At 45.1% G+C, this 115,343-nt stretch carries 114 protein-coding genes, 1 tRNA gene, 2 pseudogenes and 1 riboswitch (1 of these 118 running past the window's edge); of the genes and pseudogenes, 11 read left to right on the forward strand and 106 right to left on the reverse strand.

Going from position 1 to position 115,343, the window contains the following annotated elements; all coding sequences use genetic code 11:
• The coding region (locus QGT46_RS00005) for an integrase core domain-containing protein (protein ID WP_301588972.1) at positions 1–238 on the forward strand (238 nt) is incomplete at its 5' end.
• A 259-nt stretch (positions 239–497) separates the two neighbouring features.
• Here the strand turns inward: QGT46_RS00005 and QGT46_RS00010 are convergent.
• From QGT46_RS00010 to QGT46_RS00060, 11 genes are all read right to left on the reverse strand, one after another.
• A complete protein-coding gene (locus QGT46_RS00010) occupies positions 498–1,280 on the reverse strand; it encodes a zinc ribbon domain-containing protein (protein ID WP_270432839.1) in 783 nt (260 codons plus the stop codon).
• A 436-nt stretch (positions 1,281–1,716) separates the two neighbouring features.
• Positions 1,717–2,727, reverse strand: coding sequence for a GGGtGRT protein (locus QGT46_RS00015; protein WP_148460400.1), 1,011 nt, complete (start codon positions 2,725–2,727; stop codon positions 1,717–1,719).
• 12 nt (positions 2,728–2,739) lie between these two features.
• Positions 2,740–3,432 carry an iron-sulfur cluster assembly scaffold protein gene (locus QGT46_RS00020; RefSeq protein WP_024727302.1) on the reverse strand — a complete coding sequence of 231 codons (693 nt, stop codon included), beginning with the start codon at positions 3,430–3,432 and terminating at the stop codon, positions 2,740–2,742.
• 264 nt (positions 3,433–3,696) lie between these two features.
• On the reverse strand, positions 3,697–4,854 hold the full coding sequence (locus tag QGT46_RS00025) for an iron-containing alcohol dehydrogenase (RefSeq protein WP_024727301.1): 1,158 nt from the start codon (positions 4,852–4,854) through the stop codon (positions 3,697–3,699).
• A gap of 32 nt (positions 4,855–4,886) precedes the next feature.
• Positions 4,887–5,855: a sugar-binding transcriptional regulator gene (locus tag QGT46_RS00030; protein ID WP_143266070.1), complete on the reverse strand. Its 969-nt coding sequence runs from the start codon at positions 5,853–5,855 to the stop codon at positions 4,887–4,889.
• 285 nt (positions 5,856–6,140) lie between these two features.
• Complete coding sequence (locus tag QGT46_RS00035) at positions 6,141–7,190, reverse strand: zinc-dependent alcohol dehydrogenase (RefSeq protein ID WP_024727299.1); 1,050 nt, start codon at positions 7,188–7,190, stop codon at positions 6,141–6,143.
• A gap of 32 nt (positions 7,191–7,222) precedes the next feature.
• Entirely contained in the window at positions 7,223–8,101 is an 879-nt protein-coding gene (locus QGT46_RS00040; protein ID WP_024727298.1) for a class II fructose-bisphosphate aldolase, read from the reverse strand.
• Between the two features lie 457 nt (positions 8,102–8,558).
• On the reverse strand, positions 8,559–8,756 hold the full coding sequence (locus QGT46_RS00045) for an HD domain-containing protein (RefSeq protein WP_235824658.1): 198 nt from the start codon (positions 8,754–8,756) through the stop codon (positions 8,559–8,561).
• A 247-nt stretch (positions 8,757–9,003) separates the two neighbouring features.
• Positions 9,004–9,882, reverse strand: a complete 879-nt coding sequence (locus QGT46_RS00050) for a hypothetical protein (protein WP_024727296.1) — start codon at positions 9,880–9,882, stop codon at positions 9,004–9,006.
• 22 nt (positions 9,883–9,904) lie between these two features.
• Positions 9,905–10,573 (reverse strand): UDP-N-acetylglucosamine pyrophosphorylase, encoded by a 669-nt coding sequence (locus QGT46_RS00055; protein ID WP_095143004.1) that lies wholly within the window; start codon positions 10,571–10,573, stop codon positions 9,905–9,907.
• A gap of 2 nt (positions 10,574–10,575) precedes the next feature.
• A complete protein-coding gene (locus tag QGT46_RS00060; protein WP_270432847.1) occupies positions 10,576–12,582 on the reverse strand; it encodes a DNA topoisomerase in 2,007 nt (668 codons plus the stop codon).
• Positions 12,583–12,668: 86 nt separating this feature from the next.
• Between QGT46_RS00060 and QGT46_RS00065 the strand changes: the two genes are divergently transcribed.
• Positions 12,669–13,304, forward strand: a complete 636-nt coding sequence (locus QGT46_RS00065; protein ID WP_148460088.1) for a lactate utilization protein — start codon at positions 12,669–12,671, stop codon at positions 13,302–13,304.
• A 60-nt stretch (positions 13,305–13,364) separates the two neighbouring features.
• On the opposite strand, the gene QGT46_RS00070 is transcribed toward QGT46_RS00065, so the two are convergent.
• The 4 genes from QGT46_RS00070 to aspS form a co-directional block, all read right to left on the reverse strand.
• Complete coding sequence (locus QGT46_RS00070; RefSeq protein WP_270432849.1) at positions 13,365–14,099, reverse strand: HAD family hydrolase; 735 nt, start codon at positions 14,097–14,099, stop codon at positions 13,365–13,367.
• A gap of 222 nt (positions 14,100–14,321) precedes the next feature.
• Positions 14,322–15,557: a serine hydroxymethyltransferase gene (gene glyA, locus QGT46_RS00075; protein WP_024727292.1), complete on the reverse strand. Its 1,236-nt coding sequence runs from the start codon at positions 15,555–15,557 to the stop codon at positions 14,322–14,324.
• A 31-nt stretch (positions 15,558–15,588) separates the two neighbouring features.
• Positions 15,589–16,059 carry an ACT domain-containing protein gene (locus QGT46_RS00080; RefSeq protein WP_006566840.1) on the reverse strand — a complete coding sequence of 157 codons (471 nt, stop codon included), beginning with the start codon at positions 16,057–16,059 and terminating at the stop codon, positions 15,589–15,591.
• A 13-nt stretch (positions 16,060–16,072) separates the two neighbouring features.
• Positions 16,073–17,872 carry an aspartate--tRNA ligase gene (aspS, locus tag QGT46_RS00085; RefSeq protein ID WP_270432855.1) on the reverse strand — a complete coding sequence of 600 codons (1,800 nt, stop codon included), beginning with the start codon at positions 17,870–17,872 and terminating at the stop codon, positions 16,073–16,075.
• A gap of 143 nt (positions 17,873–18,015) precedes the next feature.
• On the opposite strand from aspS, the gene QGT46_RS00090 reads away from it, so the two are divergent.
• Positions 18,016–18,537, forward strand: a complete 522-nt coding sequence (locus QGT46_RS00090) for a flavin reductase family protein (protein WP_024727290.1) — start codon at positions 18,016–18,018, stop codon at positions 18,535–18,537.
• A 65-nt stretch (positions 18,538–18,602) separates the two neighbouring features.
• On the opposite strand, the gene QGT46_RS00095 is transcribed toward QGT46_RS00090, so the two are convergent.
• From QGT46_RS00095 to QGT46_RS00230, 28 genes are all read right to left on the reverse strand, one after another.
• On the reverse strand, positions 18,603–20,006 hold the full coding sequence (locus QGT46_RS00095) for an FAD-binding oxidoreductase (protein ID WP_270432858.1): 1,404 nt from the start codon (positions 20,004–20,006) through the stop codon (positions 18,603–18,605).
• 2 nt (positions 20,007–20,008) lie between these two features.
• On the reverse strand, positions 20,009–21,202 hold the full coding sequence (locus tag QGT46_RS00100) for an electron transfer flavoprotein subunit alpha (RefSeq protein ID WP_024727288.1): 1,194 nt from the start codon (positions 21,200–21,202) through the stop codon (positions 20,009–20,011).
• 12 nt (positions 21,203–21,214) lie between these two features.
• Positions 21,215–22,003 (reverse strand): electron transfer flavoprotein subunit beta/FixA family protein, encoded by a 789-nt coding sequence (locus tag QGT46_RS00105; protein ID WP_024727287.1) that lies wholly within the window; start codon positions 22,001–22,003, stop codon positions 21,215–21,217.
• Between the two features lie 189 nt (positions 22,004–22,192).
• Positions 22,193–22,882, reverse strand: a complete 690-nt coding sequence (locus tag QGT46_RS00110) for a FadR/GntR family transcriptional regulator (protein ID WP_006566834.1) — start codon at positions 22,880–22,882, stop codon at positions 22,193–22,195.
• A gap of 195 nt (positions 22,883–23,077) precedes the next feature.
• Positions 23,078–24,076, reverse strand: coding sequence for an electron transfer flavoprotein subunit alpha/FixB family protein (locus QGT46_RS00115; RefSeq protein WP_270432864.1), 999 nt, complete (start codon positions 24,074–24,076; stop codon positions 23,078–23,080).
• A gap of 13 nt (positions 24,077–24,089) precedes the next feature.
• Positions 24,090–24,893, reverse strand: a complete 804-nt coding sequence (locus tag QGT46_RS00120; RefSeq protein WP_024727285.1) for an electron transfer flavoprotein subunit beta/FixA family protein — start codon at positions 24,891–24,893, stop codon at positions 24,090–24,092.
• Positions 24,894–24,922: 29 nt separating this feature from the next.
• Positions 24,923–26,059 carry an acyl-CoA dehydrogenase family protein gene (locus QGT46_RS00125; RefSeq protein ID WP_024727284.1) on the reverse strand — a complete coding sequence of 379 codons (1,137 nt, stop codon included), beginning with the start codon at positions 26,057–26,059 and terminating at the stop codon, positions 24,923–24,925.
• Positions 26,060–26,098: 39 nt separating this feature from the next.
• Positions 26,099–27,526, reverse strand: a complete 1,428-nt coding sequence (locus QGT46_RS00130) for an FAD-binding oxidoreductase (RefSeq protein ID WP_024727283.1) — start codon at positions 27,524–27,526, stop codon at positions 26,099–26,101.
• Between the two features lie 20 nt (positions 27,527–27,546).
• Entirely contained in the window at positions 27,547–28,836 is a 1,290-nt protein-coding gene (larA, locus tag QGT46_RS00135; RefSeq protein ID WP_148460091.1) for a nickel-dependent lactate racemase, read from the reverse strand.
• A gap of 21 nt (positions 28,837–28,857) precedes the next feature.
• Positions 28,858–30,405: an L-lactate permease gene (locus QGT46_RS00140; RefSeq protein WP_024727281.1), complete on the reverse strand. Its 1,548-nt coding sequence runs from the start codon at positions 30,403–30,405 to the stop codon at positions 28,858–28,860.
• Positions 30,406–30,744: 339 nt separating this feature from the next.
• Positions 30,745–31,986, reverse strand: a complete 1,242-nt coding sequence (gene hisS / locus QGT46_RS00145) for a histidine--tRNA ligase (protein WP_024727280.1) — start codon at positions 31,984–31,986, stop codon at positions 30,745–30,747.
• Complete coding sequence (locus QGT46_RS00150; protein WP_024727279.1) at positions 31,904–32,608, reverse strand: HD-GYP domain-containing protein; 705 nt, start codon at positions 32,606–32,608, stop codon at positions 31,904–31,906. The genes hisS and QGT46_RS00150 overlap by 83 nt, the downstream gene beginning before the upstream one ends.
• 13 nt (positions 32,609–32,621) lie before the next feature.
• Positions 32,622–34,061, reverse strand: coding sequence for a coproporphyrinogen dehydrogenase HemZ (gene hemZ / locus QGT46_RS00155; protein ID WP_148460092.1), 1,440 nt, complete (start codon positions 34,059–34,061; stop codon positions 32,622–32,624).
• Entirely contained in the window at positions 34,058–34,702 is a 645-nt protein-coding gene (locus QGT46_RS00160; protein ID WP_024727277.1) for an MBL fold metallo-hydrolase, read from the reverse strand. The genes hemZ and QGT46_RS00160 overlap by 4 nt, the downstream gene beginning before the upstream one ends.
• Before the next feature lie 10 nt (positions 34,703–34,712).
• The gene (locus QGT46_RS00165; RefSeq protein WP_024727276.1) at positions 34,713–36,989 is read right to left on the reverse strand and encodes a RelA/SpoT family protein; all 2,277 of its coding nucleotides are present in this window, start codon (positions 36,987–36,989) and stop codon (positions 34,713–34,715) included.
• 16 nt (positions 36,990–37,005) lie between these two features.
• Positions 37,006–37,428 carry an aspartate carbamoyltransferase regulatory subunit gene (locus tag QGT46_RS00170; RefSeq protein WP_024727275.1) on the reverse strand — a complete coding sequence of 141 codons (423 nt, stop codon included), beginning with the start codon at positions 37,426–37,428 and terminating at the stop codon, positions 37,006–37,008.
• A complete protein-coding gene (gene pyrB / locus QGT46_RS00175; RefSeq protein ID WP_148460093.1) occupies positions 37,425–38,342 on the reverse strand; it encodes an aspartate carbamoyltransferase in 918 nt (305 codons plus the stop codon). Before pyrB ends, QGT46_RS00170 begins: the two co-directional genes overlap by 4 nt.
• Positions 38,343–38,407: 65 nt before the next feature.
• Positions 38,408–39,298 carry a DUF2156 domain-containing protein gene (locus tag QGT46_RS00180; protein WP_148460094.1) on the reverse strand — a complete coding sequence of 297 codons (891 nt, stop codon included), beginning with the start codon at positions 39,296–39,298 and terminating at the stop codon, positions 38,408–38,410.
• A 15-nt stretch (positions 39,299–39,313) separates the two neighbouring features.
• Positions 39,314–39,721 (reverse strand): 23S rRNA (pseudouridine(1915)-N(3))-methyltransferase RlmH, encoded by a 408-nt coding sequence (locus tag QGT46_RS00185; protein WP_024727272.1) that lies wholly within the window; start codon positions 39,719–39,721, stop codon positions 39,314–39,316.
• Entirely contained in the window at positions 39,718–40,380 is a 663-nt protein-coding gene (locus tag QGT46_RS00190) for a hypothetical protein (RefSeq protein WP_024727271.1), read from the reverse strand. The genes QGT46_RS00185 and QGT46_RS00190 overlap by 4 nt, the downstream gene beginning before the upstream one ends.
• A gap of 372 nt (positions 40,381–40,752) precedes the next feature.
• Positions 40,753–41,010, reverse strand: a complete 258-nt coding sequence (locus QGT46_RS00195) for a hypothetical protein (RefSeq protein WP_024727270.1) — start codon at positions 41,008–41,010, stop codon at positions 40,753–40,755.
• A gap of 154 nt (positions 41,011–41,164) precedes the next feature.
• The gene (locus QGT46_RS00200) at positions 41,165–41,989 is read right to left on the reverse strand and encodes a metallophosphoesterase (protein WP_024727269.1); all 825 of its coding nucleotides are present in this window, start codon (positions 41,987–41,989) and stop codon (positions 41,165–41,167) included.
• A 301-nt stretch (positions 41,990–42,290) separates the two neighbouring features.
• Positions 42,291–42,572 (reverse strand): hypothetical protein, encoded by a 282-nt coding sequence (locus QGT46_RS00205; protein WP_270432885.1) that lies wholly within the window; start codon positions 42,570–42,572, stop codon positions 42,291–42,293.
• A 277-nt stretch (positions 42,573–42,849) separates the two neighbouring features.
• On the reverse strand, positions 42,850–44,133 hold the full coding sequence (ltrA, locus tag QGT46_RS00210; RefSeq protein ID WP_301589011.1) for a group II intron reverse transcriptase/maturase: 1,284 nt from the start codon (positions 44,131–44,133) through the stop codon (positions 42,850–42,852).
• Positions 44,134–44,642: 509 nt separating this feature from the next.
• Positions 44,643–45,221: a Maf family protein gene (locus tag QGT46_RS00215; RefSeq protein WP_024728191.1), complete on the reverse strand. Its 579-nt coding sequence runs from the start codon at positions 45,219–45,221 to the stop codon at positions 44,643–44,645.
• A 116-nt stretch (positions 45,222–45,337) separates the two neighbouring features.
• Positions 45,338–45,904, reverse strand: coding sequence for a pyridoxal 5'-phosphate synthase glutaminase subunit PdxT (pdxT, locus tag QGT46_RS00220; RefSeq protein WP_148458874.1), 567 nt, complete (start codon positions 45,902–45,904; stop codon positions 45,338–45,340).
• Entirely contained in the window at positions 45,904–46,779 is an 876-nt protein-coding gene (pdxS, locus tag QGT46_RS00225) for a pyridoxal 5'-phosphate synthase lyase subunit PdxS (protein WP_024728193.1), read from the reverse strand. The genes pdxT and pdxS overlap by 1 nt, the downstream gene beginning before the upstream one ends.
• Positions 46,780–47,067: 288 nt before the next feature.
• Positions 47,068–48,480: an alanine/glycine:cation symporter family protein gene (locus tag QGT46_RS00230; protein ID WP_095142875.1), complete on the reverse strand. Its 1,413-nt coding sequence runs from the start codon at positions 48,478–48,480 to the stop codon at positions 47,068–47,070.
• 316 nt (positions 48,481–48,796) lie between these two features.
• A riboswitch (glycine riboswitch) is annotated at positions 48,797–48,890 on the reverse strand.
• 124 nt (positions 48,891–49,014) lie between these two features.
• Between QGT46_RS00230 and QGT46_RS00235 the strand changes: the two genes are divergently transcribed.
• Positions 49,015–49,542, forward strand: a complete 528-nt coding sequence (locus QGT46_RS00235) for a DNA-deoxyinosine glycosylase (protein ID WP_301589017.1) — start codon at positions 49,015–49,017, stop codon at positions 49,540–49,542.
• On the opposite strand, the gene QGT46_RS00240 is transcribed toward QGT46_RS00235, so the two are convergent.
• The 7 genes from QGT46_RS00240 to QGT46_RS00270 are packed head-to-tail and all read right to left on the reverse strand — an operon-like array spanning position 49,501 to position 55,324.
• The gene (locus QGT46_RS00240) at positions 49,501–50,670 is read right to left on the reverse strand and encodes a metallophosphoesterase (protein WP_301589019.1); all 1,170 of its coding nucleotides are present in this window, start codon (positions 50,668–50,670) and stop codon (positions 49,501–49,503) included. The genes QGT46_RS00235 and QGT46_RS00240 overlap by 42 nt on opposite strands.
• A 9-nt stretch (positions 50,671–50,679) precedes the next feature.
• Positions 50,680–51,813, reverse strand: a complete 1,134-nt coding sequence (locus QGT46_RS00245; RefSeq protein WP_301589021.1) for an aminotransferase class V-fold PLP-dependent enzyme — start codon at positions 51,811–51,813, stop codon at positions 50,680–50,682.
• Between the two features lie 19 nt (positions 51,814–51,832).
• Positions 51,833–52,453, reverse strand: coding sequence for a sulfurtransferase-like selenium metabolism protein YedF (gene yedF, locus QGT46_RS00250; protein ID WP_301589023.1), 621 nt, complete (start codon positions 52,451–52,453; stop codon positions 51,833–51,835).
• Positions 52,454–52,468: 15 nt separating this feature from the next.
• The gene (gene selD / locus QGT46_RS00255; protein ID WP_301589025.1) at positions 52,469–53,494 is read right to left on the reverse strand and encodes a selenide, water dikinase SelD; all 1,026 of its coding nucleotides are present in this window, start codon (positions 53,492–53,494) and stop codon (positions 52,469–52,471) included.
• A 10-nt stretch (positions 53,495–53,504) separates the two neighbouring features.
• Positions 53,505–53,741 (reverse strand): DUF3343 domain-containing protein, encoded by a 237-nt coding sequence (locus QGT46_RS00260; protein ID WP_024728198.1) that lies wholly within the window; start codon positions 53,739–53,741, stop codon positions 53,505–53,507.
• The gene (locus QGT46_RS00265) at positions 53,738–54,418 is read right to left on the reverse strand and encodes an MBL fold metallo-hydrolase (RefSeq protein WP_024728199.1); all 681 of its coding nucleotides are present in this window, start codon (positions 54,416–54,418) and stop codon (positions 53,738–53,740) included. Before QGT46_RS00265 ends, QGT46_RS00260 begins: the two co-directional genes overlap by 4 nt.
• 3 nt (positions 54,419–54,421) lie before the next feature.
• Complete coding sequence (locus QGT46_RS00270) at positions 54,422–55,324, reverse strand: deoxyribonuclease IV (protein WP_301589028.1); 903 nt, start codon at positions 55,322–55,324, stop codon at positions 54,422–54,424.
• 146 nt (positions 55,325–55,470) lie between these two features.
• Here QGT46_RS00270 and QGT46_RS00275 point away from each other — a divergent pair.
• Positions 55,471–55,555: transfer RNA gene (locus QGT46_RS00275), tRNA-Leu, on the forward strand.
• 75 nt (positions 55,556–55,630) lie between these two features.
• Here the strand turns inward: QGT46_RS00275 and QGT46_RS00280 are convergent.
• The 16 genes from QGT46_RS00280 to QGT46_RS00355 form a co-directional block, all read right to left on the reverse strand.
• Positions 55,631–55,825 (reverse strand): hypothetical protein, encoded by a 195-nt coding sequence (locus QGT46_RS00280; RefSeq protein WP_301589030.1) that lies wholly within the window; start codon positions 55,823–55,825, stop codon positions 55,631–55,633.
• Between the two features lie 89 nt (positions 55,826–55,914).
• Complete coding sequence (locus QGT46_RS00285; protein ID WP_024728201.1) at positions 55,915–56,268, reverse strand: PTS glucitol/sorbitol transporter subunit IIA; 354 nt, start codon at positions 56,266–56,268, stop codon at positions 55,915–55,917.
• 17 nt (positions 56,269–56,285) lie between these two features.
• Positions 56,286–57,200 carry a sugar phosphate isomerase/epimerase family protein gene (locus QGT46_RS00290; RefSeq protein ID WP_024728202.1) on the reverse strand — a complete coding sequence of 305 codons (915 nt, stop codon included), beginning with the start codon at positions 57,198–57,200 and terminating at the stop codon, positions 56,286–56,288.
• Between the two features lie 27 nt (positions 57,201–57,227).
• Entirely contained in the window at positions 57,228–58,121 is an 894-nt protein-coding gene (iolE, locus tag QGT46_RS00295; protein WP_301589267.1) for a myo-inosose-2 dehydratase, read from the reverse strand.
• 24 nt (positions 58,122–58,145) lie between these two features.
• Positions 58,146–59,579, reverse strand: a complete 1,434-nt coding sequence (locus QGT46_RS00300; protein WP_301589033.1) for an MFS transporter — start codon at positions 59,577–59,579, stop codon at positions 58,146–58,148.
• 24 nt (positions 59,580–59,603) lie between these two features.
• Entirely contained in the window at positions 59,604–60,437 is an 834-nt protein-coding gene (locus tag QGT46_RS00305; protein ID WP_024728205.1) for a sugar phosphate isomerase/epimerase family protein, read from the reverse strand.
• 49 nt (positions 60,438–60,486) lie between these two features.
• Positions 60,487–61,491, reverse strand: coding sequence for a Gfo/Idh/MocA family oxidoreductase (locus QGT46_RS00310; protein WP_148458879.1), 1,005 nt, complete (start codon positions 61,489–61,491; stop codon positions 60,487–60,489).
• Positions 61,492–61,756: 265 nt separating this feature from the next.
• Positions 61,757–62,785, reverse strand: a complete 1,029-nt coding sequence (locus tag QGT46_RS00315) for a LacI family DNA-binding transcriptional regulator (protein WP_148458880.1) — start codon at positions 62,783–62,785, stop codon at positions 61,757–61,759.
• Positions 62,786–63,025: 240 nt separating this feature from the next.
• Positions 63,026–63,862: a class II fructose-bisphosphate aldolase gene (locus tag QGT46_RS00320; protein ID WP_148458881.1), complete on the reverse strand. Its 837-nt coding sequence runs from the start codon at positions 63,860–63,862 to the stop codon at positions 63,026–63,028.
• Positions 63,863–63,887: 25 nt separating this feature from the next.
• Positions 63,888–65,129: an MFS transporter gene (locus QGT46_RS00325; protein ID WP_148458882.1), complete on the reverse strand. Its 1,242-nt coding sequence runs from the start codon at positions 65,127–65,129 to the stop codon at positions 63,888–63,890.
• Between the two features lie 384 nt (positions 65,130–65,513).
• Entirely contained in the window at positions 65,514–66,965 is a 1,452-nt protein-coding gene (locus QGT46_RS00330) for an ATP-binding protein (RefSeq protein ID WP_148458883.1), read from the reverse strand.
• A 1,469-nt stretch (positions 66,966–68,434) separates the two neighbouring features.
• Positions 68,435–69,430 (reverse strand): electron transfer flavoprotein subunit alpha/FixB family protein, encoded by a 996-nt coding sequence (locus QGT46_RS00335; RefSeq protein WP_148458884.1) that lies wholly within the window; start codon positions 69,428–69,430, stop codon positions 68,435–68,437.
• 19 nt (positions 69,431–69,449) lie between these two features.
• Positions 69,450–70,247, reverse strand: a complete 798-nt coding sequence (locus tag QGT46_RS00340; RefSeq protein ID WP_024728213.1) for an electron transfer flavoprotein subunit beta/FixA family protein — start codon at positions 70,245–70,247, stop codon at positions 69,450–69,452.
• A 26-nt stretch (positions 70,248–70,273) separates the two neighbouring features.
• Positions 70,274–71,416: an acyl-CoA dehydrogenase family protein gene (locus QGT46_RS00345; RefSeq protein WP_148458885.1), complete on the reverse strand. Its 1,143-nt coding sequence runs from the start codon at positions 71,414–71,416 to the stop codon at positions 70,274–70,276.
• Positions 71,417–71,563: 147 nt separating this feature from the next.
• Positions 71,564–72,460 (reverse strand): LysR family transcriptional regulator, encoded by an 897-nt coding sequence (locus tag QGT46_RS00350; protein ID WP_148458886.1) that lies wholly within the window; start codon positions 72,458–72,460, stop codon positions 71,564–71,566.
• 129 nt (positions 72,461–72,589) lie between these two features.
• Complete coding sequence (locus QGT46_RS00355; protein WP_148458887.1) at positions 72,590–72,970, reverse strand: BlaI/MecI/CopY family transcriptional regulator; 381 nt, start codon at positions 72,968–72,970, stop codon at positions 72,590–72,592.
• A gap of 145 nt (positions 72,971–73,115) precedes the next feature.
• On the opposite strand from QGT46_RS00355, the pseudogene QGT46_RS00360 reads away from it, so the two are divergent.
• Positions 73,116–73,834, forward strand: a pseudogene (locus QGT46_RS00360) (YeiH family protein); the annotation flags it as partial.
• 58 nt (positions 73,835–73,892) lie between these two features.
• Here QGT46_RS00360 and QGT46_RS00365 read toward each other — a convergent pair.
• From QGT46_RS00365 to QGT46_RS00490, 26 genes are all read right to left on the reverse strand, one after another.
• Entirely contained in the window at positions 73,893–75,284 is a 1,392-nt protein-coding gene (locus tag QGT46_RS00365) for a glycoside hydrolase family 32 protein (RefSeq protein ID WP_148458888.1), read from the reverse strand.
• 4 nt (positions 75,285–75,288) lie between these two features.
• A complete protein-coding gene (locus tag QGT46_RS00370) occupies positions 75,289–77,223 on the reverse strand; it encodes a PTS beta-glucoside transporter subunit IIBCA (RefSeq protein WP_024728220.1) in 1,935 nt (644 codons plus the stop codon).
• A gap of 5 nt (positions 77,224–77,228) precedes the next feature.
• Entirely contained in the window at positions 77,229–78,626 is a 1,398-nt protein-coding gene (locus QGT46_RS00375) for a family 43 glycosylhydrolase (RefSeq protein WP_148458889.1), read from the reverse strand.
• 169 nt (positions 78,627–78,795) lie between these two features.
• Positions 78,796–79,773: a LacI family DNA-binding transcriptional regulator gene (locus QGT46_RS00380; protein WP_024728221.1), complete on the reverse strand. Its 978-nt coding sequence runs from the start codon at positions 79,771–79,773 to the stop codon at positions 78,796–78,798.
• Between the two features lie 141 nt (positions 79,774–79,914).
• Positions 79,915–80,625, reverse strand: a complete 711-nt coding sequence (locus tag QGT46_RS00385) for a tRNA threonylcarbamoyladenosine dehydratase (RefSeq protein WP_148458890.1) — start codon at positions 80,623–80,625, stop codon at positions 79,915–79,917.
• 1 nt (position 80,626) lies between these two features.
• Positions 80,627–81,043 carry a secondary thiamine-phosphate synthase enzyme YjbQ gene (locus QGT46_RS00390; protein WP_024728223.1) on the reverse strand — a complete coding sequence of 139 codons (417 nt, stop codon included), beginning with the start codon at positions 81,041–81,043 and terminating at the stop codon, positions 80,627–80,629.
• Between the two features lie 86 nt (positions 81,044–81,129).
• Positions 81,130–81,417 carry a hypothetical protein gene (locus QGT46_RS00395; RefSeq protein ID WP_024728224.1) on the reverse strand — a complete coding sequence of 96 codons (288 nt, stop codon included), beginning with the start codon at positions 81,415–81,417 and terminating at the stop codon, positions 81,130–81,132.
• 143 nt (positions 81,418–81,560) lie between these two features.
• On the reverse strand, positions 81,561–82,160 hold the full coding sequence (locus QGT46_RS00400) for a recombinase family protein (protein WP_024728225.1): 600 nt from the start codon (positions 82,158–82,160) through the stop codon (positions 81,561–81,563).
• Positions 82,161–82,370: 210 nt separating this feature from the next.
• Positions 82,371–83,234 (reverse strand): damage-control phosphatase ARMT1 family protein, encoded by an 864-nt coding sequence (locus QGT46_RS00405; RefSeq protein ID WP_148458891.1) that lies wholly within the window; start codon positions 83,232–83,234, stop codon positions 82,371–82,373.
• A 405-nt stretch (positions 83,235–83,639) separates the two neighbouring features.
• Positions 83,640–84,122: a PTS sugar transporter subunit IIA gene (locus tag QGT46_RS00410; RefSeq protein ID WP_024728227.1), complete on the reverse strand. Its 483-nt coding sequence runs from the start codon at positions 84,120–84,122 to the stop codon at positions 83,640–83,642.
• Positions 84,123–84,136: 14 nt separating this feature from the next.
• Entirely contained in the window at positions 84,137–84,436 is a 300-nt protein-coding gene (locus tag QGT46_RS00415) for a hypothetical protein (protein WP_024728228.1), read from the reverse strand.
• A gap of 15 nt (positions 84,437–84,451) precedes the next feature.
• Complete coding sequence (gene deoC, locus QGT46_RS00420; protein ID WP_148458892.1) at positions 84,452–85,108, reverse strand: deoxyribose-phosphate aldolase; 657 nt, start codon at positions 85,106–85,108, stop codon at positions 84,452–84,454.
• Positions 85,109–85,143: 35 nt separating this feature from the next.
• Complete coding sequence (locus tag QGT46_RS00425) at positions 85,144–86,391, reverse strand: PTS galactitol transporter subunit IIC (RefSeq protein ID WP_024728230.1); 1,248 nt, start codon at positions 86,389–86,391, stop codon at positions 85,144–85,146.
• A 29-nt stretch (positions 86,392–86,420) separates the two neighbouring features.
• Positions 86,421–87,314 (reverse strand): aldo/keto reductase, encoded by an 894-nt coding sequence (locus QGT46_RS00430; RefSeq protein ID WP_148458893.1) that lies wholly within the window; start codon positions 87,312–87,314, stop codon positions 86,421–86,423.
• Positions 87,315–87,335: 21 nt separating this feature from the next.
• Entirely contained in the window at positions 87,336–87,629 is a 294-nt protein-coding gene (locus QGT46_RS00435; protein ID WP_024728232.1) for a PTS sugar transporter subunit IIB, read from the reverse strand.
• A 56-nt stretch (positions 87,630–87,685) separates the two neighbouring features.
• A complete protein-coding gene (locus QGT46_RS00440; RefSeq protein WP_148458894.1) occupies positions 87,686–88,618 on the reverse strand; it encodes a sugar-binding transcriptional regulator in 933 nt (310 codons plus the stop codon).
• 262 nt (positions 88,619–88,880) lie between these two features.
• Positions 88,881–88,961 (reverse strand): N-acetyltransferase, encoded by an 81-nt coding sequence (locus tag QGT46_RS17170; RefSeq protein WP_301589269.1) that lies wholly within the window; start codon positions 88,959–88,961, stop codon positions 88,881–88,883.
• On the reverse strand, positions 88,958–89,188 hold the full coding sequence (locus QGT46_RS00450; protein WP_301589276.1) for a hypothetical protein: 231 nt from the start codon (positions 89,186–89,188) through the stop codon (positions 88,958–88,960). The genes QGT46_RS17170 and QGT46_RS00450 overlap by 4 nt, the downstream gene beginning before the upstream one ends.
• Positions 89,189–89,310: 122 nt before the next feature.
• Entirely contained in the window at positions 89,311–89,547 is a 237-nt protein-coding gene (locus QGT46_RS00455) for a hypothetical protein (protein WP_024728235.1), read from the reverse strand.
• Positions 89,544–90,155 (reverse strand): DUF1700 domain-containing protein, encoded by a 612-nt coding sequence (locus QGT46_RS00460; RefSeq protein ID WP_148458895.1) that lies wholly within the window; start codon positions 90,153–90,155, stop codon positions 89,544–89,546. The genes QGT46_RS00455 and QGT46_RS00460 overlap by 4 nt, the downstream gene beginning before the upstream one ends.
• Positions 90,148–90,465, reverse strand: a complete 318-nt coding sequence (locus tag QGT46_RS00465; RefSeq protein WP_148458896.1) for a PadR family transcriptional regulator — start codon at positions 90,463–90,465, stop codon at positions 90,148–90,150. The genes QGT46_RS00460 and QGT46_RS00465 overlap by 8 nt, the downstream gene beginning before the upstream one ends.
• A gap of 331 nt (positions 90,466–90,796) precedes the next feature.
• Positions 90,797–91,768 (reverse strand): carbohydrate kinase family protein, encoded by a 972-nt coding sequence (locus QGT46_RS00470; protein ID WP_148458897.1) that lies wholly within the window; start codon positions 91,766–91,768, stop codon positions 90,797–90,799.
• Positions 91,765–93,228, reverse strand: a complete 1,464-nt coding sequence (locus QGT46_RS00475) for a glycoside hydrolase family 32 protein (RefSeq protein WP_148458898.1) — start codon at positions 93,226–93,228, stop codon at positions 91,765–91,767. Before QGT46_RS00475 ends, QGT46_RS00470 begins: the two co-directional genes overlap by 4 nt.
• 10 nt (positions 93,229–93,238) lie before the next feature.
• The gene (locus tag QGT46_RS00480) at positions 93,239–95,143 is read right to left on the reverse strand and encodes a sucrose-specific PTS transporter subunit IIBC (RefSeq protein WP_148458899.1); all 1,905 of its coding nucleotides are present in this window, start codon (positions 95,141–95,143) and stop codon (positions 93,239–93,241) included.
• A 153-nt stretch (positions 95,144–95,296) separates the two neighbouring features.
• Positions 95,297–95,482: a hypothetical protein gene (locus QGT46_RS00485; protein ID WP_235824532.1), complete on the reverse strand. Its 186-nt coding sequence runs from the start codon at positions 95,480–95,482 to the stop codon at positions 95,297–95,299.
• Positions 95,483–95,610: 128 nt separating this feature from the next.
• A complete protein-coding gene (locus QGT46_RS00490; RefSeq protein WP_270431176.1) occupies positions 95,611–96,600 on the reverse strand; it encodes a LacI family DNA-binding transcriptional regulator in 990 nt (329 codons plus the stop codon).
• 140 nt (positions 96,601–96,740) lie between these two features.
• Here QGT46_RS00490 and QGT46_RS00495 point away from each other — a divergent pair, with 140 nt between their 5' ends.
• Together QGT46_RS00495 and QGT46_RS00500 are read left to right on the forward strand one after the other, a co-directional pair.
• The gene (locus tag QGT46_RS00495) at positions 96,741–97,184 is read left to right on the forward strand and encodes a MarR family winged helix-turn-helix transcriptional regulator (RefSeq protein ID WP_148458901.1); all 444 of its coding nucleotides are present in this window, start codon (positions 96,741–96,743) and stop codon (positions 97,182–97,184) included.
• On the forward strand, positions 97,181–97,729 hold the full coding sequence (locus QGT46_RS00500) for a flavodoxin domain-containing protein (RefSeq protein ID WP_148458902.1): 549 nt from the start codon (positions 97,181–97,183) through the stop codon (positions 97,727–97,729). The genes QGT46_RS00495 and QGT46_RS00500 overlap by 4 nt, the downstream gene beginning before the upstream one ends.
• Before the next feature lie 178 nt (positions 97,730–97,907).
• On the opposite strand, the gene QGT46_RS00505 is transcribed toward QGT46_RS00500, so the two are convergent.
• The 5 genes from QGT46_RS00505 to QGT46_RS00525 form a co-directional block, all read right to left on the reverse strand.
• Positions 97,908–98,894, reverse strand: coding sequence for a bile acid:sodium symporter family protein (locus QGT46_RS00505; protein ID WP_148458903.1), 987 nt, complete (start codon positions 98,892–98,894; stop codon positions 97,908–97,910).
• Positions 98,895–99,109: 215 nt separating this feature from the next.
• Positions 99,110–99,235 carry an iron hydrogenase small subunit gene (locus QGT46_RS17455; RefSeq protein WP_334298281.1) on the reverse strand — a complete coding sequence of 42 codons (126 nt, stop codon included), beginning with the start codon at positions 99,233–99,235 and terminating at the stop codon, positions 99,110–99,112.
• Entirely contained in the window at positions 99,225–99,347 is a 123-nt protein-coding gene (locus QGT46_RS00515; protein ID WP_301589065.1) for a hypothetical protein, read from the reverse strand. Before QGT46_RS00515 ends, QGT46_RS17455 begins: the two co-directional genes overlap by 11 nt.
• Positions 99,348–99,379: 32 nt before the next feature.
• Entirely contained in the window at positions 99,380–99,526 is a 147-nt protein-coding gene (locus QGT46_RS00520) for a 4Fe-4S binding protein (protein ID WP_148458904.1), read from the reverse strand.
• A gap of 78 nt (positions 99,527–99,604) precedes the next feature.
• Complete coding sequence (locus tag QGT46_RS00525; RefSeq protein WP_024728246.1) at positions 99,605–100,567, reverse strand: D-2-hydroxyacid dehydrogenase; 963 nt, start codon at positions 100,565–100,567, stop codon at positions 99,605–99,607.
• A 66-nt stretch (positions 100,568–100,633) separates the two neighbouring features.
• On the opposite strand from QGT46_RS00525, the gene QGT46_RS00530 reads away from it, so the two are divergent.
• Entirely contained in the window at positions 100,634–101,542 is a 909-nt protein-coding gene (locus QGT46_RS00530) for a PfkB family carbohydrate kinase (protein WP_148458905.1), read from the forward strand.
• Here the strand turns inward: QGT46_RS00530 and QGT46_RS00535 are convergent.
• The 7 genes from QGT46_RS00535 to QGT46_RS00565 all read right to left on the reverse strand — a co-directional run bounded on the left by QGT46_RS00535 (position 101,532) and on the right by QGT46_RS00565 (position 108,283).
• On the reverse strand, positions 101,532–102,290 hold the full coding sequence (locus QGT46_RS00535) for a DeoR/GlpR family DNA-binding transcription regulator (protein WP_024728248.1): 759 nt from the start codon (positions 102,288–102,290) through the stop codon (positions 101,532–101,534). The genes QGT46_RS00530 and QGT46_RS00535 overlap by 11 nt on opposite strands.
• Positions 102,291–102,313: 23 nt before the next feature.
• Complete coding sequence (locus QGT46_RS00540; protein ID WP_148458906.1) at positions 102,314–103,327, reverse strand: Gfo/Idh/MocA family oxidoreductase; 1,014 nt, start codon at positions 103,325–103,327, stop codon at positions 102,314–102,316.
• 15 nt (positions 103,328–103,342) lie between these two features.
• On the reverse strand, positions 103,343–104,029 hold the full coding sequence (gene deoC / locus QGT46_RS00545; RefSeq protein ID WP_148458907.1) for a deoxyribose-phosphate aldolase: 687 nt from the start codon (positions 104,027–104,029) through the stop codon (positions 103,343–103,345).
• Between the two features lie 131 nt (positions 104,030–104,160).
• Complete coding sequence (locus tag QGT46_RS00550) at positions 104,161–104,640, reverse strand: hypothetical protein (RefSeq protein WP_148458908.1); 480 nt, start codon at positions 104,638–104,640, stop codon at positions 104,161–104,163.
• Between the two features lie 118 nt (positions 104,641–104,758).
• Positions 104,759–107,035: a xanthine dehydrogenase family protein molybdopterin-binding subunit gene (locus tag QGT46_RS00555; protein ID WP_148458909.1), complete on the reverse strand. Its 2,277-nt coding sequence runs from the start codon at positions 107,033–107,035 to the stop codon at positions 104,759–104,761.
• A 1-nt stretch (position 107,036) separates the two neighbouring features.
• Complete coding sequence (locus QGT46_RS00560; RefSeq protein ID WP_148458910.1) at positions 107,037–107,495, reverse strand: (2Fe-2S)-binding protein; 459 nt, start codon at positions 107,493–107,495, stop codon at positions 107,037–107,039.
• Positions 107,496–107,497: 2 nt separating this feature from the next.
• On the reverse strand, positions 107,498–108,283 hold the full coding sequence (locus QGT46_RS00565) for an FAD binding domain-containing protein (RefSeq protein ID WP_148458911.1): 786 nt from the start codon (positions 108,281–108,283) through the stop codon (positions 107,498–107,500).
• Positions 108,284–110,047: 1,764 nt separating this feature from the next.
• Between QGT46_RS00565 and QGT46_RS17460 the strand changes: the two are divergent.
• Both QGT46_RS17460 and QGT46_RS00575 read left to right on the forward strand, forming a co-directional pair.
• A pseudogene (locus QGT46_RS17460) lies at positions 110,048–110,347 on the forward strand (rubredoxin); the annotation flags it as partial.
• A gap of 291 nt (positions 110,348–110,638) precedes the next feature.
• A complete protein-coding gene (locus QGT46_RS00575) occupies positions 110,639–111,052 on the forward strand; it encodes an RrF2 family transcriptional regulator (RefSeq protein WP_148458912.1) in 414 nt (137 codons plus the stop codon).
• Positions 111,053–111,078: 26 nt separating this feature from the next.
• Here QGT46_RS00575 and QGT46_RS00580 read toward each other — a convergent pair whose 3' ends face one another.
• On the reverse strand, positions 111,079–112,281 hold the full coding sequence (locus QGT46_RS00580) for a Wadjet anti-phage system protein JetD domain-containing protein (RefSeq protein ID WP_301589074.1): 1,203 nt from the start codon (positions 112,279–112,281) through the stop codon (positions 111,079–111,081).
• A protein-coding gene (locus QGT46_RS00585) for an ATP-binding protein (RefSeq protein ID WP_148458913.1) crosses the window boundary here: on the reverse strand, positions 112,262–115,343 show its 3' portion. 302 nt of this gene lie beyond the right edge of the window; the window shows 3,082 of its 3,384 coding nt (coding positions 303–3,384); its start codon lies off the right edge, out of view — the gene reads right to left on this strand; its stop codon occupies positions 112,262–112,264. The genes QGT46_RS00580 and QGT46_RS00585 overlap by 20 nt, the downstream gene beginning before the upstream one ends.

Genomic DNA, 115,343 nt, shown 5'->3' on the forward strand with positions numbered 1-115,343 from the left:
TGCCGGAGGACGCTGCCATGATAATGCCCGTTGCGAGAGCATGTGGGCCAGAATGAAGACAGAACTTCTCTACGACCGCTATGAAACAAAGCAGATGACTGTAGAGGAATTAAAGGTACTCATTTGGAGATACTTCCTCAGCTACTGGAATAACCGGAGGATATGCTCTGCCAATGGTGGGCTTCCACCTATGATAAAACGCAGGCAGTATTATGAGGATTTGGAACTGGCCGCATAGTCAGTGATATGCTTGAGAAAAATGTGTCAACTAATATTGACAATATCAGAGATTATTCAAATATCACCATCCTCTCGTGAAAAAGCAAAAAGCTTTTTAAATTCTATCTTTGATTATGCCATTCAGCATTTCTATGCAAAACAGAATATAGCCCGCAAATTTTCTATACAACAGCTAAAAAAAGAGATGCCTTATGACATCTCTTTTTTGTAGACGACTGCAAAAAAGCAAAAATTAAAAACTATGAAACGTTTTGAATTTATAAGGAACGATTCTGTATATATAAATTTTTATTTTGATACTTTTCTTGAAATTCATGCATTGTTTCAATAAGTTCTTTATCACTAATGCCTAAAAAATTAATAAAGATTCTTACTGTCTTTTGTTTTTGTTTTTTCTTTGCCTTACGTTCAGCTATAGCATATTTTCTTGTAGACTCATATTTTTCATTTTTCGTTATAAATTCTATGACTAAAAATCTGGAATTATTTTGTAAATCTATATGAAAATTCCTGATTTCATTCCAGCCAATCATTCCTTTAAATCCGCTATTAGTTGAATAGCTATAGAAGCCATCTGAATTTAATACAAACCATGGTCTTTTCGCACAATTTTTATAATTCAATAAAAGGAATAATAAAAAAGCACCAAAAAGTATAATGCATAGCCAGCCTACAATAATTAATCCATCTGGATTTCCTGTTAAAAAACGACCTGATCCAGTGATATGATATTCCGCCAATTCCTCTCTGCTTTGCCCCAAAATAAAAAGGCCTCCTCCGACACCACATATTGACGCAAAAACTAACCACAAAAATTTACTTTTTGAATTATATATGACGTATTTCTCCATATTTCTGTTTGATGGTATTTCTTTTTGATTTAACTGAGCCCCACACCATTCACAATATAAGGCATTCTTAATACCCTCTCTACCACACTTTGGACAGATTACTGTCTTTTTTTGATTCAACTGAGTTCCGCACCACTCACAATACAAAGCATCCTTTACGCTTTCTTTTCCACACTTCGGACAAATCATACTCTCTCCCTCCGAATCTTTCTCTTTTGTAATTAAATTATAACATAAGGTTCTGCTCCATAAAAAGACTGGACAGAAATGATTCTAGTTCTTTTTGCATTTTCTTTCATCTTAGAACAGTGCTTCGAAGAAGATTACAAGCCATTAAAAACACGCCAAATTTTCTAAACTTTTTAGGTCCCGGTGGGATACACTAAATTTGGGGTGGGATACAAACACCCTCCGGTGGGATACAAATCAAAAAGAAAGAAAACGGTGGCATACAAATTTTGTATCCCACCGAAGGCCTCTTTTTTGCTCCCCGAAACCCACTGTCAAAAAGATTTTCCGTGTAACCGTTCCGTGTAATTTGTAACCTATACGTAACCTACGCACACCAAAAAAGGACCTCTGACAGCCACTTACACCATCAGAGATCCTTATTTTAAGCCATTTCTTAGAACTTACCTTCTTTAGCAGCTTCCTCAATCGCAACTGCAACTGCAACAGTTGCACCTACCATTGGGTTATTGCCCATTCCGATCAGACCCATCATTTCAACGTGAGCCGGTACGGAAGATGATCCTGCGAACTGTGCATCAGAATGCATACGTCCCATAGTATCTGTCATACCATAAGAAGCCGGTCCTGCAGCCATGTTGTCCGGATGAAGTGTACGGCCTGTACCTCCGCCGGATGCAACAGAGAAGTATTTTTTACCCTGTTCGATACATTCTTTTTTGTATGTACCTGCAACAGGATGCTGGAAACGTGTTGGGTTTGTTGAGTTTCCTGTGATAGAAACGTCAACGCCTTCTTTGTGCATGATTGCAACACCTTCTGTTACATCATTTGCACCGTAGCAGTTAACCTTTGCTCTCAGACCTTCAGAGTAAGATTTTCTGAATACTTCTTCTACTTTTCCTGTGGAATAGTCCATCTTAGTTTCAACAAATGTAAATCCATTGATTCTGGAAATGATCTGTGCAGCATCTTTTCCAAGACCATTTAAGATAACACGAAGTGGGTTCTGACGTACTTTGTTTGCTTTCTCGGCAATACCGATCGCACCTTCTGCAGCAGCAAAAGACTCGTGTCCTGCTAAGAATGCGAAACACTCGGTTTCTTCTTCCAGGAGCATTTTTCCTAAGTTACCGTGTCCAAGACCTACTTTTCGCTGGTCTGCTACTGATCCAGGGATACAGAATGCCTGAAGGCCTTCACCAATAGCAGCCGCAGCGTCTGCAGCTCTCTTGCAGCCCTTCTTGATTGCAATGGCAGCACCCACGGTGTAAGCCCATTTTGCATTTTCAAAACAGATTGGCTGGATGCCTTCTACCTGAGCATATACATCTAATCCTGCAGCCTTTGTAACTTCAGCAGCTTCTTCGATAGAATTAATACCATATTCTTTTAATACAGCAAGAATTTGTTTCTCTCTTCTCTCATATGATTCAAATAAAGCCATGTTCGTTACCTCCTATTGATTTCTTGGGTCAATGATTTTAGCAGCATCATCTACTCTGCCGTACTGACCTTTTGCTTTGTCTAAAGCTGTCTGAGCGTCATCGCCTGCTTTGATGAAATCCATCATCTTACCGAAGTTTACGAACTGGTAACCGATGATCTGTTCTTCATCGTCAAGAGCGATTCCTGTAACATATCCTTCAGCCATTTCAAGGTAACGAGGTCCTTTTTTCAGTGTACCGTACATAGTACCAACCTGAGATCTTAAACCTTTTCCTAAATCTTCAAGACCTGCTCCGATCGGAAGCCCGTCCTCAGAGAAAGCACTCTGGGTTCTTCCGTATACGATCTGTAAGAACAGTTCTCTCATTGCTGTATTGATAGCATCACATACTAAGTCTGTATTTAATGCTTCTAAAATTGTTCTTCCCGGTAAAATTTCAGATGCCATAGCAGCTGAGTGAGTCATACCAGAGCATCCGATAGTCTCTACCAATGCTTCCTGAATGATTCCCTCTTTAACGTTCAGAGTTAACTTACATCCCCCCTGCTGAGGTGCACACCAGCCAATACCGTGAGTCAGCCCGGAAATATCAGTTACGTCTTTTGCACTGATCCATTTTGCTTCTTCAGGGATTGGAGCAGCTCCGTGGTTTACACCCTGAGCTACGGTACACATTTGTTCTACTTCATGTGAATAAATCATGTTGAAACTCCTTTCAGTGAATAAATAATAAACATCCCACACTCATATGTAAGTAATGTTTTTAAGCTCATTTGCTCTAGCTTATTTTATCATATTGTTAAAATTAAAACAAGAAATTATCTCAATAACTTTGTAATGTTTTGTATTTTTTCGCGGACTGGAACAGTGTGTTTGAAAAAGAAATCACTCATCAGGAGAACGCATCAGAAAAGGCCGGTTCCCATGGACAGGACCCCGGCCTCTTTCTGTTATTTTACTCTGAACCTATAATGCATTTTCATAAATATGAATGATATCTTCTTTCGTGAGCTCTACAAAGGAGCCTCTACAACCTGCCGCCGCTTTTTCTGCCATGATGTCAAAATAGGTTTCGTCGATCCCTACTTCTCTCAATGTAGTAGGAAGACCCATGTCCCTAAAGAACTTTCTCGTACAGTTTATGGCCTTTCTCGCTGTCTCCATATTTTCTTCTGCCATCGGCAGATTCCAGACATTTCTTCCATAGTCTGCAAATTTCTTCGCGGTAGCTTCATTTAGTGCAAACTCCATCCAGTGAGGTGTGAGGATTGCAAGTCCCTCCCCGTGGGTAATATCATAAAATGCACTTAATTCATGCTCCATGGGATGCACACACCATGCAACCTCGGCTCCATCTGAAAGAATGCCGTTGATTGCCATGCTGGATGTCCACATGAGATTGGCCCTGGCGTCATAATCATCCGGGTGTTCCAGTGCAATAGGTCCATAGTAAAAACAGTTCTTTAAAAGGCCTTCCGCAAACCGTGCCTGTACATCAGCATTGGACACATTGGTAAAATAATTTTCAAAAATATGGCTGATTATATCTGCTGTACCTGCTGCCGTCTGCTTTTTGGAAACAGAATAAGTATACTCCGGATCCATGATGGACATCTTTGGTTTCATGTGCTCACTGGCTGTTCCCCATTTTTCATTTTTCTTCAGATCGGAGATGACTGCAAATTTATCCATTTCAGATCCGGTGGCTGCCAATGTAAGCACAGAGTAAATCGGCAACGCGGCAGTGATCTTTTCCGGGTGTAAAACAAGTTCCCATGGATCTTCTTCACTGCAGGCTCCGGCCGCAATGACTTTTCCGCAGTCGATGACACTTCCTCCTCCGATTGCAAGGACCATGTCGATTTTTTCTTCCTTGCAGATTTTAACTCCTTTTACCACAGACTCTATCCGCGGATTAGGCTCCACACCGGAAAGTTCGGACACACAAAGTCCTGCATCTTTCAAAATCTTCATTGCGGTATCATAGATTCCTGCTTTTTTAATGCTGCCGCCTCCATAGACGAGCAGGACCTTTTCTCCGCTCTCCCTCAGTTCGGATAAATGTGTGATCTGTCCCTTTCCAAAATGAATCTTTGTTGGAATAGAGTATGTGAAATTGTTCATTTGGACCTCCTTAAATTATGTTTATATGTGTTTTATTGTTCTACATCCATCAAATATTCTGCTGCCTGCATGTCGGTGATCAGGACATTTACAATGCCTGCCCTCAGCGCGCCCAGAATTGCCTGCCGCTTTTCTTTGCCGTAGGCAACCCCTACTCTGATTGGTATCTTTTTTAAATTCTCAAATGAAATACTGACCAGACGCTTGTTGAAGGAATCTTCAATCAAGTTTCCCTCTATGTCAAAAACATGGCAAAGAATCTCGCCGACCCCTCCCTTTTCTTTTAGACGATCATATTCCCCCGGAGGAATGATATCTGTATTCATGATGGTTGAATTGTAATCCAATGCACCGATCCCAAACACTGCTACATCCGCGTCTTCCGCTATCTCGATGACATTGCGGACACTCTCTTCTTCCATAAACTTCTGTTTAGCCTGCTCGTCTGCAACGACCAGCGGCGCCATGATCTGATATGCACTTACTTTTAAAATCTTGGCGACCACATCGATCAGATAATTGGAATATGCCAGACGGTATTCTTCATCTGCAGAAGCCGGCGGATTATTGGAGCCGGACAGGGGAACTACTTTTACATCCTTATACTTTTTCAGCCTCAGCCTCATGTCTTTTTCCAGATACTGAATGGCTTTTTGAAGAGTGATCCCCTTTGTAAGTGCCAGAGTCATATGGTTTTTCATTATCCTGATCATGTAGTCTGCTGTGAGAAACCCGATTTCTTCGATGACCTCCCCCTCTCTGGGATAAGCTATGATCGCTTCTTTGAGGTCAAATTTTTCTTCAAGGAATTCTTCTTCGTTGGCAGCGCTGTTTTCAGGAAAGTTGATTTTGATCTGTACATATCCCTGTTTTCTGGCCTGCTCCAATGCTCTTGCGACAGTCATTCTAGACACGTTTAATTTCTTACCGATATCCACCTGCGACATGCCGTTTTTGTAATACATCTTTACAACTTTCATCATGAACCGTTCGTCTTTCAACTTCCTGCGTCTCCCTGTCTTCTGCAAATTTGTTTGTCTTACTACTAGTATATAGAAATGATACGTGATCCGTCAATCTAAACCATTCATCCTTTTATATAATTATCCCGAGACAGCCCAAAATGAGTGAAACAATGGTCAGCCCCAGCAATAATATGGCCTGCATTAAAGAAATCGTTTTTCCTGTCGGTTGACTGCATCTGAAAATACAGCTTCACCCCACTCTTTTCAATATCCATAAGGGTCTGTATTTCTGCTCTGCTTAGAATCCTTCTCCTTTCCTTTTTACTGGTCCAGCAGGACACTTACCCTGTACATTCCCGGCCGGCTTGCTGCTTCAAATGCCTCCTGTATCTGATCCAGACTGAATGTTTTTTCCTCAATTAATTTTGAGACGTCTACAACCCCTGTGCTGAGCGCCCTTGCGGCTTCCTGAAAATCCTCATTGTCGGCGCCGAACGTTCCGATCAGTTCCATCCTTCGGTAATGCATTTCGTTGGAATCAATATGTAATCCCGGTGCCGGATAGCCTGCCGCAAACAGTAAAAGCTTACCATCCTTTTCCTTGAGCATTTCAAGACCCTGATCGTTTGCTGCCGTGACTCCCACAGCTGCAATGACCGCATCTGCACCGTCTTCCTTTGTCAGCTTTCTTACTTCCTCTGTCGGGTCTGACTGACTGCAGTCGATTACCTCGAATCCCATGGCTCTGGCAGTCTCAATTTTCTTCGGAATCATTTCTGATACAATCACACGGCATCCATAAGCCTTTGCCACCTGTGCGTTGATCAGCCCCATTGTTCCTGCCCCGATGACAACCACGGTATCAAATGGCTTGAGCCTTAACTTTTTTGCCCCGTGGAGTACTGTAGCCAGCGGCTCTAAAAAGCCTGCTTCAGCCGGATGAACAGAAGCTGCTATTTTATAAATGCCCCTCACACTTTTTACACAGTAGTCTGAAAAACCGAAGAAGCCCCAGCGGTATCCATCTTCCGTGTCTTTTCTTATGTCTTCACACTGGTCCACCTGCCCGTTCCGGCAGGCAGAACAGTTTCCGCAGCCCTCATATCCTGTTGCCACCAGATCACCAATCTTGAAATCAGTCACTTTGGACCCGACTTTTTCTACGATGCCGGCAGCCTCATGTCCTCCTGCCATCGGATATCCCTGGTGTTCTCTCAGACCAAGCCACTGTCCGTAGTCGGTAGTGCAGATGTTGCAGGCTTTCATTTTCAGGAGAACATCATACTCACCGATTTCCGGCAAATCTCTTTCCCTGACTACTGCCACTCCTTTTTTTACTAAGCATCCAAATCTCATTTTCTCTTTGCTCATAATCTACTCCTTTTTTACTGTCCTAAAAGTCTCTATGCTCTGTTTTCTCCGCCAAATAATTTCATATAATGTTTCAGTAAGTTCTTATAGCCTTCTCCCATAGCATTTGACAAGTCATACATGTTGGCACTCTGGTTTCCGAACTCTCCGAGACTTCCGTCTTTTACAATACTGTCATAGTCAATTCCAAGATACTCTTTTAACCTTGCAAGCCCTGCATTACTCAAGTCTGTACACAAGTTCACTTTTTGTATTCCTGTTTTCACCGCTCTCTGCAAGTTCTCATCTCCCGTTCCAGATCCCCCGTGAAGAACCAGCGGAATATCAAGCATCCGGTGAAGCTCGGCCAGCAATTTAAATTCCAGCTTTGGAGTTCCTTTATAAGCGCCGTGGGAAGTTCCCACAGATACTGCCAGACAGTCAACCCCGGTCTGCTTCACGAACTCGGCTGCCTCTTCTTTCCTCGTAAGTCCCGAATCTCTGGTCTGCTCGTACTCAAACCCCTGTCCCACATGTCCCAGCTCTGCCTCCACAGAAACTCCGACAGCATGGGCGATCTTTACGATCTGCGCAACCTCTTTTACATTTTCTTCAAACGGCAGGGTAGAGCGGTCTACCATAACAGATGTGCATCCGCACCGGATAGCTGTAATAATTTCTTCAAAATCTCCGCCGTGGTCTAAGTTGATTGCTCCGGATACATTTGGAAACTTATGCTTATAGTAATTCACTGTGTCTATCGTTTCCTCCAGGCTGTGGATTCCTGCGCAGTCAAAGATTACCGGTGCCTTCAGCTCCTCAGCGGCTTCAAAAACACTCTTTACTGTAACGCTGTTCCATACATTCGGCGCCGCAACACCATATCCTTCTGCTTTTGCCTTTCGTAAAATTGTCCCCATATCTGTGATCATGCCAATACCTCCATTTGTGCATTTGCTATATTTATCGTGCATATGTTTTATATTTAAAATTATAGCAGGTTCTATTTGTTTGTCAAGCATATTCACATTAGTTTGTGAATATGCTCATTCGCATCCCCTCACTCTTTGAGGGGCTTGACAACTTTGCGTGCCAGATGCAATTTGCCCCAGGCAAATAATTTCCTTACGCATCTGTGCACAACCCGCGGAGCGTTTTTATTTCATAGGGAAGGTCGTAGAACTTTCCTATGAAATAAAAAAAACACCCCATATTTGGAGTGGTAAAAATGTAAAATTTCACTATTTTGTTAACTGCCGGGCATGTCACCGAGTATCTTCATGGTCTGTTCATTTGAGAAGACCTGCTTATAGCTGCGCTTTCGGATCAGGGTACTGATGTTGTCCGCCACCGCACAGATTCTTTCCTCCCTGTAAAGCTGATCTTCTGTCAGCGCCCCGGCTTTTCTAAGATTTCAACCGGTGTGGCAACCTTTCCGATATCATGGAGCAGAGCACCGTAATACAGGCGGTCTGACCTGTCACCGGGAATTCCCATAATATTTGCTATAGCAATGCTGGCATTGACCGTTGTGATCGTGTGAAGCACCATGAACTCACTGCGAAAATCGACAGAGGATTCCAGCATTTCCAGATAAGTCCGCCGCTCCTCAGAAGGACATTTTTCAGCATGTCGTCCGGAATCCCTCCCTCTGCCTCTTCTAAAATTCTGAGAGCGATGTAAGCTGCCCTCTCTCCGTGTTCAACCAGGCGGGGATCTACTTTGTTCAGTGTCCGCTTAACGATCCCCATATATTTTTGCTCCTTATGGCGTACATTTTATGATACCTTTATATCCCCTTCTTTGTTATTTATGTTACCCTCATAAAAACTATTTACTTTAACAATTTTTTAATCTTGGACAGTGATTTTTCACTGGCTGTATAAAACTTTTGGCTGCCTTTTTTATCCGTGATGCAAAAAGACGTTCCCTCTTCAGATATCGAAAGACTGGTCAGTGTCCCCTGAGTATAAAAGCGGTACTCGGTCCACTTCGCAGTATCATGCTTTTTCTTATCTGCCTTGGCATTCTGCAGAAGATCAGACACCTGAACAGCTGTTTCGTTAAATTTCAGCTTCTGATCTGTGATGATCAGAGACGCATCTGCAAGCCTTTCCAGATAGGAAGGATAATGTTTGACATTGACCGCGTCGATCAGCCCGTCCCCAATGACGCTTGCATTGTTGAAGCAATATACATTTTCAGGAATCTGGTCAAATACAATATAGCTGTTCCCATAAACCTTAAATTCATACGTAGTATTATCCTCATCAATCAGTGCATAAGAGTAAATATTGCCATGATATTTTTCCCGCAGATCAGTGACCGTCAGCCCTATGATCCGATAAGAATTCTGGACAATATTTTTCACAAACTTACAAACCGGCTCGTTTGTGACGGCAAAACTTTTGTACACCTTTCCCTTTTGAATACGGACAAAATCTGTCTTGGAAATGGTGCTCCCTGCCACTTCCTTTTTGTAGGAAGCCAGCTTCTGGTCACCGGTATATTCGTGTATTTCTTTAATTTTTTTGTCCAGCGAATCTTCCCTTGCTCTTGATTTCTTCAGGTCCTGGCTGAGCTTTTTGTTTTGGTCCTGTAATTTCTGGTAGTATTCTGATTCGATGATTTCCTGTTTGGAAGCTTTTCCGCAGCCGGAAAGCGCAAAAGAAACGCAGATGAAAAGCGTCAGCGTCATCATTCTTTTTCTCATGCTGTGAAATCCTTTCTTTGTCTTAGTGTTTTTTGGCGATCTCCCCTGCTTTTTTATAAATACTGTTTTCCTCAATATAGCCTCTTACCATGGAAAGCGGATAGATATTCGTGTTCGCTCCGACAACAGACCCGGGATTTAAGACAGTGCCGCAGCCTACTTCCACATGGTCTCCCAAGATTGCCCCTATTTTCTTTCTTCCGGTTTCGATTTTCCGGTCCCCGCACTTGATCACTACATTGGTCTTGTCGGATTTTACATTGGATGTGATCGACCCCGCACCCATGTGGGATTTATATCCCAAAATAGAATCTCCCACGTAATTATAATGGGGAACCTGCACGTTATTAAACAATATATCATTTTTTATCTCTGTGGAGTTCCCGATCACACAGTTCTCCCCGATCAGGGCATTACCGCGGATAAAGGCTCCCGGCCTTACCTCAGTGCCGGCCCCGATGATGGCCGGCCCATTGATCTCCGCAGTCCTTGCGATCACAGCAGATTTTGCGATCCAGACATCGTCGCCGATCCGGTCAAACTCTTCCGCGGAAAGTTCCGGGCCTGTCTTTAAAATAAAATCGCCGATCAGCGCCAGCACTTCCCATGGATATGTAGTCTTTTCAAATAATTCTTTTGCGGTCGTCTGGTCCATATCTTTAAATAATTCCTGATTTGTCAGCTGTTTCATACTCATTCACCTTTCCCTTTCTTATTCACATAATATTTTGCAGTCTCGTCAAACATTCTGCGCAGTACATACTGATGATTCGTCCTTTTGACCGCATCGGTATGCTTTGCAACAAAATGATTCAGCTTCTTCATATACTCTTCTTCACTTACTGTGCCTTCTGCCACATAAGTAAGCCCTTTCTCCCAGCTTGCGGTAAGCTCTGGATTCAGAAGAGAATGGATGGAGCCTCTGACTACGTCAAAGATCATCTCACCCATCAGTGTCGGCGTTACAGTCTGGGTCTTTTTATTCAGCGCTATGTATTGATTGTTGAGCAGTTTTTTGACAATCTCGGCCCGTGTTGCACTTGTTCCGATCCCGCTTCCCCTGATCTGAGCCCTTAAATCTTCGTCTTCGATGAGCTGCCCCGCATTTTCCATGGCCAAGATCAAAGAACCGGAATTATAACGTTTTGGAGGTGTTGTAGTACCATCCTTGATTAAATGTTTTTTAATCTGAAGCTTCATTCCCTTTTTCAGGGAGAGTATGGCATCTATCTGCTCCTTGGATACAGAATCTTGCTTTTTGACCTCTTTTCCCCCGGCCACTAAAAGATATCCGGGATCTACAAGCAATTTGAAATTTGCCGTAAAGGTTTCTCCCGCCGTTCTTGTCACCAGCTTTATCTTAGAATATACCGCCGGAGGCAGAAAAATACATAAAAACCGCCGGACGATTACTTCATACACCTTCTGCCCGGTCTGCGAAACACTTTTTAGGTTATTCAGCGCCTGTCCGGTTGGGATGATGGCATAGTGGTCCGTGATCTTTTTGTCATCCACATACCTGGTTTTTGCAAGTCCGGTATAGGACTTCTTATCTAAAATCTCCGCAGCTGTTTCCGAGAGTATTCCGTAATTTTTTAATCCAGACAGGTTTTTGCTGATCTCCTTTGAAACAGCGACAGACAGAACTCTCGCATCGGTCCTCGGATAAGTGACCAGCTTTTTTTCATATAATTCCTGAACAATCTTCAGCGTCTCATCAGGACTTAACTTAAACATCTTGGAGCACTGGTTCTGAAGCTCCGCCAGATTGTATAAAAGCGGCGGATTCTTTTTCTCCTGACGCTTTGCAGAAGCTTCCACAATCGTCTCCATGCCGGAGGCTTCTTCAATTTCTTTTATAAAGGCCTCTGCATCCTCTTTTTTCAAAAACCCGTTGTCTTTGTATAATTTCTTTGACTCAAAATATCTGGAGCCCTTTACCGCTTTCCATTCGGACTCAATCTTTACACCCTGTGGTGTAATGTGAGAGAGCACTTTAAAAAAAGGGGTAGGAACAAAACTCCTGATCTCCCGTTCTCTTTTGACAATCATGCCAAGGACACAGGTCATGACCCTGCCCACAGCCACAACGACGCTCCGCTTTTGCTTCATAAAGTTTCCAAGGGTCCAGCCATACTTTAAGGTCAGCACTCTGGAAAAGTTAATCCCCATCAGATAGTCTTCCTTAGCCCGCAAGTAAGCGGCGGAAGCTAAATTATCATACTCGCTCAGGTCTTTGGCCTCCCGGACCCCTCTGAGCACCTCTTCTTTCGTCTGGGAATCGATCCAGACTCTCTTTTTCTGTTTTCCGGTCACATGGGCTTCCTGGTCCACCAGCCGGTAGATATATTCTCCTTCCCGTCCCGAGTCGGTGCACACATAGATCGTATCGATATCTTCCCGGTTCAGAAGTGAACATACAATATCGTACTGTTTCTTTACTCCCGGAATAATCTCATACTTATAATCTTCCGGCAGAAACGGAAGTGTTTCTAAATCCCACCGCTTCAGCTTGGGATCATACTTATCCGGATATGACATGGTGACGAGATGTCCTACACACCATGTAATCACGGCTTTCTCACTCTCCAGATATCCGTCCCTGCCGGACGGTTTCAGGTCCAGCGCATTGGCAAATTCTCTCGCCACGCTTGGTTTTTCTGTAATAAATAATGACTTCAAACGTAATCCTGCTTTCATTTTTTTCTTTTGCTATTATATCATATTTAGGTCTCATGTGATACAATAATATCCAGAGATAAAATGAACAAAGGAGTGTGTTTGATATGAGTATGGAAAAAGCAAATCAGGTGACTGCAGCTACGATCATCAAGAACATGGAAAAGAGAAACTTTACAGGAGTTTACTGTGCTACGAAGGAAGAAGCCTTAAAAAAAGCGTTGTCCTACATAGAAAAAGGCTCTGTTGTTTCATGGGGCGGTTCCATGAGTGCGGCAGAGATCGGCCTTATAGATGCCGTAAAGAATTCCGGACAGTATGAAGCTGTGGACCGGTCAGCGGCAAAGAATTATGAGGAACAGAGGCAGATTTATGCAAAGGCGGTCCTCGCCGACACCTATATTATGAGTACGAATGCCATCACACTGGAAGGGGAACTGATTAATATCGACGGCTCCGGCAACCGTGTAGGTTGTTTAAGCTACGGGCCAAGACAGGTGATCCTGGTCGTCGGAATGAACAAAGTGGTAAGCACCGTGGAAGAAGGCGTACACAGGACGAGGAGCAAGGCTTCCTGTCCGAACACGATCCGTCTGGGACTGAAAACTCCGTGTTCCATCACAGGACACTGCGGAGAATGTTACGGCAATTCCTCTATCTGTTCTCATCTGCTCATCACCAGAAGATGCGGCCAGAAAGACCGGATCAAGGTCATCTTAGTTGGAGAAGATCTGGGTTATTAAAGCAAAAACAGGTGTTCCGGAAGAAGCAAATTTTCGAACACCTGTTTTTGCTTTTCTCTGTCAGACTGTTTCCAACAGCTCCAGTCCGACTTCTCTGAAATCCTCGATGACAGCCGTGACTCCCGGGAGTCCAAGAAGCCTTTCATGCTCTTTTTTCGGCCCAATGGCTATAATCTTTCCTGCCCCTGCCCTTCTGGCAGCTTCAATCCCCGCAGCTGCATCCTCAAAGACGACGCATTTTTCGGGACTGAGGCCGATTCTCTCCATGGCCATCAGGTAAATATCCGGCTCAGGCTTGCCCTTGAAGGTTCCGTCGTCATAAACAATATGTTCTGCCGGAATCCAATGGGTAAGGTGCATATGCTTCATATAAAATCTCACATTCCCAATGGCTGATGCCGTGGCTATAGCAAAAGGCACCGCATGTTCTTTAAGCTTGGTGAGAAATTCCGGAAGGCCTTCTGTAAAATTTATCCCCTTCGAATCATTCAGACACATTTCCCTGTAAATATCTTCCTTTTCCTCTGTCAGGTCATAAATCTCCTGTTCTGTGAGATCAGGATTTAGAGCCATTTTCAAAAATTCTCCTCCATTGATCCCGTGGATCATTTTGTGAAGCTGTTCGACCGTATACTTCCCATTTGCATGTCTCTGAAAAAATTCAAACCACGCAGCTTCCTGTTTGTCCCCATCAATATACATCGTTCCGTTAAAATCAAATACAATCCCTTTTAAGCTCAATTCATCCCCTCCGATTCTGACCAGCAGATCATCTTTCTCCAGATTCTTTTTCATTGCTTCCGCAAACGTTTTTTAATATTCACCTCCTGCGGAATGACCTTGGCTGTCATTAATCATTTTCAATCCGTCTCATCTGTTCTTCCCTGATCTGCTTTCTGGCTTTTGCTTCCTCCATTTTATGAATTCCTCTCTTCTGCAGAAAGTAATTAATTTATGACAAAAAAGTACAGCCCGATGACCCGGCTGTACTTTCTTACGTTTTAAGCTTTTTTCAGATTACTCATATAAAGGATATTTTGCTGTCAATTCTTTTACAAGCTGTTTTGCTTCTTCAAGCTTCTGGTCTAAAAGTGTAAGCCGGATTGCCTTGGCGATCACCGCCATATCCTCTTCTGTTAATCCTCTGGTTGTCACTGCAGGTGTTCCGAGACGGAGTCCTGATGTAACGAACGGAGATTTCGGATCATTCGGCACTGTATTTTTATTACAGGTGATGTGAATGGAATCCAAAACTTTTTCTGCTTCTTTTCCGGTCAGATCATATTTTTTAAGATCCACCAGCATCAAATGGTTGTCTGTACCGCCGGATACAATATCAAATCCCTCTTCAATGAGAGCTTTTGCCAGTGCTTTTGCATTCTTCACCACCTGTTTTCCATACTCTTTAAAATCATCGGACAGCGCTTCTTTGAAGCACACGGCTTTTCCGGCAATCACATGCATCAGCGGGCCACCTTGAATGCCAGGGAAGATAGCTTTGTTAAAGTTGTATTTTTCATTAATCTCATTGCTGCACATGATCATACCGCCGCGGGGACCTCTTAGAGTCTTATGGGTGGTTGTTGTCGTCACATGGGCATATGGAATCGGACTCTGATGTACGCCTGCCGCCACAAGGCCTGCGATATGTGCCATGTCCACCATAAGAACGGCTCCGACTTCATCTGCAATCTCACGGAACTTCTTAAAGTCAATGGATCTCGCATAAGCGCTCGCTCCTGCAATGATCAGCTTCGGGCTGCACTCCTTCGCTATGCGGAGCACTTCATCATAGTCGAGGAATCCCTCGTCATTGACGCCGTAAGGCACGCAGTTGTAATATTTCCCTGACATGTTGACCGGGCTTCCGTGGGATAAATGACCGCCGTGGTCCAGACTCATTCCCATATAAGTATCCCCTGGATTTAAGACCGCAAAAAATACTGCCATATTCGCCTGTGCACCTGAGTGTGGCTGAACATTGACATATTCACATCCGAACAGTTCTTTTGCACGTTCTCTTGCCAGATTCTCCACTACATCCACGAACTCACAGCCGCCGTAATATCTCTTTCCGGGATATCCTTCCGCATATTTGTTGGTCAGGTGGCTGCCCATGGCTGCCATGACTGCCTTTGAAACTAAGTTCTCAGAGGCAATTAGTTCCAGATTGTTTCTCTGTCTGGATAACTCGTCCTGCATTGCCTCGGCAACTTCAGGATCATAATTCTTAACTTCGCTAAAATCGAACATCTTGGTGTCCTCCTGTTATATATTGATGATGTTAGTCTTGGAATTGTTCTTTCAGTGCTTCCACTGCTGTTTCCACACGGCTTTCTCTGATCAGGACTGTGATCTTGATCTCAGAAGTATAGATCATATGGATATTTACGCCTTTGTTATAAAGAGCTTCAAACATTTTAGATGCCGCCCCTGAGTTTGACATCATTCCTGCCCCCACAATGGATACAATACCCACGTTTTTGTCAGAAACAATTTCTTTATAAGAGCCTTCCTGAAAGGTTTCTTTTAAGGTCTCCACCGCGGCATCCGCATCAGATTTTTTCACAACAAAGGAAATGTCTTTGCTGTCTTTTCTCCCGATGGACTGCAGGATCAGTTCTACATTGATCCCTTTGTCCGCGATGGCGGTAAACAGTTTCGCCGCGATCCCCGGTTCATGCTTCAGACCTTTGATCGCCACCTGTGCAACATCTGTGTTTGATAACACGCCGCTAAATAACATTTTCTCCATAATCTGCTTCTCCTTATTCCTCGTTCGTATCGTTTTCTTTCAAATCTATTCCAAGCTCATCCAGCTGCTCTGTGTCCACCCCTCCCGGTGCCTGTGTCATCAGGCAGGAGGCGTCCTTTATTTTCGGGAATGCAATGACATCACGGATACTGTCCTCCCCTGTCATCCACATGACAAGACGGTCCAGGCCGTAAGCAAGGCCTGCATGAGGCGGTACTCCGTACTGGAAAGCCTCCAGGAGGAATCCGAATCTTTCATTGGCATCCTCATCGCTGAATCCAAGAGCCTTAAACATGGCTTTCTGAATATCATCGCGGTGAATCCTCACGGACCCCCCTCCGAGTTCTGTGCCGTTTAAAACGATATCATAGGCCTTTGCCCTGACTCTTCCGGGATCTGTTTCAATGTACTTTAAATCCTCTTCCATTGGCATAGTAAATGGATGATGCATCGCCGTATAGCGGTTCTGTTCTTCGTTCCATTCCAGAAGAGGGAATTCTGTCACCCATAAGAAATTATATAAGGATTCATCGATCATTTCATATTTTCTGCCGATCTCCAGACGAAGGTTTCCGAGGACATCATAGACGACAGAGTCTTTGTCGGCCGCAAACAGAAGCAGATCTCCAGGTTTCCCCTGCATCGCATCGATCAGCGCCGTCATCTCTTCCTCTTTCATGAACTTGGCAAAAGAAGATTTTACGCTTCCATCCTGCTTCAGCTGGATATAGGCGAGTCCCCTTGCACCGAACTCTTTGGCGGAATCTACAAAAGCATCGATCTTCTTGCGTCCCAGATCTCCCAGTCCTTCTGCGTTCAGTCCGCGCACGGAGCCTCCATTTTCCAAAGCTCCTTTAAAGACCATAAAATCACAATCTTTCACTGTTTCCGATACGTTAATGAGTTCCATGCCAAACCTTGTATCCGGCTTGTCGGAACCGAACCGGTCCATGGCTTCCTGGTAAGTGAGACGCTTCATCGGAATCTGCACATCCACGTCCAGCACTTCTTTAAACACTCTCTTTAACAGGCGCTCGTTGACATCGATCACGTCATCTACATCGACGAAAGAAAGCTCCATATCGATCTGTGTAAACTCCGGCTGACGGTCCGCCCTTAAATCCTCATCTCTGAAACACTTTGCAATCTGGTAGTAGCGGTCTACCCCTGAACACATCAAAAGCTGCTTAAAAAGCTGCGGTGACTGGGGAAGTCCGTAAAAGCTGCCCGGATGCACACGGCTCGGCACGAGATAATCCCTGGCCCCCTCCGGTGTGCTTTTTCCAAGAATCGGTGTCTCGATCTCCAAAAATCCTTCTTCTGCTAAAAAGTCTCTTGCCGCTTTGGTCACCTGACTCCTCACGAGGAGATTCTTTTGAAGGTTCGGCCTTCTTAAATCCAGGTAGCGGTATTTGAGCCGCAGCTCGTCTTTTACGGTCTGTTCCGCGTCGACAGGAAATGGCGGTGTTTTTGACTCCGACAGGGTTCTTAAGTCTGTCACCTTGATCTCGATATCCCCTGTCTTTAAATTCTCATTGACAGCGGCGCTTCGTTTTTGTACTTCCCCTGCCGCCGCGATCACATATTCATTTCTCAGGGAATTGGCTTTTTCATAATCTTCACTTGACAATGTATCTTCATCAAAGACCAGCTGCAATAATCCTGAACGGTCTCTTAAATCTACAAATATAAGACTTCCTAAATTTCTTCTCTTCTGTACCCATCCCATGACGGTTACTTTCTCGCCGATATTTTCACGGCCCACTTCTGTACACCGGTGGCTCCGTGATAGCCCGGCCATTGACTCTGCCATGCTGCTTCCTCCTTACATATATTAAACCTGTCTGTCATTATAGCATAAGGGATGGCAGGATTTCAATGAAACTTGCAGGTTTTATAGACATTACATCATTTTTGCATTATAATGGTAATTACACAAAAAAGGAGGCAAGTAACATGAGTGAATATGCAATTGTTGCACCAGAAGATTTTGACCAGAGTGCCTTCCGTCTCATAGGGAAGGACTGGATGCTGGTAACCGCCAAAAATGAAGAAGGCAAGATCAATACGATGACCGCATCATGGGGTGGATTCGGAGTCATGTGGGGCAAGGACGTGGCAGTATCTGTGATCCGTCCGCAGCGCTATACGAAAGAATTTATCGATAACTCTGAAACTTTCTCGCTGTCATTTTATGATGAAGCATTTAAGAAGGACCTGACTTATCTCGGAAGTGTGTCAGGACGGACCGAAGATAAAATTGCAAAAACAAGACTTACACCGACAGATGCCAACGGCATCCCTTACTTTGAGGAAGCAAAAATCGTTCTGATCTGCAGAAAGCTGTACAGCCAGCCGATGGACCCGGAAGGATTTATAGGAGACGCAAAAGCACTGGATGCTCAGTGGTATGCGGATAAAGACTACCATACTCTCTATGTGGCAGAGATCGAACAGATTCTCGTAAAACAGGATTAATACCATAAAAAACCGGCGGAAAACATGTTCTCCGCCGGTTTTTTATGAAACAGTATATATGAAATTTAAAGCTGGCATACTTTGTGAGGGTTCAGGATATTTTTCGGGTCAAAGGCTGCTTTGATTCCCCTCATGATATTCATGGTTTCTTCTTCTAAAGACTCATTAAGATATGGCTTCTTGGCATATCCTATGCCGTGTTCCCCGGACACCTGACCGTTTAGTTCATTCGCTTTCCGGTATATTTTTTCCATTGCCAGCGTCATCCGCTCCTGCCATTGTTCCTCGGTCAGATCGTCCTTCAAAATATAAGCATGGAGATTTCCGTCCCCCGCGTGGCCAAAGCTCTTGATCCTGATGTCCACTTCGCTGTGAAGATTGTGCATATACTCAACCATCTCACTGATCTTATTTCTTGGAACGACCACATCCACCTCGTCCATATAGGTGGTAGATCCTTTGATCGCTTCCAGAAATGCACCTCTGGCTTTCCAGATGGATTCGTCCCGCTCTTCTGTATCGGAGATCAGCACATCCAGTGCGCCCTGACTTAAACAGAGTTTTGCGACCTTATCGTAGTCCGCTTCGATCTCATCGGCCGAATTTCCATCGAATTTCAGAAGAAGGTATGCGTCTGCCTGATGGTCCGGGAACTTTTTGCCCAAATATTCTTCGGCATCCTCAATAACCTCTCTCTGCATGAATTCGATTGCCGTAGGAATCGCTTTGGACTTGATGATCTCCGGCACCGTCTGTATCGCCGAGTTAAGATTTTCAAACGGTATCAGAAGACTGATCGCTTTTTTCGGAAGCGGAAGCAGTTTAAGAACCGCCTTCGTAATAATTCCCAGTGTTCCCTCGGACCCTACCATCAGATCCTTCATCGCATAACCGGAACTGTTCTTCACGATTTTCCCTCCGAACTCTACAATCTTTCCGTTGGGCAGAACCACTTCCAGTCCACGGACATAATCTCTTGTAACCCCATATTTTACTGCCCGCATGCCTCCGGCATTTGTACTGATATTTCCTCCGATAGTTGCAGATTTCTCCCCCGGGTCCGGCGGGTAGAAAAAGTCATGATCCTCTACAAATGCTGACAGCTCCATCAGGAGCACTCCAGGCTCCACGGTTACCGTCAGATTTTCTTCGTCCAGTTCAAGGATCTGATTCATCAGACTGGTATCCATCATAATCCCGTGTTCCATTGCCACAGAAGATCCCACAAGCCCTGTGCCCGCTCCCCTTGGAGTGACCGGAATCGTGTGTTCATATGCGTAGGACATGATCTTTGAAATCTCTTCTGCATTTGCTGCCTTTACTACAACGTCAGGATAACTCTGGGTACCGCTCAGCTCGTCATGGCTGTATTCCTCATTTATATTTTCTCCGTATAAAATACGTTCGTCATCACCGATTACCTGCTTTATGTACATAAGATCTTTTTCATCTAATCTTTTATATCCCATAGCTATGCCCCCTGACTCTCTTTGATTTTTTCAATGAACTGAGGAATGACCTCATATAAATCCCCCACCAGACCGTAATGGGCTACCTTGAAGATAGAAGCTTTCTCATCCTTATTGATGGCAATGATCTGGTCTGAATGATCCATGCCGGCAACAAACTGAATGGCACCGGACACCCCGCAGGTGATGATCAGTTTCGGGCGGACAGTACGGCCGCTTAAGCCCACCTGCCGTTTTGCATCCAGCCAGCCGTTCTCTGCCACTGGCCTTGTACATGCCAACTGCCCGCCGAGAAGGTCTGCCAATTCTTCCAGCATCAGGAGATCCTCTTCTTTTTTGACACCGCGTCCCGCCACTACGAGGACATCGGCAGATTCAATGAACTTTTCCTTCTCTTTCAGAACAATATCAAGAACTTCAACATTTGTCTTAAGTTTATCCTTTTCAATCGAACATTCTACAATTTCACCCTGTTCTTCCTCCATCCGTTCCGGAGCATTCATCACTTTATAGCGGACGGTTGCCATCTGCGGACGGTGATTGGGTGTTGTGATATGTGCCATAATATTTCCGCCGAAGGCAGGCCGTATCTGGGACAGATCTGTGTTTTCATTCATCTCAAGGATCGTACAGTCCGCCGTAAGCCCTGTCTTCATTCTGGCTGCTACTCTTGGGGCCAGCTGTCTTCCGACAGTTGTTGCACCTACTAAGATAGCGGATGGATGCTGTTTTTGTATAAAGTCTTCAAAGACTGCCGTATACGGTTCTATTTTAAAACGGCTCAGTTCCGGGTCGTCATATAAAAATACCTGATCAACTCCATAATGCAGCAGTTCCCTGCTCTTTTCTTTAATATCGCTTCCGATGAACAGGGCATACACAGGATGAGAAATCTTTTTGGCCAGTTCTTTTGCCTTTCCGATCAGTTCATAAGTCACCGGGTGTATCTTGCCGTCCACATGGTCAACATACACTACGATTCCGTTCCATAAGGATTTATCAATCTCTTCTGCCTTCTGGTCCTCCACATAAGTGACGGCTCCTTCCGGTCCTTTCTTCACACACAGTCTGCACATCTTACAGGCCGAATTGATCTCCAGTTTTCCGTCTTTTTCTTCCATCGCCCCAAACGGACAAATTTTAATCAGTTCACTGAGATCCGTTATTTTTTCCTGATTAATTTCTAACTTTGCCATATGTAATTCCTCCTATACAAATTTCAGTTCTTTCACTTTTTGAAAGAGTTTTTCTGAAAGGATACTGCTCTCCTCGTTCCAGAGTTCCCTGTGGTGGTTAGTTTCCGGAGGGAAAATCTTCTGAACCTGTGTGGGTGAACCGTTCAGTCCGTAATGGGTCTCATCTCTGTCATCCATGTCATCCAGACTGAGCATAGTGATTTCCGTATCTGCTTTCTCGGTTTTTCTCACGTAAGAAGGAAGTCTCGGCTGGAAAATGTCTTTATCCACTGCCAGAAGACAAGGATAGGCAATCCTTGTGATCTCAATGTCGTCCGGCATATCCATCTCAACTGTAATATTCTGTCCGTCTGCCTCGGTGATTTTTCTTACATTTGATACACTCGGGATACCAAGCCATTCCGAGATCTCCGGTCCAACCTGGGCTGTATCCCCGTCTGTGGTCTGTTTCCCGCACAGAATCAGGTCAAAGTCTCCCATCTTTTTGATCCCCTGGGCCAGGGTATAGCTTGTGGCCAGCACATCGGCTCCCCCGAATCTCCGGTCGGAAATCAAAGTTCCGTGATCTGCTCCCATCGCATAGGCTTCCCTTATCACCTGGGCCGCCTGAGGAGGCCCCATGGTGATCACACTGACCTCCCCTCCCAGTTCTTCCTTTAATCTCATGGCTGTCTCCAATGCGTAGAGATCATAGGGATTCATCTTGGACGCTGCCCCGTTTCTTTTCAGGACTCCCGTTTTTGGATCAACCTCTACCTTATTGGACTCCGGCACCTGTTTGATACAAACTAAAATATTCATATCTGCTTTTCCTCCTGCTCTTCGATTGGTCCTACCAATCGTTTGAAAAATAATTGGAAATGATTCTTCATTTCCAGGTTCTCTGTTCTCTATATTGGCCCTACCAATTTATCTTTATTATAACTTTTTTTGTACTATCCGTCCAGCATTTTTTTATATCTTATGACTTTTTCGTCATAATGCACAACTTTATCTCGTTTTCATGCGCTCCAGCGTGCTGTTGATAATATCAAAGTGATCCTCAATCGCCTTTCTTCCGCCTTCCAGGTCTTTTTCAATCATGCATTTTGCAATTTCTTTATGTGCCTGCTGCAGCTTTTCTTTGTTGTCATCCTTAAATATCTCTCTCCGCATGTCTGTGATATAAGTATCCAGCACATCGGATAATGCCTGTAAAATATCTATAATCAGAACATTGTGGGAAGCCTTTGCTATCGCATAATGAATCTTCTTATCCCAGATCACGCATTCTTCCTCAGTTTTGCCCCGGTCCAGATTCAGTATATACTCGCCAATCTTCTGGATCTCCTCTTTGCTGATGTTGTCCACTGCCAGCACAAAGGCCTGCATTTCCAGCGCAAAGCGGAGCTGTGTGATGGAACCATAGTCAAGTTTATGCAGAATAAACATCATGGACATTGATTCTACAAGGTTTTTTTCAAAATTACAGGAAACATAATTTCCCGCTCCCTGCTGACTTGAGATAAACCCCATCATCTCCAGCATATGGATCGCCTCACGCACAGAATTTCTGCTGACGCCCAGCTGCTCTGATATTTCTCTCTCAGGAGGTAATTTTTCACCGATCGTCAGATCATGGTTGATGATCTGTTTCTTAATATGTTCAATCACTTTTTCGTAAGCTTTTGTCTGCTGCATCTCTATCCCTCTTTCTATGAAACCGTTTGGAGAAAATTATACCGTCCAGGTTTCATCAAATCAAGGGAATTTCTATTATTTCCGGCTTTTTCGCCGTTTTTTTCGCAAAAGAGGATTACCTTCTGTTTCGGATTACTCCGGAACAGAAGGTGCATTAAGATGGTCAATATGCATTAAGCATAGAAACACGCTGATTTATTCTGCTTCCTTTTTCTTTTTGATCTCTTCGATCATAATCGGAAGCACGTTTATTGCATTTCCTACGATGCCGATGTTGGCTACTTCAAAAATAGGCGCATCTTCATCTTTGTTGATCGCTACTATATAATCGGAATTCATGATTCCGGAAACATGCTGTGTCGCACCGGAAATACCGCAGGCAATATAAAGCTTCGGCGCTACGATTTTTCCTGACTGCCCTACCTGGTGGACCCTGGAGATCCATCCGTCTTCGATAGCGGGCCTTGTGGCTCCAACCACTCCGCCCAGAAGATCTGCCAGTTGTTTTACAAGTTCAAAGTTTTCCCTGCTGCCCATTCCCCTTCCGCCTGAGACGATGACTTGGGCATCTTCGAGATTGACTGTCTCGGAAATTTCTTTGACCACATCCTTTATCTTCAGCCGGATATTTTCATCTGCGGCCGGAATATTTTTCTCTGTGATCGTACCTTTTACAGTTTCCTCTGACTTTTTAAAAGCTCCGGAACGCAGCACTGCAATCTGGGGCACAGATGTTTCCATAACCACGTCCTGAAGTACGGTTCCTCCATAAAGAGGGCAGGTATAGACTGTCTTTCCATCCTCCGTCTTTACATCCATGACATCAGAGGCACAACCGGTCTTTAATCTGGCGGCAAGCTTCGGGGCAAGGTCTTTGCCGTCCTGAGTTCCTCCCACGAAAACCGCATAGGGTTTCACCTCTTTTATCACTGATTCCATCACATTGGCAAAGCGGTCCAGATGAAATATTTCATACTCAGGACTTTCGATCAAGATCACTTCGTCGGCGCCGGATTCGGCAGCTTTTTGGGCGGCTGTTCGAATCCCGTCTCCGATCAGGACTGCTCTGACCTTCCCGCCCTTTTTTTCAGCGATTTTTCTGGCAGGAGAGAGCATTTCCAATCCGACCTTGACCGGACTTTTGTCCGCAGTCTCAATATAAACCACGATATCCTTATATTCTGTCATATCCATTGCAAACTCCTCCTTAGAATACTTTCGCATCCGCCATCATGGCAACTGCTTTTAATGCTGAATCTTGCGCTGTCTCTTCCTGAATCTTGATCCCAGCCTCTTTTTTCGGCGGTTCATACAGCTTAAGAGTTTTTACAAAGGCACCGCCCTCTCCTGTTTTTTCAGGTTCCAGCACTGACAGGTCTTGTGCCTTGATCGTACCAATCGGCTTTTTCCGGGCTGCCATCTTATTTTTAATCGTCGGATATCTCGGATCATAATCCGGCTTTGTGACAGTCAGAACACACGGAGAGGCCGTCTCGATGAGGCGGTATCCTTCTTCCGTCTCCTGTTTGGCGCACACCTGTCCTTCGGCGAATTCGACCTCGATCACGTTGGTGATAACTCCGGTACCCAGCATTTCGGAGAGTTCTGCTCCCACCTGTCCAAGGGCAGCGTCGGTAGCCTCTTTCCCACAGAAGATCAGATCAAACTTCTTTCCGGTGTCTTCCTCGATCTTTTTGGCGGCACACATCAGTATATGGCTGATCCCCCTGGAATCCGAACCGTCAAACCGGTCTTCCTGGACCAGATATGCATGGTCTGCTCCCACTGCGAGACAGTTTTTTAATGAATTCCTGGCTTCCTCACCGCCGATGCAAAGGGCAGTGATCTCCCCTTCCCCGGCTTCTTTCAGGCGGGCAGCCATCTCCAGCGCATAGGTATCAAACGCATTGACGACAGGCGTGATGTTTGCAAGATCCGGCTTCCCTTCTTCTGTCAAATGTACTTCCACGGAATCATCCGGCACCTGTTTAATGCACACTAAAATTTCCATAATCTTCACTCCTTTGTCCAGTCAATTTCTTATCTGCCAATGGTATTGTTCGCGATGACAATTCTCTGGATTTCGTTGCTTCCCTCAAAAATCTGGAAGATCTTCGCGTCACGGAGAAGTTTTTCTACCGGATATTCTCTGCTGTATCCGTATCCGCCGAACATCTGGATGGCTTCTGATGCCACCTCCATGGCAATATCGCTGGCGTAGCATTTTGCAATAGCCGCTTCCTTAGAATGAGGAAGTCCAAGATCCATCTTTGTCAGTGCATGGGCAACCATCTGGCGGGCTGTCTCTGTCTTGATCGCCATATCTGCGATCTTAAACTGCAGCGCCTGATTTCTGATGATCGGTTTTCCAAACTGGATTCTTTCTTTTCCGTAGGCAATGGCCTCATTGATGCCTCTCTGTGCAATTCCGGCTGCTACACAGCCCATCCATGCCCTGGCCTGGTCAAGGGTCTTCATGGCGATTCCAAATCCTTTTCCTTCCTGCCCGATCAGGTTCGCTGCCGGAATTCTGCAGTCTTCCAGGACAACGTCACATGTGTTGGATGTACGAATTCCCATCTTATCTTCTTCATTTCCGGTGCTCAGTCCAGGTGTTCCTGCATCCACAAGGAACATGGAGATACCTTTTACACCCTTGCTTTTATCGGTCATAGCCGTAATGCAGTAGAAGGAAGCGATCCCGCCGTTTGTGATAAAGCATTTTCTTCCGTTCAGTATGTATTCATCTCCGTCTTTCACTGCAGTTGTTGTACCTGCTCCTGCATCTGAACCTGCTCCCGGCTCTGTGAGGCAGAATGCTCCGAATCCGCCCTCGATGATCTGATCACAGACATGCTTCTTTTGTTCTTCGTTTCCTGCAATGAGAACCGGCTTTGTTCCCAGTCCGCTGGCAGAAATCGTGGTGGCAAATCCTGCATCCGCGATTGCCATCTCCTCGATCAGCGCCGCAACATCTACTCTGGAAAGACCCGGTCCGCCGTATTCCTCAGGGACTTCGAGGGAGTGCAGCTGCATCTCGATCGCTTTATCATAAATCTCTTTCGGCCATTCTCCTGAACGGTCAAATTCTTTACACTGTTCTTTGACTTCATTCTCGCAAAACTCTCTCACATCCTGCAGTAAATCGTTTGCCTCTTCTGAAATTAAATATGCCATAATTGATTTCTCCTTTATAGATAAATAGTTGGTTTTACATTATAACTTGTAGCAGACTTTGCCCGGATTCAGAATCATATTCGGATCAAAGACAGTTTTTACGCCTTCCATGATACGCATGCTGACCGGTCCCACAGATTCTGCCAGGTAGTCAAGCTTTCCGTGTCCAATGCCGTGTTCTCCGGAGATCAGCCCTCCGAATTCCGTGGCTTTTTCGTACACTTTTTTCATAAACACTGATACTTGCTTTCTGAATTCCTCCTCCTGCATATCATTGCTGCAAGTATAAATATGCAGATTTCCGTCTCCCGCATGGCCGAAACTTTTTACCCTGAAATCAGCTTCTGCTTCCAGAGACTTGGTATAGGTTAAAAACTCGGCAATCTTATTCGTAGGTACGACCACATCACATTCATCCAAAAGCACAGTATCCGCCTCAATGGCCTCTAAAAGAGCACTTCTCACAGCCCACGCGTCACGTTTCAGTGCCGGTGTATCAGCTACCAGAACATCGATGGCTCCCGCCTCCAAGACAACCTCAGAGGCTGCCTCTATGATATCTTCCAGCTGTTCTTCTGAGTCCCCGTCAAAGGTGGCCAGCAGATAAGCACCGACCTCCACGCCTTCCATTTCTTTTGGATAAACCTTCTTTCCCAGGAACTTCTCCGTATCCATGACGACATCCTTTTCCATAAACTCCAAGGCCTGAGGATGCAGATGATTCATGAAAAACCGGGGCACTGTGGCAATACAGTCTTCCAAAGTTTCATAGGGAATGATCAGGCTGATAACCGCTTTCGGCTGAGGGATCAATTTAAGAGTCAGCTCTGTTATGACTCCCAATGTCCCTTCCGATCCGATCATCAGATTCAGCAGGCTGTATCCGGAACTGGTTTTGGAAACTGTCGCCCCCAATTTGACAATCTCGCCGGTGGGAAGAACGACCGTCATCGCCCTGACATAATCTCTCGTAGTCCCGTATTTTACAGCCCTCATACCGCCGGCATTGGTTGCCACATTCCCGCCTACTGTTGCAAATTTTTCTCCCGGGTCCGGCGGATACAAAAGCCCCTGCTTTTGTGCATCTTCCGCCAGATCGTTTAGAAGAACTCCGGGCTGTATCGTCACCACAAAGTTTTCTTTGTCATAGCCCAGGATTTTATTCATTTTCGTTATAGACAGCATGACTCCGCCGTGTATGCTGACGGCTCCTCCCACCAGCCCGGTTCTGGCTCCGCTTGGCGTCACTGGAATCTTTTGCTCATTACAAAGCTTCATCACCGCTGCAACTTCTTCTGTAGTCAATGGTTCTACTACCGCTTCGGGTTTTGCCTTTCCGTAGATCGACATCTCATCGTGGGTAAAATCATCATTGATCTCATCTCCCGTATAGACACGCTTGGGTGCAATCTCATTCAGACGGTCAATGATTTCCTGTGTCACTTTGCCGTATTCATATTCGCTCATCTTCTCCTCCTTCAAAAATCTCAGTTTCTGTTTCTTACAATAACTGCAACACCGTCCGGTATCACAGTGATCTTACTGTTTTCTTTGCCCAGATACTCATCGGCCATGCGGATCGCATCTTCCACGCTGTCCGCATAGTCCATCTGCATCTCCTCCACCATGTCCTTCGGAGCCTGCGTCACCAGGATGACTTTATACTTTAACAGGATACGGCATAAGATCTGGGACTCCCATTGGTCAGGCACTGTGGAGTTCCGGTCTGTAGCGAGAAATCTCTGCATGATCTTTTCCTTATCCTTCTCCTTTGCAAAAGTGTCATACAGCTCCTTGCCGCCGTGTCCGTCAATGCAGCTTGCAGCCATAATAATGACTCCGCCCGGCCGGCAGGTGGCTTCCGCCGCAGTCATGCCTTTGACTGACTGGTAAATATTCTGATCCAGAGGGTAACCCCCGTTGGTGGATATGACGATGTCGGAAGGTACTGCGTCCACTCCTGAAAGCTGATCCACGAACCGGCAGCCCTTTTCATGAGCTTTTTCATAGTGCCCCGCGAATGCCTCGATCACCTTTTTATCTTCATCCAGCACAACGTTTATGATAAAAGCCAGTTTTGCCTTTCCAGCCGCATAGATCATATCTCTGTGAATAGGGTTTCCTTCAAGAATTCCTGTTCTGGCATGGGAATCATCAATAAACTCTGAGCAGTGGTTGGCCAGTACCGTTGTTTTGCTGGAGACTCCCGGAAGCACGCTCTTTCTTCCTCCGGAAAAACCTGCAAAAAAGTGGGGTTCAATGAATCCTTCCGAGATTAGAAGATCGGCCTCCCAGGCAATTTTGTTGATTAAAAGCTCTCCTCCGGATGGAAGCTTTCCAAGGCTTACCATATCCTCCGGCTTCCCGCTTTCGTGCACTACAAACCTGATATCCGGATGATCCACCATATCTTCCCCAAACTTTGAGATCAGTTCTTCTCTTGTGGTAGGACGGTGAAATCCCGTGGCGATTAAAACTGTAATCTCTGCATCAGGATTTCCCTGCTTGATCTCCTCCAAAACAGCCGGCATGATAACCTTGCTTGGAACCGGACGAGTATGGTCGCTGGCGATCATCACAATATTGTCTTTTCCCCTGGTCAGTTCTTTTAGCCTCGGTGTTCCCACCGGATGCATCAGGGCATCCCTGACCAGATCTTCCTCTCCCATCTTTGCCTGATAATCATGGGCTTTTGATAAGAGGATTCCTGCTAGCCGCTCCTCCGGGATCTCAATCGCTAATTTCCCTTTTCCGTAGGGAAGGTTTATCGTTTTCATAAGTCACCTCCGTCGAATGTATTAAATAAATCTAAGTCCCAAAAATGCGATCACTCCGTAAAGTACGATAAACAGAATGAAGTATTTCATGGACCCGTTCAGTATCCTGCTCTCTTTTCCCACTGTTCCCGTAGCTGCCACAGCAATGGCAATGCTCTGGGGTGAGATGATCTTTCCCGCCGTGGACCCTACTGTATTGGCCGCCGCCAGCCAGACATCGTTCATACCGAGTGTATGGGCTGTCTGGACCTGAAGACCGGTAAAGAGGACACTCGAAGATGTGGCGCTTCCCGTCACGAAGGTTCCGATCGAACCGATGAGCGGTGCCACCAGAGGATAAAAAGAACCGGTGACTGCCACAATCAAAGCCGCAATATCGCTGATCATTCCGCTGTATCCCATGACTTTTGCTGTTGCCAGAACGGATACGATGGTAAGGACCGTCTTTGACATCTGTATCAAAGTGTCTCTCAATACCATTCCGATCTCTCTTAATGAGGCTCCCTGTGCTTTTCCTCCGATCAGAGCCGCTAAAAAAATCAGAACACCCGGTGTCGCCAGCCAAGTGAAAGTATACGGGGCTGCATCCGCACCTGTATAAATTTGAACAGAACTCTTTACGCTCGCCAGCGGATCGTGAATGGCCGGGACAAGACTGGAAGTCAGCAGAAGAAATACCAGGATCAGCAGAAACGGAAGCCATGCGATAACTGCCCTTTTTAATCCAAGAGGTTCCCTTCCGGATTGTTCCGAATTTTCAAGCCCGTGAAGAATGTATTCCGGGTCCTCTTTTTTCTTCAAAAGTTTTGCCGCCAGGATCGTGACAGCCATGCTGCATACAGAGCCGATTACAGCCGGAAGTTCAGCCCCCACAAACTTTGCCGTAAGGTATTCCGGAATAATAAATCCTAATCCGGATAGCAGCGTGATCATGCCGATTCCCTTCAGTCCTTTGACAGAACCCCCTGTCATGATCATCATTAAAAACGGTGTCAGGACTACCAGGACTGCAAGCTGTATTACAACGGCTACTGCTACGCCTTTGGAATCCAGGCCGCTCACAGAGGCAGCCGTGATGGTTGGAATGCCGATCGATCCGAATGCAGTGGGCGTTGCATTGGCAACCAGACATACCGTTGCCGCAAAGATCGGGCTGATGCCAAGCCCGCATAAGATACTGGCCGGAATCGCAACTGCCGTTCCAAAGCCGGCCATCCCTTCCATGAATCCTCCAAATCCCCATGCAATGATGAGGATCAGAATCCGTTTGTCTCTGGATACACTGGTCAGCATCCGTTTAATTAAATCCATATTTTTTGTATGTACCGTCAGGTTGTAAGTGAAAATGGCCGCGATAATGACGAGACAGATCGGCCAGATCCCCATAGCCGCTCCCTCCAGTGTTCCGGTAAGAGCATCAATGAGCGGCATTTTCCAGAGAAACAGTGCAAGAACTAGTGTGATCGCAAGTGAAATAGGACAGGCTTTGTATCCTGGCATTTTAAGACCGCTCAAGGCAGCCATCAGCCAAAGAATAGGGAGCAAAGCCAAAATAAATTTGATGAACATCACAAGCAGAAACTCCTTTCGGTTTAAGACGACGAGTTACAATCCAAATAAATTGGTTCTACCAATCCCCTGTTGTCCCTTATGGTAGGACCAATTTCTTCATTTGTCAAGCCCATTTGCATGAACAAGTCTCATAATACCCTATATTTTTTGTGCAAAACGCCAAAGTTTATATCGTTTCCATAATTTATCCTATTCGGTGAAACAGGCCTGCAGCTGTTTCACAGAACATTCCATTTTTTATAAAATTCATGAAATCTCACAAAAATAAAAAGCTTCTCTGATCTCAAATAATCAGAGAAGCTTTTGCCTCTGTACACTGTAAAAAACAGGCCGTCCTTATAATGCACTTTTTATATCGTCCAGAGAAATTTCTATCTCTTCTCCGGATTCCATGTTTTTCAGTCTTCCTTTATTTTCTTTTAATTCATTCTCACCGATAATGATCGTGTTTTGTGCCCGGAGCTTGTTTGCATATTTCATCTGTGCCTTTACCCCTCGTCCAAGGTAGTCTGTCTCCACCTTGAATCCTTCCGTGCGCAGACCGGAAACGATCTCATAAGCTCTTGCCCTGGCTTCTTTTCCGAGAATTCCCACATAGAGGTTCAGGGGCCTGCCCGCGGGAAGTTCTACTCCTTCCTCTTCAAGGAAAAATAAGATACGCTCTACTCCCATGCCAAATCCAACCGAAGGCATGGACACTTTTCCGTCGATCTCATGGACTAAATTATCATATCTTCCTCCGCCGCACAGGGTAAAACCTTCCCCATTTACAAACTCAAACACGGTCTTTGTGTAATAATCGAGCCCGCGGACAATGCCTGTGTCCACTTCATAAGGAATATTCAGGCTGTCCAGGAGGCTTTTCAGCTCTTCAAAATGTTCTCTGCACTCTTCGTCCAGATAGTCGATCGTTCTCGGTGCATCCTTGATGATCTCTTTACAGGAAGGCACTTTGCAGTCGATGACTCTCAGCGGATTCTTCTCCATCCTCTCCCTGCAGGTCGGACAAAGCTTGTCCTCATGCCGATGAAGGTACGCAAAAAGAGCCTCGTTGTAATCCTTTCTGCAGTTTGAGCATCCGATACTGTTGATGTGAAGTTTTGCATCAGTAAGACCGATCTTATTGATAAAAGATGTCACCAGGGTGATCAGTTCCACTTCCGCCAGCGGACTCTGGGCACCTACAAATTCGATTCCGAACTGGTGGTGCTGTCTGAGTCTTCCGCTCTGTGGTTTTTCATAGCGGAAAGCCGGGGTAATATAAAACATCTTTACCGGCTGGGGTTCGTTCTGCATTCCGTGCTCCAGATAAGCGCGGATGGCTCCCGCAGTCCCTTCCGGTTTTAAGGTAATGCTCCGGTTTCCTTTATCTTCAAAGGTATACATCTCTTTCTGGACCACATCCGTTGTCTCTCCCACGCTTCGCTGAAACAGTACGGTGTGCTCAAAAACAGGCGTAATGATTTCATGGATATTATATGTCTCACACAGGTCTTTAAACACGTTCTCCAGATATGTCCGTTTCTGCATTTCCTCTCCGTACCAGTCCTTCGTCCCTCTCGGTGCTTGTGTTATCATTTACAGTTCCTCCTTTTATTGTATCTGTATCGTGCAGATTACTCTTTTCTAATATTCTAAGCATTTCTTCTGAAAATGCAACCCGCTGAAACGCGAGAAACACTTTCATGTCAAAATTCTTCACTTCCTCGATCATGACTTCCAGGGCGGTTTCAACGGAAAATCCCTCCCGGTAATCCCTGTTGGCGATCAAAGCTCCGAAGATATCGCAGACATGCATAATCCTGCCTACCAGCGGGATCTCATCTCTCTTTAAGTTGCTCGGATATCCGGTGCCGTCATAGTGTTCATGGTGGTACAGCACCGCATCCAGCACAATATCATCATATCCATGCTCCACCAGAATTGAATGGCCGATCGTAGAATGCATGCGCAGATAGCGTGTCTCATCTACTGCAAGGATCTGTTCTTCCTTCTCATTCATGTAAAAATTCAGCCGGACTTTTCCAATATCGTGGAGAAGGCCCGCCACCGCCAGATCATAGCAGGCTGCCTCATCCAGTCCCAGTTCTTTTCCCACACTGTATGCAAGGTTGCTCACAACGATCCCATGTTCAATGGAATCATCCAGACCGACCTGGATCGGAGTCTCTACATCGCGGGATTCATATTTCATCGGCATATCATAACACCACCTAACACATACTTTTTAGCAATTTATCTTTCCGTAAAATCATTTCTTCGATCCGTTCCGTATACTGTCTTACGTCCTTCAGGTTTTCCGCCCTCTGAATGTTTCTGCTGCCGCCGACAAACTTGGATGATGCGCCGGCGCCTGCTGCGATGATATCATGCAGTTCCTCCATAATCAGTATATTATAAAGGCACTCTTTTTCTTCCAAAGAAAAGCCTATATTTTCAAAATTTCCGGGGATATTTTTCTGTCTGTACATGTAATAAGGTTCCATCCCCATATCAAAGCATGCCCGCTGTGCAAATCGGATCATCTCGTCATCGGCACCGAATGAAAACTGATCCCTCATCTGATTCAAGGGAGCACTTCTCTTGATCGCCAGCGCGTGGACCGTAATACTGTCAGGTCCCAGTTCCCCAAGGGCCTTAAACGTTTTCTCAAGCTCTCGAATGCCTTCTCCCGGAAGTCCGCAGATTATGTCCATATTGATATTGTCAAAGCCGGATTTTCTGGCCGTTTGAAAACAGTCTGCCACATCCTCCGCCGTGTGCTTTCTTCCAATTCTTATGAGCGTGTCGTCGTTCATCGTCTGAGGATTGATGCTGATCCTAGTAACTCCGTTTTCCGAGAGGACAGAAAGCTTTTCCGCGGTGATGCTGTCGGGTCTTCCGGCCTCCACCGTGATCTCACGGATTCCGCCAAAATCAAAACAGCGTCTCAGCTCTCCAAACAGACGGTCAAACTGCTTTGGAGAAAGGGTGGTGGGGGTTCCCCCTCCCACATAAAGACTGATCATCTCCCTGTCTCTGTATTGTTCCCCTATATAGCAGATCTCCCGAATCAGGGCATCCAGATACTGATCTACATACTCCCTGTATGCCGAAATCGGATAAGACGTAAAAGAACAATACAGGCATGTACTTGGACAAAACGGAATCCCCACATACAGACTATATCCGCTTTCATAAGAAATATCTTTCAGCAGTTCTGTCTCTTTCAGCCCCACAGACACACAAAGGTCTGCCTTTTCTTCGCTGACCAGATAGTCCCGGCGCAGTTTCGCTTTCATATCCGCTCTGGTTTTCCCCAACATGCAGTCCTCAAACACAAGCTTTGTAGGACGGATGCCGTTCAGTGTTCCCCAGGGCAGTTCTTTTTTAAGATGACAGGATAGCAGACGGTACAGAGCCGCCTTCAAGCTGTTTTTGAAGTTCCTCTTGTCCCTGAAGTCTCCTCTGACCTTCTCGGAAATGACGGATTCCCCGGTTCTCAGTTCCAGAAGAGTTTCTTCCTCTCCGTAGAAGACCCTGCATATAAAATCATAGATAGAATTGTCATCTCCTCCCGAAGACAATTCTATCTTTTCTCCAATGCAGAATGCCAGAATCAGGCTTCTGATATCATATTCATACAGGGTTTCGTTCTGAATCAATCCGATCATGGCTGCATAAGAAACGGGTTTGTCCGTTTTTCGAACCCGATGGTCGTGCTGTTCATATGTCCCGGATACACTTCCGTTTCATCCGGCAGAACAAACAGTTTTTCCCGGATACCTGACAGCAGTGCGTCTGTATCTCCAGTAGGAAAATCTGTCCGCCCGATGCTCTGGCGAAACAGAGTATCTCCTGCGATCAGCCATCCCTGTTCTTTGAAATAATAGCAGACTCCGCCTTTTGTATGTCCCGGCACATGAATACAGTGTATCTCCGTGTCCAGAAGATCCAAAACCTGTCCGTCTTTTACGAGATGATCAGCATCCATGGAAACAGGCTCCCCGAACATAGAAGTCAGGTTCAAAGAGGGGTCTCTCAGTACATCTTCCTCATCCTCATGCAGATAAACCGGCAGCCCCGGCTTTAGCTCCTGCAAATAAGGAAGAGCCATCACGTGGTCAAAATGTCCATGTGTCAGAAGGACTGCCGTGAGCTCAAGCCCCTCTTTTTCAAGCATTTCCATCACCCGGTATCCTTCGTCTCCCGGATCAAATACGAGCGCTTCTTTCGTCTGGCGGTTACCGGCGATATAACAGTTCGTCTGCATCTGTCCGAGACCTGCGCCTATCAAAATAATATTTTCGTTCATGGCTGAAAAACTATCCTACCTTTCTCTCTATGTCTACCACACCTTCAATATTGCGGATCCTTGCGATCACTTGATTTAACTGGGCAACTCCGTTGATGTCAAAGGACATGCTGAGGGTAGCCCTCCCTTTTTTGGAGTTTGAAACATTCATCGTCAGAATATCGATGTCCAGTTCCAAAAATACTTTGGATACATCTGCAAGCATCCCCTTCCGGTTGTTTGCATAAATCGAAATTTCCGTCGTATAGGTCTGTCCGGAGCCCTCAGAGCCTTCCTGCCATTCTGCCTCGATCAGGCGGGACCGGTCTGTCTCTGACATACTTAATAAGTTTACACAGTCTGTCCTGTGGATGGACACTCCCCGTCCCCTTGTGACGAATCCGACAATCTCATCTCCTGGAACCGGATTGCAGCATTTGGAAAACCGCACTGCCACGTCGTCCACGCCTTTGACAACGATTCCGCCCTTCTGTTTCTCTTCCGGACGCCGTTCCCTGACATGTTCTGCCGCCTCCAAAACCTGTTCATCTGTGATCTTCTGCTTCTGGTCTTTATTGAACTCCTCCGCCAGCTTATTGACAACCTGGCCCTCTTTCAGTCCGCCGTGTCCCACGGCTGCGCACACAGACTCCCAGTCTTTAAACCCATATTTGAGCTGTACCTTTTTAATATATTCCGGCTTTAAGTAGCTTGACAGTTCAATCCGCTTGCCCTTGCAGTACTTCTCAAGCATTTCCTTGCCTTTAACGATATTTTCTTCTTTAAACTGGGTCTTAAACCATTGATTGATCTTGCTCTTGGCCTGGGTCGATTTAACAATATTTAACCAGTCCCTGCTGGGGCCCTTGGAATTCTGCGAGGTGATCACCTCCACCCTGTCCCCGTTCTGGAGATGGTACTCAAACGGCACCTGCCTGCCGTTGACCCTGGCTCCTACCATCGTATTTCCTACCGCACTGTGAATACTGTAAGCAAAATCGATCGGCGTGGAACCGTTGGCAAGGCTCTTTACATCCCCGTTTGGGGTAAAACAGTAAACCTGCTCCGCAAACAGGTCCAGATTCGTCTTGAGGAGAGATAAAAACTCTTTGTTGTCGTCCATGTCCTGCTGCCACTCCAGGATTTCTCTGAGCCAGCTCAGCTTTTCCTCTTCTTTGTTGACGCCCACGCTGCTGCTTTTTTCTTTATACTTCCAATGGGCGGCAATACCGTATTCAGCGATCCTGTGCATCTCAAATGTCCGGATCTGGATTTCAAAAGGATGTCCTTCCGGCCCGATCAGCGTCGTATGGAGCGACTGGTACATGTTCTGCTTTGGCATGGCGATATAGTCCTTGAACCTTCCGGGGATAGGCTTATACATCTCATGGATCACTCCCAGAGCCGCATAACAGTCCTTGACCGTATCCACTTTAATCCGCACCGCAAACAGATCATAAATCTGGTCAAGAGTCTTATTCTGATTCACCATCTTCTTGTAAATACTGAAGAAATGCTTCACCCGCCCGTCAATCTCGGCCTTGATGCCGCTCCGCTCAATATGCCCGCTGACTTCATCGACGATCTCTTTGATGTAAGCTTCCCTGCGCACCTTCTGGGAGTCCAGAGAATGTTCCAGTTCTTTGTAGACATCCGGCTTCAGATATCTCAAAGACAAATCATCCAGTTCTACCTTGATCTTGGAAATACCAAGTCTGTGAGCGATAGGCGCATAGATGTCCATGGTCTCTCTGGACTTTTCCTTCTGCTTTTCAGGCTTCATAAACTGCATGGTGCGCATGTTGTGCAGACGGTCTGCCAGTTTAATTAGTATTACCCTGATATCCTTGGCCATGGCAAGGAACATCTTTCGTAAATTCTCCGCCTGTACTTCGATCTTGTCCTTGGAATAACTTAACTGGCCTAATTTTGTGACGCCGTCCACAAGCTGGGCAACCTCCACCCCAAACTCCCGGACTACGTCTTCATATGTCACGTCTGTGTCTTCCACGACATCATGCAGCAAACCGGCAATGATCGTCTCCCGGTCCAGTTCCAGTTCTGCCAGGATGATGGCGACACAAATAGGATGAATGATATAGGGTTCCCCGGACTTTCTCTTCTGGTCCTTATGGGCTTCAAAAGCCATATCATAGGCCCTGCCCACCATCTCTATATCTTCATCGCTGTACAGGCTCTTCATAGTCTCCATCAGCTGATGACGGAGTTCATCAGGAGCCGTAAAACTCTTGGGATTGCTGATATCTTTTTTTACACGGTTTATTTTTGTTTTACTGTTTTGCTCCATTGGCAGCCACTCCAGATTAATTATTTTTTAATTTTGATTCACAGTAAATGCATCTGTAAACCTTATTTTCTCTATTCACAAGTTTAAATGTATGATCGATCTCCTGCTCTATGGAAGTAATGCACCTCGGATTTTTGCATCTTGCAATATTTGTGATGACTTCCGGAAGCCCGACTTTATGTTTGGATTTCAGCTTTCCATTCTCAATGATACATACGGTGGCATTGGGATCCACATATCCCAGCACATCCAGATCGATATCAAAGTTATTGGAAATCTTGATGATGTCTTTTTTGCCAAGTTTATTGCTCTTGGCATTCTGAATGATCGCAATGCTGCAGTCCAGTTTGTCAAGTCCCAGCTGGTAGTAAATATCCATGCCTTTTCCGGCTGTGATATGGTCTAAAACGATTCCGTTCTTGATACTATCTATGTTCATGCCGTAACCCCCAATAAATCCATGATCAGCGCCATCCTCACGTGTTTGCCGTTCAGTGCCTGTCTGAAATAGCAGGCTCTCGGGTCCTCGTCCACTTTGACAGAGATCTCATTGACCCTCGGCAGCGGATGCAGAATGGACAGGTCTTCTTTTGCCTTTTTTAACTTCTCAGGGTCCAGAATGTAGCTGTCCTTTAAGCGGACATAATCGGCCTCGTTAAAAAATCTCTCCCTCTGGACTCTGGTCATGTATATGATGTCCAGTTCCGGCATGACTTCTTCCATCTCTCTGACTTCACGGAACGGAATATTCTTCTTCTCAAATACATCTTTTTTCAGATATTCCGGTATCTGAAGCTCCTCAGGAGAGATCATGATGAAACTAATATCCTCATACCTTGAAAGGGCCTTGATCAGCGAATGCACGGTGCGCCCGAACTTCAGGTCGCCGCAGAATCCAATGGTCAGATTTTTAAGTCTTCCTTTTTCCCTTCTTATGGTCAAAAGATCTGTGAGTGTCTGAGTCGGGTGGTTGTGCCCTCCGTCCCCTGCATTGATGATCGGGATGTCCACATGTCTGGATGCCACATACGGAGCCCCCTCCTTCGGATGGCGCATGGCGATGATGTCTGCGTAGCAGGCCACTATCCGCGCCGTGTCGGCAATACTTTCTCCTTTTACTGCCGAGGAAGAATCAGCAGAAGAAAAACCAAGTACACTGCCTCCTAACTCCAGCATGGCCGCTTCAAAACTGAGCCTCGTCCTGGTACTTGGTTCAAAAAATAGTGTTGCCAGCTTCTTATATCTGCATACTTCCCTGTACTTCTCCGGCCTTAACGAGATATCATCCGCAAGATTCAAAAGCCTGTCGACGTCATCCACAGACAAATCCATCGGATCGATTATATGTTTCATAGAAAGTACCTCCTAATCGTTATATTATAATAATTCTACATTTACAGACCAATAGTGTCAATGAATTACTTATATTTTAGCAGGCCTTTTTCCAGCAGTTCCAACGGCCGGTAAGAAAGTTTTGCCTTCCGCAGTCCTTCTTCCCCCAGGTCTTCCTCTCTGTTGATGAACTGATAATCCATGGCTTCGTGCAGAATAAACTGCTGGTTGATCATCGGGTAGGCTCCCTGTATCTCTCCGAACGCCTTCTCGAAATGGACGACAAAGGTATCTTCCGTTGTTCCCTCCCCTATGGCAAATGCAATGATCTTTCCATCGCTTCTCAACACCCCGCCCCTTAAGTCAAGATCTTTATAATACATCAGAGCATTCTTGGCGGCACAGATCTCTTCATGCTTGTCGGCATCTTCTTCTTTGGTGGCTTCGTTTGCCATCTTCCATTCCATGAGCATGGTCAGGGCTTCCAGAGCATTCTCGTCATTTAAAGATTCGTAAGACCAGTCGTGGTTCTCCTTAAACCTGTTGATATGATTTCTCTTGCCGTGAAGCTTCTTGCCCCTCAGCGTTGCCAGAGATTCCCGTTCGTAAATATAATCAAAAAGATCCCGGTCATATTCCACTGTAAAAATATCCCCGAACATCTCTTTCATCTTTTCTTCTGTTTCCTTCAGGATACCATGCATGGCAAACGGGATTCCTTCTTCCCTGCAGTATTCCATGACGGCCTCCACGGCTTTCTTTTCATCCCCGCCTCCAATCGGATAGCTGAACGTACATCCATGTCCGTCTTTTGACCGGATGATCAGCATATCCTCAGTTATTGCATATGTCATGTGATAATGATCTTTCCACAGGATCAGTGTTGCCGCCGAAAAATCAGCACTCCGGTAATTAATTTTGTCAAAATATGCGTCAAACATTTTTTTATCTTCTAATTTGGGTGTCTTAAAATCCATTGTAAACTCCTTTAATTATTTATGATAGGGCTGGCAGTTCATAATCCGGCAGCTCCGATAGATCTGCTCCAACAGGACGGCCGCACATAACTCAGGCGCCATGTCAAAAGAGGAGACAGAAAACTCAGAAACATCATGCTCCGGTCTGAACCCTCCGATATAAAAAAAGATATTAGAACAGCCGTTCATCATCCAACGGCTGATTTCTTCTGCAAATGCTGTGCTCTCCATGCTGTTTTCAGAACTGGTGACCATAAAATGCTTCCCTTCCTTCTCAAAAATTCTTCCCAATTGTTTCTCTTTTTTTACATACTTGACCTCTATCGTACAATATTTTCCGAGACGTTTCAAATATTCTTGCATTGCCTGGACATACAGTGTATCCCTGTTCTTTTGTAAAATAAAAATATAAAACTTCATCATGACTTGCCTTTATCAAAAAAATTCTTCAGTTTCTTATCAGATTTGAGCGCTTTTTCAAAGGTATCGTTGGTCTCTTTGATCAGCTGTTTTACTTTTTCTGTTCCAAGACCAGCATTCAGAGCATTTTTTATCTGTGCTGTATAATGTTTCTCGTTATTATAGAGCAGATAAGACTGGCCCTTTTTTACAACATAATACTGGCTCATGCCGGGTGCAGGTGTTTTGATCCCCCGGAGCTTTGTACTGTAAGTGGCATAAACGATGAATGATTGTTCATCCGCGCCTTTTTCAGTGTGGAACGAGAGGTTCTTATATGACTCCACATACTTATGTAGCTTCTTTACTGCCCGGCTGGAAACCAGATCTTTCGGGTCTTCCACCATGCCTTTTAAGCCCTTCTCGTCACCTGCCCTGAGCTTTTTATAGTACTCATTCATAAATGACAGCAGCTTCTCTGTCTCCGGCTCCACCGGCCGAGATGTTGCTGCAGCATCGGTGCTTTTTTTCTCTGAGGCTTCTGTCTCTTCCCTGAAAATCTTCTCATTTGTGATTTTTTCCGTATGTTCCTTGTCCAGTTTCAGGAAAATCAAAAAACAAGCGCAAAAAAATAAAATCCAGCTCAATACGATGACAATGACTGTTGATTTCTTTAGCTTCACTTACCATGCCTCCATCTAGATAGTTTCTTTTATTATAGCATATCCCTTTTTTTGATACAAAGAAAACATAAAATAAGAACCGCACTCCGTCCAATCCCGTGTATTCACAGGAAAGCAGACAGAATACGGCTTTCAAATACTTCAGGCTTTTTTAGCTTTGTACCCGGAAACCAAGATTTATGAGAAAGTCGTGGACGTCATCCGGATTTTTGACTGTAGACAGAGAAGAAACGCCTATATATGCAGGATGGGTACCGGATGCATTTGTCGTTGTTTTACTTGTCTCATATATTTTCCCGTCATAATATACAAGATATGTCCTCCACTGCCCATGCATGTCATTAGGATTGGAGCCGTCGCTTTTCGTGGCGATCAGTAAGGAACCGAAAGACCTCGATACCCCTTTTCATGACAGGTAATAGGGCTGCCAGTACAGCTGGTCTTCCAGTTCGTCAAGTGCTCATACATATACTTCATCAGCGACTCTCTGCTGGCCCAGTTGTTTACCTTTACTTCTTTGTAAAGCTGGTCCATGAGCTTTTTGTATTCTTCTACATATTCCTCCAGCGGAGTCAAAGCGCTGTCATCGGAAATTACATATTTAACATCGGCATCTTTGTTGTATTTCACACAAAGGCCGTTTTTAAGATCTGTTTCTTATCTGCACCCACTGAAGTCAGGCGGTTTTTAACATACAGTTCCATATACGCACTCTGGGAAGATGCCACTAATATCCTCCTTACCGGCATTGATGACCTCTAAGTCTAATATACCTGATTTTGGATCAGATTGAAATACGAAATACATCAATTTCCGGAGGAACTAGAAACCGTATGGGATAGTGGGATGTCCCGATCCCTGTGTTGACAAAAAGCTTCATTCCATTTACCGAATAGAACCCATCCGTAAATTTTTTGGCAAGAGACGTTTTCATCTTAAAAAACGGAAGCTTTACCTGTCCGCCGTGGCTGTGCCCTGCCAGAATCAGGTCGGCACTTTTTTCAGGGACGCGCTCTGCCGCATCCGGTTCGTGCATCAGCAATATTTTGTAATCACAGTTCTTTAACTCTCCCGACTCCATCAGTCCATAGTCCGGTGTTCCGAACAGCACATCGTCCAGCCCGCCGATCCCGATCTTTTTTCCATCGGGAAGACGGATGATTGCAGATTCATTGGCAAGCAGCTTAAATCCTCCGTTCTGTATGATCCCCGGATAAGCCCTCATGGCGCTTCCTCCGTAATCCCGGTTTCCCCAGACCGCATATTTTCCGTATTTGGCCTGGATGTCGGACAATGCCTTCTCTACTTTTTTCTCAGGATGGTAGGACGCATAATTGTCATAGAGATCCCCGGTAAAAACAACAATATCCGGCGACTGCCCGTTGATCTTATCCACTAACTTTCCCAGCCGGTCTTCAGAATATGCTTCACTCACCTGGATGTCAGATATATGGACCAGCTTCAACTCTATCGATGCCGGTCCTTTCTTCAGTTCATAGTCATGGACTGCCAGACGGTATGGTTCTATTTTCACTGCATATACTGCCAAAAGACCCGTTAAAATCAGGATCATCAGTATAAACAGAATGATTCTTTTGATAATCTTCAATGGAATTCTCCTTATGAGCTTTTTATAACTATTTCCTTCGCATTTTAAAATGCGTTCCTCCAATAGCGAAAACAAACTTCCCCTATGGAATGAAAAAACCGCATATTTCTATGCGCTCCCATTTATTTTTAGACATATCTACTATTTTTCATTCAAGGTATTTGTTTAGTATAAACGATGGCAGGGCAAATGGCAAGGCTTGATTAGCCATCACTTACTTAAAAAATGATGGCTGACCAAGCCCCCTTTGCTCAAGGATATTCATTAGAGTTTTCTCTGTTTTTATTATATCAGTCTCCTGTCATTCAATCTCAAAATTTTCAGAATTGAAATTACTGTAAAATCTGCCCTGTTCCGCAGTAAAACGAAGTACACAGTAATCAGGGTCCGTCACGCCTTCCGGGTAATACATGGTATCGCCCGCATGCCATATTTTCTGGCTGATTCCCAGGATAGATTTTATCAAAACGGAAAGAGAACTGCCGCCCTTGCTGAGCTTCCATAAAATAACAGGCTTCCATTTGCCCTTTATGATGTCATGTATCAATTCCAACGGACATATATATTCATTCCTCATTTTCATCTTGACCGACTCCAATCATCGGCAGGGATTTTATTTATTCAGAACAAAGTGGGCAAGCCCACTTCAACGCCCCAACCCCTCACTCTGAGGGGCTTGACAACTTTGCGTGCCAGATGCAATTTGCCGCAGGCAAATAATTTCCTTACGCATCTGTGCACAACCCGCGGAGCGTTTTTATTTCATAGGGAAGGTCGTAGAACTTTCCTATGAAAATCGAGTAGGGGAGATTAAATCTCCCCTCTCACACCACCGTACATGCCGTTCGGCATACGGCGGTTCAACATAACTTCAAAGCATGACGTTCCATGTAATAATCGTAGCAACTCACAAGCCCTGCCTGTTTCAGCTTTTCTTTTGAGATTGCCCTGACTACACAGGTTTTCGTTACTATCCATTGATAGTGGTCTCCCATGTATGATGTCTGTCTTGCAAGGTCTTTTCCTATACCCAGCTTCTGCAATCCCCACTGCCGTTTCTTCGGTACTTTCCATTGTTTCCAGATTATTACTCGCAGTCTTGTACGCAAATGTGCGTCTATGTCGGTCATTGCTGTTTTCATCCTACCTATTGCAAAGTAGTTTATCCAACCTCGGATTACCCTGTTGAGCTGTTTTACCCTTTCCGCAAACGCCATTGATTTTCTTCTTTCTGTCAGCTTCTCTAACGTCCTCTTAAATTTCTGCACAGAATCCTTGTGTGGTCTGCACTTCCATTCTTTCGTCTTGGAATCTTTCCAGAATCCAAAGCCGAGATATTTGAGGTTCATTGGTCTTGTTATGTGTGTTTTATCTGCATTTACTTTCAGACCAAGCTTCCTCTCTATCCAGTCCGTTATCGAATACATAACACGTTTGGCACTTGCTTCGCTTCTGACTGCTATTACACAGTCGTCAGCGTACCTCACGAAGCGCAATCCACGTCTTTCCAACTCTTTATCCAGTTCATTCAGCATGATATTAGACAATAGCGGCGACAGATTGCCACCCTGCGGCGTTCCCTGTTCTGTTTTCTCATACCTGCCCTGCACCATGACTCCTGCTTTCAGATATTTCCGTATCAGCGATTCCGTATCTCCGTCATTTATGATGTTGGGGACAAGGCTCATCAACTTATCCTGCGGTACGTTATCGAAGAATTTCTCTAGGTCTATGTCCACTATCCACTCATATCCCTCATTGAGGAACATGAGCATATCTTTGATAGCCATTTCACAGCTCCTGTTTGGACGGAATCCGTAACTGTGGTCTGAAAACAGCGGCTCGCACATAGGGCTGATTATCTGTGCTATACCCTGCCGGATTACCCTGTCCATGACTGTCGGTATTCCAAGTTTTCTTTTGCTTCCGTTAGGCTTCGGGATTTCTACACGCCTCACGGGTTGAGGTTTGTAACTCCTTCCTCTGATTTGCTCCCTGATACTGTTCCAGTTCTTACGGATAAATCCATCAAGTTCTTCCAGTTCCATGCCGTCAACGCCGCCTGCACCCTTATTGGCACAGACTTTCTTATATGCTTCGTTCATGTTCTTTTTCTCCAGTATCTTTTCCAACAATTCCGACATACTTTGTGTGCTTCGCTCCTTTCCGCTCCCTGTGATTTGTCCTATGTTTATGCGTTTACAGCTCATATACGTTTCGCCTACATCCGCTTGTCGAATACTCACAGGTACATACATTCGTCTGCACGGTTACATTGTTCAGCCCTTCAGATTTCTCCTACTATGGCTTCTGCTGACTTCTCACAGTTCGTTGTTACTACGGCTGATGAAACCGCCTGTGAGACCTCACGGGATAAGTCCGTGTTCTTTCCTCGTCTACCCTCCCGATTTACGCACATGGGTTACGGCTACCTTTAGGGCTTCGTTGCTTTAAGTCAACTTACCCACCATGTACGCCTTAATATCGGGTTTCTGTCCGTAGGGCTACGATTTCGCTATCCCTTCTTCTCGCCCACACCTCACGATGCAAACCTTGGGAGTCGCTTACAAGTTCGTCGGTAGCTACGCCTATGTGGACTTGCACCACAGAACACGGACATGCCCGTCATACTCAAAAAAACAACAGCCAGACTTTACGTCCGGCTGCTGCTTCGCTCATCCCATTTTTTTAATACCTGAAGAAAGCTGGCGACAGGAAATCCTACTACATTGTAGTAGTCTCCTTCGATTCTGCGAATGAAACGCGCCGCCCTGCCCTGAATTCCGTAAGCTCCGGCTTTATCCATCGGTTCTCCCGTCTCAATATAGCATCTGATCTCATCTTCTGAAACAGGATAAAAGAAGACGGATGTCTCTTCGTAAAAAACATGTTTCTTTCCCCCGCAGATACACGCAACACCTGTATACACCTGATGTCTGCTTCCGCTGAGCATGCGGAGCATCCGGGCAGCATCATCCTTATTCTCAGGTTTTCCGAGTATACTGCCCTCCATGGCAACTACGGTATCAGCGCCTACAACCATACAGTCTCCGTCAACACGGCCAGCTATATCTTCCGCTTTTTGAAGAGCCAGCTCCATCACCGCATCTTTCGGTTCCTGCTTTGTGATCACTTCCTCTTTTGTGCTCGGGATCACCTCAAAATCGAGTCCTGCCTGCTTCAGTATCTCCCTGCGCCTCGGAGATGCGGATGCCAGTATTAATGTTTTCATTCTTTCTCCTCTTTTCTGATGGACTAAGCGGGCAAGCCCGCTTCATCTTCCCATTCTTTCTCTCTTTGAAGGACTTTGAAGCTTATTATAATGCAGCAGAGCCTGCTTGTCGACCGTTAAGCCTCTTTTATCATACCAAGGAAATACCGGTGGACGGTATTGTCTTCATCCAGTTCGGGATGAAAAGCCGTGACCAGCTGATTATCCTGTCTGGCAGCTGTGATCTTTCCTCCCGATAAGGCCAAAACCTTAACTCCATTTCCCGTCTCTTCAATATAGGGTGCGCGGATAAACGTCATGGGAATTTTTCCTTCTTCCCCAAACTGTTCTTCTGTTCGGAAACTTCCGAGCTGGCGTCCATAGGCATTTCTCCTGGCTGTGATATCCATCGTCGCAAGATAAGCGCTCTCCCCTTTTATCCTCTGAGCCATCAAAATCAGCCCGGCGCAGGTTCCAAAAGCCGGAAGCCCGTTTATGATCATATTTCTAATCTGATCGGCCATCTCAAGATCCCGCAGAAGCTTTCCCATGACCGTGCTCTCTCCTCCCGGAAGGATGATTCCGTCCATCTGGTTTTCTAAGTCTTTCTTCCTCCGTATTTCAAAACTCCGTACTCCCAGTCCTTCCAGCTTCCTGCGGTGTTCCGTAAATGCTCCCTGTAAAGCCAGTACTCCGATCCTCATTACCGGCCTCTTTCTGCCATCAAAAGCTGAATCTCATCTTCATTGATTCCCACCATGGCTTCTCCCAGATCTGTGGATAATTCAGCAAGTATCTTCGGGTCACGGAAATTCGTAACGGCCTTTACAATAGACTGTGCACGCTTTCTGGGATCACCCGATTTAAAAATACCGGAGCCAACGAAAACTCCTTCCGCCCCAAGCTGCATCATCAGAGCCGCATCCGCCGGAGTCGCCACCCCGCCCGCCGCAAAATTGACTACGGGAAGCCTGCCGTCTTCGTGCACTTTCAGTACCAATTCGTAAGGTACTCCAAGTTTTTTTGCCTCGTCGAATAATTCATCTTCCGACATAGAAGCAATCCTTCTGATGTCCCGGTTCATTTTCCGCATATGGCGCACAGCCTGGACAACATCTCCGGTTCCCGGCTCTCCTTTGGTCCGTATCATAGATGCACCTTCATTAATCCGCCGGAGCGCTTCGCCAAGATCTTTTGCCCCGCAGACGAACGGCACATGAAACTTCGTCTTATCAATGTGATATACATCGTCGGCCGGCGAGAGCACCTCGCTCTCATCAATATAGTCGATCTCAATCGCCTCCAGTATCTGTGCCTCCGCAAAATGCCCGATTCTAACTTTTGCCATCACGGGGATGGATACCGCTTCCTGAATCCCTCTGATCATTTTCGGATCGCTCATTCTGGACACGCCTCCGGCTGCACGGATGTCTGCCGGAATCCTTTCCAGTGCCATGACCGCACAGGCCCCGGCCTCCTCTGCTGTTTTTGCCTGCTCGGGAGTCGTCACGTCCATAATGACTCCTCCTTTTAACATCTGTGCCAACTGTTTATTTAACTGGTAACGCTCATTATTCATTGCTGAAATCCTCCAAATGCAAACTATTTAAATATGTTATTGTATCAGCCTGATATAGTAATTCATTATACAGTTTGCTGGTACTATATAAATATCCAGTTTTTATTTTTTTGACAGGGCCAGTTTTTAATATTATAATTGACCGCTATTCCAGTGCTCCCTTAACTTTCTTTTTGCGCCCGCAGAGCCTGGCTTCCGCATTGTTTACTTGATTTGCGTATGCAGAATTCGTCCATCGACAAAAAAGATATCTTCATTAATTATACGAAGATATCTTTTTACAGCTCTTTATTCTTTATTCGATTTTATTTTGTTAAAATAGGCTTTTGTCTCTGCGATAACGACCGGACTTAATGCCGCCAAAGCGATCAAGTTCGGAAGTGCCATCAGCGCGTTAAAGATATCTGCGATCTTCCATACTGCTTCCACCGTCATAAATGGTCCGATAAACACAGCCAGAATATATAGATACCGGTATCCCATAACGATCTTCATTCTGCCGTTTGTGAGGTATTCCAGACACCGTTCCCCGTAATAATTCCACCCGAGAATTGTGGTAAATGCGAAAAACACAAGGCAGAGCATCAAGATGAAGGATGGCACCACCGGTGGAAACGGCATTTCCATCTGGAACGCTTTTGTGGTAACTTCCACTCCCTCAAGCCCTACATTCCATGTACCGGAGATGACAATGCTGAGCCCGGTCATCGTACAGATCACAATTGTGTCGATAAATGTTCCTGTCATGGACACAAGTCCCTGGCGCACCGGCTCTTTTGTCTGGGCTGCAGCTGCCGCGATCGGCGCGCTGCCAAGGCCCGCCTCATTGGAAAAAATACCTCTTGCAATCCCGGACTGCATGGCAGCCAGCATCGTTCCGAGAGCTCCGCCTGCCATTGCCTTGACTCCGAATGCACTTTTTACCACAAGTGCGATCGCCGCAGGTACTTCCTGTATATTAAAAATGATGATACTCAGCGCAGCAAGAACGTAAGCCACCGCCATAAACGGCACGACTACCTGGGAAACAGCCGCGATCCTTTTGATCCCTCCGAGAACTACTGCCGCAACACAGAGCGTAATGATCACGCTGGCAACAAGCACCATATAGGAATAGTCTTTTCCGAACAGGGAGATCACATGGGCATTGTTTGGATCAAAGAAATTTTTGACTGCTCCTGAAATACCGTTCACCTGTGTGAATGTTCCGATTCCGAACAGGCCGACGCCCGCTCCGAAAAAAGCAAAAATCTTGGCCAGCGGCCTCCATTTGCGCCCCATACCATTTTCTATGTAATAGAACGGCCCGCCGAGCACGTGGCCCTTCTCATCGATGGTCCGGTATTTGATTGCCAAAAGGCCTTCCGCATATTTCGTGGCCATGCCGAAAAATGCCGCCAGGATCATCCAGAACAAAGCTCCCGGTCCCCCGGCACAAAGCGCCGTCGCTACTCCAACGATATTTCCGGTACCGATCGTTGCAGAAAGGGCCGTACAGAGAGCACCAAAACTGGTGACTTCCCCGGAGCCTCCCTCCTCATTTTTCACCATATATTTTAATGCTCTGGGGAGATGCCTGATCTGTAAAAGCCTCAGACGCATGGTGAGATAAATACCCACAGATAAAATGAGGACGATCAGCGGTATCCCCCAAACTACATCGTCAAGCCAGATAATAAAATTGTTCAATTGTGTCAGCATGTTTCCTTCTCCTCTTTCGTTTCCTGTATTCTTTTCATTAAAAATTCATGGAGAACTCTTTATGGAAGAACATAGTGGGCAAACCCACTTTAACTCTCCAGCACCTCAATCTTTGAGGGGCTTGCCCACTTTGCGTGCCAGATGCGATTTGACGTAGCCAAATAATTTTCTTACGCATCTGTGTACAACCCGCGGAGCGTTTTTATTTCACAGGGAAGGTCGTAGAACTTTCTTATGGAATAAAAAAAGCCAAACCCAAAGTTTGACTAAGAAAGAGTAAGCAAATATACAGTACACCGAAAACGTGCCGCACGATTATGTCTGCTCTGTCCTTTTGCCTGAGAGATAAACAGCTTGCGCTGCCGTACACCTTCGGCGCTCTTTCTTTGAGACTCTCCAGAGTGTATATAGTATCTATACATACGTTAAGATATTAACATACCTTGTTTTGCAAGGCAAGAAAATCTTACCTTGAATCCGTGAAAAAAATCCATTACCATTAGAAATAAAGAAAATCAGAAAGGAAACTCCCCGATGGAACACATGATACATGAAATAAAGCCAGTTTTTAACGACAAATCCAGAATCCTGATCTTAGGAAGCTTCCCCTCTGTAAAATCCAGAGAAGGGCAGTTTTTCTACCATCACCCTCAGAACCGCTTCTGGAAAGTGCTTGCCGCTTCGCTCTCCCAGCCTGTTCCCGCCACCGTAGAGGAGAAAACCCTCTTTCTCCTGTCCAATCACATAGCGGTCTGGGATGTAATCGCATCCTGCGACATCCGGGGTTCCAGCGACAGCTCAATCCGTAACGTGACCCCAAACGATCTGACCAATCTGCTTTCCCTTGCCCCCATCCGCAGCATTTACACCAACGGCGGAACTTCCCACAAGTTATTCTGTAAACACATTGAGTCTTCTCTCGGAAGATCTGCCGTCAAGCTTCCATCTACGAGTCCGGCCAATGCGACATGGACACTGGAACGTCTTGTCAGTGTGTGGGGACCCGCCATCCGCGAAGGTTTATTTCCCGGAAAACCGGACAGTAATCTGACAGACTTCTGACTTCGTCCCCACTCTCAGAGGAGGACCCCACACTCCTGCACCGGAGGTGACAACAGAATGCATGTTTCCGATCTTTTTATAACCACATGAGTTTTCCCACATCATGCCGGTCACAAGATTCCCCGGAAATATCTGACCGTCGTGGGTATGTCCGGACAGGTCCAGATCGGCGCCAGCCTCCGACAACTGTTTAAACTCTTTCGGCTCATGATCCATGACGATGACCGGTTTTGTCAGGTCGCAATCTTTCAGCAAATCTTTTGCTCCCCTGCGCAGTTCTCCTATTTTCCGTGCTTTTGAAGGATCTTTCCTGCCCGCCAGATAAAACGCCCCGTCAATCAGGATTGTCTTGTCATCCAAAAGTCTGATCCCCGACCGGGATAAAAATTCTTCCATCTGTCTGTCATTATCAGATGCTTTTTTTGTGCCGAACGTAAAGCCTCCGAGGATTTTTTCGCCTATATCGTGATTTCCCCAGCACGCATATGTACCGTAAGTACTCTGTATTTTCCCAAGCTCCTTCTCTATCTTTTCCGGATCTTTTACCGCCCTGTATTCATTGTCAAAAATGTCTCCCGCAATACAGACCAGATCAGGCTTCCCCTGATTAATCTGTTTTACAATCTTTTTCACCTGAGAAAGTCCGCTGTTATAGCCGAGATGCAGATCTGCAACTAAGGCGACTCTGAGCTCCTTTCTGCCTGCACAGGCTTTGTCCACCGTCACTACATAGTCAGTAGTATCAATATGTCTGGCATGGATACTGCCGTAAACCGTAAAAACCAAGACCGCTGCTAAAATCATCACTCCTGCCGCCGCCAATATACTCTGGTCTTTCTTCGGGATGAAAAGTCCGATCAGATCACCGGCCGCTGCCAAAAAAAGGGCACAGAAAAAAATTCCGATCCAGTAATTACTCAGGATTTTAAAAATCCTCTGAAGCCGCGACTGGGGCAGCACAAATGCGATCAAAAGGGAAAAACCCGTGATCCAGTACAGGATTCTGTAACAAAAACGAATCTTGTCCGGATGGATAATATGAATACATACGGTAAGCCAGCTAAAGCTCCGCTTATATAGATAATAATTCAGCGCCAGGTAAAACGGCGCCAATATCACTGCCAGCATACCTTTTCCTCAACTTTCTGCAATCTCTCTTATTGCCTCCACTGCCTTTTCTGTCTGTTCTCTTGTATTAAAGCTGGAAAAGCTGAACCGGACCATTCCCTGCTCCTTTGTCCCAAAGGCTTCGTGCATCAGCGGCGCACAGTGTCCTCCGGATCTTGTACAGATCCCGTATTCCTCTGTCAGCCAGCAGCTTACTTCTCCGGAACGCATCTCTTTTATATTCAGGCTCACAATCGGCGCCCTCTCCTCTTTTGTAAAATCACCATACAGAGTAACCCCCGGTATCTCACGGACGCCTTTATAAAACATATCGGCCAGGCACTGTTCTTTCTGCCGAAGCTTTTCCATGCCCTGTGACCTGATATAATCGATGCCGGCTCCCAGCCCGGCGATACCATGGCCGTTTAAAGTACCGGCTTCCAATCTCTCCGGCATCTGCTCCGGCTGTCCTCTGTCAAAGGTTTTGATCCCGCTGCCCCCTGTTTTTAAAGGGGCTATGAGAAGTCCCTGCCGCACTGCCATGCCTCCGGTTCCCTGGGGTCCAAGCAGACTTTTATGCCCTGTAAAACAAAAGACGTCCACATGGTCTTTGACAAGATCAACAGGAAAAACACCTGCGGTCTGTGCACCGTCCACGATCATCAGAATTCCCCTCTCATGAGCCAGTCTTCCGATCTCGCGGATGTCCGTCAGATTGCCGGTCAGATTCGACGCATGGGTGCAGACAACGGCTCTTGTGTTTTTCTGAAACAAGGACTCTATATCCTGGGCACTCACATTTCCCAGTTCATCACATCCCGCAGCGGAGAACTCCACTCCCTGCTGTTCCAGACGGTACAGAGGCCGCAGTACGCTGTTGTGTTCCAGCACGGTTGTCACCGCATGATCTCCTGGCCGGAGCAGTCCGCAGAGGACAGTGTTCAGACTCTCCGTTACATTGGATGTAAATACGATCTGAGAAGGCCCGCATCCAAACATATTTCCAAGCTTTTCCCTCACTTCGTATATAGTTCTGGAAGCATCCAAAGACGCACCATGAAGCCCTCTGGAGCTGTTTCCCATATGCCGGACGGCCTCCGCCACCGCAAGCGCCACGGATTCCGGGCGGTAATAGCTGGTGGCCGCACTGTCAAAATAAATCATAAATACCTCCCGGCTGCCTTTAAGGCTTAATGATCTGCGATGCCTGCATCATTGTCTCCGCAATCATATACATATTTGTCACCTCTCCCACGGCAAGCTGTTCTTCCAGACCGTAGTGGTTCAGACAGGTTCCGCAGGTAAGAATTTCAGTTCCGCCTTCCTCCAGAGTTTTTAAATCCTTTAATGCATCAGACCCCTGGCAGGAAAGCTTCGCGCCATTATTAAACAAGAGCATCCTGTCCGGCTTTTGGTCCAGCTGGGTCAGCGCAAAGACAAACCCTTTCATGAGCATCTTCCCAAGGACCTCATCTCCCTCTCCCATCTTATCTGAAGAAAGTACGACAACCGTGTCCCCTGTTCTTTCCCGAATATTATCAGTTCTTTTCCCGGTTTCTTCCGCAGTTTGTTCCTTGTCTGCAGTTCCCACTGTCATTCTTACTTCATACATGTTTTTGCCTGTCTCTCTGGACACAAAACCGTATTGCTTCTGCACTGCCAGCTTTGACAGGTTCTGGACTGCAACATCATTGTCTACGACCACCGTGACTGTTCCGCCTTCCGGTGTTTCTTCCAAAGCCTTCTTTGCCAGGATCACCGGCATTGGGCACTGTTTTCCGACAGCATCAATTCTTTTTTCCATCTTTCTTCCTTTCCCTTAGTAAACAAGAATCTTTTTCTCTCTCCGTTTTGTGATCCTGCCCACAGCGGCACACGGCAGGCCGAGTTTTTTTAACTTTCCCAGCGCGCTCTGTGCATCTTCCGGCCGAATGCCTGCCAGAAGCCCTCCTGAAGTCTGAGGATCAAACAGGATTTCCTCCATCCAGAACGGAACATCTGAAAACCACACATCACTTCCGACCGAATTTCTGTTTCTCTGTCCCGCCGCGGTCAGATAAAATTCATCTGCATACCGCGCCGCATCCTCAATATATGGGATTTGGGAAGAGTCGATTTCGGCCGTATACTGTTCTTCGATCATTTCGTCCAGATGTTTTAAAAACCCGAAGCCCGTTACATCTGTACAGCCATGGACCTCATATCCCGAAAGAATTTCTGCCGCATATTTATTCAATGTCGTCATAGAATTCACCGCCTGTTCATACGCCGCAGCGGAAGCCGCCTTCATCTGGTTCGCCGCCAGCACAATGCCGACCCCCAGAGGTTTTGTCAGCAGAAGGATATCCCCTTCCCTGACTCCGTTATTTGCATAGACTCTGCCGGGATGAATGGTCCCCATGACCGACAGGCCGTACTTTACATCCTCATCCGCAATAGAATGACCTCCCGCCAGCGTTCCTCCTGCTTCCTGGACCTTGGAATTCCCGCCGAGCAGGATTTCTCCCAAAATGTTTAAATCCATCTTTTCCGGAAAACACACGATATTCAGGGCAGTCTTCACCGTACCGCCCATGGCATAAATATCACTCAGTGCATTGGCAGCGGCGATCTGTCCGAATATATAAGGGTCCTCCACCATAGGCGGAAAAAAATCCAGTGTCTGCACCACGGCCAGATCATCGCTGAGTCTGTAAACCGCCGCATCATCCGCATGGTCAAACCCAATCAGCAGATTGTCATCCTTTTTCTTGGGGAGCCTGCTCAAAACGTGGTCTAACACCCCGGGGCCCAGTTTCGCCGTACAGCCGCCGCTTTTGCAAAACACAATATTCTCTTCACTCATAGAACTCTCCTTACAACAAAATCCGGTAAATTCCTTCCGTCTCAATGGACTGCCCGTTAAGAACTTCTTTCACCGCAGCCTCCTCTTCCGGCTCTGCGCACCAGGCCATTCCGCAGCCCGCCGTAATAGAGGGAGGAACCGCGATCAGCCTTCCTCCCACACCCCGCTGCCTGCAGTACTTCTCCATCGCCATGGCATTGGTAGTATTGGGAAACGCAACTACCAGCCTTAAGCTCTTTTCTCTCATAGAATAAACTCTTCCCCGGCCTTTGTGATCTCTCTGACGATGCCCTGATAAGCCCGTCCGTCATCACAGTTCAGATAATGCCTGGAGATCTTATACTCTCCGAATGCGTGCATCGGGAACACAGCTTTCGGATGAATCTCTTTCATGAAATAATTGATCCCTTTACAGTATTTATCCTCCTGTCTAGGATCAAGGAGAAGAAATGCCAGATCGATCTCTCTTCCTCTAAGGCGGGCCACTTCTTCTTTATAGGTCCGGATCATAAATTCATTGTCCTCCTCCGGTTCCCCGTTCCAGTACCACCAGTTTAAATCTCCTGCATGATAAATCGTCCTGCCCTCGGCAGTAACCAGGAATGCAACGCCTTCGTCATTGGACTTCAGCGTCTCGATCCGAACGGAACCGACCATCCGGTCTTCATGTTCTCTGATCTTTGTGATATTTTGAGAAGCTTTTGCCGGGATATCATCGGATAAAATATATCTTACATTCGGGTATTTCTCTTCCAGATCAAAAATCCTGCGGCAAAAATGGTCCGGATGGCTGTGGGAAGCAAACACATAAAGCTCTTTGTCTTTAGGTATCTCCGGAAATGCTCCTTTATAGTAGTCAAACAGCAAAACCGTCCGGTCAAGTTCCACACAAAAACCGCTGTGTTCAATAAATGTAACTTTCATTGCCTATTTACCTCCTGTCTCTAAAATCTTTTCTTTCAGACTCGGATCAAATGTCCCATTTTTGAGCATCTCGATCTCATATTTGTACGGAGGATAAGAATTTTTGGTCCCTTCCTCTTTAATATACGGAGTCTCCAAAATCTTCGGCACCTGTGTGAAATCTTCATGGTGCACAATGTAATTCAGTGCATTGAAACCGATCTCCCCAAAGCCGATGTTTTCATGCCTGTCTTTCGCCGCACCCCGGGGGTTTTTACTGTCATTAATGTGAAACACCGCAATCTGATCTTTTCCTACGGCCTTATCAAAGGAATCCATGACTCCCTCAAAATCACTGACAATATCAAGCCCGCTGTCGCTTGTGTGGCAGGTATCAAAGCATACTCTTAATTTGTCATTATATTTGACCCCGTCGTAGATGCGCTTCAGTTCGTCAAAATTCCTTCCGACTTCACTTCCCTTTCCGGCCATGGTCTCCAGGGCTATAAAAACCGGCGTATCCTTTGTCAGAACCACATTCAGTCCCTCTATGATCCTGGCAATGCCGGCCTCCTCTCCCGCGCCCACATGCGCTCCCGGATGAAGCACGAGGGTACTGCCGCCCATAGCGCAGGTCCGTTCAATCTCCAGGGCTAAAAACTCCACTGCCAGTTCAAATGTCTCCGGCTTTACCGTATTTCCGAGATTAATGATGTACGGTGCATGGACTACAAATGTTTCAATTCCTGACTCCTCCATCAGAGCTTTTGCTTCCTCAATCCTAAGCTCGCTTATATCCTTTCTCCTTGTGTTCTGCGGCGCACCTGTGTACACCATAAATGTATTGGCTCCATAAGACAATGCTTCTTTGACTGACCCAAGAAACATCTCCTTTCCTTTCATTCCCACATGTGATCCTATTAACATCTATTTTCATTCCTTTTCTATTATATTTGTAAAGCATCTCTTATTATAAATGAAACCCTCCGAAATGTAAAAGGCTTCATGTTCAGAAAAAAATACAAATTTTTATTTGCATTTCCATAAAATCCATGATATTATAACTGTGTTGTGCAGTCGTGGCGGAATTGGCATACGCGCTAGACTAAGGATCTAGTCCGGGCTAACTGGGTGCGGGTTCAAGTCCCGCCGACTGCATTCTTTTTATGTAAAAAGCTGCTGTACCATTGATTTTTCATCATCGGTACAGCAGTTTTTTTCTATATTTCCGTCTTAAATTTCACCGTTCCAGGCATGAACTAAAATTTCCTTTAATACCAAACCCGCGTCTGTGTCATTATATCCATAGTCTCTTTTTAAACTTTTCAGCATCCGTTTCATTTCATCTGCATATTTCTTTACGTCGACATCTTCCCGGGATAATCCGCTTTTCTTTCTTGCATTGAATAGACTGTTTCCTAAATTCATGACTCTTATACCTCCTTCTCATTTAGTATAAGACGATAGGAAAACGAATGCCACCAAAGATACTGTTCAATTCTTCACTTTTTCTCTTTTTATTCTATAATAGAAATCCGGCTTCCCGCTTTCAGTTCCGGCATCCTGCTCTTTTCCACACAGATGCTCCCCGGGAGGCATTCTCTGTCTTCGTGAAAGAATACTGTCAAATGCCCGAGTTTTCCAAGATTCTCTGCCGCAATGCTGCCGACTTCTGTAATCCTATATTCGTTTCCGTCAATGACCAGTCTGCTGCCCGGCTTTATTTCTCCCATGACAGGATTCACTTCGACAAAATAACAAAAGTCTTTAAGGCTTACAAGAGCCGGCTCACCGAATGTTATGAAAAATCCTTTTTTAGCAAATGCCGCCACATCACTTCCTGCAGCTTTCACTGTTGTATGGTAGATCATAATTTATCACCCTTTCTTTAGAGAAGCTCCCGCTCAATGCGTTCTCTTGCTTCCGGCGCCTGTTTCTCCATCTTTTCCGGAAACCCGAACATGGATACACATGCGATATTGTCTCCTCCGGCTTTCGGTGCATTTTCTTTCAGCTGTTTATTGGCAAAATCCATCTCTCTCAATGTCTCAAAGATTCCTTCAAAATCCACGTCTCCCTCGCCCATAGCCAAATGCTGGTGGATCGTCACATCGGCCCTTCCACGGCTGTTTAACCATGGCGGGTTGGCGATATAGCGGCAGTCCAGAGTCTGATTGAACGTATCTGCAAACAGTACATGGGTCAGTTCTTCTCCCGCATATTTTAACATTGATCTCACGTCACCTTTTCCCTCGTCATAGAAGAATCCGTGCGGAGAAGAATATACATATCCAAGGTTCGGAGATCGAAAGGATTTTACCAGATCACAGGTCTCATTATTCAGCTCACAGAAATCATACGGATGAGACTGGATCTCTACTCGGAGCCCTTCCCGTTCGATGATCGGAAGCAGTTCTTCGATAGACCGAAACCACATGCCGCTGCAGATCTCCTGCTGATTGGGATCACCGGAGAGTTCGGTGTTGATCACGGGCACGCCCATGTCCACGGCAATCTCGATCATCCGTTTCCAGTTGGCTACTGCTATCTTCCTCTGTTCTTCGGTCGGCCCGGACCAGCGGTACACCACGATAAAAGAGGAGATCTCCACTCCGGTTTCCCGGAGTGCCTTTCTGTATTCCGCCTCACATTCTTTGGAAAACAGAGGATGTTTATAAAACGGATTGATCCTCGGATGTGGAGACTGTTCAATGTATTTGTATCCCCAGTCTGCCACCTGATGTACCATCCGGTTAATATCCATCTGCTTTGCCAGCACATCCACGTCAAATGCTATTTTCATAGAGCAGCTACTCTCCTTTCCGACAACTTATAAACCTGTTTTTTGAGCAATGTATTTTCTTGCCTTCACTGCATATTCCAGCGGATTGGCAACGGCAGGGTCCTGCTCTGCCTCCACTACGACATATCCTTCGTATCCGCTCTTTTCGATGATGTCAAAGATTGGTGTGAAATCCACGTCTCCGTCTCCGGGAACAGTGAAGGTTCCTTTCCTGACTCCTTTTAAGAAGCTCCAGCTTTCTTTTTTTGACTGAGCCACCACATCAGAACGAAGGTCCTTCAGGTGGATATGTCTGGTTCTGTCAATGTACTTCTCAAGCACTTTCACCGGGTCCATCCCTGCAAAGGAGCAGTGTCCGCTGTCAAACAGCAGGTATACAAGCTCCGGATCAACTTCTGCCATAAACCGGTCGATCTCTTCTTCCGTCTGTACGACAGTTCCCATGTGATGATGGTAGGTCAGGATCATTCCCTTTTCTTTTGCAATTTTACCGAGTTTGTTCAGTCCCTGCACGAGAAGCTTCCACTCCTCATCGTTCATTACATATTTTCCTTCAAAGATCGGATGGTCCTTTCCCTGAGTGCTGTAACTCTGTTCGGACACTCCGATGACTTTTGCTCCCATTGCTTTCAGGAAATCGGTCTGTTCGATAAATTCTTTTTCTGTTTCTTCATATGGTTTGGAGATCAGGAAACTGGAAAACCAGCAGTTACAGATCTCAATCCCTCTTAAGTCCAGGGCTTTTTTCAGTTTGGTGACATCCTTCGGATATTTCCCTCCGACCTCAGACCCCGTAAATCCTGCCAAAGCCATTTCACTGACACACTGTTCAAAAGTATTTTCTTTTCCCAGATCCGGCATATCGTCATTGGTCCATCCGATCGGTGCGATTCCCAGTTTTACTTTCTTTTTATCCAGCATTTCTATCATTACCTTTCTTTATTTTTAAAGCTTCCCTGACAGCTCCCTCACGGTCAGCTCCGCTATCATTTCCTTGTACGTCTTGTCCAGCTTATAGCACAGGGCGATCAGCATCATCACGACCCATACAGCAATCGGTACATAAAGATAAGTCACCTTAATGACTGCAATGGCAGCCGGTGCCTGTTCTGCCGCTGTCTGTGCCATTCCGTTGTATCCCACAAAGGATAATGCCGCTCCTAAAACTGCGTTGGTGATACCCGCTCCAAACTTCTGTCCGAAACTCATGGAAGAGAACATAAGTCCCTCAATCCGTTTTCCAGTCTTCCACTGTCCGTACTCGATCGCATCGCTCGGCAGCGAATACTGCACACCATAGAACGGTGACATTCCGATACCACGGATAATGGATGAAAAGATTGCCAGCGGCACGCTTGTGATATTAAACAGGAAAACAATCTGGCCTGCAATGCCGAGAAGACATCCGGCTACGATCATATTTCTTTTCCCGTACTTCGGTATCAGCTTCGGCAGAAGAAGGATGACAAAGATCATCGGTACTTTCTCAGCCATGGATAACGGCATGACCAGGTTTACATCATTCAGCACATACTGACAGTAATAGGTGAGATCGATCCCAAGGATGATCTGATAGATCGTATAGAACAGCATAAGGCCCAGGGAGATCAGGAAATACCGATTCTTTGACATCAGCTTCAGCGCTGTGAATATCGGAAGTTTTTCCTCAGATTTTTCAGAAACCTTTACCCTTTCCTTACAGCAGCGGAATGTATTTAACAGAATGAGGACAGAGATGACCGAAAATACTGCTGTGACAATGATCCATGCCAGCTGGGTATTGTCGATCTTTACTGCCACCCAGTTGATGATCGGCAGTGTCAGTGCTGTGACCACCATACTTGCTGTGATGGATAAGGACATACGGATGTTGCTGATGGTTTCCCTCTCATGCTTATCACGGCTCATCAGGGAACCGAGTGTATGGAACGGCTGACTAATTCCGGTATACATTACGGTGTTAAGTAAGTTATATGTAATGAACACATAGGCTGCCTGCACTGTTTTTGTACCCTGCGGGACTGTCATCAGCAGTACCGCAGCAATGGCATAAGGGATGACCAGCCGCAAGATCCATACTCTGGACTTTCCGTACTTGGAATGAGTCCGGTCAATGATCGTTCCCATGATAACATCGGATACACCGTCAAATGCTCTGGACGCCAACATGATCATTCCTATGACTCCTGCTGAGAGTCCGATTACATTTGTATAGAAGTAAACCAGCAGAGTGTTCGCCAGAGTATATACAACCGTCAGCGCAGGATCGCCCACACAGTATGCCAGTTTTTCAGAAAGCTTTACCCTGGCAAACTCCCCTTCCAGCTCCTCAAAATTTTCTTCCACGTTCATAGTCATCTTTATTGCTTGTTCACTCATAGACATCTTTGTCCCCCTTATGCTTTATGCAAAGTATTTTGCTACAAAATCCCTTGTCACTTCAGCAGATTTCTTTACGTTCTCGTCATGGGACATTTCATAATACTCCGGACGGAATTCTTCAATAGTACATACTCCGTCAAATCCGATCTTCTTTAAGGCCGCTGCTATCCCCGCATGGTCTACCACGCCTTCTCCAGGCCACAGGCGTTTGTCATCGCCGCAGGAACCAAGAGGCAGGTCTTCACAGTCATTTAAATGATAAGCAAAAATTTTCTTTCCGTCTGCCGCTTCCAAATCTTCTAATTCAGAACACATCTCATGGAAATGGAACGTATCCACTGTAATGCCCACGTTGTCGCGGTCTGTGGCTTTCACTACATCATAAGCAGTTCCGAATTGGTTAATGGAACAGTTCGGCGCACCACAGAATTCCAGTGAAATTTTAATGTCTTCTCCGACTTTGTCTGATAAGTAGCGGAGGCGTTCCACTGCTTCTTCTTTGATCTCTGAAATACTCTTGTCTTTGACATCAAATGAAGGAACCGTGATCAGCATCTTCATGCCGATGGCTTTGCAGACTTCGATGATAAAATCTGTTTCTTCATCAATTTCTTGCACTCCTTTTTCGTCTCTCTGGTTAAAAAAGATCAAGGTATTGTAAGCCCAAGGTTTTAAATGGTGATTTTTAAACCAGTCAGCCAGTTCTTCCAGCGTGTGTTCTTTCAGATAATCCTTTATGCAGTCAAATCTGATCTCTATGTAATCAAATCCGTATTTTTCACAGGCTTCCAGATCAGCCATCAGAGACTGTCCTTTACATTCCAGTGCTGTTGCTTCATTAAATCCAATTTTCATATCTATTTCCTCCTGATTTATGTAATGATCCTATGGCAGATTCTCCGATTTATTTATAGAATTCAGGTTTTTCTGCTGTCACGATCGGTTCAATCTGTCCTGTCTCCTGTGCTTTTACCAATGCGTCTGCTGTCACAGCCGCCAGGTATCCGTCCCATGCAGTAGGTCCGCTGATCACTCCCTGCCCGGCACAGTCTACCCAGTTCTGGACTTCTGTGTCATATGCATCTTCAAATCTTACAAAGCAGTCCGTGTCGATGGCTGTTGAAACTGCTGCATTCTTCCTGATGCTCGGGTAAGAAGGCTCAGCCATCTTGATCGCACCGTCTTCACATACCACTTCGCAGTTGATGTCATATCCGAACTTGCAGTTGACGAATACTTCTACGTCGATGCAGATTCCTCTCTTTGTGCGGAGCAGCATGATCTGAGGATCTTTCAATTCTGAGTGGGAATATTTTGTCACTTTCGGCATGATCACCTGTGCACTCTCATATTCGTCGTCGACTAACCAGTGAAGTGTGTCGATCTCGTGGATTGCTGTGTCATGGACTGCCATCGGCGTATTATAATTGGTTCCCACTTCTGGATTCCTATGTGTGCAGTGAAGGATCAGCGGTTCACCATACTCTCCGGACTGGAGCGCCTCCTTTACCTGTACATATCCCTTATCATATCTTCTCATAAATCCAAGCTGGATCAGATGTTTTCCTGAAGCAGCTTCTGCATCCACAACCTTTTTGCAGTCCTCTGCCGTCGTTGCCAGCGGTTTTTCACAGAAAACACGTTTTCCCGCTTCAATAGCCTGAAGCAGAGAGTCTGTGTGGGCAAAACCCGGGGATACAATAAATACCGCGTCTACATCAGGATCATTAATCAGATCTTTTCCGTCTGTATAAACTTTTGCTCCTCCAGCCAGCGCTGCCGCCTCTTTTGCCCCTTCTTCAAATACATCGGAAACTGCTACAACTTTTGCTCCCTGGATCTTGTTTGTAAGACGTTTGATATGGTCTTTTCCCATTCCGCCGCATCCGATCACACCTACATTTAACATTACTCTACCTCCATGTGTTTGTTTATTGATTTGTTGTTTCATTTAAATTGTGAACTTATGATAACATTGCGTGCGCGTGCACACAATCAACAATTCGCACAATAATTCCAATTATTTTTTAGATAATTTAACTTAGACTGTCCTTTTTGCACAAAAAAATACAATATCGCAGTGCGATATTGTATTTATATTTATACATTCTGTACAAGCAGGAAACTTAAAATGATTATATTATGATTATATTTATATTATATTTTTGTAACAATCAAAGATTGGATCTTGTTTTAATTACAATATCTGTGTGCCAAAACTCTCCCTGTCTCGTTGGATTGCCACAGAGTGTGTGAAATAGTTCCATGACAGACTCATAACCCTGAACATAGGAATTCTGCCTCAGGATGAAATTAATGATTCCTTTTTTGAGATTTTCACGGTTTTCTCCCTCATAGTCATGGGCGATCACTTTGATCTTCTTTTCCAGCCTGTATTTTTTTAATGTATCGCAGACTCCGCTCTCCCCCTGCGCCGTGATATAGATGCCTGCCAGATCCGGAGTCTCTTCCAGCTGTTCTTCCAGGAGCTTCCCGGCAACCCAGTCGTCATCATATGCATATCTTGGCTCCAGGACCTTTAGACTTGAATAATGGTGCTCCAGTTCATCCAAAAACCCTCTTGTACGCTCCATAGTGGCTACATTTTCCTGAGAGCCGGACAAGATCATAACCTTCCCGTCTCCGGGGATAATCTCCCCCATGAGTCCTCCGGCCACTCTGCCGCTGGCATAGGAGTCCTGCCCGATGAAGCAGAGCCTCTTTGTATCCTCCAGGTCAGAGTTGATCGTAATGATTGAAATCCTGTCCTTTTCCACAAACTCATTGATCGTCTTTTTGAGCAGTTCATCGTCGGTGGGAACCAAAGCGATCCCCTTCACCCCGGCTTCCCTGAAATCTTTCATTGTCTTGAGCAGCTTCTTTACGTCCCCGCCGTGAATGCGCTCCACAAATACATGTCCTCCGAAGCGTTCGACTTCTTCCTTCGCGAATTCCGTGCCTTCCAGCACTGCCTTCATAAACGGAGTCTCTGCGTACTGAATGATAACTCCAATCTGAAGTGTGTGATTGGCGGTGGAAAGTGCCTTTGCCGCCATATTGGGCTGATATCCAAGTTCCTTTGCGATCCCTTTGATCCTTTCTGCCACTTCCGGCCGGATTCTTCCCCGGTTATTTAATGCCCGGTCCACCGTACCTCTGGATACCCCGGCCAGGTCTGCAATCTGCTGAATCGTAACTGCCATACTCTTTCTCCTCTCGCGTTCTCGTGCACGCATTGTTGACACCATTATATCATACTCTGCTGAATATTCAATAATCTCCAGCTTTCTCCCGCCATCGTTTGTCTTTAACGGCTGCTATGAAGCTATTTTAAATTTCTCTTCTCTTGCCTGGAAACAAAAAATATTATTAAAAAGGAGAAGTGCTCCGGCAAAATGAGCCGGTGCGCTTCTCCTTTTAACAAAATATAATTTGGAATACCTTTACTTGCAGTTAAAGATCTCAATATGACGTTTTACGTTGTCATAGACGCCTTTTACCATAGCTTCATTCATGTCAAAATAATTATGTTTTCCTTCAGTCCCTATGTATTTTTCTACTTCTTTTGTCAGGCTGTTAAAACTTGCCGTTGCAATGTTGACTTTGCAGATTCCAAGAGAGATAGCTTTTCTGAAGTCATCATCTGTAATTCCGCTTCCGCCGTGAAGTACCAAAGGTTTCTTGGTAATATTGCGGATTTCTTCTAAAACACCAAATTCCAGCGTCGGCGCCACCGGATAATCACCGTGTGCATTTCCTATGGCCACTGCCAGAGCATCTACACCGGTCTGTTCACAGAATATTTTTGCATCCTGCGGATTGGTACACTGAATCCCGTGATCACTCTTTCCATCTTCGCTTCCGCCTACAAGCCCTAATTCGGCCTCCACAGTTGCTCCATATTGAGCTGCCAGTTCCACTACTTCTTTTGTCTTTCTTATATTTTCTTCAAACGGATCTCTGGAAGCATCCAGCATGACAGAAGTAAATCCTAATTCCAGCGCTTTTTTTACAGTCTCCAGTGTAAGACCGTGATCTAAATGAACCGCCACATCCACCTTTGCTTCCTTTGCGGCCCGGACCATCATCGGGCCCATTAAGTGCAGGGGAGAATGTTCCAAACGCACTTCTGCGATTTGGAGGATGATCGATGTATTCATCTCTTCTGCGGCTTTGACGGCCCCTTTGACCATCTCCATATTTCCAACACTGAACGCGCCGCATCCTCTGTTTTCTTCTTTTGCCTGCTCCAGTAATTGTTTCATTTTCACTAATGCCATAATTGATACTTCCTTTCTCTTAATATCATTTCAACTGTAATTTTATCTGTGGTTCCAGCCCCTGTTTCCCGTTTTCCTGTTTTTCATTCTTAATTTCTTTTTCCAGCCTGGTTAAAAACAGAAATGCCGCTGCTGAAAATACAAAGCCGATTAAAAATGTCGTATTCACCGGATACTGCCCTGCCGCAATTAAGTTTGTAATGCATGGAGACAGTGCCGTCACGACGATAATCCCAAACATAACGATTCCATAATTCTGTCCGGAATGTCTCAGCCCGAAGATAGAGCTTACCAGGGAAGGAAAACTTCCCATAATCCCTCCGAAGCATCCATAGATCAGGATCACTGCCAGAGTTGTCAATATCTTCTGTCCCGTTATGAGAAACACCATAGCTGCCATAGAGAGCAGGATCACACCTTTGATGCACTGTATCCTGCCGATTTTATCTGAAAGAGATGGGAGCACCAGCCTCATCCCTGCATTCAATATGGAACCTGCCATGACCGAACCCACTGCGAGGGCTGCGCTGATGCCTCTGTCCGTCTGCAGTGTCTGTGATAACGGCGATGTGAGATAATATGCCATAAGTCCGCACATCATCGTGCATAGCAGGTAATAAAATTTTCTGGTCTTTACCATCTCTGCTGAGGTGTACTGACGTGTTTCCCCGTAAGATACCGGCATCTTCTCTTCTGCTGTTTCCTCTGGTTTCCTGATGAACAATGTTCCCAGAATCCATGAGACTCCAATCAGTAATCCCACGGCCAAAAATGCCAGTCGGGGACCTCCTGCCTCCAATAGTGTTTTGCTCACCGGTGCCATCAAAAGGCCGCAGATTCCGTTTGCCGTGATCACAACGCCGGATGCAAACCCTGTTCTTCCCGGAAACCACTTTTGAGCCGTTGAAAGGATCGGTGCGTAGATCATTCCAGACCCGATGCCCTGCATAACTCCAAATGTCAGATACATCCATATGGGTGATGGAAGAAGCATATATCTTGAAACAAGAACCCCTGCGGTCAGAATTCCTCCTCCGATGAACATGGCCGGTGTAGGCCCTTTTTTATCCTGAAGCCTGCCGCCTAAAATATTTCCCAGCACAAAAAACATAGTTGGAAGATAAAAACAGAAGGATACCTGACCGGTACTCCACCCGGCTGCTTTCATCACATATGGCTGATAAATAGACCAGACATGAGGATAACCGGTAAACAATATGGCAAAGGCTCCAAAAACCATCATTGTATTGCGTTTTTTGATGTTCATATTACACTCCCCAACCATCATGATTATATTTTGATTATGTTTTGATTATATTTTAAGTTGATTTTAGCATTATTATTGAGCATTGTCAATAATAATATCAACAATCTCTCATATAGTAATAAACAAAGAAATCGGGCAGGAAGGGAATGATTTCATTTTCCCTCCTGCCCGATCTCTCATTTATATATCATTTTCCTTAAAAGCTTTTATTAGCCTGTGCCAGGGTTGTTTATAGGTGTATCCTCTCGTTCCACAAAATCAATTTACTCAGTTGAGTCTGCTTTACCATTATATCAAAAAACGATCTTGCAGATATCTCCCGTAAAATTATCGTTCAGCTTTTCAATTATCTGATTTAGGTTCAACTCTGCCATGTTATCACTTTCATTCCGGGAACTGTTCACCCGCAAGATACATCGTGTTTCTTGCGTTTCCACTCTTCTTTAAGATGTTCTTTTTTACAAGGCTTCCAAGAATAACTCTTGCTCGTCTATCTTTTACCAAAAGCAGCTCGGCCACTTGTGAAGTCGTACAGCTGCCATTGCTTTTTACAAATCCGACTATTGCAATTTCTTGATCCGGCATTCTGGCAGTGCCGGATTGTGCCGGATTTCCGAATTGTGCCGAATCCTCTTTCATCATTTCCAAATTGGTATTTGGGGCGGCTTTCCGATACATATTCACCCGGAAGTCTCCATCAAAATCAAAAAACTCCGGCTCAGGCAAGCCATATTCATTGCATTCCCGAATGATACGAGGAATGCCGCTGCCCCATTTTTCAATAATCTTCATGTAGGAAAATGCATTGGCAATAGCTCTGTTTCTAATCTTAGAATAGCCTTCCTTCATCTTGGCAATGGAAACACCGTTCAGCAGCATACCGGGAGAAGTGACCTCCAGCCGGTCATCGAACAAAGCGATTTGAATATTGCCCGATTCCAAGTAGCTGCGGTGGGCAACAGAATTTGCGATCAACTCACGCACACTGTCCAAAGGCAGTTCGTAAACATCCTGCCGGTACATTCCTTGGATTTTCATACCACGGTTGATTTTCTCCTGCACGTACTGGAACGCTGCTTCCATCTGATCCTGAATGGAGCCTTCAAACTCTCGGCGGTCTACAAAATACGCTCTGTCAGTTCCCTTGAAAACAGCACATTGAATAATTGGCTGCTCATGTGCCTGCCCTGTCAGCAGCGCATAGGCATTGGTCGGAACAGCTGCCCCATCCTTTTCTATCAAAACGCCCCAAGAAATCAGAACGTTTTGCGTAAGGTCTTTGACCTCTGCCTTCTCTGCATCAGTCAGAGTGTTTCGCAGCGCCATTGCTTTCATATTAGAACACAGAATGGCAATGTCCTCAGAAGTGACAGCTAGTCCTTCACAGGGTTCGCAGTCATAATAACGGTTCTGGCCTTCCAGAATCAGCTCCTGCACCTGATAACGTTCTGCATGACGTGTCGTACCGCTCACCCGGACATACGTCCCATCCAAAAGACCTTGGCTCTTGATATAGTAAGGACGCGTCATACCGGACATGATTTCCACTTCAATAACGGATTTCCCATCAACTTCCTGCACACCGATACTGGGTATGATTTTCGGTTCACAGCTGTCAAAAATGGCATTGGTGATGGCATCCATTTTTTGAAAAACCTCTTCTTTTGAAAAACCGGTGACTTTCCAAGTGTTGTTTTCCACACCAAAGATCAGCTTGCCGCCTCTGCCGTTGGCAAAGGCCACAACAGTCTTCATATACCTTTCGCTTTTTACCGGGATTTCTTCTTTGAATTCCACATTGTCGGATTCACCGGCAAAAATCTCTTCTGCTGTCATTGGTCACACCTCCTGTTCTATTCAAAGTATTATACTCAAATTTTAGAAATAAAACTGTGCAAAATGTCTATAAATCCGTCCCACCCAAGGGCAATAGTAATAATTGAGCTAAGCAAACCAATTAGTGTAAGAGAATTCCACTTCCAAAACATAAGAATGGATTCAAAATACTCTTTTTTTCTTGTTCAATCACCCTGTCTAAATTGCCAACATGCCTTCTAAGAGCATCATCACACAAGCCTGGCAATTGACCTATTCGCTCTCGAATCATTATACTGTCAAGCTGGTTTACCATGGAACGCATCTCAGGGAGTATATTCATGAACAGTTGATAGTTTCTCCCCTTGATTTGTTTGAATGGATCAACAAACTCAGCTAATACACCATCGTTCCCCAACTCCTCTTGGATTTTATCAACATCATGAATGCAAACAGCATACAACTCAGGCTCAATCGAACAGTGTTCGATATAGTAATTGGCAATTCTATGAATCTATTTGAGAATTCTATCGTTTCATCTCTTCGCTTCTTATATTCGAGCAGTGAAGTCCATTTTAAGACATGTCCTATTAGGACAATTGCTGCTGTGATCAACGCTGGATAAAACCTATATCCCATAGGACACCTCCTCGTCATTTCTTGGTCATAATGGATTTTGAGTCGGCCAACACTTCGTAGAACTTCCCATCAGATCCTATCTACACCTTACGGTAATTGGCTTTAATACCATAATCCAAGTGGATGGCAATACAATCCAGCGCAAGATGAACAATTCTTTCATCATACTCCTTACATTCCCATAATTGTACTCTCATTGCTTTACATCAGAACAAAACTCATTGCCAATTATTATATCACTTTATCTTCACAAGCGGAACCTCTACATATAGGTTCTTAAAGACAATATCCAAAGATAATTTTGCTGTTGTTCAAAGTCAACGCAGATCACGGACAGAATCGGTCACATAAAGTGGACTTTGGCACCTTTTAACTTAAAGAGTCCACCGCTGATATGGCTTTTTGTATAATTGTCATATTTTAGCGGTCACTTCGCATGCTTCTGAAGAAAATCCTTTAATTACAAGAATTAGTTTTCAATCAATAGTATCTCGTTAAGCTTATTCTTTAGATGTTGATACTCTTTCATCTGGTTAGTATCAAACGCTGGCAAAACACTAATATTTTCATTAAATACATATAGTAAATTAATGTCCGAATATATTCTAGTTTTAGCACTAGACATATCTTCTTTTTGTATTTCATAAACAATCATATTGGTAAAATAATTGCTTTGATAATCCTTTACTAATATGCTTTTCGATAGTTTTAATATCCCTTGATATCTTCTATTTCAAATAAAACAATCTATTTTTTATTTTATCCCTCGGCTAAAACATACAAAAAGAAGGAAAATAATCTGCTATTCTCCTTCTTCCCTATATTATATATAATTATTCTTTCTATATATCTTATTTAGCTTTCAAAGCCTTAACCGCTTCCGTAAGCTTCGGCACGATAGCATTTAAATCTCCTACGATTCCAAGATCCGCGATATCAAAGATCGGAGCATCTTCATCTCGGTTGATAGCTACGATAAATTCAGAGTTTTCCATGCCTGCTGCGTGCTGGATGGCTCCTGATATACCGCAGGCCAGATATAATTCCGGACGAACAGTCTTTCCTGTCTGTCCTACCTGGCGGTCAGCGCTGATCCATCCAGAATCCACACAGGCTCTGGAAGAGGATACTTCGCCTTCCATAACATCGGCAAGTTCTTCTAACATCTTGAACTTATCTGCGCTTCCGATTCCGCGTCCTCCGGAAACAAGAATCTTCGCCTCTGTGATGTCTACAGATTTATGAGCTGTCTTTACAGTCTCGCGTACTTTTACATTCATGTCTGCAGCAGAGAATTCCACCTTGAATTCTTCAACTTCACCGCTTCTGGATGCATCGCTTTCCAACGCTTTCATAACACCCGGACGGACCGTTGCCATCTGAGGACGGAAGTCTTCACACACGATCGTTGCCATGATATTTCCGCCAAATGCCGGACGGGTCATCATAAGAAGCTTTGTCTCCTCATCAATCTCGAGTGCAGTACAGTCTGCTGTCAGTCCTGTGTGAATTCTTGCGGATACTCTCGGCGCAAGGTCTCGTCCGATGGAAGATGCCCCATAAAGCACGATCTCGGGATCTTTTGCATTGATCACGGCTGTCAGTGCCTTCGTATACGGCTCTGTGACATACTCTTTCAGCATAACATCATCTACAACAACGACTTTATCTGCTCCGCAGGCAATCAGTTCCTGCGCTTTATCTTTCACGCCTGACCCAAGCAGAACTGCAGCAACCTGCTGTCCAAGGTCGTCTGCCAGTTCTCTTGCTTTGCCAACTAATTCGATTCCGACTTTCTGAAGTTCGCCGTCTCTCTGTTCAGCGAATACGTATACGTCTCTGCTCATTTTTAATTCTCCTCCTTGCTTAAATGATGTGCTTTTCCTGAAGTTTACCAACAATAGATGCCACTGCTTCGTCTGCTGATAAATCTTTTAAAATGGTTCCCGCACCTTTGGCCTGTTTTGTAAAAGATTTCTTTACTCTTGTAGGAGATCCCTTTAATCCAATGTTTGCCTGGTCTATGGTATCTTCTAAGTCTGCAAGCCCCCAGACTTTGACTTCTTTTTCTCTGTATGCATCAAATGCACCGTGTACCGTCATATATCTGGGATCAGCCAGTTCAGCCAAAGCTGTGATCAGACAAGGAGTCTTTACTTCAATGATCTGATGACGGTCTTCAAACTGTCTCTGGACGATCAGAGTGTCCTCCCCTTCCACATTTAAATCTTCCACATAGCTGACCTGAGGAATACCAAGATGTTCTGCGATCTGAGGACCTACCTGTGCGGTATCTCCGTCGATTGCCTGACGTCCTGTGATAATCACATCAAAATCTAATTTTTTGATAGCCGCTGCGATCGTGGAAGAGGTTGCCCATGTATCTGCTCCTCCGAAAGCCCTGTCAGAAACAAGAACTGCATCATCACATCCCATAGCAAGTGCTTCTCTTAATGCCACATCTGCCTGAGGCGGTCCCATGGAAACAACGGTCACAGTGCTTCCCGGGCATTTTTCTTTTAACTGCAGGGCAGCTTCGATCCCCGCTTTATCATCCGGATTGATGATACTAGGTACACCGTCTCTGATCAGGGTATTTGTCTTTGGATCTAATTTTACTTCAGTTGTATCTGGTACTTGTTTTGCACAAACAACGATTTTCATCTCTTTATTCTCCTTCCGCTTTAAGCTTATCTTAACAATCCGCCGCCTACGATCATCTTCATAGCCTCAGATGTACCTTCGTAGATCTCTGTGATCTTGGCGTCACGGTACATTCTTTCTACCGGATATTCTCTGGAGTATCCATATCCCCCAAGGAGCTGTACAGCCGCTCTTGTCACTTCCACTGCCACATCAGATGCAAACAATTTGCAGGATGCTGCCAGCGGAGCATAATTTTCATGATCGTCTTTGGCCTTTGCCGCTCTCCATACCATAAGGCGGGCAGCGTCAATTTTCACCTGGAGTTCTGCGATCAGGAACTGTGTATTCTGAAATTTAGAAATCGGTTTCCCAAACTGTTTTCTTTCTTTTACATATTTGATCGCCTCATCTAACGCACCCTGTGCAATACCAACAGACTGAGCTCCGATTCCGATACGTCCGCCTGCCAGTGCCGACATCGCGATCTTATATCCTTTTCCTTCACCTGCGATCACATTCTCTTTCGGAACCCTCACATCAACCAGCGCAACTTCACAGTTAGATGCAGCACGGATACCCATACGAGGAATATTTTTGCTGACCTCTAATCCCGGTGTGTTTCTGTCAACAATAAATGCAGACATTCCTCTTGTTCCCGCACTCTTATCTGTCATTGCAAAAATGATAAAAGTATCGGCAAAACCTGAGTTTGTAGTAAATACTTTCTGTCCGTTTAATACATAATGGTCACCGTCCAGCACAGCACTTGTCTTCACACCGCTGGCATCCGTACCCGCTCCAGGCTCTGTAAGGCCGAAGCATCCTACTTTAGATCCGTCAACCAGAGGACGAAGGAATTTCTGTTTCTGCTCTTCGGAAGCAAAGTCATTGATACAGGAACAGCATAGCGATGTATGTACGGAAATCGTGATTCCTGTAGAGGCATCTACTTTAGACATCTCTTCCATACAAAGTGTATATGTTAAGACATCGGCACCCTCTCCGCCGTATTCTTTGGAATATGGAATTCCCATAATACCGAATTTTTTCATTTTTTCAAGCAGATCCACGCTGAATTCTTCTGTTTCATCCATATCCCTGGCAATTGGTTTGATTTCTGTCTCTGCGAAATCTTTGAACATCTGCTGTGCAAGCAGCTGTTCTTTTGTCAATTTAAATTCAACCATTTTCTTTTTCCTCCTGTTTGCTTTTACATAAAACTTATTAGCATCCCTACTATTAGCCCGCCAATACTTTGTAAGCTAAATATTTGTGAGCTAATAGTATCACTTTGTGAAAGTTATGTCAACAGATTTCGTTAATTTATTGTCTATTTATATTGTATATTCATCATCTTTGTGCAAACTGTTGAATATATCAAGGTAATCTTGTGAAAAAATGCTATGATACCTCCACACGAATGTAAAATCATGAACTACCGGAAAATCTTTCAATTCCAGTTTTCTCAGTATACCGTCTCTTAATTCTTCTCTTGCGGCTGCCTCATACAGGAAGGTAATCCCGCACCCTTCAGCCACCAGTTTTTTTATCATATGCAGACTGCTGGCCTCATGATTTTTCTTAAAATCTCCGATCTTTAAGTTCCTTCCCTCCAGACTTTTTTCCATAATCTCTCTCGTACCTGATCCCGCCTCCCTCGTTATCAAAGGTTCAGAGAGCAGGTTCTCCAGCACCTCCGGTTCCTTTTGAAAACAATAGTCTCTGCCGCAGACAGCAATATAGGATTCCCTGGAATATATGTGGTAATCATATTCCTTCTTTTCAAAATATCCCTCAACCATGGCAAAATCAATCTCACCCTGATCCAGCTGGTTTAAGAGATCCTCTGTATTTGCAATCCTTATTGAAATTTCTGTGTCGGGATGCATTTTAATAAATTCAGCCGCTGCATGGGGAAGAATAAAATCTCCGATCGTCAAGGTCGCTCCGAAATAGATCCTGCGTTTTCCCTTTTTCATTTCCTGGATTTTATGTTTTAAGTACATCTCATCGTGCTGAAATGTCATAGCCGCATTCCGGAACAGATCTCCTTTTTCGGTAAGACTCAGCTTTTTCCCTTCCATCTCAAACAGCTTTATGCCGTATTCCTTTTCAAGCCATCTTATATGCTGTGACACCGCAGGCTGTGTGAAATTCAGTTTTTTAGCTGCCTTTGTAAAATTCATCTGTTTACATACTTCAAGAAATGTAAAAATCCTAAAATCCAGCATATCGTTCTCCTTTGTCTTTTATGTCTGGGACAGAATGGACAAGTTTATATAACGAAAAAGACATCCCTGCAAATCAGAATGTCTCTCCTCTCCCGGCTGAACTTTTCCCGTTTCCAATACTCTGTCAGATCAATCCGCATCCAATTCGTCCAGCAGCTTCTTCAGTTTTTGGTGCTCGTCCCCGGATATTCTCTCGCTGAGAGCACTGATAAAGTTTTTTGCTGATCCGTCAAACCAGATATCCAATACCTCTTCTGCCTTGACTTTCTTGTAGTCATCTTTTTTGACAACCGGCTTCACATAGGAAAATTTTCCCCGTCTCTCAACCACCGCATATCCCTTTGCTTCCAGATCAAAAAGAAATGTACGTACGGTTGTCCTCTTGTAATCCTTACCATACTTATCCTTCAGCTCTTCTATTAATGTCAAAAATGGGATCTCTTCTTTCTCATAATTCCAAATACATCTCATTACTACTGATTCTGCTTCTGTTAGTTTTACTCCACTCACTTAAATGCATCTCCTTTATATTTTTTGACTAAGCATACAGTTAGATTAACATATATGAATGCTTTATTCAATAGCAATTATGATAAATGTATATATATATTTTATTTTGAATCAAAAATCATTAAATTATCTTATTATATGATCTATGAAGCCCGGGATTGCCTTTACCTCGAAGAAAATTTTGCAGTATGCGGTCATCCTCCTTGGATTCGGCATGAATCTTACCGATATCCTGGAAAAAGGACAGCAGCCACTGCACCTGTGATCGAAGCCGATGACGAAGAGATCGCACAATCTATCTCCGTCATCTTTCTGTTCAACGTGATTGCTGCCCTTATATTTCCAGCACTCGGAAATATACTTCACCTGTCCAATGGAGGCTTTGGCCTGTTCGCAGGCACAGCCGTCAACGACACATCCTCCGTCACTGCCACCGCTGCAGCATGGGATGGAATTCATGGCAGCAATACTCTGAATGTTGCTACTATTGTGAAACTTACAAGAACTTTAGCAATTATTCCGCTCACCCTGGCGCTTGCGATTTTCCGTGCAGAGAAAAAAGAGAAGACTTTGGAAGAAAGCGGCTCCAATTTCAGCCTAAAGCAGGTCTTTCCAATATTTGTATTGTTTTTCATTCTTGCCTCTGTCATCACAACTGTGTTTTCCCTGCCTGTAGCTGTAACAGATCCTTTAAAAACTTTAAGCAAATTTTTTATCGTTATGGCAATGTCCGCTATTGGGCTGAATACTCATATCGTCAAACTTGTAAAAACTGGCGGTAAGCCAATCTTTATGGGATTTTGCTGCTGGGTTGCCATCGCTGTGGTAAGCCTTGGGATACAGAGTATTATCGGAATTCTATAAATCGTGAAAAAAAGAAGTCTCAGCCTAAAAGCGAGAGACTTCTTTTATCTTTAAATCTTTATATCATTTCAACTTTATATGACTCAGGAAACAGCCGCAGTGACATAACGTCCTTTCCTCCGTCAATATAAATCTCTAAAAATGTATTATCATAATACAGATCAACTTCAACAGATTTATGTGTATCCAGAGGACAGACCCTTCGTGTCCCATATTCCTCACTGATCTTTTGTTTCAGACAGCTCCGGTCAGCAATGAATTGTCCTTTGATTGGGTCCATAACAATCTTCAAATGATCATACGATTCCCCAATATGAATTTCTGTTTTGCATTCTGTATCAGATATGAGATGAAGTCTCCATGCATTTTCTTTCGGGATAATAATTTGACCTCTCTTTATGTCCAATGCAGAAAACTGTGAAATTATTTCCTGTGCAGGCATCTGATACAGTCTGCCGTCTTTAATACAAATTTCTCTTGGCAGAGTCAAAGCATGCTGCCACATATCTTCCCTGAAATACGGCAGTTCCTGTACTCCGCACCCGAACCAGCCAAACATCAGCGGCCTTCCGCCTTTGCCGCAAAACATCTGAGGAGCATAAAAATCAAATCCCTTATCCAGTTCTTCCATAGTTTCCGTTTCAAATGTAAGCTTTTCAAGATCAATTCTGCCAGTAAAACATACTGTGCTGAATTCATTCTGAAAACGTTCTTCCTGGGCTGCGCGGCCGATCAGAGATAAAAGAAGTACATCTTTTCCGTCAATTTCCATGTACGCAGGGCATTCAAACATTGTGCCAAGATTCTGCCTACCAAGATCCAGATTTCCCCTATAGTCCCAGCTTAAGAGATCCGCACTTTTATAAATTAAAATCTGTCCGGTTCCGTCAAGATCTGAACCTCCAAGCATCATATAATAACTATCGTCTTTCTCAAATACAAACGGGTCACGGATCTCTCCTGACATTCCTTCCGGTGCTCCGTCTATGACGGGATTCCCCGAATATTTATGAATTTTTCCGTATTTTTCCATTACGGCCAATGCCTGTTTCGGCACCTTTCCCTGTTTGGTCTTATAGTTGGCTGTATAAAACAGATACTGTTTTCCTCCAGCCTCAATAGAATTTCCCGAATAACACCCGTTTTTTTCAAACTCGTGATCCGGCACAAGCATCTCCTCAGACCATTCCCAGTGTACAAGATCTTCAGAAATCACATGGGCCCAGTGTTTCATCCCATGTTTCGGGGCAAACGGAAACCATTGATAAAAAACATGATATTTCCCTTCAAAGTAACAGAGGCCATTGGGATCATTCAGCAACCCGCACGGCGGATGAATATGATATCGTGGAAGACGCGGGCTTTTTTTACAGAAGTCTTTCAGCTGGTCCAAATAACCGCGGTGTTTTTCTTCCAGATATGTATACTTTTCTATATTTAAAAATTCCATAGCTCTACCATTCTCCAATAACATCCGTACCAGCACTTACTTTCTGTCCGGTCTTAAATTTTATCGGCATCGGTGTTCCCTCTTCTGTTGCTACTACGATGACTGTTGGATCAAGCCCGTTTTTCTCAATCTTTTTCTTATCAAATGTCAGCAGTCTCTGTCCTTTTTTGACCTGATCCCCTACCTTCACGTAACAGGTGAACCCATCGCCGTTCATGGATACTGTTTCAATTCCCACGTGGATCAGAAATACAAAGCCATTAGCAAGTCTTATTCCTACCGCATGATTTGTTCCTTCCATAACAGTACAAATCTCACCATCGGCCGGAGCTTTTACCGTTTCTCCCTCAGGACGTATTCCGATTCCGTCACCCAGGATTTTTTCAGAAAACACCCCGTCGTTGACTTCTTCCACCGGGATCACGGTCCCGTCTGTCACTGCAAAGACTGCATGAACTTCCGCCTCTGCAGAGTTCTGTGCGAAAGCAGGCACTTCTTCCTCCGTTTCCTCATTCTCCTCTTCCTGTTCTTCTCTGGGCACCCCTTTACTCTTGTCATAAAGCAGGATTAATCCAATCGGCACAACAAATGCGATCAGGTTGCCTATTACATACATGAGAAGTTTATCCGGCACTACGATCAACATTCCCAATACTCCGGTCAGTCCCTGTCCGATTGCTCTCACGGACATCAGCTTCATAAAAGCACCTCCCATTCCCGCTCCCAGACAGGAACAGATGAATGGAATGATGGAATACTTCATATTGACCGCGAAGATTGCAGGTTCTGAAATTCCTACCAAAGTCGGTACAAAACTGGACATTGCGATATCACGGTCTTTTGATTTTTTCTTTGCCAGCAAATACATTCCAATAGCTCCGCCGCCCTGAGCAATGATAGAGACAGACCAGATTGCCTGGATATAGTTATATCCGGTTGTGGCTACAAGATTAGCCTCAATTCCCTGGATTGCCTGGTGAGTTCCTGTGACAACCAGCGGCTGGAGCATAGCTGCGAACACAAAAGCTCCCAGAGCGCCTAAACGGTTATAAAGGACATCAATGATTCCTGCCAGCACACTTCCAATCACGTTGCCCACCGGCCCGAATACGGTAAAAAGTGCAATATTTGCCAATAGAATAGTGATTGTCGGTACTAATACAAAAGAAACTACTTCCGGTACATATTTCTGTGCGATCTTTTCAACCTTGGACATAAACCATGCGGTCAGGATTGCCGGGAACACACCTCCCTGGAAAGCCACTCTCGGCACAGAAAGTCCGAGGAAATTCCAATAATCGGCCTTCTCCGGCGTCAATGCAAAGACATTCCGGTTTAACAGCTCCGGATGAACCATAACAATTCCAACCAGGATACCAAGGACCGGATTGCCGCCGAACCGTTTTACTGCGCTGTACATAACAAGGATCGGCAGATAATCAAAGGTGGTGGCTATAATTCCAAAGAAATCGGCCATGTTTGCCAGCAACACACTTTTGTCAGCCAGACTTCCTGTTATACCGAATAGACCGTCTGCCAAAAGCAGTGATTTTATTCCAATAATGATCGCTGCCGCCACAAAGGCCGGAATGATGGGGATAAAAATGTCTGAAAAAACTTTGAAGCCCTGCTGAAGTTTTCCCATCTTGCTCACGGCCTGTTTCTTGGCATCCGCCACAGTCACTTCTTTAGCCCCTGTCAGTCTGATAAATTCATCATATACCTTATTCACTGTTCCCGCTCCAAAAATGATCTGCAGCTGACCGCTGTTGAACATGACACCTTTCACCCCTTCAATCTTCTCCAGAGCCTTCCTGTCATATGCTGTGCTATCTTTTAAAATCAGTCTCAATCTTGTCACACAGTGAGTAGCACCATCTATATTCTGCGCACTGCCGATCAGTTCTGCCACATCCCGGGCCGTCTTCTGATAATCCATATCTGTTACCTCTCTTTCTTTACTTTCTTTGAAATCTTTGTATCCTTACAGTAGAATGTACCGTCTGTCACCGTCATTCCCAATGCAGTACCCGGTTTGTCATAAAATCTGGCGTTGAGTGCCGTTCCATTAATATACAAAGTGCTGATCGTATCATCCACGATAAGCCGGATCTTATATTCCTTCTCTGCCTCCAAAAGAATCGGACGCTCCAGGCCAATATTAAAACACTGATACCATGGATAGTTTGGAGACTTATCAAACACGACTCTGTTTTCTTCTATGAGAAATTTATATTCATAAGCAGTTCCGCTTTCCGGATCTTCATAGAATTTCAGCGAAAAAGCTCTGGTGCCTTCTGCAAATCTAATGGTTGTCTCAAAAGCCATCAGATCTCCTGTGTCTTCGATTATGATCTTTTCTGTTTTCGTGTTAATCGTTTTCACACAAAACCCAGAGAAATTTTCCCATTCCTTAAACGCATTCCACAGAGAATCCACTGGTTTTGCTCCCAGTGTCCCATCTTCTCTCTGGTAAAGCTCATGAGGTACAAAGGTCCCTCCCCAGAGGTAAGAGTTCTTATCATTATCTCCTTCTTTTGTGGGAACCCATCCAAACAGGACTCTTCGTTTTCCGTCAAAGGCTGTTCTTCCTGCATAATAGGCCCTTCCATCAAAGGCATCATCTTTCGGTGCCGTCCACGGTCCGTTAAGACTCCTGCTCATCCGGTACAGGATTTTATTCTTGTCACTATACTCTGAGTATACCAAATACCACCACTCTCCGATACGGAAAAGTTCCGGCATTTCAAACATTGTATAGAGGCCCGGTGCCCAGAAATCTCCTTCAAATGACCACTCCTCCAGATCTCTGGATGTAAACTTTACCAGGCGTCCCGTCTGTTTTCTTTTATCCTCACCCTTTCTGGCACCAAGGATCAGCAGATACTCACCTTTATTTTCATCCCATAGTACAAACGGATCCCTCCAGTTTCTCCTGTCATATCCCTCCTGGGGCGGAAGTTTTAAGATCCCTTTTGATTTTTCCCACGTAATTCCATCTTCACTCACTGCGTGCAGAAGTACCTGGGATGTCTTTCCCTCCTTAAGAAATTCACGGTTATAACCCGTATAAAACGCATGAAACTTCCCGCCTGAACGAAACACGCTTCCCGCGTAGATAAACTGGTCCGGGTCTGTATCAGATCCTCTTTTCAGACTTTCTCCCAAATCTTTATACTTCACAAAGTCCTCAGTCTTTGCCAATGCCCATCCAAACGGCTGACCAAATGGCACCGGATCCCGGGTATCTCTCTGGTGGTAGACAAAAAATTCTCCATCTTCGGCGTATGGCATGATATCACCCACCCATACACCCTCTGGCTGGTAGTAAAGCTTGTGCATGGCTGCTCCTCCTTTTCCCCTTTTTATGACTTATTATATGTCAATCGTTTTCATATGTCAATCGTTACCACACTGTCACTTTAAATAAAATTTCCATTGCAGATTTGGTGATATCCAACAAAAAAAAGAAAGTCCCTGAGAACTTTCTTTCGTTTTTTACCATATCTGTTTACGCCGTAGTACCCTCAATCAGCCGAACAGGAAGATCCGTATGACTCTCCACTTCTTTCCCTTCAATCTGATCGATCAGCGTCTGGACCGTCACCCTTGCAATGGCTTCAATAGGCTGCTGGACCGTTGTTAGCTCCGGCACCATACTGAGTGTCTGCTCTGCGCCGTCCACTCCGATCACTTTCATATCCTTGGGTATCTGGATTCCCTTTTCCCTGGCCAGGTTTAATACAAGCACTGCCAGTGTATCATCACCAGCAAAGACTCCGTCGATCTCCGGATGTTTCTCCAACATTTCGCTGACCAGCTTCTTCTTTTCCTCAATTGTTTTTATAAATTCCACTTCCATGATCAGCGGTTCATAGTGATATCTTTTCATCGTTTCCATATATGCGCGGCTTCTGTCGTTTCCAGGCATCTTAAGCCGGCTGTTTCCACGGATACACAAAATATGACGGCAGCCTTTCGCAATGAGCCGTTCAGTAGCGATCTTCCCTGCAATGTAATTGTCGCAGGAAACTGTTGCCACATCTTTTGCAATGTAACGGTCAATGGCCACAATTGGAAGTTTGGCCTCCTCATACTCCTTTAAATTTTCATTATGGGTTCCCACAATGATGCCGTCCACCTGGTTCCGCCTCAGCATACTGACATATTCTTTTTCCGTATCCGACCTGTTTTTGCTGTTGCACAGCAATGTTTTGTAATTGTCCTTTGCAAGAAACTGCTCAACATATTGTACAACCTGGCCGTGGAAAGGACTGGAGATTGATGGAACGATGACACCCACCAGGTACGTTCGGTTATTCAACAGTGCCCTGGCTATTTCATTTGGAGTATAGTCAATCGTTTTCATAGCCCGGTAAACTTTCTTTCTCGTCTCTTCGCTGATATACCCCCGGTCATTCAGCACTCTGGAAACGGTGGTTGGTGAAACTCCCGCAACTTTTGCCACATCTTTTATTCCCGGCTTCATTTTATTTCTCCTTTATCTCTTGGACTCATTCAAAGATATTTTAGATCATTTCCTTAAGATCCGTCAAGAAAACAAATGTGCAGGGATCCTTTCTGTTACTTCACTAAATAATCCACAGTATACATCAATCATCCTGCTGCTTTATTTAGTGATCAGATCCTTGATGACTTCCCCTGCTGCGATCAGTCCTGCCACAGAAGGCACAAACGCCACGCTTCCCGGCACCGCTCTTCTGCCTTCTTCCCCGGACAGATCAACTCCAGGCTGCAGGGCTTTTTCTGTAGAGTATACTACCTTTAGATTTTTTACACCCCGTTTTTTCAATTCCTTTCGCATAACCTTTGCCAGAGGGCAGACGGATGTCTTATAGATATCCGTCACCTCAAATTTTGTCGGGTCCAGCTTATTGCCCGCCCCCATACTGCTTATGATCGGGACTCCGGCTTTCCGGGCCTGCATCACAAGCTCAATCTTTGCAGTTACCGTATCTACTGCATCCACAACATAAGAATAACGGCTGAAATCAAACTCCCCTGCATTTTCCGGCAGAAAGAAGCACTTATGAATGTTCACCTTTGCTTCCGGATTGATCTCCAGAATCCTGTCTTTCATCACTTCCACTTTGACTTTACCGACAGTACTGTGTGTGGCGATGATCTGACGGTTGATATTGGAAACGGAAACCGTATCTCTGTCGATCAGGTCAAAAGTGCCGACACCCGTCCTTGCCAATGCCTCCACCACATAGCCTCCCACTCCCCCGACTCCGAATACAGCCACATGGGACTTTTTTAATTGTTCTACTGCCTCTTCTCCCAAAAGCAGCTCTGTTCTGATCCACTGGTTCTCCATATCATTCTCCAATAATCTTGATCAGTACACGCTTGTCCCGTTTGCCGTCGAACTCAAAATAAAAAATCTGTTCCCATGTGCCAAAATCCAGATCACCTTCAGTAATTGCCACAACAGATTCCCTGCCCATGACCGTCCGTTTCAGATGGGCATCCGCATTGTCCTCAAATCCATTATGCTGATACTGGCTGTATGGTTTTTCAGGGGCCAGTTTTTCCAGCCATTTCTCATAGTCATGGTGAAGCCCGGACTCATCGTCATTAATAAATACACTGGCTGTGATATTCATGGCATTTACTAACACCATGCCTTCTTTTATGCCGCTTTTATCCACAGCAGCCTGGACCTTATCCGTAATATTCACAATCCCCCGCCTGGACGGCAGATGAAAATGCAGTACTTCTCTGTATGATTTCATAAAACCTCCTGGATATTATATGAGTGATACTTTTTGTTTTCTTTCTACAATATCTTAACCCATACAACATCTATCTGCAACAGACATTACATCCTTTTTCCGGCCTTGTTATCCGTATAAAAATTGTCCTTATTTACTTCCAGAAATTGCTGTGCCTGTATGGGAGAAGCAAACCGGATATTCTCCCCTGTCAGATATCTGACAGCCTCATTCCATTCCCTCACGCTGTAACGTTCAGCCTTAACGGAACCGGCAATAAAACATGCCACCGGGAACCAAAAACCGGTGGGCAGATCGGACAAATCCTGACAGCCCGCCTCCTCTGCCAGATATTCTAAAAGCCTGTTCCTGAAATCTTTTTTCTTCTGTATCATATCTTACCTCCAAAGAACGATAAAGCAGACTTTTTCGTTCGCTTAATGTATACTGTAAGAAATGAATTTATCTCTTAAATATATGAATATTTTTTGCAGTTTTATGTACAAAATGGATTGAATGATAATGTCTACTATTTCTTTTACTTCTGTCCTCTCGCCCACCTAAGAAATGTATCCTGGGCAATCTGAAGCTGTGCAGCGGCTTTCCGTGATGAAATTTCACCGCGTTTCCACTGTTCTTTTAACTCATAAAATTTCTCCGGTATCGGTTTCCTCGGCCTCCCAAAATGAACACCTCTCAGTTTGGCCGCCCTGATTCCTTCCTGTTGGCGTTTCTTTATATTTTCCCGTTCTGTCTGGGCCACATAGCTTAAAATCTGAAGTACCAGATCGGCTATAAATGTGCCTGTGAGATCATCCTGTTTCTTTCTTGTATCCAAAAGCGGCATATCGAGAACGACGATATCGGCTTTGGTCTCTTTCGTGACGACCCTCCACTGCTCCAGAATTTCGCCGTAGTTCCGCCCCAGCCTGTCTATGCTCTGAATCACCAGTACGTCTCCTTCCCTCAGTATTTTTGTCAGTTTCCTGTAGCTGGGCCTGTCAAAGTTTTTTCCGCTCAATTTGTCCAAATAAATATTCTTTCTCTCCACTCCAAACGCTTCCAGTGCAAGAAGCTGTCTGCTCTCATTTTGGTCCTTAGTTGACACACGGGCATAACCATAAATATTTGATGCCATAAAACTCACCTCCATATGAAATAGAGTTTCGTAAACGAAACTTTGCGCCTGCGTTGGCTGCCATAAGGCAGCAATTTCCCTATGCGCCGCAGTGCGATCCCACCGGAGAATTTTTATGGCAGAGGAAGGTTCCCAGAACTTTCCTCTGTTATAAAAATAGTACCCTGCCTCGGCGGGATACTATTTATTATGGAGCTTTTGAAATTTTTTTTACATTTCCTTTATAAACATATGCTGAAGATATTCCCCCTCAAACCGTTTTACAAAATAGTCGCATTTGCATAAGAAAAGATAATATACATTCAGCCCGCATCCGGATAAGGTTTCATAATTTCCCTGTCCTTTCGCTATGATCACGTCGGCTCTGCCAATGATTTCTTTTGCTTCCCTGCTGATCCTGTTTAAGCTGGTCCCTGCGATCCTCGTACCGTTTCCGATCACCCTGGCCTCGTCGGAGAGACCCACCTGTACTGCATCCTCCATGGACGCATCATTTGCCACACCCGCTCCACGAACGATCACTGTGACATCAACCTGAGGATAAAATTTTTTCAGTTCCTGGATCAAAACCTTATCCACCACAATCTCACCGCAGTTATCTGTAATATAGACAAGGTTTTTTGCAGAACTGAGATCTGCCTTAAAAGAATCGTAAACCTCAGGCTTCAGCCCTTTTTCTCCATTTTGAAACAAGAGCTGTTCCAGCTGGTCCCCGTCAATTTCGCCCAGAGCGATATAGTCTATGTAATTCCCCGCCTGTGCCGCCTGAATCGCTGTAGCTACCGGATCTTCAGACGCCTCGATCCTTTTTCTGATCTCCGGCTCTTTTTTAAGCATCAGTTCATTAAAATGCCGTTTGAGCGGATCAAAGGCTGTCTGCGCCCCAAAGTGCCGCTCATACAGTTCTGTAAACTCAGCCAGATATTCCGGCGGAGACAGTTCCAGATCCTCATCTCTTAAAGCTGCCCGCACCTGGTCAAGAAACAGCTGTTTCTTCTCCCAGTTCTGCTCCTGTTCCACTTTCCGCTCTTCGCTCCGAAGCAGACATTCCTTGCAATATTTCCCTGTCCTCATAATTTCCCTTTCCTTATCCCTGAATCACTGACTCATAAAAATCATACCTTTATAATATCATTCAATCCTCTGCCTGCAAAGCATTTCCTTATCAGTTCATCCTCTGACGGCACATATCCTTTTGCACTGTACCAGCCATTTCTCAGGCATTCGCTGCTTTGTGATGAATCTCGGAAGAAATGACCAGCCCGGTTCCTGCTTTTTTCGTGGAAAAATCGAGACAGGGATTGATTGTCCCCATCTCCCATAGATGAAACATATCAGGGACCTGCGCCGCAAGTCCCTGGAAAATAGTGTACGGTTATGATATAATACATCCATAAGAAAGAAATGCTCTGCCGACGCTTCGCCCCAAATGAAGACTGTCTATGAGTGTTTCTTTTTTCTTTCTGTGCTGTATATCCATCATTTTAACCCTTTCTGCATATGCTCTTTAAAAAATTCATTCAGCAGTGCACAGATCTGCGCCGGTGAATCCAGAACTTCAAGCTTTGCCATTTCTTCTTCATTGGAGATCAGCAAAACCAGAGTACTCAGCACCTCTACCTGCTGACTCGGCTCTTTGACGCCCAGAACAAAAGCAAATTTTGCGTTCACCTGGATTTCAGGATCTCCCATGTGCGAAAACAAAACCGTCTCTTTAAATCTTACAAAAGATATGGATGCCTCTTTTACATGTTCCACATCCGTATGCGGAATCGCAATCTCAAATGCTTCGGTCTTGAGACCTGTAGGATAAACTGCTTCCCTGCTTTTCAGCCCATCGGCAAAACTTTCTCTGACTTTGCCCTGCTCATAAAGCCTTTCTCCGATCTGTTCAAAAAACTGATTTCTGTCCTCAAATGCTTCGTCCAGCCAGATGAAATCTTCTCTGAAAATCTGCTCCATCCTGTCTCCTCCCTTTATCTGCCGTCAAGATTCTTTTCCACTTCCTCATACAGTTTCCCTGTCCCCATCCATGGATATAAAAGACACAGTCCCTGAAGTACCGGAAGCGATGTATTCAGACTGCCTGTCGCCGTGGAGATCACCATATCATGGCCCTCTTCCAGACTTTTTATGTCCGTCACCTCATATGTATTTACAAATGTCACCTCGGCCTTTATGTCCCTTTCTATTAATCCTTCTTTCAGAAAATCTGCCGCCTTTTGGGCTTTTTCTTTCTTCATGCCCCCGGCCAGCAGTAAAGATGTCTCTCTCATAATATCACGCTCCTATTAGAATTCTTCCAGGATCGCTTTTGTTTTGCTGATGCCGATCCGGTCAGATCCCGCCTCAATCATTGCCACACATTCTGCAAAATTGTTGATCCCTCCGGCGGCTTTTACATGAACCTTCTCAGACACAGTATCTTTCATGAGTTTGATATCTTCAACCGTAGCCCCGGAAGGTGCAAATCCTGTGGATGTCTTTACGTAGGCAGCCCCTGCCTCCTCTGTCAGTTCACAGCCTTTTTTGATCTCTTCTTTGGTAAGAAATGCGGTCTCAAGAATGACTTTTACTATGCCCGGTGTCGCATTGACCACTGCCTCGATGTCCTTTTTTACATCCTCGTATTCACCATTCCTCAGTGCCCCGATGTCAATGACCATATCAAGCTCCACTGCCCCTCTGGCATATGCATCCACTGCCTCCGCTACTTTTGAAAATGTTGTATGTGCCCCTGAGGGAAATCCGATCACCGTTCCGATCTTTACATCGGTACCCTCCAGTACTTCTCTTGCCATATCCAGATTACACGGATTGATGCAGACAGATGCACAGTGATTCTCCTTTGCAAACTGAAGTCCTTCCATGATCTCTTCTCTGGTCAGCTGAGGTTTTAACAATGAGTGGTCCACTTTGCTTAAAAATTCTTGTTTTGTCATTTTCATAATCTTCTTTCTCCTTTAATCAATGAATGTGTTATTTAGCCAAACAGCGAGAATATCTTAACGAACAGCCACGAGATCAGGTTCGCGCGGTCAAGATTTCCGATCTGGGATGCTCCCGCCGGCATTTTGATTCCTGCAGTCAATGCCATCTGCGTCTCGATCGGTGCCAGATTTGTTGCCATCAATAATACGCATGCCATAACGACTGTTCCCACGATCAGCGCCCGGATGACATTTCCCTTTGACATGGCAGTGATCAGACATACGATGAACGGGATAACCGCCAGATCCGCAAACGGCAGGAGTTTATTGCCCGGCAGTACGATAGCCAGCAGTATCGTGATCGGCACCAGCAGAAGCCCTACAGCAATTACAGAAGGCTCTCCCAGAGAAACTGCGGCATCCAGTCCGATAAAGATTTCTCTGTCCCCGAAATGCTTTGCCATAAACTCCCTGGCAGCCTCTGAGATCGGGATCAGCCCTTCCATCAGAATCGCTACCATCTTTGGCATGAGATACATGACCGCTGCCATGGTGATGGCAAGTTTTAAAACTGCGTCAATCTTCTGTCCTCCCAAAATCCCAAGTGCAAGACCGATGATCAAGCCCATGGACATTGGTTCTCCGAAGATGCCGAACCGTTTTCTGATGGTCTCCGGATTGGCATTCAGCTTATTGAGTCCCGGAATCTTATCGATCAGCCAGTTTAAAGGCACGACCAGCGGCAGAAATCCAAGTGCCGTCAAATGCGGAAATGAAATGCCCGGCATGCCGAAGAACTTTTCCACAAAAGGCTGGGTGTAATCTGCAAGAATCAGCGCGAGGATGGACAGTGCACTGGCTGCAATAATTCCCATCGGCAGGCTTCCGCTCACGGTTGTCACCGCATATCCCACGAAAGCGAACTGCCAGTAGTTCCAAATGTCAACGTTCATGGTCTTCGTAAGTTTCAGCGTCAGCATCACGAAATTAATCACGAGTCCGATCGGTATCATCAGACCTGCCGCTGCCCACGCCCAGGAAATAGATGACATTGCCGGCCATCCGATGTCGATGACCTGAAGATCCAGTCCCAGACGTTCCGTCATGGCCTGTGCCACCGGGCCCAGCTGATCCGTCAACAGTGTAATGACCAGATTGATCCCTGTAAATCCGATTCCTATGGTCACACCGGATTTAAATGATTTTGAAAATCCTGCCCTCATGATGAGCCCGAACACGAAAATAATGATCGGCAGCATAACTGTGGAACCCAATCCCAATATAAAATTTAATATTTCCATACAATTCCTCCCATTGTACCCTCATTCATCTATGGTACTTTGTGGCCCTTGACTGCCGTCCAGACCATAAACCACTGTTCCGGCGTCAGCCGGTATTTCAGCGCTTTGACCGGCCTCTCTGCCAATCCGATTTCTCCTGAACCTGTGATCGGAATCGGCTTTGCCGGATGTGAGAACAGCCATGCGAAGGCCACTTCATCGATGTCCTCCGCACCGATCTCCTCCCGGATGACTTCTAAAACCTCTCTGAGCCTTATTTCCTCTTCTCCCTGCCCGGTAAAGATCCTGCCTCCGGCAAGCGGAGACCAGAGCATCGGGTGAATTCTCTCCTCCAGACAAAGATTCATGACTCCGTTTTCCATATTTCCCATCCTGAGCGGAGAAAGTTCGATCTGATTGGTGATCAAAGGCACGGTGAGATAAGATTTCAGCAGACGGAATTCGTCCGGCAGAAAATTAGATACTCCAAAGGTCCTTACTTTTCCTTCCTTTAAAAGGATTTCAAACGCCCTGCTGATCTCTTCCGGGTCCATAAACGGACTCGGACGGTGCAGGAGCAATGTGTCCAGGTGATCGAGTCCCATATATTTCAAAGATTTCTCCACCTGTCCGATGATGTAGTCTGTACCGTAGTTATAATACTTGACACGTGCAGTTTCTGACTTGTAGACAATGCCGCACTTTGAAATGATCTGCATTTTGTCTCTGAGATCCGGCCTTTTTTTCATGGCTTCCCCGAATTTCTCTTCGACCGTGTAGTCCCCGTAAATGTCCGCATGATCCATCGTCGTAATCCCCAAATCCAGACATTCTTCCAGATAGCGGATCAGTTCATCAGTTGAAAGATTCCAGTCTAAAAGTCTCCAAAAACCAAGCACCACCCTGGAAAACTCAAGGCCTTCCGCCATTGTTACATATTCCATGCTTTACCTCCATATACATCGTCATTCTCCCAGGTCCCTCAGGACCTTAAGAATTTGTTCGTCAACAGCTTCCGGTTTGATCCCTGTCAGATAGTTAATGGCAAATACTGACGGTGTCGTTACTGTTTCAGGAACTCTCGTGCTTGCAACAATGAGGTCAAATTCCGAAGCCATCTTTTCTACCTCCACAATTTTCACCTGCTGTACTTTTACTTTAAATCCATTGTCCTCGCAGAGATTCTTTACCCGGTTGGCAATCACCGTGCTGGTAGCAATACCGCTCCCGCAGGCGATCAAAATATGGTATTCCTTCATGTCATCCACCTCCTTTCTTAATTTATTTTTAAAGACCGGTTTTCCGGTCCTTAAAATCATTTGGACAGATACTCCGCGGTATCCTGATCCGTGATCAATATATCGATATATCCTGCCTCCAGTGCGGATCTCACGGAGTCATATTTTTCTTCACTCTCTACCACACAGATTTTGTTGGGAATCCTTTTTAACTGTTCCTCGGTGATCCCTATGCATCTCTCAGTAATATTTTCACAGCATATATGGCTGTTCTTATCCAGAAAAACAACGGAGACAACGTCACAGATGGCATCCTCCTTTTCCAGCTGTCTTAAGTCTGCCTCAGAAATGTAGCCCGACTTTTTGATGCTGCTGTCCTTTGCCAGCGGATTGCCAAGGCTGAAAACCGCGTATTCTGCCTTGGCTGTGCGCTCGATTACACGTTTTACCTGGTTGTCATCTGTCAAAAATGCTTTCTCTTCTTTATTTTTCACAAGTGCTGGAGCAATCAGGGACAGCGATCTTCCTCCTGTTCTTTTTGCCAGGTTGGAAGCTATGGTCGTGGCGTGCATATCCAGTTCGCTCTGTCCGTGTCCGCCGATGATTGGTGAAAATAACAGCTCCGGATCATCCATCTTCTGTATATAATCCGGGATCAGACGCATCGTGGACCCCCACCCGACGGCGACTGTAGAGCCGGCTTCCAAATGCCGTTCCAGATAATAGGCCGCGGCGGAGGCCACCTGTTCTTTTGAAGAATTTCCGATGGAGGTGTCTACGATGACCACATCCTTTAACTTATATTTTCCTTTGATGTCCTGTTCCAGTTCCGGATAAACGCCGGAGTAATCTATGATAATCCTTACGATGCCTTCTTCCTTTGCCTTCTGGAGAATCCTGGACACTTTCATCCTGGACAATCCGGTCTGCTTTGCGATCTGCTGCTGGGTCATATTTTCTTCATAATACAGCTTGCTGATCATAGTCATAGTTCTTCTCTGCATATCCATGTCATCACCTCTTTTTGTTCATTTGAACATATACTGTTATTTTGTTCATCTTTATAATATAACACTTATGTAAAAAAGTCAATAAAATTTACTCACAGGAAAATTTTCTCAACAGCAAAATGAACAAGTCGCCTCCTCTTCTGGGCCCCTCACTCGTTGAGCGGATTTATAATTTTTCCAAAAAAATCAAAAAAGGATGTAAGTCCTGTTTTCTGTACAGTTCTCACATCCCTTTTCAGTTTTTTAGCGGTTCGTCCGCCGTCTAAGATTTCAAAAGTTTCTGGTATTCCGGGTGCTTTTCAAACCACCGCACCGCGTAGGAACAGGTCGGGATCACCTTCATTCCTCTTTCTTCCAGCTGTTCTGCCGCCGTTTCCAAAAGTTCTCCGGCCACATCTCACCTATAGAGCGATACTTTTTTACATGAATCTCTGCCTTGTTTTTCCCTGCCGCTTTTCTGCCCTTGTTGTACGCTGCTCTGCTTTTTATTTTTAGCAGCTCCGTAATATCTGTTTTTTCTTTTGCTGAAACCGGAACCAAAAGACTTCCCATTGCCAGAACAACAGACATCAAGATTCCTATCAACTGCTTGCATCTTATACTTATAACCATTCCTCCTGTCAACTTGTCTGTCTATTATAACAAAATCCAAGGAGAAATTTGTAACAAAACTGTGATGGATCTATTTCGAATCACTCTCTGGTGCCGCCGAATGTAAGCAGATAAACACCCTTCTTGACCTGGATGCCGATCCACGCTCCCTGCTCATCTGCATAAAATGTCCGGTACCACTTTGGTTTTCCCTCTTCTTTCACATTCTCTGCCTTAAAATCTGCCATGCTCCAGCCGGCCCCTGTAAGGACAGACCCGATAATCAGAAAAACCGCACTCATTATAAGACATTTCTTTTTTAAATTTCTGATCTTCATAGTTTTTTCCTCCTCATCCCGGTGATTATCCCTGCCAGCCATTTACTGAATCTGACAGTTACTTTCACGAAATATTTTCCTAAAATCCATGTCAGCAGGCCTGCCAGAATAAAAATACCCGCAGATGACATGCCAACGCCCAGCTGTATGACCCCTGCCGCAGAGTTCTGAAAAATGATCACTGCTGCGCCGCCCATACTGACTACCGACAGGATCAGGCCTGCCACTGAAACTGCTCCGGTACATATCGGAATACACCAGATAACAATGTAGGCAGACAGTACCAGCAAAACAGCAGACAGCACGAGACAGAATCCGGCAAGCACCAAAGATCCCCAGAGCGGAAAGCCAAGGACCAGCAGGACTGCGATTAATCCCTTCATCCCGCGGGACATCGGCGTCTTCATCTGTGTCTGCTGTTCCTCCAGAATCTCCTGTGCGATCTGCCCCGGAGAGCCGATCTGCCCCACCGCTTCCTCCTCTGTATATCCGTCTTCCATATAATCGTCAATGATTTCATTGTAATAGGAGAGCGATTTTTCTCTCTCACTCTTCCCAAGACTTTTTAAAAGCCGGTTAAGACTTCCTAAAAACTCTTCTTTACTCATGTTCTGCCGCTCCTTTCACAAACTCATAAATACCCATGATCTGCTGCCACTCATCCAAAAATTCTCTGATATGGTCTCTTCCCTTTTCTGTTATCCTGTAATACTTTCTGAGACGGCTGTTGTGTTCCACCGTGTAAGTATTCAGATGTCCACTGTTTTCCAGACGTTTCAGAATGGGGTACAGAGTTGACTCGGATATCTTAATACATCCCGATACATCTTTGATGATCTGGTAACCATAGGAGTCATCCTCACAGAGGGCAGCCAAAATACAAAACTCTAAAAACCCTTTTTTCAACTGTACATTCAATCTATCGCCTCCTTATGCATTATACTATATATTGCATAGTATAATGTGTCAAGAGGTAATTATAACTTCATTATAGATTAATCGGACAATAAACGAACAAAGTGGGCAAGCCCACTTCAACGCCCCAACCCCTCACTCTTTGAGGGGCTTGACAACTTTGCGTGCCAGATGCAATTTGCCGCAGGCAAATAATTTCCTTACGCATCTGTACACAACCCGCGGAGCGTTTTTATTTCATAGGGAAGGTCGTAGAACTTTCCTATGAAACGAAAAAAAGCCAGCGAAACCTTTTTCAAAGGCTCATTGGCTTTTCGCTTTTTATGTATTTTAATTACTGCAGATTCTTTCTGAAATCGGCAAACTCCCGGGCATCTGCCATGGCTGCCAGTGCTCCTTCTTTTGTCGTCGTGCAGGCCGCATACGCATTAGCAAAATCCAGATACTTCTTTAAAGTCCCCAAATCCACCGCTTCCAGATCCCTCACTTCATCCCTCAAAAGCTGGTATAAAAACGCTCCGATAAAGGAATCACCCGCTCCGGTCGTATCTCTTACGTCAATGGAATATCCGGGTGCTTCCGTCATTCCATGTTTCGTATAAATCTCCGCGCCGTCTTTTCCTTTTGTATAGATGACATACTTCGTCCTTCCGTTCAGCAGATCAGGCACTGCCTCCCTTATATCCGTATGTCCTGTGATAAACTCCAGCTCTTCATCCGAGATTTTTATGATATCCGCAAAAGGCAAAAATTCATTGACTGTCTCTTTCAGTTCCTGTAAATCGTCCCACAGGGAAAAACGGAGGTTTGGATCAAATGATACAAGCACGTCTTTGCCGTTAGCCATGTCAATTAATTTTTTATGTGCATCTTTCATCGGCGAATTCACCAAGTCTACGCTGCAGAAATGGATCATCCCGCAGTCATCCAGAACATCCGGCTCGATGTCATAGACACTATAACGCAGATCCGCGCTGTTCTTGCGGTAAAACTTAAAATCCCTGTTCCCGTCTGATGCCAGAGAGACAAAGGCGAGAGCCGTCTCTGCTTCTTTGTCCCTTTTGATATGGTTTGTGTCAATTCCAGCCTCATCAAGTACTTCAACTATATAATCACCAAAGGGATCGTCTCCAAGCTTTGTCAAAAACTTGGACGGAATCCCGAGCTTCGTCACCGCACCGGCTACATTGGCAGGAGCCCCTCCTGCTACCCTGGTAAAAGACGGTACATCCTTTAATCTCTGTCCTTTGACTTCCGGAATAAAATCAATCAGTGCCTCTCCAATTCCGCATAATTTTCTGGTCATTCTCTTTCTCCTATCTCCAGGGGCCGCAGGCAATAGATCTTCATGGTACCCGAACAGTCCCCGTCTATGCCAAGCTTTCCCTGGCTGCTGTATACCCTGGTGGTAAAGACTTCTTCACCGCCGTTTACAAAAATTTCAAGAGAAGTAGTGTCTGCGAAAATCCGCAGGTCTTTTAATTCATCCAATCCGGCACATCTTGTCGTCCTGCCCGCACCAAAATCCCCCAGATCAAGGGTGAGCAGTCCGTCACCATAGGACAAAGTGACACCTTTCTTTAAAGTCAGAACCATATCAGCACAATGTCTGAATCGAATCTCTGCTTCATACAGTTTTAGATTGCTCTCCATCCTGCCCTGTTCAGAAAATGTACAGATCAGTTCTCCTTTTCTCATCTGCTCCATCTCCTTTATGGGCTGCTGAATGATCCTTCCATCCTTTATGTGCAGTTCCCTTGGTATCGTCAGTGCGTGCTGCCATCCATGCTCAACTGTCGGATTCGCGTAACCGGCATCCGGAATCCCCATCCATCCGATCAGGATACGGCGTCCTTTCTCATCCTCAAAGGTCTGGGGCGCGTAAAAATCAAAGCCCCTGTCTAACTGCTGAAACTCCAGGTTATCGCAGATCTCATATGTCTTGTTCTCAAAGTCATAGTCAATCTTCACCGCTGTACACTGATGCACATTCTGATAGTCGATGCCTTTCGATTCTACCCCCTGAGGGCAGGTAATCAGCATCATCTGTCCGTCCAGCTCAAACAAGTCCGGACACTCCCACATATAGCCGAACGGTTCTTTCGGAACGATCCTGTCAAAATACTCCCAATGAGACAGATCCTTTGAATGAAACATCAGGATCAGTCCATGGCTGTCCATATCCCTGGCTCCCTGGACCATGTAGTAATCATCCCCTCGTTGGATGATCTTCGGATCTCGCACATGACAGCTCATATCTCCAGGATAATCGTCCGTGGTCATTAAAAGCTCTTTTTCAGAAAAATGATATCCGTCTTTGCTGGCCACATGAATCGTGTTGCTGCCCCGTCCTGAGTTGACGTAATCGTAATCATCCCTGTCAAAATACTTGATATTTCCTGTATAGAAATAGTGAATCGTATCCTCTTTTACAAAGGCGGAACCGGAGTAGACACCGTGGGCGTCAAACTCCGAATCCGGAAATAATGCCGGTCCTTCATCTATATAAGAAACAAAATCTTTTGTCGTATAATGCCCCCAAAGCTTCAGTTCTCCAGTCGGTTCAAACGGGGTGTACTGATAATAGATATGGTAGGTGCCGTGAAACTGGCACAGTCCGTTGGGATCGTTCAGCCATCCGGTCTTGGGCATCAGATGAAACTTAAGCCGCATCGGATCTTTCGCTGTCTCTTCTCTGTCACTTTCATGTTCAGCATACCACTTTTCATAGTCTTCTTTCAATACTTTATTATACTTCTTAAACATGATTTCCCTCTTATCTAACGATCATAACCTGTGTTTTTGTATCTGCACCAGTCTTTGGAATGACTTCCACCTGGCCGTCTCCCTCTGCCAGCGTCATCATAGTCTGAGCACTGTAGCCTTTTTCTTTCACGAGATCCATATCAAACGTAAGAATCTTGTCTCCCTGTTTTACCTTTGTTCCGGCTTCTACGAATGTCTCAAAGCCTTCCCCTTCCATTTTTACTGTGTCAATTCCCGCGTGAATCAGAAAACTCTTTCCTGTTTCTGTCTGAATCGCAATCGCATGTTTCGTCGGAAAGATCATAGTTACGGTACCGTCACACGGCGCGTAAACTGTGCCCTCAGAAGGATTGACGGCCACACCGTCCCCCATGGCTTTCGATGCGAATGCAGCATCCTCAGACTCTGTGATGTAAAGCACTTCCCCTTTCATCGGTGAGTAAAGCACTGTTTCTGCCTGTTCCGGCGCTTTCTCTCTTTCTTCAGAGGTCTGTACCGGTTTTACTGTTTTTTCGTTACCGCCAAGGTTATATTTTTTCCAGAACACAACCGTGAGTCCTGCTGAAATGACCATGGAGAGGATCAATCCGATCCCAAAGTGAAGGAAATGCTCCGGTTTCATTGATATAAATCCGGGAATTCCCGCTGCTCCCAATGCCTGTGCCAGTGTTCTTGTAGCTGCCGCATATGCACTTCCCACTGCGGTACCAATGATCGCCGCATAGAAAGGATATTTTAATTTCAATGTCACACCGAACATGGCCGGCTCCGTGATTCCCAATAATGCGGATACTCCGGATGCAGAACAGATAGACTTCTGTTTCTGATCTTTTGTGAGGAACAGGACTGCTAAAACTGCCGCTCCCTGTGCAACATTGTTCATACTTGCTGTCGTAAAGATGAAGCTTCCTCCGGTCACTGCCTTTGCGGCCAGAAGCTGAGTTTCGATGGCAATAAAGCTGTGGTGAAGTCCTGTCATCGTGATTGGTGCGTATACAAAACCAAAGAGTCCACCTCCCACAGCGCCAAGTGTATTGTAAACCCATGTGATGCCGTCTGCTAATAAGTCACCTGCTTCTCTTAATACCGGTCCCACACAGATGAATGTTAAAAATGCAGTCACGATAATAGAAAGCAATGGTGTCGTAAGATTGTCAAGCCAGGTAGGTGTTACTTTGTGCAGCCTTTTTTCGATCTGGGCCAGGATCCAGGAAACTGCCAGAACAGGAAGTACCGTTCCCTGATAACCGATCGCCTGAATGTTGAATCCGAAGATATCCCATACCGGTGCCTGCCCGATGCCGATCTGGTAAGCATTTAAAAGGTCTGGATGTACCATGATCATACCCATTGCCGCGCCTAAAAACGGATTGCCTCCAAACTTCTTCGTGGCGCTGAATCCGATCAGTACCGGAAGAAATGTAAACGGTGCGTTGGCAAATGTATTGACTGCCTGAGTCAGCCCCTTCCACTGTGGATATAATTCAATGATCGATCTGCCGTCAAACAATCCCGCAGTCAAAATATTGTTCAGTCCCATCAGAAGACCGCCTGCCACGATGGCCGGGATGATCGGGACAAAAATATCACTGAGCATCTTTACAAAACGCTGTACGACAGAGCCCTGCTTTTCTTCTTTCTCCTCTTCTCCTCCGGCTGAGGAGACATCCCCAATCTGTTTCTGTACTTCGTCACAGACCAGATTTACGAGTCCTGATCCAAAAATAATCTGGAACTGTGACTGGGTTAAAAAGACTCCTTTCACCCCTTCTAAGTCACTGATGGCCTCTTCATTTCTCAAGTCATTATTCTTCAGCTGAAAACGAAGCCTGGTCGCACAGTGTGCCACAGATTTGATATTCTCTTTTCCGCCCACGTTAGCGATGACCTGGCCTGCAATCTTTGCATAATCCATAGTTTTTTCTTATCCTCCTTACGATATTTATGGTATCGGTTCCATATTTGTATTATAGGACGATTCTATCTTTTCGTCAATACTTTTATGGTATCGGTTCCATAAAATTTTGCACAAAATTAAAGACTCCTGATTAGAAGTATTCAACAAAAACTAAATTATTGATGAATACTTTGCCTTGATTTGATCTGTCACTTCCTGATCTTCCAGCTCTCTTTCACTCTCCGGGACTTTTGTTTTTATCTTATTTAAAATACTATAGGTTTCCACTGCATAGAGCAGCCCTTCCTCCCTCCTTTTCTTTATGAAATTTATAAAATTCTTCTCCGTAGCTTTCATAATTTTGTCTCCTGTCCCCTGAACAGTTCCCGCCTTCACTCTATATTTTGTACGCAGACAGACTTTTCTGACAGAAAAAAAGGCCATAAGCTCCAGCTAAATCCGGATCTTATGGCCTTTTTGCAGTCCTATGTTCGATTTTTTACGCTCTTTCCTTCTATAAATTCATACTCTACGATCTGTTTTTTGGATACCGGTTCTTCTTTTATCATCTTGAGAATCGTTTCCGCCCCAAGATATCCCATCCCATACGAATCAAATTTCAGTGTCGTAAGCTCCGGCGTTAAAAGACTGCTCTCGTCATATCCACCAAATCCCACGACCGAAATATCTTCCGGAATTCGCAGTCCTTTCTCCTGCAAAACTTTATAGGCCCCGAACGCCAGGCGGTCAGTGGCGCAAACAATAGCGTCCGGCTTCATTTCCTCCAGGATCTCTCTCGTATTTTTCTGTCCTCCGAGAAAACTGTAATCACTCTTTTTTATCAGCGGATCATAAATTCCGAATGACGCAAGTCCGTCCAGAACTCCCTGACGCCTCCGGACACCTACGGCCTCATCGGTCTCATAAACGCCAATATATCCAACTTTCTTATGACCTGTCCTTCCGATATATTCTCCCACACATTTTCCTGCATTGTAATCATCGTCGATGATAGAAATCCCGTCTTCATAATCCTGAGCCAGGATAACAATGGGAATCTGTGTCTGTTCAAAAATATCGTGATGATCCTCTGTGATCGCAATAGAGCTGATCAAAATCCCATCTACATTTAGATGGATCAGCTTTTGTATGTTTAAAAGCTCCAGATCAATATCGTGATCCGAATTCTTGATCAGTGTTGTATAATTCCTGTCCCTTAAATACCGGTCAATGCTTGTGATGACACGGCTGGTAACCTTGGAATTCAGAGTGGGCACTACGACCCCGATCACATTGCTTTCCTTTGCCTTTAGCCTTGCGAATGTATTCGGCGCATAATTATATTCTTCGATTACTTTCTGGATCTTTTCCCTTGTAGCCTTTTTGACATATCCCCCATTAAAATAACGGGAAACCGTGCTTTTTGTCACTCCCGCCATCTCTGCCACAACAGCCATTGTTATTTTTTTTGGCATTGTGTATCCTGCCTTTCTCTCATACTTGATTTTATTGTAAGATGATTTTCCGGATTGTGCAACCGGAATCCGGTTTCTTTCTGTTTTCTTTGACATTTTATTATTTGTGTAATATATTACATATAGGAGGTGCTTTGACTATGAAATTGGAAGATTACGACAGCAGACACCTGCTGTTTGCAGCATTATTTACGACCAGCAACCGGCTCCAGTCGATCGGAGACCGCTTTTATGAAGAGATCACGTCAAAACAATGGTTTCTTCTGGCTGCTCTCAATACCTTTGAGTATGCCCCAACCTTTAATGAGCTTTCCTCCCTGATGGGCAGTTCCCACCAGAATGTAAAGCAGATCGCTTTAAAACTTCAGCAGAAGGGTTATGCAGAAATAGAAACAGACCCCGACGACCGCCGCAAAAGCCGGGTTCGCCTTGGCAGAAAGGCCGAGTCACTGCAGTCTGCATATGCCTCAAAGGAAGAAGATTTTATGGATCTTTTATACAAGGGTATCTCAGAATCACAGCTGAAAACTACACTGGAAACCCTGAATACTATGATGAAAAACATGGAGGAATGTAATATATGAAGAAAACCGCAGTTGTCTACGGGTCCGTTTACGGTTCCACAAAGCAGTACGCACAGTGGATTGCCGACGCCTTGTCCGCAGATCTATATGAAAATAAAAGTCTGGACATTTCTGTCCTGGAGCCTTATGACATTATTATTTACGGCGGCGGCCTTTATGCCGGAGGAGTCACCGGTATTTCCCTGATCTCCCGCCATCCTGAATTTATTCAGAAGAAAAAAGTGTTTTTATTCACTTGCGGAATTGCCGATCCTGCGAAACCTGAAAACATAGAACATATTTTAAAAAACTTAGATTCAGTTTTCACCGGTAAATTAAAAGAACAGATTTCTTCTTACCATTTCAGAGGAAGAATGGATTATGAACGGCTCAGCACAAAGCACCGGGTCATGATGTGGATGATGAAAAAAATGCTCTCAAAGAAAAAACCTGAGGAGCGGACGGAAGAAGATCAGGGAATCCTTGACACTTATGGGACACTGGTTGACTTTACCGACCGGAGCAGCATCATTCCTCTGGTGCAGGATGCCAGTCAATATATCTAAAAATTCCAAGAAAAGATCCTCTTAATCAAAAATTAGAAACATGGGAAAATAAAGAGGAAAAAAAATGCAATTAAACTGCGAATATTCACCAATTATTTCAGAATTTTCGTCAAAAACTCTGAAATTAAGCCATAAAACAGGGATACGCCTGTACAATACAAGTGTATCCCGTAAAATTTTATTCTGTTTCTGCTGCTTCCCGGTTTTTTACCTGTTCTTCCTGCATATTGTCTTTTTGTAAATAGATTCCTGCCAGAATAGTTCCTGAAATTGAGTGCCATACACAGGATACAGCACTGGCCATAGCCGCCTGAGGTGCCGCAGCAAAATGGGCTGTCGCCAGATTTGTAGCAAGTCCCGCATTCTGCATTCCGACTTCAATAGAAATTGTGCGTTTCTTTGCTGTGTTCATTCCTGTCAGTTTGCCGACTCCATAGCCAAGGGCATATCCAAGGCTGTTGTGCAGCAAGACTGCAATAAATATCACAGCACCGGATTTAAAGAAATTCGCTCCCTGAAGTGCAATGACGCCTCCGACGATCAATGCCAGTCCGATTACTGATATTCCCGGCATGACCTGCTGTGCTTCTTTGAATGCTTCCTTTTTGCCAAACAACGTATTCAGTATAAATCCGAGCAGGACTGGAAGCAGCACAGATTTCACGATCGAAATGAACATGGAAGCGGCGTTGACTTCGATCCTCGCTCCTGCCAAAAACAGTACCATCATCGGTGTCATGACCGGTGACAAAAGCGTGGAAGCCGTAGTCATTCCCACGGAAAACGGCACATCCCCATGGCATAAGTATGACATGATATTAGATGATACCCCTCCCGGGCAGCACCCGACGAGAATTAATCCGATGGCGATCTCATTGGGCAGGCGCAGGATAGTCGAAATCCCATAAGCAAGGAACGGCATTATCAGATACTGTGCCACTGCTCCGATAAAGATATCCAGCGGGCGTTTTGCCAACACTTTGAAGTCCTCTGTCGTCAATGTCAATCCCATCGTAAACATGATGACTCCAAGTACAAGGCTCTGATTATTTCCCTGTACCCAGGAGAAAACATCCGGGACAAAGAAGGCTGCGATTGCCACTAAAATGACAAAAACAGACGTTTTGCTGGACAGCATACTGCTGATTTTTTGTAAGGTTTTCATATGTATCCTCCATCTTTCATATATAAGTCTATTGGATATTTTATTCTAATGAACAGAATGTGTCAAGAAAAGGAAATACGTATATTATTGAAAAATCCAGGACTTTCAGCCTCCCATGGAATGTTCTTAGCCTGAGATGCCTGAGCAAGACAAAACAAAATCTCTCCTTCATCCGGGTCCTCAGCATAAAAGCCTGCCATAATTCGTAGCTTTTTTCAGCCCCTTATTCTCCAGCAGAACTGAAAGAATGGTACGGTCCCCCTCTGTTCTGCCAGCTCGCTTAACGGCTCCACGTAAAATTCCTCATAAAGTCTCTTAATCTGCTCATTTTCATGGCTTATCCGAAGACCTCACCTTATCAATCATTTTTCTGGCATTTCCTGTGCCGTAGATCACTGCCACGTTGACTGTGAGACCGCCGATATCAAGGCTTGCCTCCTTAACTCCTTCCATGACCCTCAAGTCTTCTTTCTTGCAGTAATCTCCTAGTATTCGTATGTCTCAGTGATACTCTCGACCGGACGGACATTGGCACACTGCCCGCAGCTGATACATTTTTCCTCATGTCTCATGATAGACGGATTATCTTGATCGATCGGTACTCTTACATCGACTGGCAAATGTTTACTCATTGGTTTTTCCTCTTGTAATATGCAATAAACAGTAAAAATTACTATTATTATATATTATTTTCCAGGAGAGCACAATGTTTATTTGCAATATCCTGTCTGAAAATCAACTACATGAAGCAATTCTTCTCCGCTCAGATATCTTCTGACATTTTCCACTGCGATGTCTGCGATAAAATCCAGTGTCTGCGGAAGATGGAAGTCCCCTGAAATATGAGGTGTGATTACTGCATTTTTAATATTCCACAGGCGGTGTTCCTGGGGCAGAGGTTCCGGATCTGTTACATCCAGTCCCGCGGCATAGATCTCTCCCGTGATCAGAGCATTGCACAGCGCCTCCGTATCCACGGCATTTCCGCGGCCTGCATTGAGAAAGACAGCGGTCTTCTTCATTGTCCTGAACTGCTGCTTTCCGAACACACCCCGCGTTACCGGTGTATTTGGCAGAATAGAGACGACAACATCAGCCTTTGGGAGCAGCTCATCGAGTTCCTCCATGGTGTGCAGTTCATCCACTCCCTCCGGACACTCTCCCTTCCTTCTCTTAATCCCGATCACATAGGAATCCAGCCCTTTCATCAATTTAGCAAATGACAGCCCGATATCTCCGAGTCCCGCGATCAGCACCGTATTTCCGGTCAGTGAGAGGACCTGCCCTTCATCGGACCAGTCGCAGCGGTTCTGGTTATCCCGGTATACGTGAAGTTTCTTTTGTATAGACATGAGCACGGCAAACAGATGCTCCCCCACGGCTTTTCCATAGGCGCCGGTAGCGCTGGTCATGATTGTATTGTCATTTAAAATATTCACGCCCATATAAGCATCGGTCCCGGAAGAATTCAGCTGCAAAAGTTCCAGATTTTTTGACATGCCGATCATCCATGCGGGGACATTTCCGATGATGATATTTGCTTCCTGCACCATTTCTCTGTCCACATCCTCATAAGAAGAATACCTAATATCACATCCTTCGGAAACCTCTCTTAACTTCTCTTTATATGTATCACTCATCGGAACAACGGTCAAAATCTTTTTCTTTGTCATAATGATTCTCCTATCCTGTTTTATTTTTAGGGATTTTATTATATCATAAGGCATGGAGGAAAAAATATGAACCCGAAAAAGAAAATTTTGATTATCGGCTCCTCTGTGGCCGATGTAATTATAAATGTCAAAAAACTCCCGGCACCCGGGGAAGATGTGCATATCTTAGATCAGCATCTCTGTATCGGCGGATGTGCTTTTAATGTATCCGATATCATCCGGCATTTCCAGGTGCCTCACCTGTTGTTTTCTCCGGCCGGCACCGGGATCTATGGAGATTTTGTCAGAGAAGAATGGAGAAAGCGTGGAGTTGCCCCTGTCCTGCCTGTCCCTGATCTTGAAAACGGCTGCTGCTACTGTTTTGTCGACCAGACAGGCGAACGGACTTTTGCTTCTTACCACGGAGCCGAATATCTGTTTCAGAAAGAGTGGTTTGATCTGATTGATGCTTCCGACTATGACACAGCCTATATCTGTGGACTGGAAATCGAAGAAAAAACCGGAGAACACATCGTTTCGTTTTTAGAACAGCAGCCGCATATGGACATCTATTATGCGCCGGGTCCAAGGATTGACAAACAGCCGAAAGATCTGATGAAACGCCTTTTTGCACTTCAACCTGTAGTACATTTGAATGAGGCAGAGGCCTTCATGCTGTCCGGCGAAACAACGGCAGAACATGCCGCACAGTCCATCAGCAGATTGACCGGACAGGATATAGTGATCACTCTGGGCAAAGACGGAGCATACTGCCTGGAAAACGGAAATGGATTATTTCTTCCGTCCAGAAGTGCAAAACAAATGGACGCCACCGGAGCCGGTGACGCCCACATAGGAGCTGTAATGGCACTTAGAAAACTCGGAGCTTCACTTTCCGACGCGGTCCGCAGGGCCAATCTGATCTCCGCGGCGGTCGTCGAAAAAAAGGGAGCTTCTTTGGATCATCAGTCATTTTTACAATGCCTCAATAGATAATCGTCCCATAGCTTTCAAATGCTTCTTTCATTTCATCGGACAGCGGTTCATCCAGGATAAAGCCGTCGAAGTCTCCGATTTTTGCATACGAACAAATGGTACGTTTTCCGATCTTGGACGTATCGCATACGAGATAATTCTGATCTGCCGCGGCCATCATTTCCTTTTTGATCTCTGCCTGATCCATATTTGGTGTGGTGACGCCCTTGGTCAGTGACACACCGTCCGATGACATGAATGCCTTTTCTACCGAAATATGTTCAAGAAATTTCATGCCCATGCTGCCCACTGTGCTTTCAAAGGCTGTCCGCACATGCCCTCCGATCAGGATCAGATAGACGCCCTCCATTTTTTGAAGTTCCATGGCAGCAGGCAGGTCATTGGTCACGACCGTAAGCTTTTTTGCATCCTTTAAGAGTTTTGCAAGCTCCAGCATGGTCGTTCCGCTGTCCAGAAGGATCGTGTCTCCATCCTTAATCATGCTCCTGGCCTTTGCCGCTGCTTTCTGCTTTTCTCTCAGACATTTCTGCTTTCTTGCGGCAATGGATTCTTCCACATTTAAAATATCTTCGTTCAGCAGAGCCCCTCCGTGGGTCCTTGTAAGCCTCCCGGCATTTTCCAGTTCCATCAGATAGGTGCGGACCGTCGTTCCGCTCACATGAAACCGCTCAGAAAGTTCGGCGCTGCTCACCCTTTTATTTTCTTTCAAAAGCCTCATGATCTCTTCTTTTCGTTCTTCTGCAAACATACGGTCCTCCTGTCAGTCTCTTTTTATAATTTCACAATCTTTTTGTTTACGATGGATTCATTTCCTGCTTTTACGATCCTTACTGCCATCTTTCCGTCATAACCGCTGCACTCTACAGGCGTATCATTTATAATAGAGCGAATAAAACTCCTGTCTTCAGCTAAATAGGCATCCTTGAACAGAAACTTCCAGCTCCTTGTAGTCGGACGTTTCAGGTCATGCTTCGGGGTACAGGTAAGAATCTTCTTTTCATGGATATCGCCAAGACAGATCACCCCTTTTGTCCCCAGGATCTCTACCCTGGCATCATATCCGTACTGGACATACTGGGCGCCTTCCACGCAGGCATGTATCCCATTGGCAAACTCTCCGGTCATGATGACATTGTCATAGAAATCCGGGTACTGTTCGGCAATCTCTTTATTTCTGAAATTCCCTCCTATGGCGTACACGCTCTCAAGTTCACTCTCCGCGAACCAGCGGACCGTGTCAATATCATGGCTGCTGACCTCTGCCAAAGGCCCGTTGCTCTTCTTGATATCAAACATCCACTCTTTTGGTTTACTGGGCCCTCTGGAATGAGATTTGACCAGGACAATATCGCCGATTTCCCCTTCTGCGATCATCCGTTTTGCTTCCTGGAAGCTCTCGTCGAAACGACGCATAAATCCAATTTGAAGCTTTACATTGTTTTCATCGGCAGCCTTGATCATCTCGTCACATTCTTTCTCGTTCATAGCCATAGGCTTTTCACAGAAGATGTGCTTCTTTGCCTGGGCTGCGGCCACTGCGATCTCTTTGTGGTACTTGGTCGGCGTCACGATGTAAACCGCATTGATCTCGTCATTTTTCAGGACATCTGTGTAATCTGTATAATACTGATCAATCCCCAGTTCTTCTGCCGCATTTTTTGCTGTTTCCTCCACCGGGTCACAGACTGCGATAATCCTTGCATTGGGAACGCTTCCTGTGTAATTATGTGCGTGGACCATTCCTGCCCTTCCGGAGCCGATCAGACATACTTTGACTTCTCTCATCTTCTTTTCCTCCCCTTATTCCTGCATTTCTTTTACAATCTCAACACCTGCACTCGTTCCGAGCCGCTCTGCACCGGCTTCTATCATGGCAAGGGCCGTTTTCAGATCTCTGATGCCTCCCGCGGCTTTTACTTTCACCTCATCGCCCACAACAGATTTCATCAGCCGGACGTCTTCCACTGTGGCCCCTCCGGTTCCAAATCCCGTAGAAGTTTTTATAAAATCCGGCTTCACTTGTTTTGCAATTTCAGCAACTTTTTGCTTTTCTTCGTCAGTGAGATAACAGTTTTCGAAGATCACTTTGCTGATGACCCCTGCCTTTCTGCAGACAGCGACGATCTGCTCCATCTCTTCTTTTATGTATCCGTAATGATTGTTTTTTACTTCCGCCACATTGATGACATAATCGATTTCATCGGCTCCTTTTTCTATAGCATCATTGGTCTCGAAGACTTTGCACTCGAGTGTGGTCTGACCCAGAGGAAATCCGATGGCTGCACCCACATGTACCGGGCTTCCATCCAACAGTTCTTTACACAGACTGATCTGTGCCGGATTGATCGCTACCATCTTGAACTGGTACTCTTTCGCCTCGCCGCAAAGCTTTTCAAACATTACTCTGTCTGCAAATGCCTTTAAATTCGTGTGATCCACCATACCTGCCAACTGTTCTGCCGTGATCTTCATCTCTGCACCCTCCATTTCGTTTACCTGCGTTATGCTTCGTTTACTTGTGTTTATGATTTTATATTACCACAGGTAATATAAAAAAGCAATACATAACTGAACAAAAGTAAATAAAAGTTTTCATAAGTATTTTATTATTAAAATTCTCAAGTATGTCTATTCATTTGGCACAATTTTTGAAATATTAAATATGCTGCGGTTCTTATTAGATAGTCTCTCAGAAAATCCGGATTATTTGAAACAATCATCATACTCCAGAAAAGGTATAAAATGGATATTACAAACAAAATAAAATTTCCTTTATCTAGATGCCCACTTTTTAGTTGCTTCTCTATAAGTGAAATCACTTTAAACCAATTTGCATCTTTTTTATAAAGATAATAGCCTGCAAATAATAACAGAACCCCTAGATAAGTTATTTCCAACACCTGTTCTATCTCTTCGTTTTCACTGTGGTGGTATCCGAAAATTTTACGAACCATGCTGTTTATTCTCGTTGAACAATATGTTAATGAACCATATAACAAACGATCCAATACCACTTTTCTAAAGTTCTCTGTTTCATCAAATGATACAGGCAAAATAAACAAAACAGCAATTACAACCAGAAAATCTTTTATAAGCATAATTTATACCTCCTTCGTTACTATAAACAACTTTGTGTCACTCATAGTATGAAGAAAGAAGAGTCCTGAAAGATTTTCTCTCATAGACTCTTCTTTTATAAAAGATTCTTCAGTTTTCTTATCTTTTTTTCATCCCCATGTAGATCTTCTCTGCTGTAATCGGCAGTTCTCTCACACGCACTCCTGACGCATTGTATACTGCCTCAGCGATTGCCGGACTCGGGGTATTGATGACAATTTCTCCGATGGATTTTGCCCCAAAAGGCCCTGTCGGCTCATAGCTGCTCTGAAATTCCACCCGGATATTTCCGATGTCCTGTCTTGTAGGAATCTTGTACTGCATAAAAGAGTTGGCCGATGTCTTCCCTTTTTCATTGTAAAGGATTTCTTCATACAAGGCCATTCCGATTCCCTGAGCAATGCCTCCCTCGGTCTGGACTTTTGCAAGGTTTGGATTAATGACGGTTCCACAGTCCACCACAGCCGCAAAATCAATCAGTTCCACTGCCCCTGTCTCCAAATCCACTTCCACTTCTGCGGCCCCTGCCATAAACGGAGGCGGAGAAGTCGGGGAGTAATGGGATTCACTTGCCTGAAGCGCTTCCTCATTTCCGCACATCACCTGATTGCCTATATCTTTTAATGATATTTCTTTTCCGCTTTCCGGGTGGAACACTCTCTTTCCGTCAAACTCTGCTTCTTCCGGCGGACAGGACAGGTACTGGGCACCTTTTTTTAAAATCTTTTCTTTCAATACCTCACAAGTCTTCACCACCGCCATCCCGGTCACATAAGTTGTGCTGGATGCGTAGGAACCTGTATCATACGGGGAAACATCTGTATCCACTCCGTGGACAATGATCTGATCCATATCACAGTCCAGACAGTCTGCCGCCATCTGGGCAAGAATCGTGTCACATCCGGTTCCCATATCAGAAGCACCGATGATCAGACTGTAAAATCCATCGTCGTTTACTTTGATCGTCACCGCAGCCGTGTCCACATTGGAAATGCCAGAGCCCTGCATAGCTAACGCCAGGCCGACACCCCTCACTTTTCCGTTGCCCATGTCTTTTCTTGGATATTTCTCATCCCATGAGATCATTTCTTTTACCCGCTCCACACACTTGTCCAGTGCACAGCTTGTTGCTGTCTCTCCATAGTAAGCAGGCATCTTCTGGCCTTTCTTCACCATGTTCAGTTCTTTTAACTTCACCGGGTCCATGCCCATCTTGTGAGCCAGTTCATTTACTGCGGATTCCACGGCAAAAATACCCTGGGTAGCTCCGTATCCCCGGTAAGCCCCGGCAGACATAACATTGGTATAGACTACATCGTAGGCAAAACGGAATGCTTCTGCCTTGCCGTACAGCGGAATGGACTTATGTCCGGAAAGCCCAACGGTCGTCGGACCATGCTCTCCGTATGCCCCTGTATTTGACAGGGTATATACATCAATTCCTTTAATAATTCCATTTTCATCTGCACCGATGCGCACGGTGATTTCCATCTCATGCCGCGGACTGGATGCGATGAAAGATTCTTCTCTTGTGTAGACGATCTTTGCGGGCTTTCCTGTCTTCATGGTCACCAGGGCCGGATAGACTTCCGTGACCACCGTCTGCTTCGCCCCAAAGCCTCCTCCGATCCTCGGCTTTACCACTCGGATTTTTGACTTTGGAATATCTAGGGCGTTGGACAGGATTCTTCTCACATGGAATGTAACCTGCGTGGAGGACACCACATTGAGCCTTCCATATGCGTCCATATGCGTAAACGTACAGAAGTTTTCCATCATAGCCTGCTGGTTTGCTTTCGTGTGATAAGTCTCCTCTACGTAATATTTACAATCTTTCAGTACCTGGTCAATATCGCCTTCCTGTGTCTCACTGCGGGCACAGAGATTTCTCTTATTGTCCGCCCCTACCTCACAGAGAGCTTTCCAGTTTTCCTCCGGATGCACCAGGATCTCATGATCTTTCGCTTTCCTGAAATCCAGGACCGGCTCCAGCACTTCGTAATCAACCTTTACAAGCTTCATGGCCTTTGCCACTGCTTTTTCAGAGACACCTGCGATAACTGCCACCGCATCTCCAACAAAACGCACCCGGTCATCTAAAATCCTGCGGTCATAGGGGCTCGGTTCCGGATAGGTCTGTCCTGCCATGGTAAATCTCTTATCCGAACAGTCTTCATGGGTCAAAACACACTCGATTCCCGGAACTTTCAGTGCTCTTTCCGTTTCTATTTTCCTGATCTTGGCATGGGCATGGGGACTTCTTAAAACCTTTACGATCAGGCAGTCTTTCGGAGCCAGGTCATCCGTATAGACAGGTTTTCCGGTCACCAATGCCATGGAATCTACTTTTGGGACAGAAGTATTGACTAAATTCATGTTACTGTGCTCCTTTTTCTTTCATGTAATTCCGGATAGCGCGCATCTGGCCCTCATATCCGGAACACCGGCAGAGGTTCCCTGCCAGGTACTCTTTTATTTCCTCAATAGACGGATCTTTTAATTCCCTCATCATCGCAATCACGTTCATGATAAATCCCGGAGAACAGTATCCGCACTGTTCTGCCCCTTCTTTTGCGAGGAACCTTCCAAAGTCTACCGCCTCTTCCTGAAGCCCTTCTAAAGTTATGATTTCTTTTCCTTCTGCTCTGGCTGCCGGCATGGCACAGGAAAGACTCGGCTTTCCATTCACCAGAACGGTACACAGGCCACAGTTGGTTGTGTCGCATCCCCGTTTTACACTGTAACATCCCATATCTCTCAATAAATCCAGCAGCATGCAGTCCGGCTCTATATCAGCTGCCGCCGGCTTTCCGTTTAACTGAAATTTCACTTCCATCCCTATGACTCCTCCAATACAGCATTTGCAGCGCGCCTCACGAGAACTTTTGCTACCGCTTCCCGATATTCAGCGCTGCCTCTCATATTGCTTCCAAATTTCATGTCAGCGACTGCCTTTTCGGCTAAAGTATCTGCCGGTTGCCCATGGATCACAGCAAGCTCAGCCTTCGCCGGCCTTGCTCCCACGGAGACATACCAGATATCTTCCTTTTTCGATACAGCACATGCAGCCACAGGGAAATCGGTCTTTGTCGCCCTCTGGGACAGATAAGCGACTCTGCGCCCATCTTTTTTAATGATGATCTTCTCTAAAATATCACGGTCACGCTTCCTGTCAGCAAATTCAGCCAAAGTCATTTTTCCTGCATGGACCAGCACCACTTCCGTGTCAAGGGCAAGCAGACAGGTCAGCACGTCAGAAAATCCAAATCTTCCATAGATACTTCCCCCTACCGTGGCCTGGTTCCTGAACTGGACACCCACGATATGCCGCACACTTTCCTTTATTGCCCCGCAAAAATAAGCCTCCAGCTCCGGATGAGTTTCCAGGCTCCTCAGGGAACACATAGCTCCGATCTCAAATGCTTCTTCTGTTTCCTTAATGTAGTCTAAATCAAGTCCGGACAAATCAATGGCATTTTGTATGCGCGGGGAACAAAGTCTCAGCCACATCATCCCCCCAAGGACCCGGTTTGTCTTTTTTTGATTCAGCTTATATGCATCTAAAAGACTTTCCGGCCTTAAATAATTTGCTATCGTTACCAATTCAATCTCCTCCATCGTCATTCGTTAAAATCACTCTCTGTCCGACACATTTTTTCGTTTCTGGACAGAAAATACTAATTTATACTGTAACATAGAAATAAGAAAGAGCGGAAGAGTTTTTTTAGAAAAATCATATGTATACAAAAATTAGATTAATTTATACCCACAGGGCATCCCGTATTCTATACCCTTCGGGTGGGCGCGCTTTGCGCGATAAGGTATACCCACAGGGCATCCCGTATTCTATACCCTTCGGGTGGGCGCGCTTTGCGCGATAAGGTATACCCACAGGGCATCCCGTATTCTATACCCTTCGGGTGCGCGCGCTTTGCGCGATAAGGTATACCCACAGGGCATCCCGTATTCTATACCCTTCGGGTGCGCGCGCTTTGCGCGATAAGGTATACCCACAGGGCACCCCGTATTCTATATCCTTCGGGTGCGCGCGCTTTGCGCGATAAGGTATACCCACAGGGCACCCCGTATTCTATGCCCTTCGGGTGCGCGCGCTTTGCGCGATAAGGTTTGACATACAGAAAAATACCCTGGTAGTTAATCACAGAAGCCTTTTCTGTGCCTAACTATCAGGGTACAACTTATTTCTTCTTCAAATATTCCTTTACTTAAGAATTAAATAATACTCCGATTCTATAAATAGTGTCGTATACAGATGCGGTTAGTTTTCTCTTATCATAGATAACACAATTTACTCTTGTTACTGTTTATCAAGGTTAAAAGAGGAAATCTCAGACATGAGTGTTTAATTTCAATACAACTCTTGTTACTGTTTATCAAAATCTGATCAGGAAGAATATAAGGTCGGAGAATTTCAATACAACTCTTGTTACTGTTTATCCTAAACGATCAGTCAGGCCGGTTGTCATTTTGGAAATTTCAATACAACTCTTGTTACTGTTTATCCAACACTTTTAAGCCATTCTTCTTTTTCATTATAGTCAGTTTCTCTGATAAAATCAACGTTTCTCTATATTTTTCCCAACCACCGTCAATTTTCTCACATTTTTCTCCAATGTGGCCTCAAATGGCTATTTCCCGTGGTTTACTCACACTTATCGATTTTATCGGTTGGGAAATCAGCAAAATATTTTGACAAATTTTCCGGCTTGCTGTTCCAAAGACGTAAGTCTCCTAAATAGCCAACTTGGACATAATTTCTTCAGATAAGTATCCATCAATCAAGTCAAGCCATTCAACGATAGTATTTTATCACTATTGGAGGAACGCATTTTAAAGCGTGACGGAAATAGTGATAAAATACTTATGCAGAAAATGGAACTGGCAATACTCACAGTTATTTTATCATTTTTTCATTAAACTACACAAACTTAATAAAGTTTATATTTTTCACATTACAACTATAGTATTCTAAATGCCTTACCGTGAGATCACACTCTCCGAAGTATCTTTAATCAAGGTATCCCTTACGGTGTTTTCTTCACAAAAAAATTTATAATCAAAGGAGGCTCTATATGTTATTTCAAACAACCGAAGCTCATGAAGCCCGCGTGCGAAAGTCAGGGAATTTGCAGAAACCGAAATAGAACCTCTCACCTTCCTCTTAGACAAAGAAAATTAATTTCCGACAGAAGCCATCGAAAAGTTTGCCAAAACAGGTATGATGGGACTGCAGTATCCAAAAGAATATGGGGCGCAGGATCTGATGTCCTGAGCTATGCCATTGCTGTAGAAGAACTTTCCAGAGTTGATGGCGATCATTACGTGTTAAACGGAGGCAAGATCTTTATCACCAACGCCGACAAAGCGTATGTAGGAATGTCCTGACAGAAATTTAAGGGCAACCTGTACATCGCCTGCGGCATTTCCGGAGCAGGGCGGCATTTAAGAGGAACCAAAGATGCCACAACCATCGTAGCGATCAATACCAATGCGAACGCACCGATCTTTAAAAATGCAGACTACGGCATTGTCGGGGATGTGGAGGAAAATCCGGCGAACGGAGATCCCGAGGGTGATATCGATCCGGGCACTCTGTTTGAAAAACTTCCGGAAGAGTGGATCTGTCCGGACTGTGGTGAATCAAAAGACATGTTTATTGAAGTTTAAGCGTTCCTGCGTTTGGATGACTGATCAAAAGGAGGTATGATCCATACATTGTGTTAGAAAAGTTACCAAAGATTTATATTGGGTTGGAGGTAATGAACACTGCCTGGTATGGATATATAAGCTGACGGTCTCATAGAATCCATCAAACAGTAAAAATGTTCTAACCAAAAAAAACCAGGTCCGCACTTAATATTGGCGGGTCTGGTTTTTCCCTTAAAGAATTCACCGGGTTCCATTGACAGCTATTTTTTAGTCTGGTATATTTTCACTAAGATAAGGAGGGAGAAATACATGCTGATCTCAAGAGAAACCGATTATGCCCTGCGCATTTTAAGGGCTTTAAGTGACGGAAAGAAACGCTCAATAGAAGAAATATGCTCTCTGGAAGCGACACCAAAACAGTTTGCATACCGTATCATTAAAAAACTGGAGACAGCCGGATGGATCATCATTACCAGAGGAGCAGAAGGCGGATGCCGCCTGACAGCAGACCTGCATGACATAAGCCTCTTTCAGCTAATGCATGGCCTCGGCAGCGGCTTCGGCATCAATGCCTGCTTTAAAGAAGGATATGAGTGCACCAGAGCACCTCTGTGCGATGAACCGTGCCATATCAGAGAAGGACTCTTACAACTGGAAAAAAGTATGGAAAAGGAGTTAAAAGGAACAAATCTATATTCTCTCATTTTCGGAATATCTGACTGAGATCAGTTTCCCGTTTTTGCCGGCATCTAAGTTTCGTTTTCCCCTGCGGTTTCATCGGATGCCAGTAAAAAACTCTCCTGCTCCAGGCCTTTTCCCTCTCTGGACAGAAGTTCTCTAAGCTCCGCCAATTCTGGGCTTCCATTCATTTGCATTTTTTTGAGTTTCTTTAAAGTCTCAGGTTCCATTTTTACCGCATACTTCTCATATTTATGATAGATTTCTCCATCCATTTGAAAAGGCATAAGATCTGGAAATATTTTTTGTTTGATATACCGGTAGATCAGGATACCGCCGTAATCCAAATCTCCGGAATGCAAATACTGTGTCTCCGGACAAAGAACATTTCGCAGGCTGATGAGAAATTCCCGTTCTTTTGGGGTGAAGAACCCATGGCTGTAAATGATGACGGCTTCTTCGTCATAGGGCGTCGCCATATAGTTTGCCTTGTTTTCTATTGTCAGGATTCTTTTTATATTTTGACCTGCCAGCGGCTTCGCATGGACCAGCATCTGTGAATTTAAGACCGCGCCGTAGCAAAACTGCCCGAGATTTATTTCCTGTCCGTTCACTGATATCCGCAGAGGCCCCTTTACGGCCAGCTCCTGAGAATATTCTTCGATCAAAAGCTGTGAAAGAATCTGCGTATTGTTCATTCCCTCTTCTATATCCTCATGATATTTTCTGGCTATGGAAAGCACAATGCTCTCCAGACTATTCTCAAACAGCTTGGAATCCCCCAGACAGTATTTGCTGAAGACCCTTTTATACAGCGGCTCTTTCAGCCCGTCGATCACTTTAAGGCACCGGAACAATGCATCCCTTTTTGAAAATTCCTGCGGGATCTTGCCCTGCTCCAACCGTTTCATGCAGCGAATTAAATATTCTTTTATCCACAGTCCTTTGACCGAATGAAGAAGGTTTTCAACAGCCATCATATTTTCTTCAATCCTCTGAAACTTCGGCCGGATACCGGACATTTCATACATGACTGCAAGATCCTTTAGGGAATACCGGATTCTGCGTATATCAACCCCTATGGCTTCCCATTCAATTTTTAACAGTCCCTGACGCTGAAGCTCTTTGGCTCCGTTTATAAACTCCGTTTTTCCTATCTGATCATAAAGTTCCTGGTGGACCAGAAAGGAACGGTTTCCTTCCGCTCCCTTCTTCCAGTCTGATGCAGACTTCTCGGTCCTGTCGATGATCATTTTAAGCAGTTCCTTCTTCATCCTCTGCTTCCTCCATCAGATGATCAAATTCCCGTTTTTCAAATTCCTGTATGGAAATACTTTTTTTATTTGGGTTGGCATAGACAAAGGTCTTGTCAACGTTTTCCAAATAATTCTGTATCTTATCATTGGTGGCACTTATGATAGCCTGGAATCCGAGTCCCCGGATCAATTCGATGCAGCTGGCTACCTTTTCCGCATCCATCTTGGAAAAGGCCTCGTCAAGGACTACCAGCCGGATCGTAGGGCTTCTCCTTAACTTTGGCGACAGATTGATCCGGTAGGCCTGGGCAAAGCTCGCCAGAAGGGCTACGTAGAGAGGATTCTGCCCTTCCCCTCCGGAATTTTTCTTGATCATCCTGCCGAGACCGATGGTCAGTTTTTCTTCCCCTTCCACGATCTGTTCCATATCAAAAGAAAGATAGGTCCTGTAATCTGCATATTTTTCCATGTTCCTCTTGGCCTCTTCCAGCTCTTCCGGCGATGCGTTCTCCGGCGGTATGAAAATATCGATCAGATCACTCATGACCTCTCCGTATCGGTTTTCATGTTCCATGGAAAACAGATTCATCTGGTGATCCATGGATGCATCCAGGGTGGACGGATCGATCTGAAGCGATTCATCCATAAACATAGGATAGTAAACACCATCAGGGCCTTTGTTTTTCGTAATGCGGAACTGGTACTTATCTTTTCCGAAGTCCAGCCGGCTGATAATCCGGTTCAATTCGTCTCTTCTCTGATATGCCTCCAATATGGCATACCTGATCTTGGAAATAAAATCGTCCTTAAAATGCTCTGCCGCTGACCTCGCCTGTTCTCTGGCCCTCTCCTGATAATCCGCAAGATGGTCACATTCAAGCTTCAGCAGCAGTTCTTCATATGGTTCATTCGTCTCTATGGCCGGCGAGAAGGTCCGGTTCGGATACTCTCTCAAATATTCAGAGCGCAGTTCCACAAGTGACCTGTAAGCTTCTTCCCTGCCGTTCTCCGCCTGTTTGATCATTCTAAATGTCCCGTTTTTAAGGCTTTCAAGACTTGACGACACCCGCCCCTGCATATAGTCATCAAAAACTTTTTCCAATTCTTCGCTGTAACGAAAACTTCTCTCTTGTTCAGTCAGCTCACTGTTTGCGGAAACATAGAGCTTCTGCCAGTCCTCTATCTGTTTTTCCCTGTTCCAGACGGCTCTTGAAACTTCATTTAACAGCTCCTGCTTCTGTGTCTGAAGCCTTTTATTCTCTCTCTGTCTTTCTTCCAGTTCACCGATGGAATCTTCCTTCATCTTCAGCATTCTATCCTGCAGGTCTTTTTTAAGCGCAGTTTTTTCTTTTATTTTCTTTAAGGCTTCCTGCTGTTCTATATATTCTTCCTCAGAACGCCCCAGGGCTTCCAGTCTCAAAATATCTTCTGCTTTTTCAAGCATCTTGGCAAATGGTTCTTTTTTGGCTGAAAGCTGTTTCAATTCTTCCTTCAGATCCCTGATCCTTTGTTTCACACTACTCTCACCGATATAGGAACGCTTCGTATAATCTGCCGGATTCAGCCGTTTTAACTGAAAATTCTTGTAGAGCAGACAGTCAGGGGTCACTCCGGTCCTCTGATTTCTCAGTTCTTCGATGGTATGACATTTGATCACCCTTCCGAGAAGCAGGTCCATGAAACTTCTGACATACGGCTTCTTGGCAATCAATTCCTCTGCCAGTGCGTGATCCATGACGGATATCTTTTCTTTTAGGAGCTTTTCCGTGTCCAGAATGGATGCCCTGAAAAACTGCTTTTCATCCATTTCCCGGTAGATCTCCATGGCCGCTTTGACATAATCAGGCTCCACCACCAGTGACAGCTTATTCGATCCTAAATACCCTTCCACAGCCTTATGCCATGTCTCTGACTTCATGTCCAGAAGATCTGAGAGAATGTGTACCTTTACTGCCGTTCCGAATTGAGAGCTTAACCGGGTCTGCAGCTCATACCGGGCATTTTCCAGCTCTCTGGGATAAGCCTTGTTCCCTTTTTTCAGTTCTTTCAGCTCCCCATCGATTTCCTTTTCCCTCTTCTTGATCCTTCTCAGTTCTGAGGCCGCGTCCTGCCGATCGTTTTCCACCTCTTCCCGGATCTCCTTTAAGCTGTGCCGGAGCCTGCGCAGCTCCCCGAGACTGATATTTCCCTTGGAAAAGCTTTCAATATCCCATATGGTCTGGTTCGGTGTTACCTCCAGTTCTGCCCATTGGCTCAGGCCTGCGGACGTCTGCTGCCACGCGGCCTTGCTTTTTTGCAGCTGATCCAGAAGTTCATTGACACCCTGCAGTTCTGTTTTTAAATTCTCATAGCCGCTGTTTGCGATCTGCTTTACCAGACGGTCATACTCCTCCGCGAGATCCGCAAGCTGGGCGGACAGTTCCTTTCTGTTCTCCTCCTGGATTTTCTTGTCTTCCCCCGCCTTCTCTATTTTTTCGTGCAAGTCTCTGATCTGTTCTTTCAGCTGGAGCATTACGAGCTTTTCCATCCGGTACTGACAGACCCGAACCTCCTGCTCTGCCTTGGAAAAACGTTCGTAACCGATTCCTATCTGTTTTAAGCTGCCGATCTCCCTCAGTGTATCCTCGATCTTCTTGCGCATCCTGCCGTATTGAAGCACGCTTTCCTGCATATCTTCGATCTGGATATCCTGTTCCATGCAGATGTATTCCCTCACAAAATCTTCCAGCTTAATGTTCATCTTAAACGGGATCGCCCGTTTGAAAAGCCTCGGAAATTTCTCCGCATCCAGTCCTCCCAGGTAGATATCGTAGAGCTGTCTCCGAAACCGCTCATTGCTGGAACCGAAATAAAATTCTTCTCTTGGAAAATGTTCCTTTATGTAGTCTCTCACCTCTGTTGTAGCCATGGCACGTTCTTCTTTTCGGTAGCGGTTTTCAAGGATTCCTCCTTTATGCCAGAAAAACAGCCTGGAAATCTCGTTGGTAGCAGTCTCCACATCAAAGACGACTCCGACGCATTCCTTTGTTCCGGTGACAATCTGTTCGAGTTCCAGAACGATCGTTGAGGAAAAGTTTCGG

It is taken from the genome of Anaerostipes faecis, from assembly GCF_910574135.1.
Lineage (GTDB): Bacteria > Bacillota > Clostridia > Lachnospirales > Lachnospiraceae > Anaerostipes > Anaerostipes hominis.

Excerpts from the sequence above, each read along its gene's own strand:
- QGT46_RS00010 (WP_270432839.1), bottom strand. The coding sequence starts at position 1,280 with ATGATTTGTCCGAAGTGTGGAAAAGAAAGCGTAAAGGATGCTTTGTAT.
- QGT46_RS00015 (WP_148460400.1), bottom strand. The coding sequence starts at position 2,727 with ATGGCTTTATTTGAATCATATGAGAGAAGAGAGAAACAAATTCTTGCT.
- QGT46_RS00020 (WP_024727302.1), bottom strand. The coding sequence starts at position 3,432 with ATGATTTATTCACATGAAGTAGAACAAATGTGTACCGTAGCTCAGGGT.
- QGT46_RS00025 (WP_024727301.1), bottom strand. The coding sequence starts at position 4,854 with ATGAACAATTTCACATACTCTATTCCAACAAAGATTCATTTTGGAAAG.
- QGT46_RS00035 (WP_024727299.1), bottom strand. The coding sequence starts at position 7,190 with ATGAGCAAAGAGAAAATGAGATTTGGATGCTTAGTAAAAAAAGGAGTG.
- QGT46_RS00040 (WP_024727298.1), bottom strand. The coding sequence starts at position 8,101 with ATGATCACAGATATGGGGACAATTTTACGAAAGGCAAAAGCAGAAGGA.
- QGT46_RS00045 (WP_235824658.1), bottom strand. The coding sequence starts at position 8,756 with ATGCTGGAATCCTCTGTCGATTTTCGCAGTGAGTTCATGGTGCTTCAC.
- QGT46_RS00050 (WP_024727296.1), bottom strand. The coding sequence starts at position 9,882 with ATGAGAAAAAGAATGATGACGCTGACGCTTTTCATCTGCGTTTCTTTT.
- QGT46_RS00055 (WP_095143004.1), bottom strand. The coding sequence starts at position 10,573 with ATGAAACAGCTGACAAATCAGGAATTATTTAAAGATATGGACCAGACG.
- QGT46_RS00060 (WP_270432847.1), bottom strand. The coding sequence starts at position 12,582 with ATGAAAGCAGGATTACGTTTGAAGTCATTATTTATTACAGAAAAACCA.
- QGT46_RS00065 (WP_148460088.1), top strand. The coding sequence starts at position 12,669 with ATGAGTATGGAAAAAGCAAATCAGGTGACTGCAGCTACGATCATCAAG.
- QGT46_RS00070 (WP_270432849.1), bottom strand. The coding sequence starts at position 14,099 with ATGAAAAAGAATCTGGAGAAAGATGATCTGCTGGTCAGAATCGGAGGG.
- glyA (WP_024727292.1), bottom strand. The coding sequence starts at position 15,557 with ATGTTCGATTTTAGCGAAGTTAAGAATTATGATCCTGAAGTTGCCGAG.
- QGT46_RS00080 (WP_006566840.1), bottom strand. The coding sequence starts at position 16,059 with ATGGAGAAAATGTTATTTAGCGGCGTGTTATCAAACACAGATGTTGCA.
- aspS (WP_270432855.1), bottom strand. The coding sequence starts at position 17,872 with ATGGCAGAGTCAATGGCCGGGCTATCACGGAGCCACCGGTGTACAGAA.
- QGT46_RS00090 (WP_024727290.1), top strand. The coding sequence starts at position 18,016 with ATGAGTGAATATGCAATTGTTGCACCAGAAGATTTTGACCAGAGTGCC.
- QGT46_RS00095 (WP_270432858.1), bottom strand. The coding sequence starts at position 20,006 with ATGGGATATAAAAGATTAGATGAAAAAGATCTTATGTACATAAAGCAG.
- QGT46_RS00100 (WP_024727288.1), bottom strand. The coding sequence starts at position 21,202 with ATGGCAAAGTTAGAAATTAATCAGGAAAAAATAACGGATCTCAGTGAA.
- QGT46_RS00105 (WP_024727287.1), bottom strand. The coding sequence starts at position 22,003 with ATGAATATTTTAGTTTGTATCAAACAGGTGCCGGAGTCCAATAAGGTA.
- QGT46_RS00110 (WP_006566834.1), bottom strand. The coding sequence starts at position 22,882 with ATGCAGCAGACAAAAGCTTACGAAAAAGTGATTGAACATATTAAGAAA.
- QGT46_RS00115 (WP_270432864.1), bottom strand. The coding sequence starts at position 24,076 with ATGGATATGACAGAATATAAGGATATCGTGGTTTATATTGAGACTGCG.
- QGT46_RS00120 (WP_024727285.1), bottom strand. The coding sequence starts at position 24,893 with ATGGAAATTTTAGTGTGCATTAAACAGGTGCCGGATGATTCCGTGGAA.
- QGT46_RS00125 (WP_024727284.1), bottom strand. The coding sequence starts at position 26,059 with ATGGCATATTTAATTTCAGAAGAGGCAAACGATTTACTGCAGGATGTG.
- QGT46_RS00130 (WP_024727283.1), bottom strand. The coding sequence starts at position 27,526 with ATGAGCGAATATGAATACGGCAAAGTGACACAGGAAATCATTGACCGT.
- larA (WP_148460091.1), bottom strand. The coding sequence starts at position 28,836 with ATGAAAACGATAAACCTTCCCTACGGAAAAGGGAAATTAGCGATTGAG.
- QGT46_RS00140 (WP_024727281.1), bottom strand. The coding sequence starts at position 30,405 with ATGTTCATCAAATTTATTTTGGCTTTGCTCCCTATTCTTTGGCTGATG.
- hisS (WP_024727280.1), bottom strand. The coding sequence starts at position 31,986 with ATGATAACACAAGCACCGAGAGGGACGAAGGACTGGTACGGAGAGGAA.
- QGT46_RS00150 (WP_024727279.1), bottom strand. The coding sequence starts at position 32,608 with ATGCCGATGAAATATGAATCCCGCGATGTAGAGACTCCGATCCAGGTC.
- hemZ (WP_148460092.1), bottom strand. The coding sequence starts at position 34,061 with ATGATCGGATTGATTCAGAACGAAACCCTGTATGAATATGATATCAGA.
- QGT46_RS00160 (WP_024727277.1), bottom strand. The coding sequence starts at position 34,702 with ATGAACGAAAATATTATTTTGATAGGCGCAGGTCTCGGACAGATGCAG.
- QGT46_RS00165 (WP_024727276.1), bottom strand. The coding sequence starts at position 36,989 with ATGGAGCAAAACAGTAAAACAAAAATAAACCGTGTAAAAAAAGATATC.
- QGT46_RS00170 (WP_024727275.1), bottom strand. The coding sequence starts at position 37,428 with ATGAACATAGATAGTATCAAGAACGGAATCGTTTTAGACCATATCACA.
- pyrB (WP_148460093.1), bottom strand. The coding sequence starts at position 38,342 with ATGAAACATATAATCGATCCGATGGATTTGTCTGTGGATGACGTCGAC.
- QGT46_RS00180 (WP_148460094.1), bottom strand. The coding sequence starts at position 39,298 with ATGGATTTTAAGACACCCAAATTAGAAGATAAAAAAATGTTTGACGCA.
- QGT46_RS00185 (WP_024727272.1), bottom strand. The coding sequence starts at position 39,721 with ATGATGAAGTTTTATATTTTTATTTTACAAAAGAACAGGGATACACTG.
- QGT46_RS00205 (WP_270432885.1), bottom strand. The coding sequence starts at position 42,572 with ATGAAAATGAGGAATGAATATATATGTCCGTTGGAATTGATACATGAC.
- ltrA (WP_301589011.1), bottom strand. The coding sequence starts at position 44,133 with ATGTCGGAATTGTTGGAAAAGATACTGGAGAAAAAGAACATGAACGAA.
- QGT46_RS00215 (WP_024728191.1), bottom strand. The coding sequence starts at position 45,221 with ATGAAAACATTAATACTGGCATCCGCATCTCCGAGGCGCAGGGAGATA.
- pdxT (WP_148458874.1), bottom strand. The coding sequence starts at position 45,904 with ATGAGGATCGGAGTACTGGCTTTACAGGGAGCATTTACGGAACACCGC.
- pdxS (WP_024728193.1), bottom strand. The coding sequence starts at position 46,779 with ATGAATAATGAGCGTTACCAGTTAAATAAACAGTTGGCACAGATGTTA.
- QGT46_RS00230 (WP_095142875.1), bottom strand. The coding sequence starts at position 48,480 with ATGCTGACACAATTGAACAATTTTATTATCTGGCTTGACGATGTAGTT.
- QGT46_RS00235 (WP_301589017.1), top strand. The coding sequence starts at position 49,015 with ATGGAACACATGATACATGAAATAAAGCCAGTTTTTAACGACAAATCC.
- QGT46_RS00240 (WP_301589019.1), bottom strand. The coding sequence starts at position 50,670 with ATGCTGGCAGTGATATTGGCGCCGTTTTACCTGGCGCTGAATTATTAT.
- QGT46_RS00245 (WP_301589021.1), bottom strand. The coding sequence starts at position 51,813 with ATGATTTATTTTGACAGTGCGGCCACCAGCTATTACCGCCCGGAATCC.
- yedF (WP_301589023.1), bottom strand. The coding sequence starts at position 52,453 with ATGGAAAAAAGAATTGATGCTGTCGGAAAACAGTGCCCAATGCCGGTG.
- selD (WP_301589025.1), bottom strand. The coding sequence starts at position 53,494 with ATGAGTGAAGAGAATATTGTGTTTTGCAAAAGCGGCGGCTGTACGGCG.
- QGT46_RS00260 (WP_024728198.1), bottom strand. The coding sequence starts at position 53,741 with ATGAGAGAAAAGAGCTTAAGGCTGGTAGTTGCGTTTCCCAATACTACC.
- QGT46_RS00265 (WP_024728199.1), bottom strand. The coding sequence starts at position 54,418 with ATGAAAGTTACATTTATTGAACACAGCGGTTTTTGTGTGGAACTTGAC.
- QGT46_RS00270 (WP_301589028.1), bottom strand. The coding sequence starts at position 55,324 with ATGTTAATAGGATCACATGTGGGAATGAAAGGAAAGGAGATGTTTCTT.
- QGT46_RS00280 (WP_301589030.1), bottom strand. The coding sequence starts at position 55,825 with ATGAATTTAGGAAACAGTCTATTCAATGCAAGAAAGAAAAGCGGATTA.
- QGT46_RS00285 (WP_024728201.1), bottom strand. The coding sequence starts at position 56,268 with ATGATCTACCATACAACAGTGAAAGCTGCAGGAAGTGATGTGGCGGCA.
- QGT46_RS00290 (WP_024728202.1), bottom strand. The coding sequence starts at position 57,200 with ATGAAAATAGCATTTGACGTGGATGTGCTGGCAAAGCAGATGGATATT.
- iolE (WP_301589267.1), bottom strand. The coding sequence starts at position 58,121 with ATGCTGGATAAAAAGAAAGTAAAACTGGGAATCGCACCGATCGGATGG.
- QGT46_RS00300 (WP_301589033.1), bottom strand. The coding sequence starts at position 59,579 with ATGAGTGAACAAGCAATAAAGATGACTATGAACGTGGAAGAAAATTTT.
- QGT46_RS00305 (WP_024728205.1), bottom strand. The coding sequence starts at position 60,437 with ATGAAAATTGGATTTAATGAAGCAACAGCACTGGAATGTAAAGGACAG.
- QGT46_RS00310 (WP_148458879.1), bottom strand. The coding sequence starts at position 61,491 with ATGTTAAATGTAGGTGTGATCGGATGCGGCGGAATGGGAAAAGACCAT.
- QGT46_RS00315 (WP_148458880.1), bottom strand. The coding sequence starts at position 62,785 with ATGGCAGTTACGATTCAGCAGATTGCAGACCTGGCCGGGGTATCCAGA.
- QGT46_RS00320 (WP_148458881.1), bottom strand. The coding sequence starts at position 63,862 with ATGGCATTAGTGAAAATGAAACAATTACTGGAGCAGGCAAAAGAAGAA.
- QGT46_RS00325 (WP_148458882.1), bottom strand. The coding sequence starts at position 65,129 with ATGAACATCAAAAAACGCAATACAATGATGGTTTTTGGAGCCTTTGCC.
- QGT46_RS00330 (WP_148458883.1), bottom strand. The coding sequence starts at position 66,965 with ATGACAGCAGAAGAGATTTTTGCCGGTGAATCCGACAATGTGGAATTC.
- QGT46_RS00335 (WP_148458884.1), bottom strand. The coding sequence starts at position 69,430 with ATGAGCAGAGACGTATACGTATTCGCTGAACAGAGAGACGGCGAACTT.
- QGT46_RS00340 (WP_024728213.1), bottom strand. The coding sequence starts at position 70,247 with ATGAAAATCGTTGTTTGTGCAAAACAAGTACCAGATACAACTGAAGTA.
- QGT46_RS00345 (WP_148458885.1), bottom strand. The coding sequence starts at position 71,416 with ATGGTTGAATTTAAATTGACAAAAGAACAGCTGCTTGCACAGCAGATG.
- QGT46_RS00350 (WP_148458886.1), bottom strand. The coding sequence starts at position 72,460 with ATGCTGGATTTTAGGATTTTTACATTTCTTGAAGTATGTAAACAGATG.
- QGT46_RS00365 (WP_148458888.1), bottom strand. The coding sequence starts at position 75,284 with ATGGAATTTTTAAATATAGAAAAGTATACATATCTGGAAGAAAAACAC.
- QGT46_RS00370 (WP_024728220.1), bottom strand. The coding sequence starts at position 77,223 with ATGGATTATCAGAAGACGGCCCGGGATGTGGCAGAACTGATCGGCAGT.
- QGT46_RS00375 (WP_148458889.1), bottom strand. The coding sequence starts at position 78,626 with ATGCACAAGCTTTACTACCAGCCAGAGGGTGTATGGGTGGGTGATATC.
- QGT46_RS00380 (WP_024728221.1), bottom strand. The coding sequence starts at position 79,773 with ATGAAGCCGGGAATAAAAGATGTGGCAAAAGTTGCGGGAGTTTCACCA.
- QGT46_RS00385 (WP_148458890.1), bottom strand. The coding sequence starts at position 80,625 with ATGGAGAACCAGTGGATCAGAACAGAGCTGCTTTTGGGAGAAGAGGCA.
- QGT46_RS00390 (WP_024728223.1), bottom strand. The coding sequence starts at position 81,043 with ATGAAATCATACAGAGAAGTACTGCATTTTCATCTGCCGTCCAGGCGG.
- QGT46_RS00395 (WP_024728224.1), bottom strand. The coding sequence starts at position 81,417 with ATGATACAGAAGAAAAAAGATTTCAGGAACAGGCTTTTAGAATATCTG.
- QGT46_RS00400 (WP_024728225.1), bottom strand. The coding sequence starts at position 82,160 with ATGGCATCAAATATTTATGGTTATGCCCGTGTGTCAACTAAGGACCAA.
- QGT46_RS00405 (WP_148458891.1), bottom strand. The coding sequence starts at position 83,234 with ATGAGGACAGGGAAATATTGCAAGGAATGTCTGCTTCGGAGCGAAGAG.
- QGT46_RS00410 (WP_024728227.1), bottom strand. The coding sequence starts at position 84,122 with ATGGAGCAGATTTTCAGAGAAGATTTCATCTGGCTGGACGAAGCATTT.
- QGT46_RS00415 (WP_024728228.1), bottom strand. The coding sequence starts at position 84,436 with ATGAGAGAGACATCTTTACTGCTGGCCGGGGGCATGAAGAAAGAAAAA.
- deoC (WP_148458892.1), bottom strand. The coding sequence starts at position 85,108 with ATGAAAATGACAAAACAAGAATTTTTAAGCAAAGTGGACCACTCATTG.
- QGT46_RS00425 (WP_024728230.1), bottom strand. The coding sequence starts at position 86,391 with ATGGAAATATTAAATTTTATATTGGGATTGGGTTCCACAGTTATGCTG.
- QGT46_RS00430 (WP_148458893.1), bottom strand. The coding sequence starts at position 87,314 with ATGGAATATGTAACAATGGCGGAAGGCCTTGAGTTTTCCAGGGTGGTG.
- QGT46_RS00435 (WP_024728232.1), bottom strand. The coding sequence starts at position 87,629 with ATGAAGGAATACCATATTTTGATCGCCTGCGGGAGCGGTATTGCTACC.
- QGT46_RS00440 (WP_148458894.1), bottom strand. The coding sequence starts at position 88,618 with ATGGATATGCAGAGAAGAACTATGACTATGATCAGCAAGCTGTATTAT.
- QGT46_RS17170 (WP_301589269.1), bottom strand. The coding sequence starts at position 88,961 with ATGAAGGTGATCCCGACCTGTTCCTACGCGGTGCGGTGGTTTGAAAAG.
- QGT46_RS00450 (WP_301589276.1), bottom strand. The coding sequence starts at position 89,188 with ATGTCTGTTGTTCTGGCAATGGGAAGTCTTTTGGTTCCGGTTTCAGCA.
- QGT46_RS00455 (WP_024728235.1), bottom strand. The coding sequence starts at position 89,547 with ATGAAGATCAGAAATTTAAAAAAGAAATGTCTTATAATGAGTGCGGTT.
- QGT46_RS00460 (WP_148458895.1), bottom strand. The coding sequence starts at position 90,155 with ATGAGTAAAGAAGAGTTTTTAGGAAGTCTTAACCGGCTTTTAAAAAGT.
- QGT46_RS00470 (WP_148458897.1), bottom strand. The coding sequence starts at position 91,768 with ATGACCAGAAAATTATGCGGAATTGGAGAGGCACTGATTGATTTTATT.
- QGT46_RS00475 (WP_148458898.1), bottom strand. The coding sequence starts at position 93,228 with ATGTTTAAGAAGTATAATAAAGTATTGAAAGAAGACTATGAAAAGTGG.
- QGT46_RS00480 (WP_148458899.1), bottom strand. The coding sequence starts at position 95,143 with ATGGATTATGCAAAGATTGCAGGCCAGGTCATCGCTAACGTGGGCGGA.
- QGT46_RS00485 (WP_235824532.1), bottom strand. The coding sequence starts at position 95,482 with ATGAAAGCTACGGAGAAGAATTTTATAAATTTCATAAAGAAAAGGAGG.
- QGT46_RS00490 (WP_270431176.1), bottom strand. The coding sequence starts at position 96,600 with ATGCCAAAAAAAATAACAATGGCTGTTGTGGCAGAGATGGCGGGAGTG.
- QGT46_RS00495 (WP_148458901.1), top strand. The coding sequence starts at position 96,741 with ATGAAATTGGAAGATTACGACAGCAGACACCTGCTGTTTGCAGCATTA.
- QGT46_RS00500 (WP_148458902.1), top strand. The coding sequence starts at position 97,181 with ATGAAGAAAACCGCAGTTGTCTACGGGTCCGTTTACGGTTCCACAAAG.
- QGT46_RS00505 (WP_148458903.1), bottom strand. The coding sequence starts at position 98,894 with ATGAAAACCTTACAAAAAATCAGCAGTATGCTGTCCAGCAAAACGTCT.
- QGT46_RS00515 (WP_301589065.1), bottom strand. The coding sequence starts at position 99,347 with ATGGAAGGAGTTAAGGAGGCAAGCCTTGATATCGGCGGTCTCACAGTC.
- QGT46_RS00520 (WP_148458904.1), bottom strand. The coding sequence starts at position 99,526 with ATGAGTAAACATTTGCCAGTCGATGTAAGAGTACCGATCGATCAAGAT.
- QGT46_RS00525 (WP_024728246.1), bottom strand. The coding sequence starts at position 100,567 with ATGACAAAGAAAAAGATTTTGACCGTTGTTCCGATGAGTGATACATAT.
- QGT46_RS00530 (WP_148458905.1), top strand. The coding sequence starts at position 100,634 with ATGAACCCGAAAAAGAAAATTTTGATTATCGGCTCCTCTGTGGCCGAT.
- QGT46_RS00535 (WP_024728248.1), bottom strand. The coding sequence starts at position 102,290 with ATGTTTGCAGAAGAACGAAAAGAAGAGATCATGAGGCTTTTGAAAGAA.
- QGT46_RS00540 (WP_148458906.1), bottom strand. The coding sequence starts at position 103,327 with ATGAGAGAAGTCAAAGTATGTCTGATCGGCTCCGGAAGGGCAGGAATG.
- deoC (WP_148458907.1), bottom strand. The coding sequence starts at position 104,029 with ATGGAGGGTGCAGAGATGAAGATCACGGCAGAACAGTTGGCAGGTATG.
- QGT46_RS00550 (WP_148458908.1), bottom strand. The coding sequence starts at position 104,640 with ATGCTTATAAAAGATTTTCTGGTTGTAATTGCTGTTTTGTTTATTTTG.
- QGT46_RS00555 (WP_148458909.1), bottom strand. The coding sequence starts at position 107,035 with ATGAATTTAGTCAATACTTCTGTCCCAAAAGTAGATTCCATGGCATTG.
- QGT46_RS00560 (WP_148458910.1), bottom strand. The coding sequence starts at position 107,495 with ATGGAAGTGAAATTTCAGTTAAACGGAAAGCCGGCGGCAGCTGATATA.
- QGT46_RS00565 (WP_148458911.1), bottom strand. The coding sequence starts at position 108,283 with ATGACGATGGAGGAGATTGAATTGGTAACGATAGCAAATTATTTAAGG.
- QGT46_RS00575 (WP_148458912.1), top strand. The coding sequence starts at position 110,639 with ATGCTGATCTCAAGAGAAACCGATTATGCCCTGCGCATTTTAAGGGCT.
- QGT46_RS00580 (WP_301589074.1), bottom strand. The coding sequence starts at position 112,281 with ATGAAGAAGGAACTGCTTAAAATGATCATCGACAGGACCGAGAAGTCT.